Source organism: Streptosporangium sp. NPDC000563 (assembly GCF_040299985.1).
Classification (GTDB): Bacteria; Actinomycetota; Actinomycetes; order Streptosporangiales; family Streptosporangiaceae; genus Streptosporangium.
Genome location: NZ_JBEPDA010000008.1, coordinates 1 through 115,343 on the forward strand (window position 1 = coordinate 1; position 115,343 = coordinate 115,343).

96 protein-coding genes and 2 pseudogenes (1 of these 98 running past the window's edge) are annotated in these 115,343 nt (G+C 70.1%); 66 read left to right on the forward strand and 32 right to left on the reverse strand.

What is annotated here, in order from left to right; genetic code table 11:
- Positions 1–178 precede the first annotated feature (178 nt).
- Positions 179–502 (forward strand): MerR family transcriptional regulator, encoded by a 324-nt coding sequence (locus ABT352_RS20110; RefSeq protein ID WP_350946384.1) that lies wholly within the window; start codon positions 179–181, stop codon positions 500–502.
- A 78-nt stretch (positions 503–580) separates the two neighbouring features.
- Here ABT352_RS20110 and ABT352_RS20115 read toward each other — a convergent pair whose 3' ends face one another.
- From ABT352_RS20115 to ABT352_RS20125, 3 genes are read right to left on the reverse strand one after another with little or no spacing between them, the layout of a single operon-like run.
- Positions 581–1,480, reverse strand: a complete 900-nt coding sequence (locus ABT352_RS20115; protein WP_350946385.1) for a carbohydrate ABC transporter permease — start codon at positions 1,478–1,480, stop codon at positions 581–583.
- Positions 1,477–2,511, reverse strand: coding sequence for an ABC transporter permease (locus tag ABT352_RS20120; protein ID WP_502992877.1), 1,035 nt, complete (start codon positions 2,509–2,511; stop codon positions 1,477–1,479). The genes ABT352_RS20115 and ABT352_RS20120 overlap by 4 nt, the downstream gene beginning before the upstream one ends.
- A complete protein-coding gene (locus tag ABT352_RS20125; protein ID WP_350946386.1) occupies positions 2,504–4,198 on the reverse strand; it encodes an extracellular solute-binding protein in 1,695 nt (564 codons plus the stop codon). Before ABT352_RS20125 ends, ABT352_RS20120 begins: the two co-directional genes overlap by 8 nt.
- Positions 4,199–4,412: 214 nt before the next feature.
- Here ABT352_RS20125 and ABT352_RS20130 point away from each other — a divergent pair, with 214 nt between their 5' ends.
- The 3 genes from ABT352_RS20130 (at position 4,413) to ABT352_RS20140 (ending at position 9,870) form a co-directional block, all read left to right on the forward strand.
- A complete protein-coding gene (locus ABT352_RS20130; RefSeq protein WP_350946387.1) occupies positions 4,413–5,618 on the forward strand; it encodes an ROK family protein in 1,206 nt (401 codons plus the stop codon).
- A gap of 446 nt (positions 5,619–6,064) precedes the next feature.
- Positions 6,065–8,869, forward strand: a complete 2,805-nt coding sequence (locus tag ABT352_RS20135; protein ID WP_350946388.1) for a glycoside hydrolase family 3 C-terminal domain-containing protein — start codon at positions 6,065–6,067, stop codon at positions 8,867–8,869.
- 11 nt (positions 8,870–8,880) lie between these two features.
- Positions 8,881–9,870 (forward strand): LacI family DNA-binding transcriptional regulator, encoded by a 990-nt coding sequence (locus ABT352_RS20140; RefSeq protein ID WP_350946389.1) that lies wholly within the window; start codon positions 8,881–8,883, stop codon positions 9,868–9,870.
- Between the two features lie 350 nt (positions 9,871–10,220).
- On the opposite strand, the gene ABT352_RS20145 is transcribed toward ABT352_RS20140, so the two are convergent.
- Together ABT352_RS20145 and ABT352_RS20150 are read right to left on the reverse strand one after the other, a co-directional pair.
- A complete protein-coding gene (locus tag ABT352_RS20145; protein WP_350946390.1) occupies positions 10,221–11,594 on the reverse strand; it encodes a hypothetical protein in 1,374 nt (457 codons plus the stop codon).
- Between the two features lie 360 nt (positions 11,595–11,954).
- Positions 11,955–13,712 (reverse strand): acetyl/propionyl/methylcrotonyl-CoA carboxylase subunit alpha, encoded by a 1,758-nt coding sequence (locus ABT352_RS20150; protein WP_350946391.1) that lies wholly within the window; start codon positions 13,710–13,712, stop codon positions 11,955–11,957.
- 463 nt (positions 13,713–14,175) lie between these two features.
- Here ABT352_RS20150 and ABT352_RS20155 point away from each other — a divergent pair, with 463 nt between their 5' ends.
- Complete coding sequence (locus ABT352_RS20155; protein ID WP_350946392.1) at positions 14,176–14,448, forward strand: WXG100 family type VII secretion target; 273 nt, start codon at positions 14,176–14,178, stop codon at positions 14,446–14,448.
- Positions 14,449–14,578: 130 nt separating this feature from the next.
- Here the strand turns inward: ABT352_RS20155 and ABT352_RS20160 are convergent, their stop codons facing one another.
- Positions 14,579–19,192, reverse strand: a complete 4,614-nt coding sequence (locus ABT352_RS20160; RefSeq protein WP_350946393.1) for a type VII secretion EssC family protein — start codon at positions 19,190–19,192, stop codon at positions 14,579–14,581.
- Between the two features lie 562 nt (positions 19,193–19,754).
- Between ABT352_RS20160 and ABT352_RS20165 the strand changes: the two genes are divergently transcribed.
- The 12 genes from ABT352_RS20165 to ABT352_RS20220 all read left to right on the forward strand — a co-directional run bounded on the left by ABT352_RS20165 (position 19,755) and on the right by ABT352_RS20220 (position 30,782).
- Positions 19,755–20,456, forward strand: a complete 702-nt coding sequence (locus ABT352_RS20165; protein WP_350946394.1) for a CpaB family protein — start codon at positions 19,755–19,757, stop codon at positions 20,454–20,456.
- A gap of 1 nt (position 20,457) precedes the next feature.
- Positions 20,458–21,297 carry a CpaE/TadZ family protein gene (locus ABT352_RS20170; protein ID WP_350946395.1) on the forward strand — a complete coding sequence of 280 codons (840 nt, stop codon included), beginning with the start codon at positions 20,458–20,460 and terminating at the stop codon, positions 21,295–21,297.
- Complete coding sequence (locus ABT352_RS20175; protein WP_350946396.1) at positions 21,294–22,595, forward strand: TadA family conjugal transfer-associated ATPase; 1,302 nt, start codon at positions 21,294–21,296, stop codon at positions 22,593–22,595. Before ABT352_RS20170 ends, ABT352_RS20175 begins: the two co-directional genes overlap by 4 nt.
- Positions 22,592–23,479: a type II secretion system F family protein gene (locus tag ABT352_RS20180; protein ID WP_350946397.1), complete on the forward strand. Its 888-nt coding sequence runs from the start codon at positions 22,592–22,594 to the stop codon at positions 23,477–23,479. Before ABT352_RS20175 ends, ABT352_RS20180 begins: the two co-directional genes overlap by 4 nt.
- Positions 23,472–24,407 (forward strand): type II secretion system F family protein, encoded by a 936-nt coding sequence (locus tag ABT352_RS20185; RefSeq protein WP_350946398.1) that lies wholly within the window; start codon positions 23,472–23,474, stop codon positions 24,405–24,407. The genes ABT352_RS20180 and ABT352_RS20185 overlap by 8 nt, the downstream gene beginning before the upstream one ends.
- A gap of 2 nt (positions 24,408–24,409) precedes the next feature.
- The gene (locus ABT352_RS20190) at positions 24,410–24,658 is read left to right on the forward strand and encodes a hypothetical protein (RefSeq protein ID WP_350946399.1); all 249 of its coding nucleotides are present in this window, start codon (positions 24,410–24,412) and stop codon (positions 24,656–24,658) included.
- Complete coding sequence (locus tag ABT352_RS20195; protein ID WP_350946400.1) at positions 24,645–25,160, forward strand: TadE/TadG family type IV pilus assembly protein; 516 nt, start codon at positions 24,645–24,647, stop codon at positions 25,158–25,160. Before ABT352_RS20190 ends, ABT352_RS20195 begins: the two co-directional genes overlap by 14 nt.
- Positions 25,157–25,570: a TadE/TadG family type IV pilus assembly protein gene (locus ABT352_RS20200; RefSeq protein WP_350946401.1), complete on the forward strand. Its 414-nt coding sequence runs from the start codon at positions 25,157–25,159 to the stop codon at positions 25,568–25,570. Before ABT352_RS20195 ends, ABT352_RS20200 begins: the two co-directional genes overlap by 4 nt.
- Positions 25,567–26,025 carry an Rv3654c family TadE-like protein gene (locus ABT352_RS20205; protein WP_350946402.1) on the forward strand — a complete coding sequence of 153 codons (459 nt, stop codon included), beginning with the start codon at positions 25,567–25,569 and terminating at the stop codon, positions 26,023–26,025. Before ABT352_RS20200 ends, ABT352_RS20205 begins: the two co-directional genes overlap by 4 nt.
- A 52-nt stretch (positions 26,026–26,077) precedes the next feature.
- On the forward strand, positions 26,078–29,044 hold the full coding sequence (locus ABT352_RS20210; protein WP_350946403.1) for a hypothetical protein: 2,967 nt from the start codon (positions 26,078–26,080) through the stop codon (positions 29,042–29,044).
- Positions 29,045–29,232: 188 nt separating this feature from the next.
- Entirely contained in the window at positions 29,233–29,862 is a 630-nt protein-coding gene (locus ABT352_RS20215; RefSeq protein ID WP_350946404.1) for a hypothetical protein, read from the forward strand.
- Complete coding sequence (locus tag ABT352_RS20220; RefSeq protein ID WP_350946405.1) at positions 29,859–30,782, forward strand: hypothetical protein; 924 nt, start codon at positions 29,859–29,861, stop codon at positions 30,780–30,782. Before ABT352_RS20215 ends, ABT352_RS20220 begins: the two co-directional genes overlap by 4 nt.
- 133 nt (positions 30,783–30,915) lie before the next feature.
- Here the strand turns inward: ABT352_RS20220 and ABT352_RS20225 are convergent, their stop codons facing one another.
- The 5 genes from ABT352_RS20225 to ABT352_RS20245 form a co-directional block, all read right to left on the reverse strand.
- Complete coding sequence (locus tag ABT352_RS20225; protein ID WP_350946406.1) at positions 30,916–31,452, reverse strand: methylated-DNA--[protein]-cysteine S-methyltransferase; 537 nt, start codon at positions 31,450–31,452, stop codon at positions 30,916–30,918.
- On the reverse strand, positions 31,449–32,858 hold the full coding sequence (locus tag ABT352_RS20230; protein ID WP_350946407.1) for an AlkA N-terminal domain-containing protein: 1,410 nt from the start codon (positions 32,856–32,858) through the stop codon (positions 31,449–31,451). The genes ABT352_RS20225 and ABT352_RS20230 overlap by 4 nt, the downstream gene beginning before the upstream one ends.
- Before the next feature lie 159 nt (positions 32,859–33,017).
- Entirely contained in the window at positions 33,018–33,959 is a 942-nt protein-coding gene (locus ABT352_RS20235; protein WP_350946408.1) for an NYN domain-containing protein, read from the reverse strand.
- 101 nt (positions 33,960–34,060) lie between these two features.
- The gene (locus tag ABT352_RS20240) at positions 34,061–34,267 is read right to left on the reverse strand and encodes an acyl-CoA carboxylase subunit epsilon (protein WP_350946409.1); all 207 of its coding nucleotides are present in this window, start codon (positions 34,265–34,267) and stop codon (positions 34,061–34,063) included.
- A complete protein-coding gene (locus tag ABT352_RS20245) occupies positions 34,264–35,868 on the reverse strand; it encodes an acyl-CoA carboxylase subunit beta (protein WP_350946410.1) in 1,605 nt (534 codons plus the stop codon). The genes ABT352_RS20240 and ABT352_RS20245 overlap by 4 nt, the downstream gene beginning before the upstream one ends.
- Before the next feature lie 114 nt (positions 35,869–35,982).
- Here ABT352_RS20245 and ABT352_RS20250 point away from each other — a divergent pair, with 114 nt between their 5' ends.
- From ABT352_RS20250 to ABT352_RS20260, 3 genes are all read left to right on the forward strand, one after another.
- On the forward strand, positions 35,983–36,768 hold the full coding sequence (locus tag ABT352_RS20250; protein ID WP_350946411.1) for an ABC transporter ATP-binding protein: 786 nt from the start codon (positions 35,983–35,985) through the stop codon (positions 36,766–36,768).
- Entirely contained in the window at positions 36,744–38,351 is a 1,608-nt protein-coding gene (locus ABT352_RS20255) for a hypothetical protein (RefSeq protein ID WP_350946412.1), read from the forward strand. Before ABT352_RS20250 ends, ABT352_RS20255 begins: the two co-directional genes overlap by 25 nt.
- Before the next feature lie 201 nt (positions 38,352–38,552).
- A complete protein-coding gene (locus ABT352_RS20260) occupies positions 38,553–41,189 on the forward strand; it encodes a phosphoenolpyruvate carboxylase (protein ID WP_350946413.1) in 2,637 nt (878 codons plus the stop codon).
- A gap of 15 nt (positions 41,190–41,204) precedes the next feature.
- Here the strand turns inward: ABT352_RS20260 and fdhD are convergent, their stop codons facing one another.
- Complete coding sequence (gene fdhD, locus ABT352_RS20265; RefSeq protein WP_350946414.1) at positions 41,205–42,221, reverse strand: formate dehydrogenase accessory sulfurtransferase FdhD; 1,017 nt, start codon at positions 42,219–42,221, stop codon at positions 41,205–41,207.
- 153 nt (positions 42,222–42,374) lie between these two features.
- On the opposite strand from fdhD, the gene ABT352_RS20270 reads away from it, so the two are divergent.
- From ABT352_RS20270 to ABT352_RS20310, 9 genes are all read left to right on the forward strand, one after another.
- On the forward strand, positions 42,375–43,199 hold the full coding sequence (locus tag ABT352_RS20270; RefSeq protein WP_350946415.1) for a biotin--[acetyl-CoA-carboxylase] ligase: 825 nt from the start codon (positions 42,375–42,377) through the stop codon (positions 43,197–43,199).
- Positions 43,200–43,232: 33 nt separating this feature from the next.
- Positions 43,233–43,748: a PH domain-containing protein gene (locus ABT352_RS20275; RefSeq protein ID WP_350946416.1), complete on the forward strand. Its 516-nt coding sequence runs from the start codon at positions 43,233–43,235 to the stop codon at positions 43,746–43,748.
- 141 nt (positions 43,749–43,889) lie between these two features.
- Positions 43,890–44,849, forward strand: coding sequence for an adenylate/guanylate cyclase domain-containing protein (locus ABT352_RS20280; RefSeq protein ID WP_502992882.1), 960 nt, complete (start codon positions 43,890–43,892; stop codon positions 44,847–44,849).
- A gap of 76 nt (positions 44,850–44,925) precedes the next feature.
- Positions 44,926–46,011 carry an S-(hydroxymethyl)mycothiol dehydrogenase gene (locus ABT352_RS20285; RefSeq protein WP_350946609.1) on the forward strand — a complete coding sequence of 362 codons (1,086 nt, stop codon included), beginning with the start codon at positions 44,926–44,928 and terminating at the stop codon, positions 46,009–46,011.
- A complete protein-coding gene (locus ABT352_RS20290; protein ID WP_350946418.1) occupies positions 46,008–46,625 on the forward strand; it encodes an MBL fold metallo-hydrolase in 618 nt (205 codons plus the stop codon). Before ABT352_RS20285 ends, ABT352_RS20290 begins: the two co-directional genes overlap by 4 nt.
- 322 nt (positions 46,626–46,947) lie before the next feature.
- Positions 46,948–47,127, forward strand: coding sequence for a (2Fe-2S)-binding protein (locus tag ABT352_RS20295; RefSeq protein WP_350946419.1), 180 nt, complete (start codon positions 46,948–46,950; stop codon positions 47,125–47,127).
- Between the two features lie 15 nt (positions 47,128–47,142).
- Complete coding sequence (gene bfr, locus ABT352_RS20300; RefSeq protein WP_350946420.1) at positions 47,143–47,625, forward strand: bacterioferritin; 483 nt, start codon at positions 47,143–47,145, stop codon at positions 47,623–47,625.
- 250 nt (positions 47,626–47,875) lie between these two features.
- Positions 47,876–48,544 carry a response regulator transcription factor gene (locus ABT352_RS20305; RefSeq protein ID WP_012888073.1) on the forward strand — a complete coding sequence of 223 codons (669 nt, stop codon included), beginning with the start codon at positions 47,876–47,878 and terminating at the stop codon, positions 48,542–48,544.
- A gap of 3 nt (positions 48,545–48,547) precedes the next feature.
- Positions 48,548–49,825 (forward strand): ATP-binding protein, encoded by a 1,278-nt coding sequence (locus ABT352_RS20310; protein ID WP_350946421.1) that lies wholly within the window; start codon positions 48,548–48,550, stop codon positions 49,823–49,825.
- A 114-nt stretch (positions 49,826–49,939) separates the two neighbouring features.
- On the opposite strand, the gene ABT352_RS20315 is transcribed toward ABT352_RS20310, so the two are convergent.
- Positions 49,940–50,518 carry a GtrA family protein gene (locus ABT352_RS20315; RefSeq protein WP_350946422.1) on the reverse strand — a complete coding sequence of 193 codons (579 nt, stop codon included), beginning with the start codon at positions 50,516–50,518 and terminating at the stop codon, positions 49,940–49,942.
- A 294-nt stretch (positions 50,519–50,812) separates the two neighbouring features.
- Here ABT352_RS20315 and ABT352_RS20320 point away from each other — a divergent pair, with 294 nt between their 5' ends.
- From ABT352_RS20320 to ABT352_RS20340, 5 genes are all read left to right on the forward strand, one after another.
- The gene (locus ABT352_RS20320; protein ID WP_350946423.1) at positions 50,813–51,760 is read left to right on the forward strand and encodes a hypothetical protein; all 948 of its coding nucleotides are present in this window, start codon (positions 50,813–50,815) and stop codon (positions 51,758–51,760) included.
- 178 nt (positions 51,761–51,938) lie between these two features.
- Complete coding sequence (locus ABT352_RS20325) at positions 51,939–53,024, forward strand: 5-(carboxyamino)imidazole ribonucleotide synthase (RefSeq protein ID WP_502992883.1); 1,086 nt, start codon at positions 51,939–51,941, stop codon at positions 53,022–53,024.
- 210 nt (positions 53,025–53,234) lie between these two features.
- Positions 53,235–53,738 (forward strand): 5-(carboxyamino)imidazole ribonucleotide mutase, encoded by a 504-nt coding sequence (gene purE / locus ABT352_RS20330; protein ID WP_350946425.1) that lies wholly within the window; start codon positions 53,235–53,237, stop codon positions 53,736–53,738.
- 95 nt (positions 53,739–53,833) lie between these two features.
- The gene (locus ABT352_RS20335) at positions 53,834–53,959 is read left to right on the forward strand and encodes a hypothetical protein (RefSeq protein WP_350946426.1); all 126 of its coding nucleotides are present in this window, start codon (positions 53,834–53,836) and stop codon (positions 53,957–53,959) included.
- A gap of 225 nt (positions 53,960–54,184) precedes the next feature.
- Positions 54,185–54,421, forward strand: a complete 237-nt coding sequence (locus tag ABT352_RS20340; protein ID WP_350946427.1) for a DUF397 domain-containing protein — start codon at positions 54,185–54,187, stop codon at positions 54,419–54,421.
- A gap of 798 nt (positions 54,422–55,219) precedes the next feature.
- Here ABT352_RS20340 and ABT352_RS20345 read toward each other — a convergent pair.
- Positions 55,220–56,521, reverse strand: coding sequence for a UDP-glucose dehydrogenase family protein (locus ABT352_RS20345; RefSeq protein WP_350946610.1), 1,302 nt, complete (start codon positions 56,519–56,521; stop codon positions 55,220–55,222).
- Positions 56,522–56,683: 162 nt separating this feature from the next.
- Here ABT352_RS20345 and ABT352_RS20350 point away from each other — a divergent pair, with 162 nt between their 5' ends.
- The 6 genes from ABT352_RS20350 to ABT352_RS20375 all read left to right on the forward strand — a co-directional run bounded on the left by ABT352_RS20350 (position 56,684) and on the right by ABT352_RS20375 (position 65,184).
- Positions 56,684–57,847: an acyl-CoA dehydrogenase family protein gene (locus ABT352_RS20350; protein WP_350946428.1), complete on the forward strand. Its 1,164-nt coding sequence runs from the start codon at positions 56,684–56,686 to the stop codon at positions 57,845–57,847.
- A 401-nt stretch (positions 57,848–58,248) separates the two neighbouring features.
- Positions 58,249–59,052, forward strand: a complete 804-nt coding sequence (locus ABT352_RS20355) for a HipA family kinase (RefSeq protein ID WP_350946429.1) — start codon at positions 58,249–58,251, stop codon at positions 59,050–59,052.
- A gap of 4 nt (positions 59,053–59,056) precedes the next feature.
- Complete coding sequence (locus ABT352_RS20360) at positions 59,057–59,929, forward strand: DUF3037 domain-containing protein (protein ID WP_350946430.1); 873 nt, start codon at positions 59,057–59,059, stop codon at positions 59,927–59,929.
- Between the two features lie 1,154 nt (positions 59,930–61,083).
- Positions 61,084–63,774, forward strand: coding sequence for a ricin-type beta-trefoil lectin domain protein (locus tag ABT352_RS20365; protein WP_350946431.1), 2,691 nt, complete (start codon positions 61,084–61,086; stop codon positions 63,772–63,774).
- A gap of 221 nt (positions 63,775–63,995) precedes the next feature.
- Positions 63,996–64,409: a YchJ family protein gene (locus ABT352_RS20370; protein WP_350946432.1), complete on the forward strand. Its 414-nt coding sequence runs from the start codon at positions 63,996–63,998 to the stop codon at positions 64,407–64,409.
- Positions 64,410–64,578: 169 nt separating this feature from the next.
- Positions 64,579–65,184: a DUF4240 domain-containing protein gene (locus tag ABT352_RS20375; protein WP_350946433.1), complete on the forward strand. Its 606-nt coding sequence runs from the start codon at positions 64,579–64,581 to the stop codon at positions 65,182–65,184.
- Between the two features lie 117 nt (positions 65,185–65,301).
- Here ABT352_RS20375 and ABT352_RS20380 read toward each other — a convergent pair whose 3' ends face one another.
- Both ABT352_RS20380 and ABT352_RS20385 read right to left on the reverse strand, forming a co-directional pair.
- Positions 65,302–65,934 carry an RloB family protein gene (locus ABT352_RS20380; protein ID WP_350946434.1) on the reverse strand — a complete coding sequence of 211 codons (633 nt, stop codon included), beginning with the start codon at positions 65,932–65,934 and terminating at the stop codon, positions 65,302–65,304.
- Positions 65,852–67,471 carry an AAA family ATPase gene (locus tag ABT352_RS20385; protein ID WP_350946435.1) on the reverse strand — a complete coding sequence of 540 codons (1,620 nt, stop codon included), beginning with the start codon at positions 67,469–67,471 and terminating at the stop codon, positions 65,852–65,854. The genes ABT352_RS20380 and ABT352_RS20385 overlap by 83 nt, the downstream gene beginning before the upstream one ends.
- 272 nt (positions 67,472–67,743) lie before the next feature.
- Here ABT352_RS20385 and ABT352_RS20390 point away from each other — a divergent pair, with 272 nt between their 5' ends.
- Complete coding sequence (locus tag ABT352_RS20390; RefSeq protein WP_350946436.1) at positions 67,744–68,217, forward strand: TIGR00725 family protein; 474 nt, start codon at positions 67,744–67,746, stop codon at positions 68,215–68,217.
- 155 nt (positions 68,218–68,372) lie between these two features.
- On the opposite strand, the gene ABT352_RS20395 is transcribed toward ABT352_RS20390, so the two are convergent.
- Both ABT352_RS20395 and ABT352_RS20400 read right to left on the reverse strand, forming a co-directional pair.
- Positions 68,373–68,717: a hypothetical protein gene (locus ABT352_RS20395; protein WP_350946437.1), complete on the reverse strand. Its 345-nt coding sequence runs from the start codon at positions 68,715–68,717 to the stop codon at positions 68,373–68,375.
- The gene (locus ABT352_RS20400) at positions 68,714–69,586 is read right to left on the reverse strand and encodes a DeoR/GlpR family DNA-binding transcription regulator (RefSeq protein ID WP_350946438.1); all 873 of its coding nucleotides are present in this window, start codon (positions 69,584–69,586) and stop codon (positions 68,714–68,716) included. Before ABT352_RS20400 ends, ABT352_RS20395 begins: the two co-directional genes overlap by 4 nt.
- Positions 69,587–69,880: 294 nt before the next feature.
- On the opposite strand from ABT352_RS20400, the gene ABT352_RS20405 reads away from it, so the two are divergent.
- The 6 genes from ABT352_RS20405 (at position 69,881) to ABT352_RS20430 (ending at position 76,276) form a co-directional block, all read left to right on the forward strand.
- Entirely contained in the window at positions 69,881–71,179 is a 1,299-nt protein-coding gene (locus tag ABT352_RS20405; protein WP_350946439.1) for an ABC transporter substrate-binding protein, read from the forward strand.
- Positions 71,180–71,234: 55 nt separating this feature from the next.
- Positions 71,235–72,188 (forward strand): carbohydrate ABC transporter permease, encoded by a 954-nt coding sequence (locus ABT352_RS20410; RefSeq protein ID WP_350946440.1) that lies wholly within the window; start codon positions 71,235–71,237, stop codon positions 72,186–72,188.
- A 1-nt stretch (position 72,189) separates the two neighbouring features.
- Entirely contained in the window at positions 72,190–73,056 is an 867-nt protein-coding gene (locus tag ABT352_RS20415) for a carbohydrate ABC transporter permease (protein WP_350946441.1), read from the forward strand.
- A gap of 67 nt (positions 73,057–73,123) precedes the next feature.
- Complete coding sequence (locus ABT352_RS20420) at positions 73,124–73,984, forward strand: ketose-bisphosphate aldolase (protein WP_350946442.1); 861 nt, start codon at positions 73,124–73,126, stop codon at positions 73,982–73,984.
- 1 nt (position 73,985) lies between these two features.
- Entirely contained in the window at positions 73,986–75,191 is a 1,206-nt protein-coding gene (locus ABT352_RS20425; RefSeq protein WP_350946443.1) for an ADP-dependent glucokinase/phosphofructokinase, read from the forward strand.
- A gap of 110 nt (positions 75,192–75,301) precedes the next feature.
- The gene (locus ABT352_RS20430) at positions 75,302–76,276 is read left to right on the forward strand and encodes a class I mannose-6-phosphate isomerase (protein ID WP_350946444.1); all 975 of its coding nucleotides are present in this window, start codon (positions 75,302–75,304) and stop codon (positions 76,274–76,276) included.
- A gap of 160 nt (positions 76,277–76,436) precedes the next feature.
- Here ABT352_RS20430 and ABT352_RS20435 read toward each other — a convergent pair whose 3' ends face one another.
- The 3 genes from ABT352_RS20435 to ABT352_RS20445 all read right to left on the reverse strand — a co-directional run bounded on the left by ABT352_RS20435 (position 76,437) and on the right by ABT352_RS20445 (position 79,083).
- Complete coding sequence (locus ABT352_RS20435) at positions 76,437–76,832, reverse strand: STAS domain-containing protein (protein ID WP_350946445.1); 396 nt, start codon at positions 76,830–76,832, stop codon at positions 76,437–76,439.
- A 331-nt stretch (positions 76,833–77,163) separates the two neighbouring features.
- Complete coding sequence (locus ABT352_RS20440; protein ID WP_350946446.1) at positions 77,164–77,532, reverse strand: STAS domain-containing protein; 369 nt, start codon at positions 77,530–77,532, stop codon at positions 77,164–77,166.
- Positions 77,533–77,589: 57 nt separating this feature from the next.
- The gene (locus tag ABT352_RS20445) at positions 77,590–79,083 is read right to left on the reverse strand and encodes an LCP family protein (RefSeq protein WP_350946447.1); all 1,494 of its coding nucleotides are present in this window, start codon (positions 79,081–79,083) and stop codon (positions 77,590–77,592) included.
- Positions 79,084–79,149: 66 nt separating this feature from the next.
- Between ABT352_RS20445 and ABT352_RS20450 the strand changes: the two genes are divergently transcribed.
- Positions 79,150–80,181: a glycosyltransferase family 2 protein gene (locus ABT352_RS20450; protein ID WP_350946611.1), complete on the forward strand. Its 1,032-nt coding sequence runs from the start codon at positions 79,150–79,152 to the stop codon at positions 80,179–80,181.
- Here ABT352_RS20450 and ABT352_RS20455 read toward each other — a convergent pair whose 3' ends face one another.
- Positions 80,182–81,561, reverse strand: a complete 1,380-nt coding sequence (locus ABT352_RS20455; RefSeq protein ID WP_350946448.1) for an SDR family oxidoreductase — start codon at positions 81,559–81,561, stop codon at positions 80,182–80,184. It abuts the gene before it with no gap.
- Positions 81,562–81,716: 155 nt separating this feature from the next.
- Here ABT352_RS20455 and ABT352_RS20460 point away from each other — a divergent pair, with 155 nt between their 5' ends.
- From ABT352_RS20460 to ABT352_RS20490, 7 genes are all read left to right on the forward strand, one after another.
- Positions 81,717–83,261 carry a CDP-alcohol phosphatidyltransferase family protein gene (locus ABT352_RS20460; protein WP_350946449.1) on the forward strand — a complete coding sequence of 515 codons (1,545 nt, stop codon included), beginning with the start codon at positions 81,717–81,719 and terminating at the stop codon, positions 83,259–83,261.
- Between the two features lie 171 nt (positions 83,262–83,432).
- On the forward strand, positions 83,433–84,056 hold the full coding sequence (locus tag ABT352_RS20465) for a DUF5941 domain-containing protein (protein ID WP_350946450.1): 624 nt from the start codon (positions 83,433–83,435) through the stop codon (positions 84,054–84,056).
- 106 nt (positions 84,057–84,162) lie between these two features.
- Positions 84,163–84,897, forward strand: a complete 735-nt coding sequence (locus ABT352_RS20470) for a phosphocholine cytidylyltransferase family protein (protein WP_350946451.1) — start codon at positions 84,163–84,165, stop codon at positions 84,895–84,897.
- A gap of 5 nt (positions 84,898–84,902) precedes the next feature.
- Entirely contained in the window at positions 84,903–85,943 is a 1,041-nt protein-coding gene (locus ABT352_RS20475) for an iron-containing alcohol dehydrogenase family protein (protein WP_350946452.1), read from the forward strand.
- On the forward strand, positions 85,921–86,688 hold the full coding sequence (locus ABT352_RS20480) for a CDP-alcohol phosphatidyltransferase family protein (protein ID WP_350946453.1): 768 nt from the start codon (positions 85,921–85,923) through the stop codon (positions 86,686–86,688). Before ABT352_RS20475 ends, ABT352_RS20480 begins: the two co-directional genes overlap by 23 nt.
- 195 nt (positions 86,689–86,883) lie before the next feature.
- Complete coding sequence (locus ABT352_RS20485) at positions 86,884–87,765, forward strand: glycosyltransferase family 2 protein (protein WP_350946612.1); 882 nt, start codon at positions 86,884–86,886, stop codon at positions 87,763–87,765.
- A 13-nt stretch (positions 87,766–87,778) separates the two neighbouring features.
- Entirely contained in the window at positions 87,779–88,654 is an 876-nt protein-coding gene (locus ABT352_RS20490; RefSeq protein ID WP_350946454.1) for a sugar kinase, read from the forward strand.
- A 244-nt stretch (positions 88,655–88,898) separates the two neighbouring features.
- On the opposite strand, the gene ABT352_RS20495 is transcribed toward ABT352_RS20490, so the two are convergent.
- The 5 genes from ABT352_RS20495 to ABT352_RS20515 form a co-directional block, all read right to left on the reverse strand.
- The gene (locus ABT352_RS20495; protein WP_350946455.1) at positions 88,899–89,636 is read right to left on the reverse strand and encodes an acetoacetate decarboxylase family protein; all 738 of its coding nucleotides are present in this window, start codon (positions 89,634–89,636) and stop codon (positions 88,899–88,901) included.
- Positions 89,621–90,718, reverse strand: a complete 1,098-nt coding sequence (locus ABT352_RS20500) for a glycosyltransferase (RefSeq protein ID WP_350946456.1) — start codon at positions 90,716–90,718, stop codon at positions 89,621–89,623. The genes ABT352_RS20495 and ABT352_RS20500 overlap by 16 nt, the downstream gene beginning before the upstream one ends.
- Positions 90,719–90,818: 100 nt before the next feature.
- The gene (locus ABT352_RS20505; protein ID WP_350946457.1) at positions 90,819–92,975 is read right to left on the reverse strand and encodes an acyltransferase family protein; all 2,157 of its coding nucleotides are present in this window, start codon (positions 92,973–92,975) and stop codon (positions 90,819–90,821) included.
- Between the two features lie 247 nt (positions 92,976–93,222).
- Complete coding sequence (locus ABT352_RS20510; RefSeq protein ID WP_350946458.1) at positions 93,223–94,839, reverse strand: LCP family protein; 1,617 nt, start codon at positions 94,837–94,839, stop codon at positions 93,223–93,225.
- A 156-nt stretch (positions 94,840–94,995) separates the two neighbouring features.
- The gene (locus ABT352_RS20515) at positions 94,996–96,453 is read right to left on the reverse strand and encodes a hypothetical protein (RefSeq protein WP_350946459.1); all 1,458 of its coding nucleotides are present in this window, start codon (positions 96,451–96,453) and stop codon (positions 94,996–94,998) included.
- 203 nt (positions 96,454–96,656) lie between these two features.
- On the opposite strand from ABT352_RS20515, the gene ABT352_RS20520 reads away from it, so the two are divergent.
- Positions 96,657–98,960 (forward strand): hypothetical protein, encoded by a 2,304-nt coding sequence (locus tag ABT352_RS20520; RefSeq protein ID WP_350946460.1) that lies wholly within the window; start codon positions 96,657–96,659, stop codon positions 98,958–98,960.
- Positions 98,961–99,043: 83 nt separating this feature from the next.
- On the opposite strand, the gene ABT352_RS20525 is transcribed toward ABT352_RS20520, so the two are convergent.
- Both ABT352_RS20525 and ABT352_RS20530 read right to left on the reverse strand, forming a co-directional pair.
- Positions 99,044–99,472, reverse strand: coding sequence for a hypothetical protein (locus ABT352_RS20525; RefSeq protein WP_350946461.1), 429 nt, complete (start codon positions 99,470–99,472; stop codon positions 99,044–99,046).
- Complete coding sequence (locus tag ABT352_RS20530; RefSeq protein WP_350946462.1) at positions 99,465–99,869, reverse strand: hypothetical protein; 405 nt, start codon at positions 99,867–99,869, stop codon at positions 99,465–99,467. The genes ABT352_RS20525 and ABT352_RS20530 overlap by 8 nt, the downstream gene beginning before the upstream one ends.
- 410 nt (positions 99,870–100,279) lie before the next feature.
- Here ABT352_RS20530 and ABT352_RS20535 point away from each other — a divergent pair, with 410 nt between their 5' ends.
- Both ABT352_RS20535 and ABT352_RS20540 read left to right on the forward strand, forming a co-directional pair.
- On the forward strand, positions 100,280–101,173 hold the full coding sequence (locus ABT352_RS20535) for a glycosyltransferase family 2 protein (protein WP_350946463.1): 894 nt from the start codon (positions 100,280–100,282) through the stop codon (positions 101,171–101,173).
- Positions 101,174–102,265 (forward strand): annotated as a pseudogene (locus ABT352_RS20540) (glycosyltransferase family 4 protein); the annotation flags it as partial.
- Here ABT352_RS20540 and ABT352_RS20545 read toward each other — a convergent pair.
- Complete coding sequence (locus tag ABT352_RS20545; protein WP_350946464.1) at positions 102,244–103,368, reverse strand: lysylphosphatidylglycerol synthase transmembrane domain-containing protein; 1,125 nt, start codon at positions 103,366–103,368, stop codon at positions 102,244–102,246. The pseudogene ABT352_RS20540 and the gene ABT352_RS20545 sit on opposite strands and share 22 nt — an antisense overlap.
- 123 nt (positions 103,369–103,491) lie before the next feature.
- Between ABT352_RS20545 and ABT352_RS20550 the strand changes: the two genes are divergently transcribed.
- From ABT352_RS20550 to ABT352_RS20580, 7 genes and pseudogenes are all read left to right on the forward strand, one after another.
- The gene (locus ABT352_RS20550; RefSeq protein WP_350946465.1) at positions 103,492–104,331 is read left to right on the forward strand and encodes a class I SAM-dependent methyltransferase; all 840 of its coding nucleotides are present in this window, start codon (positions 103,492–103,494) and stop codon (positions 104,329–104,331) included.
- A 109-nt stretch (positions 104,332–104,440) separates the two neighbouring features.
- Positions 104,441–105,358, forward strand: a complete 918-nt coding sequence (locus ABT352_RS20555; RefSeq protein WP_350946466.1) for a lysylphosphatidylglycerol synthase transmembrane domain-containing protein — start codon at positions 104,441–104,443, stop codon at positions 105,356–105,358.
- 103 nt (positions 105,359–105,461) lie between these two features.
- Positions 105,462–105,965, forward strand: a pseudogene (locus tag ABT352_RS20560) (glycosyltransferase); the annotation flags it as partial.
- 39 nt (positions 105,966–106,004) lie between these two features.
- Positions 106,005–106,571 carry a glycosyltransferase family 4 protein gene (locus ABT352_RS20565; RefSeq protein ID WP_502992884.1) on the forward strand — a complete coding sequence of 189 codons (567 nt, stop codon included), beginning with the start codon at positions 106,005–106,007 and terminating at the stop codon, positions 106,569–106,571.
- Between the two features lie 20 nt (positions 106,572–106,591).
- The gene (gene manB, locus ABT352_RS20570; protein WP_502992885.1) at positions 106,592–107,683 is read left to right on the forward strand and encodes a mannose-1-phosphate guanylyltransferase; all 1,092 of its coding nucleotides are present in this window, start codon (positions 106,592–106,594) and stop codon (positions 107,681–107,683) included.
- Between the two features lie 23 nt (positions 107,684–107,706).
- Positions 107,707–108,603, forward strand: coding sequence for a DNA-3-methyladenine glycosylase family protein (locus ABT352_RS20575; protein ID WP_350946468.1), 897 nt, complete (start codon positions 107,707–107,709; stop codon positions 108,601–108,603).
- Between the two features lie 504 nt (positions 108,604–109,107).
- Positions 109,108–111,717 carry a bifunctional FO biosynthesis protein CofGH gene (locus ABT352_RS20580; protein ID WP_350946469.1) on the forward strand — a complete coding sequence of 870 codons (2,610 nt, stop codon included), beginning with the start codon at positions 109,108–109,110 and terminating at the stop codon, positions 111,715–111,717.
- A 226-nt stretch (positions 111,718–111,943) separates the two neighbouring features.
- Here ABT352_RS20580 and ABT352_RS20585 read toward each other — a convergent pair whose 3' ends face one another.
- Positions 111,944–113,263: a coenzyme F420-0:L-glutamate ligase gene (locus tag ABT352_RS20585; RefSeq protein ID WP_350946470.1), complete on the reverse strand. Its 1,320-nt coding sequence runs from the start codon at positions 113,261–113,263 to the stop codon at positions 111,944–111,946.
- Positions 113,263–114,285 carry a 2-phospho-L-lactate transferase gene (gene cofD, locus ABT352_RS20590; RefSeq protein ID WP_350946471.1) on the reverse strand — a complete coding sequence of 341 codons (1,023 nt, stop codon included), beginning with the start codon at positions 114,283–114,285 and terminating at the stop codon, positions 113,263–113,265. Before cofD ends, ABT352_RS20585 begins: the two co-directional genes overlap by 1 nt.
- A gap of 251 nt (positions 114,286–114,536) precedes the next feature.
- On the opposite strand from cofD, the gene ABT352_RS20595 reads away from it, so the two are divergent.
- Positions 114,537–115,343, forward strand: the 5' portion of a protein-coding gene (locus ABT352_RS20595; protein WP_350946472.1) for a hypothetical protein. The gene runs 1,680 nt beyond the window's last position; only the first 807 of its 2,487 coding nucleotides appear in the window; the start codon lies at positions 114,537–114,539; its stop codon lies off the right edge, out of view.

A 115,343-nucleotide genomic window follows, 5' to 3' on the forward strand; every position in this document is an offset into this window, starting at 1 on the left:
TACATTTTGTCTATATTGGGGTGTGGTCTTGGGTTTGACCCCATAACGGCGGGGGGGTGGGTGCCGGTTCCGGCACCCACCCCGCGCGTTTCCCGCCCCGTCCCCTCCTGGGGAACCATCCACGAACCCCACGACCCCGCAAGGGAACCCCATGACCCCGCAAGGGAAAGGAGCGGTGATGGCCCGGTTACCCTTCGACGACGAGCACGCCCCGCTGTACTCCGTCGGCCAGGTCGCCGACATGCTCGAGGTCGAGCAGGCGTTCCTGCGCAGGCTCGACGAGCACGACGTGGTCAGCCCGGCCCGCTCCACCGGCGGCCAGCGACGCTACACCCGCCACGAGATCGGTGACCTGCAGGACGCCATCCGGCTCGTCGGCGAGGGGATGAGCCTCGCCGCCGTACGCCGGATCTTCACCCTGCAGCAGCAGGTCCGCGACCTGCAGGAGGAACTGGCCAGGGAGCGTGCCGCCCGGCAGGAGGAGCGCTCCGCCGAGCGGTAGGACGGGAGGAGCCTGCCAGGGGGCGTGCCGCCCGAGGAGAGGAGCGCTCCACTGAGCGGCAGGGGCGGCAGGATCCGCTCAGCCCTTGATGGCGCCGATGATGACCCCCTTGGTGAAGTGCCGCTGGACGAACGGGTAGACGAACAGCACCGGCAGCAGCGCGAGGACGACGATGGCCATCTGGATGGCCAGGCTCGGCGGTGGTGACTGCCCGGCGATGGTGCCGACGCCGGTCTGGCCGGCGATGAGTGACTGGCCCTGGAGCACGTACTGCCGCAGCACCACCTGCAGCGGCCACTTGGCGCTGTCGTTGAGATAGAGGACGGCGTTGAAGAACGAGTTCCAGTAGCCGACCGCGTAGAACATGCCGATGACGGCGGTGACGCCCTTCGACATGGGCAGCACGATCGTCCGCAGGATGCGGAACTCGCTCGCGCCGTCGATGCGGGCGCTGTCGGTCACCTCGTCGGGGATGTTCATGAAGAACGCCCGCATCACCACCAGGTTGAACGCGGTGACCGCGCCGGGCAGGATGAGCGACCAGTAGGTGTCGATCAGTCCCAGCGAGCTGACCAGCAGATAGTTGGGGATCAGCCCCGGTCCGAACAGGAAGGTGAGCAGGACCAGGAACAGCATCGGCCGGTGCAGCAGCGAGCCGGGCCGCGACAGGCCGTAGGCGGCGAGCACGGTGACGGTGAGGCTGATCGCCGTGCCGACGAGGGTGACGCCGAGGCTCACCATCACCGACCTGGTCACCACGCCGCCCGCGAACAACTCCTGGTAGGCGGCGAAGGACAGCCCGTTCGGCACGGTGACCAGGCCGCCGGCCTCCGTCACCGCCTCCTGGGTGGACAGGCTGGTCAGTACGACCATGTAGATCGGGAAGAGCACGCACGCGACGATGAGCGTGAGGACGAGTCCCTTGAGGAGAGCGCCGACGCGGCTGGGCCGCTCGGCCCAGGGGGGAAGAGTCGTCATGATCGTTTGTAGATTCCCTGCTCGCCGAATCGGTGGGCGACCTTGTTGGCCACCAGGATGAGCACCAGTCCCACCAGGCCCTTCACCAGACCGGCCGCCGCGCCGTAGCTCCACTCGCCGGTGAGCAGCGTGCGCCAGTACACGAACGTGTCCAGCACCTCGGCGGCCTCCCTGCCGACCGCGTCGCGTTGCAGGAAGAACTGCTCGAAGCCGACGTTCAGCGCCTCGCCGAGGCGCAGGATGAGCAGCAGCACGATGACCGGGCGCAGGCCGGGCAGGGTGATGTGCCACAGCCGTCGCCAGCGGCTCGCGCCGTCGACGGCGGCGGCCTCGTAGAGGTTCTGGTTGATGGCGGCGAGCGCGGCGAGGAAGATGATCGTTCCCCAGCCGGCGTCCTTCCAGACCGTCTCCGCCGTGACCAGCACGATGAACGTATCCGGATTTGTCATGATGTCGATGCCGTCGTACCCGTGGTCCCGCAGCGTCTGCGCGAGCAGGCCCGCGCCGCCGAACATCTGCTGGAACAGCGTGACCACCAGCACCCACGAGAAGAAGTGCGGCATGTAGACGATGCTCTGGATGAACAGCCGCAGCCGGGGCCGCACCACGCTGTCCAGGAGCACGGCGAGCAGGATCGGCAGGGGGAAGTAGAAGATCAGCTGAAACGTGGTGATCGTGAGGGTGTTGATCGTCGCGTCCCAGAAGCTCGCGTCGAACATCAGCCAGTGGAAGTTGGCGAACCCCACCCACGGACTGTCCCCGATGCCCACGTACGGCGAGTAGTCCTGGAACGCGATCACGTTGCCGAGCAGCGGGACATAGTGGAACAGGATGAGCAGCCCGATGGCGGGCAGGGTCATCAGCAGCAGCTGCCAGTCACGTTTCAGTCGCGATCCGAAGGGTTGCGGGCGCGCCCGGCTTGTCCTCGGACCCCTTTTGCGGACATCCTTGGAGGTGCCGGCGCCGGCGGGTGAGGTCAGGTCACCCGCCGGCCCGGTCCCTTCGCTGTCTTCGGGGGCGGTCCTAAGCACGGCCGTTGTCCCGGAGGACCTTCATGTAGAACTCGCGGGCCTCGTCCCCGCCGTCCCGCCGCCACTCCGTGACGATCTGCTTGGCGTCGCTCACCGGCCGCCGGCCCCGCATGATGTCGGTGAACTTGTCCTCGGTGGGAACCTGCAGCCCGGAGTACTTCGACGGCTTCTGGATCCTGATCCCGTCGAAAGGACCCTTCTCCAGATACTGGAAGCTCGCGTTCTGCCACTCCATGTTGAGCTTGACGGCGTCGGGGAAGGCCCAGTCCACGTAGATCGGGCGCCCGCCGAGGAAGCCGTAGGTGTAGGCGACCTCCTTGCGGCCGAGGTCGGTCCCTTCAGGGATGCCGTTCGCGTCCCGCTTGAAGTGCTTGCCCTCCACACCGAAGTTGGCGAGCTCGTACTCCTTGGTCCCGTACGGCGCCGCGCACCAGTTGAGGATGGAGATGATCTCCTCCACCCGCTCCTTCGGCAGGCCCTTCTTGACGAAGGTGAAGAGGCCCGCCGCGTTGCCGTGGTACATCAGCGGCGTGCCGCCGTCGTGGGCGAAGACCGGAAAGGCGCCCAGGCCGAACTCGGGGTTCCTGCCGCGGTGCTGCTGCAGGAGCTCCTTCCAGCCGCCCAGTCCGTCGCGGTAGATCAGGATCTGCCCGCTCCCCATCAGCTCCTTCTCGTTGGCGCCCTTGCTGCCGACGACGCTCGGGTGGACCAGCCCTTCCTTGAAGACCTTCCGCATGAACTCCAGCATCGGCTCGAACTCGGGGGTCTCGTACTTGTGGACGAGCTTGCCGCCCTCGTACCGCCACTCCTGCGGGATGCGGAAGGTCGGCCACATCATCTCGTGGATGCTGCCGAACGCCCAGCGTTTGGCCTTGGCGTCGGTGATCTCCTTGCCGAGTTCGAACAGCTCGTCGGCGGTCTTGGGGTTGGTGTTCCAGCCGTTCTTGTCGAACAGGTCCTTGCGGTAGAGCAGCGCGAAGGGATACGGCTCGGTCGGGAACGGCACCGCCATGAGCTTGTCGTTCCAGACCGACCACTGCCACGCGGCGGTCGGCAGGTTGGCCAGCAGCTGGTAGGGCTTGACCTTGTCGCCCTGCAGGTAGGGGGTGAGGTCCTCGAAGGCCTTGTCGACGGCGGTGTTGAAGTCCGCCATCTTGTCGATCTCCCAGCTGGGGATGCACATGATCTCCGGGATGTCCCCGGCGGCGAGCCTGGCGATGACCTTGTCCACGTAGACGTTGCCGTCGGCGATCTGGAACTCCACGGTGGAGCCGATGTCGGCGTTGACGGCCTGGAAGTAGGAGTTGCTCGACAGACCGGGCGGCGGCGGGCCCCACAGCGGGGTCATCGCCTTGTAGGTGCCGCCCCTGCCCGCCTTCTGGGTGAGCGCCGGGAGGGGGGTGGCCGGGTAGGAGGTGAAGCCGCCGCTGACGTCGGGTACCCCGGGATGGGTGGAGATCGTGCCGGGGATGTCGGGCTTGAGCCCGGGGAAGGCGGTGTAGGTGGGGGTGAGGGACGTGAGCTTGTCCGCCGCGGCGGCCGTGGCGCCTCCGCTGCCGGGCCGGGGGCCGCTCGGCGCGGAGCACGCGCCGAGCAGGCCGCCGCCCGCGGTCATCGCGGCGGTGAGCCCCACCAGCCCGAGGAATCCGCGGCGGCTGGTCAACGCGCCCTGGGGAAGGTCGTTCACGGGGCGCTCCCTTCGTTGGTTCGTGGTGGATCGGGGGGGTGTCGTGGAGGATGGCTCCGGGGTAGAATTAGTTCGTCTTTCGACCAAACAAATTAGTCGAGGGTGGCCGCCGCCACAAGGGACCGCCGATCGCGGGGCACGGGGGAGCGGTCACGGATTGGTGAACGATGGGGCATGATGGGGCCAGCCTGGCCGAGCGGGAGCGGGACTCACCTTGATCACATCTACGACTGACCCGCGGCCGGCGGACTTCGCCGACGTGCGGGCCACCAACCTCGCCGTCGTGCTGAGGTTCGTACGCGGGCACGCGCCGTGCTCGCGGGCCGACATCGCGGCGTCCACCGGTCTCAACAAGGCGACCGTGTCGAGCCTGGTCGCCGATCTGATCGACCGCCGGCTGGTCAGGGAGACCGGCCTGACGGAGAACCGCGTCGGCCGCCCCGCCACGATGCTCGTGCTCGACGGCTCGCCGTACGCGGCGATCGGCATCGAGGTGAACGTCGACTACGTCACCGCGGTCGCGGTGGACCTGTCGGGGGAGAAGCTGCTGTCCTGGCGCCGGTCCTTTCCCGGCGCGGCCGGTACGGCGGGCCAGGCGATGGCCACCGTCGCCGGAATCGTCCGCCGGGTGGTGAGCCGGATGGCGAAGGAGGAGCGCCAGGTCCTAGGGCTCACCGTGGGCGTGCCCGGACTGATCGGCACCGACGGCGCCGTGCGCGTCGCCCCCAACCTCGGCTGGCGTGACGCCGACCTCTGCGGCGACCTCACCAAGGCCCTGCGCGACCCGGGCTTCCCCGTGCAGGTCGACAACGACGCCAACCTCGCGGCCCTGGCCGAGCACCGCTTCGGCCCGCACGCGGGGACGGCGAACCTGGTCTACCTCACCGGCGAGATCGGGGTCGGGGCCGGGATCATCCTCGACGGACGGCTGCGCCGCGGGGGCCAGGGATACGGCGGGGAGATCGGTCACATCCAGATCGACCCGCTCGGCGCCGAGTGCCGCTGCGGACGCCTGGGCTGCCTGGAGGCCGTCGCCGGGATCGGCGCCGTGCTGGAACACGCCGCGATCTCGCCCGCCGAGGTCGAGACCGAGCTCGAAGAGGTGGCGCGACTTGCCCGCGTGGGCGACGAGCGCACGCTCGCCGTGCTGAGCACCGTGGGCCACAACCTCGGCAAGGGCGTGGCCCTGCTGGCCAACCTGCTCAACCCCGAGGTGGTCATCCTGGGCGGCTACTACGTGCCGCTCGCGCCGTGGTTGCTGCCCGCGGTGGAGGCGGAGATCGCGGGACGCACGATCGCGCCGGACGCCGGGGGCTGCCGGGTGGTGGCCTCCACACTCGGGTACGGGGCGGCCGCGCTGGGGGGCGCCGCCCGGGTGCTCGACTCCGTGGACGCCGGCCACCTGCCGCGAGTCTCGTGATCCGCGTGCGGCCGGGGGAGTGCCCCGTGGGTCCGAAGGGCCTGCCGCGGGTCTCGCGATCTGGGTGAGGCCGAGGCGGGGTATCGCCCCGGGCGGATCGAAGAACCCGCGGTCCTCGTGATCGGCGTCAGGGCGGACGCCCCGTTGGATTCATGCTGTTTTCAAAGGATCCCCTGACCCGGATCCGAGGTTTTCCGGTCGCCGTCAGGCGTTCTTTCGATCCGGATCCGGGTGGATTCAGGCCGTTTGCCGGGTAACTCTTGACCTCGGCCGCACAGGAGTGCACCCTTCAGGGAAGCTCCGTTCGAAACACGCGCGTAACGAACACCGGGGCGCGCGGGTGACGACGGAGTTTTCCCGGACCGATTATCGAAGCGCTTCGACTGAAGCGCCCTTCCACGCCGGAAAGTCGAAGCGCTTCGACGCTCTCAAAGGGATGGTCCCCGATGAACGAACCGTTCCGTGACCCGGAACTCCCTCTCGCGCGGCGGATCGCGGACCTGCGCGGCAGGCTCACCCTGGAGGAGAAGGTCGGGCTGCTGCACCAGTACCAGCAGCCGGTGACCCGCCTGGGGGTCGGCCCGTTCCGCACCGGCACCGAGGCGCTGCACGGCCTCGCCTGGCTCGGTCCGGCGACGGTGTTCCCGCAGGCGATCGGGCTGGCCAGCACCTGGGACCCCGACCTGGTCCGGCGGGTCGGCGAGGCCACGAGCGACGAGGTCCTCGCCTTCCACCACAAGGATCCGACGGGGGCGGGGCTCAACGTCTGGGCTCCGGTCGTCAACCCGCTGCGCGACCCCCGCTGGGGCCGCAACGAGGAGGGCTACTCCGAGGACCCGTGGCTGACCGGCCTCATGGCGACGGCGTACGCGTCCGGCCTTCGGGGGAGCGATCCCGCGGTGCTGAAGACCGCGCCCACCCTCAAGCACTTCCTCGGCTACAACAACGAGACCGACCGCTGCGTCACCTCCAGCGAGCTGCCGCCCCGGGTGCTGCGCGAGTACGAACTCCCGGCCTACCGGCCCGCGCTGGAGAGCGGCGCCGCGGTCGCCGTGATGCCCTCCTACAACCTGGTCAACGGCCGCCCCGCCCACCTCAGCCCGCTGATCGAGGAGGTGCTGCGGGCATGGGCGCCCGACGACATCCTCGTCGTCAGCGACGCGTACGCGCCGGGCAACCTCACCGGCGCGCAGGGATACCACGACGACCTGCCCGAGGCGTACGCCCACGCGATCAGGGCCGGGCTCGACAGCTTCACCCAGGACGACGACCGTTCCGAGGCCACCCTCGGCCACATCCGCGCCGCGCTGGAGCGCGGCCTGCTCACCGAGGAGGACGTCGACGCCGCCGTGGGGCACGCGCTGTCCGTCCGCTTCCGGCTGGGCGAGTTCGACCCCACCACCCCGTACGACGACATCGACGAGGCGGTCGTCAACTGCCCCGAGCACCAGAGCCTCGCCCGCGAGGCCGCCAGGCGCTCGATCGTGCTGCTGCGCAACGACGGCCTCCTGCCGCTCGACGCCTCGGTGCGCAGGATCGCGGTCATCGGCCAGCTCGGCGACACGCTCATGGAGGACTGGTACTCGGGGACCCTCCCGTACGCCGTCACCGCCCGCGCAGGGCTCGCCGAGCGGTGCGAGACCGTCTTCTGCGAGGCCGTGGACCGGATCACCATCTCGGTGGACGGTGGCGCGGAAGGAACGAACGGCCGTTTCGTCGTCGCCGACCCCGACGGCGGGCCGCTCGGGCTCGGCGGCGAGCCCGACCTGTTCGACCTGTTCGACTGGGGCGGCGGCTGCTACGCCCTGCGGGCCGTGACGACCGGCCGCCACCTGTCCGTCGACGAGAAGGGAGTGCTGGTCAACGACCAGCCGGGTCCCAACGGCTGGGAGGTGCGCCAGACCTTCCGCACCGAGGACCGCCCCCGAGGCGCGCTCGCGCTCCGGCACATCTCCACCGGCCGCTACCTCGCCTTCGACGGTGAGGTCTTCCGTCTCGCCGACGACGCCGACGCCGCGGCCTGGCTCACCGTGGAGCGGGTGGTGAGCGGCGCCGAGGCCGCCGCCGCGCTCGCCGCGACCGCGGACGTGGCCGTGGTGGTCGTCGGCGACCACCCCCTGGTCAACGGCAGGGAGACCGAGGACCGCCTCGACCTCGCGCTGCCCGCCGCGCAGCAGGCCGTGGTGCGGGCGGTGCGCGAGGCGAACCCGAGAACCGTGATGGTGATCAGCAGCGGCTACCCGGTGAGCTGGGACGGCGACGACCCGCCCGCGGTGCTGTGGTCCTCGCACGGGGGCCAGGAGTACGGCCACGCGCTGGCCGAGGTGCTGTTCGGCGACGCCGACCCCGAGGGGAGACTCACCCAGACCTGGTACCGCTCGGCGAGCGAGCTGCCCGACCTGCTCGACTACGACATCATCGCCACCGACGCGACCTACCAGTACTTCAGGGGGACCCCGCTCTACCCCTTCGGGCACGGTCTCGGCTACACCACCTTCGAGTACGCCGACCTGGCCGTCTCGGTGGAGGGCGGCAGGCTCACCGCCTCGGTCACCGTCACCAACACCGGCTCCCGCGAAGGGGTGGAGGTCGTCCAGATCTACACCCGCCAGCGGCGCTCCCGGGTCAAGCAGGCGCTGCGCCACCTGCGCGGCTTCGTCAAGGTGCGTCTCGCCCCCGGCGAGAGCACCCGGGTCGACTGGGGGCTCGACATCGCGGAACTGGCCTTCTGGGACGTCACCAGGGGCCGGTTCGTCGTCGAGGACGCACCCCACAAGGTCATGGTCGGTGGCTCCGCGCGGGACATCCGGCTGTGCGCCCCCTTCCACGTGGACGGCGAGCGGATCCCGCCGCGCGACGCCTTCGCGGGCCCGATCGCCGCCGTGGACCACGACGAGTACGACTCGGTGGCGTTCGTGGACGCGGCCAGGGTCTCGGGCGACGCCGTACGGTCCGCCGCCGAGGGCGCGTGGATCGTGTTCCGCTCGGTCGACCTGGGGGAGGGGGCGCACAGCCGGATGTCCTGCTCGGCCACCGCGACCAGCGCCGAGGGCGGCGTGCTCACCCTGCGCCTGGACGACCCCCTCTACGGGCCCGTCGTCGGCGACCTCCCCGTTCCCCGCGCGGGCCGTTACGACCTCGCCGAGATACGCGCCGGGCTTGCGGAGGCCGGGGGAGTCCACGATCTTTATGTGGTGTTCGAGAACGCGGGGATCACCCTCGCCTCCCTGAGCTTCGGCGCGGTCACGTGAGCGGGCGGGCGGTGACGATCAGCGAGGTCGCCAGGCACGCCGGAGTGGCCGTGAGCACGGTGTCGTACGTGCTCAGCGGGAAGCGCGCGATCTCGGCCGACACCCGGCGCCGGGTGCTCGACAGCGTGCGGGTCCTCGGATACCACCCCAACGCCGGTGCGAGGGCCCTGGCCAGCAAGCGGGCCAACGTCATCGCGCTGGTACTGCCCCTTCGGGCGGGCGTGCACGTCCCGGTGCTGATGCAGTTCGCCACCTCGGTGGTCACCGCCGCGCGCAGGTACGACCACGACGTGCTGCTGCTCACCGCCGACGAGGGCTCCGACGGGCTGCGCAGGGCGGCGGCGAGCGCCCTGGTCGACGGGCTGGTCGTGATGGACGTGGAACTCCACGACAGCCGGGTACCGCTGCTCAGGGATCTCGCCGAACCCAGCGTGCTGATCGGCTTCCCCGCCGACTCGGCCGGCCTCACCTGCGTCGACCTCGACTTCGCGCGGGCGGGCGCGCTCTGTGTGGAGCACCTGGCCGAGCGCGGGCACCGGGAGGTCGCGCTGCTCGGCGCCCCCTCGGTCGTCTACGACCGGGGCACCGGCTTCGCCCGCCGCACCAGGGAGGGCTTCGTCGCGGCCGTGGGCGAGACCGGCCTGACCGGCGTGGCCCTGCCGTGCGAGGAGAACTTCGACCAGGTCTCCGCCACGATCGCCGAGCTCCTCGACAGCAGGCCGGGCCTGTCCGGGCTGGTCGTGCACAACGAGGCCGCGGTCGGTCACGTGCTGGGGGCGCTGCGCCAGTACGGCAGGCGGGTGCCCGGCGACGTCGCCGTGGTGGCGATCTGCCCCGACGACATCGCGGAACGCTCCAGTCCGCCGCTCACCTCGGTGCTGATCCCGGCCGAGGAGGTGGGCCGTCAGGCGGTCCGGCTGCTCATGGAGAAACTCGAAGGCCGCGCCGTCCCCGACGGCACCCTGCTCCAGCCGAGGCTCACCGTCCGCGACAGCACCTGAGGTGCCTTTCGCCGAGGTCCTCGTCGTTCCCGACGGCTCCTGAGGTGCCTTTCGCCGAGGTCCTCGCCATCCACGACGGCATCTGAGGCGCTGCCTTCCGACGGTTTCCCCGCACTCCGAGGTCCCACCGCCCGCGACGGCATCCGAGGCGCCCTGCGCCGAGGTTCTCACCGTCCTCGACGGCTCTTGAGGCGCCCGACCCGGCGGCTTCCCGCCAAGGTCTTCCCGGCGAACCCCCTGTTTCCCCTCAACGGCGACGGGCGCGCTCCCCCAAGGGAAACGCGCCCGCCGGTCTTGCGTGCGTACTGTCCTACCTGTTCGGCTTCTGCCGGGTGTTCCGCGCGGAACGACTACCAGTCGCCGCCGCCGAAGTCACCGCCACCGAAGTCGCCTCCGCCGCCGAAGTCACCCCAGCCCCCACCGCCGAAGTCGCCTCCGCCGCCGAAGTCGGTGGCGCCGCTGCTGTCGCCGCCACCGCCGTAGCCGCCGTAGCCGTAGCCGCCGAAGCCGCCGCTCATCATGCTGCCGATCATCGTGCCGACCAGCATGCCGGTCATGACGTCGCCGAAGCCGCCGTAGTAGCCCTGGGCGTAGGGCTGGTAGGCCGGGCCCGCGTCGTAGTACGGGCGGCGCTGACCGTTGACCATGACCTCGCGCGCCTGCGGCTCGAAGCCGCGCTCGACGGCCTCCGCGTCGGCCGCGCAGGCGGGCACGTCGCGCAGCGCACCGCCGGGCGGGGCCCAGCGCACGTCGCGGACGGAGGGGCCGTGCTGCGGGTTGAAGAAGCACGGGGAGCGTCGCTCGGGCAGCGGCTGGTTGTTGACGCGCGCCTTCACGCAGGCGAGGGCGTAGCGGCCCTCCTCCAGCGCGGTGGTCACGCCACGGAGCTCGTCGGGGCGGTTGACCGCCGCGAGCTCCAGCTTGGCCCGCTCGTAGGAGTCGAGGGCGCGCTGCCAGTCCTGCTGGTGGTCGGCGCCGTTGTTGAGCAGCTTGACGTCGGTGTCGAGGTCGGTGATCTCCTCACCGAACTTGGTGACGTCCTCGTCCACGGTCTGCTTGACCGCGGCCAGCTCGGCGGCCTCGCGCTCCTCGCGCTGCTTCTTCTTCTTGCGGGAGTAGAAGAAGATGCCCGCGCCACCGGCGAGGGCGAGCACCAGGATGCCGACCAGCACGCCCGTGCCGGAGCCGCCGGAAGAGCTGGAGGAAGCGGAGGAGGAGTCGGAGGAGCCGGCCGGGGCACCGCCACCGACGGCCGCCGCGTCGGCCAGCTTGATGAAGTTGATCACGTTGTCGGTCGGGCTGGAGGCGGTCTTCGCCCGCCCGAGCAGCTCGTCGACGTCGACGCCCTTGATGTTGGTGACGCCGAACGGCGTGGTGCCGCTCATCACCAGGACGACGGACTTGGAACCGACGCCCTTGAGGATCGAGCTCAGCAGAGTCCTCGCCTGGGACTGGCTGCCGATCGAGCCCTTGGGCAGCAGTGCCACGTAGACGGAGGAAGTCTCGTCGGCAGCCTTGCGCATGGCGTCGACGGCATCGGTGGGCAGACCCGCAGCGGGATCGGCGTAGAAGTTGTCCCCGTCCGTCAGCTCAGAGACGATCGCACTGGGGTCTGGCGCCGCGGCGTGGGCCGCCGGGGCGATCATGGACATGGCGAGCAGCCCGACGAACAATGCCATGATCATGGCACCGAAACGACCTGGCGCGGCTTTTGTGATGGTCACGGCAGAAAGCCTCCTTCGTCCTGAAGACGAATGAGTGGACGACAGAGTTCCCTACTCATCGACCGTATCCCCTTCAGGGCCGGGTCAGGCGTCCCCCGCCCACCTCGGTAGGGGATCGTCACACTGCCCCTCTCGGCTCGGCACCCGGCCTCGCCCGGTTCGACCCGGTACGCGCCCGCGTCCCCGGCTCGGCGTGCATCCGCGCGGCCCCTCCGGCTCGTGGTCCTTCCGTGAGGGCAAGGCGCTCGCTCGGCGCGCATCCGCGCGGACCCTCTCCGCGCTTACCCGCCCTCGCCTTTCCAGCTCCGCCGGACCGTGCTCCGCAGACCCGGGCCGCCGAACCGTGGACCGCGGGCGCGCTCAGGTGTCCTTGATCTCGCAGATCGTGGCGCCGGAGGAGATGGTCTGGCCGACCGACGCCGCCAGTCCCGTGACGGTGCCCGCCTTGTGGGCGGCGAGCGGCTGCTCCATCTTCATCGCCTCGAGCACGACGATCGTGTCACCGGCCGCGACGGTGTCGCCGTCGGCGACGACGATCTTGACGATCGTGCCCTGCATCGGGCTGATCAGGGAGTCGCCGCTCGCGGCCTTCCCCGCCACCCCGCCGCCGCTCCGGCGCGGGGCCTTCGAGGCCGCGCGGCCCGCCCCCGCGGCGTTGCCGACGGCGAATCCCGAGGGCAGCACCACCTCAAGCCGCTTGCCGCCCACCTCGACGGTGATCCGCTCCCGCTCGGCCGGCTCCCCGGCCGTGCCCGGCTCTCCCTCGTACGGCGGGATCACGGTGTCGAACTCGGTCTCGATCCACCGGGTGTGCACCGAGAACGGCTCGCCCGTGAACGCGGGGTCGTCCACCACGGCCCGGTGGAAGGGCAGCACGGTCGGCATGCCGCCGATCTCGAACTCCGCCAGGGCCCTGCGCGAGCGCTCCAGTGCCTGCCGCCGGGTCGCACCGGTCACGATCAGCTTGGCGACCAGCGAGTCGAAGGACTGCGGGACGGTCATGCCCGCCTCGTAGCCGGCGTCCAGGCGCACCCCGGGACCCGAGGGGGCGCTCATGCTCGTGATCGTGCCGGGGGCGGGCAGGAAGCCGCGCCCGGCGTCCTCGGCGTTGACGCGGAACTCGATCGAGTGGCCGCGCGCCACGGGGTCGCCGTAGCCGAGCTCCTCACCGTCGGCGATGCGGAACATCTCCCGTACGAGATCGATGCCCGCGACCTCCTCGGTCACCGGGTGCTCGACCTGCAGACGGGTGTTGACCTCCAGGAAGGAGATCGTGCCGTCCTGGCCCACCAGGAACTCGCACGTGCCGGCGCCGACGTAACCCGCCTCGCGCAGGATCGCCTTGGAGCTGGTGTAGAGCAGGTCGAGCTGCTCGGGTGACAGGAACGGGGCCGGTGCCTCCTCGACCAGCTTCTGGTGGCGGCGCTGCAGCGAGCAGTCGCGGGTGGACACCACGACCACGGTGCCGTGGGCGTCGGCGAGGCACTGGGTCTCCACGTGCCGGGGCCGGTCCAGGTAGCGCTCGACGAAGCACTCGCCCCTGCCGAAGGCGGTGACGGCCTCGCGGACCGCGCTGTCGTACAGGTCGGGGATCTCCTCCAGGGTGCGCGCGACCTTCAGCCCGCGCCCGCCGCCGCCGTAGGCGGCCTTGATCGCGATCGGCAGGCCGTGTTCGGCGGCGAAGGCGATGACCTCCTCGCTCCCCGAGACCGGATCGGTGGTGCCCGCCACGAGCGGCGCGCCGACCTTCTGGGCGATGTGCCGGGCCTGCACCTTGTCGCCGAGCGCGGTGATCGCGGCCGGCGGCGGGCCGATCCAGGTCAGCCCCGCGTCGATCACGGCCTGGGCGAAGGCGGCGTTCTCGGCGAGGAAGCCGTAGCCGGGGTGCACGGCGTCGGCTCCGGCCTCGGCGGCGACGCCCAGCAGCTTGCCGACGTCGAGGTAGGTCTCCGCGGGAGTCTCGCCGCCGAGCGCGCGGGCCTCGTCCGCGACCCGGACATGGAGCGCGTCCAGATCCTGGTCGGAGTAGACGGCGACGCTGGCCAGCCCGGCGTCCTTGCAGGCACGGGCGATTCGTACGGCGATCTCACCACGGTTGGCGATCAGGACCTTGTGCACCGACGTCGTTCCCTTCAGTACGTGCCAGTACGTGCGGAGGAGAGGACTGGCGGGCCTTCAACGGAGTGTAGGCGTCGCCTGACGGCAAGGGGTGGGTGGGTCCCGCAGTCCTGGTCATGCCCCCGGGTCCCGTTTCCGATATCGCCCCTGCCCCTGCTCTCAGCCCCGGCCCCGGTTTCGACCTCGGTCGTGGTCCTCGTCCCGGTCTCGGCCCCGGCCGGGGCGCGGAGGAGCCCCGCCCGGCCGCTCCCGAGGTCCCGCCCTTCACCGCGATCTCGCATAACAGTCCTATAACCCCTCTGAATTACGAAAAATCACAGCAATGGAGAACGTTTAGCCTCTCGGCCACCGAGGGAACGTCCATAGCCGCTTGGCATAACCCGGGCACCTCTGTGATCCTTGCGCCTATCGTGTTTTCGTTTGGCGACCGACTCTCCCCGACACCGATCCTAAGGAGACTGGCATGAGCCAGAACTTGCTCGGCGGCAATCCCGCGGAAATGCAGCAGATGGCCACCCAGTTCACCCAGCAGGCCGACCAGGTGAGGGCCACCGTGGCCGCCCTCGACCGGGAGGCCGCGAAGGTCGGCACCGCCTGGACGGGGCCCGGTGCCCAGCGTTTCAGCGAGGCCTGGCAGAACTACCGCGCCGCTTTCCAGCGCATGTCCGAGGAACTGTCCGAGGCTTCTCGGGTCATCAACACCTACCGCGGCAATATCGAGTCCGCCACGCGCTAGAAAACGGTCCGCCGAAATGCCCCGTCCCACAAGGGACGGGGCATTTCCGCACTGGACGCATCGGCAGCGGAGAGTGCGCCGGCACGAGGGCCTCTCGTGCGATGACGAACCGTCGTACGACGGCGGCCTCTCATGTGACGGCGGCCTGGATGGGGGTGACCGAGCCCAGGGTCACGAGCAGGCCGCGGCCGGGAGGGCCGCCGACCGCGCCGCGGGGGAGGCGGACGGTGAACAGGTCACCGTCGGCGGGACTCTGGACCGCGAGCAGCAGGCCCGTCCTGCCCTTGCGGGCCTCGGCCGCGAACCCCCGGTAGGCGGTGGTCAGATCGCCGGTGGTGCCGCCGACGAGCAGGCCGTGCTCGCCGTCCCTGCCGCTGCGCAGCACCTGTTCCAGCGCGGTACCCAGGGGGGAGTCGGGGGAGATCAGCTCGGCGTCGTCGACGATCACGACGTAGCGGTCCTGCCCCGCGACGGCCTCGTGCAGGTCGCCGTTCGAGTCCAGCACGGCCAGCACGCCGGGGGTGTCCACCAGCGTGCACAGGGGGCTGCGCCGAGGGGTGACGAGGACCGCGGGGGTGCCGTGGGAGAGCAGCGAGTGGGTGGCGGTCAGCAGGGCCGTCGACCTGCCCGACCTGGGCGGACCGGCGACGACCGCCGCCGGGCCGTGCGCGAGCAGGTCGACGCCGAGCGGTGCCAGCGAGTCGCCTCCCGCGCCGAGCAGCGCCCACAGCGGTGAGGGAGGCCGGAAGGAGGGCACGAGGTCCAGGACCTGCGCGGCGGTGACGCGCATCGGCAGCGCGTCCACCCGCATCGGCGGCTCCGCGGTGATCTTCGGCGCCGAGCGGGCCAGTGCCTGGAGCGTGGCGACCTGCGCCGGTCCCGAGGGGTCGTCGCACAGCAGCGCGATCTGGCTCTCGATCGTGCCGTGCTCGCCGGTGGACAGCGCGCGGCCCGGCGCGAGGGTGGCCGGCAGGTCCTTGATGGACAGCCCGGCCAGGCCGTAGTCGGTGGGGTCGGCCAGCCGCAGGATCAGCCGGTCGTCGAAGACCGTGGAGATCTGCCCGATCAGCGCCGACCTGTCGCCGGTCACCACGGCCCGCAGTCCCACCGCGGGGCCTTCGCGCAGCAGCTGCATCAGCGACTCGATCAGCCGCCCGTAGTCGTACGCCTCGAACGCGGCGACGAACCCCTCCCACCGGTCGAGCATCAGGACCAGCCACGGCAGCCGCGGCCCGTCCTCGGCGGCGCGCAGCTCGGCGAGCGAGGCGTACCCGGCCTCGGCGAGGAGCTGCTGGCGCCGTCCCACCTCCGCGCGGAGCCTGGCCAGCAGCCGTTCCACCCGGTCGAGCTGGTCGCGGGTCACCACCGCCCCGCAGTGCGGCATCGCCACCAGGGGCAGCAGCGATCCCGAGCCGCAGTCGATCGCGTGCAGGTGGACGTCGTCGGGGGAGGCTCCGGCGGCGATCGCCCCGGCCAGCGTGCGCAGCGCGGTGGAGCGACCGCTGCGCGAGGCGCCCGCGACGAGCAGGTGCCCCCCGTGGGCGAGGTCGAGCGCGAGCGCGCGCCGGTCCTGTGCCCAGGGCAGGTCGGTGATCCCGAAGGCGAGCGGCGGCACCTCCTCGACCCCCGCGCGGTACGGCAGGGCGCGGGGCGCGTCATCGGGAAGCACGGGCGTCGCGGGAAGGACGGGGACGGTCACGAGGTCGGGGAGCGGTTCGAGCCAGGGACTCGGCTGCTCGGCGACCCCGTCCAGGCGGGCCGCCTCGACCAGGGCGTCGACGAGCAGGGAGAGGTCGGTGACGTGGCCGCTCTCGGCCCCGGCGTGGACCGGCCTGGGCCGTCCCAGGGCCTGCCAGCCGACCTCCGTCACCCGTACCCTCACCTCGCCTCCTGAGGCGCCGGGACTCCGGCCGCCGATCCGCGCGGTCTGCACGGACGTCGCCGCTCCCGCGCCCGACTTCACGTAGCAGCGGCCGGGCGCGGACTTGGGGATGTACGAGGCGTCGGGGCGGTCGATGACGTCGGCCGACTCCGACGCCTCGGTGACCCGCAGGGCGATCCGCAGGGAGGTGTTGGCCTGGATGTCGGCGGTCACCACACCGCCGGGCCGCTGGGTGGCGAGGATGAGGTGGATGCCCAGCGAGCGTCCCCGCCTGGCGATGTCGACCAGCCCGGTCATGAAGTCGGGCAGCTCGCTCACCATGGCCGCGAACTCGTCGATGACCAGCACCAGCCGGGGCAGCGGCGGCGGGGGCTCCAAGGACGCAGAGGTCGCCGAGGCCGCCGAGGCCGCTGTGCGCCCGCGCAGCGGCCTGACCTGGGGGCCGCCTCCGGCGACGAGCAGGTCGCGGGAGGCGCGGGCGGTGCGGGTGTCGCGCAGCTCGTGGTAGTCCTCGATGTCCTTCGCCCCCGCGGCGAGCAGCAGCCGCTCGCGGCGGCGGATCTCCGCGGCGAGCGAGGCGAGGGCCCGCTGGGTGAGGTGGCCGTCGAGGTCGCTCACCATGCCGACGGTGTGCGGCAGCCGCACGCACTCCTTGAACGCGGCGCCGCCCTTGTAGTCGATGAGCACGAACGTCATCTCGTCCGGCCGGTTCGCCACCGCGAGCGAGGAGATCAGGGTCTGCAGCAGTTCCGACTTGCCCGCGCCCGTGGTTCCCGCGATGAGCGCGTGCGGCCCGTCCCTGCGCAGGTCGACGGAGAACGGCCCCTCGGGGCCCACGCCCACCACGGCCTCGGTGGCCCGTCCCCAGCGCCCGGTCAGGGCCGCGCCGGAGAGCGAGGGCAGCTCCAGCAGGTCCAGCAGCCGCGCGGAGTCCGGCAGGGCGAGTCCGGCGTCGTCGCGGCTGACGTCGCGGATCGGTGCCATCGAGCGGGCCAGCCTGTCGCACCAGGCGGACGTCACCTGGTCGGCGAGGATCTCGCCGAGGTCGTCCAGGCCGCCGCCGCGCAGCCGCACCGTGCCGTCGGCCTCCACGGCGGCGACGGTGGCGCACTCCTCGGGCAGCAGTCGCTGGTCGCCGTCGACGGCCAGGGTGTGGACGCCCGCCCTGGGCCCCTGGCGCAGCACCTGGGGCATGCCGGGCAGGGCGCGCAGCGCCTGCGCGCCGTCGAGCACGACCAGCACGTCGTAGGGACGCTCGTCGTAGACGGGGGCGGCGTACAACTGGTCGGCGCCGGTGCCCGCGCCGCCGCCCAGGTCGCCCCAGCCGGCCGGGATGCGGCCCAGCTTGGCCGCGGGACCCGCGGCGGCGTCGTCGCCGAGGCGCTCGTCGATCAGCGCGGCGAGCTCGCTCACCCGGCGGGCCGCGCTCTCCGGATCGGCGCCGACCAGGGCCACGCAGTCCTCGCCGCCGCGCGGGGCGCAGTGCGGCAGCCAGCGGACCCAGTTCCAGCGTTCCTCGCCGTCGCCGTGCGCGGACAGGACGACGATCGCCAGGTCGCGCGGACTGTGCAGGGCGGCGGCCTGGCCGACCAGCCAGCGCGCCACCCCCGCCGTCGTGTTCCTCGGCCCGGTGAGGCCGGCGACGCCCAGGCGGCGCATGGCCAGCGCCACCGGTACCGCCTGGCAGGTGGGCGGGGCGGGCAGCGGGGCGTCGGCCGGTGCGGAGCGCTCGGGGGTGAACTCAAGGTCGGCGGGGAGGTCGGCGAGGCCGACCCGCAGCCGCAGCGCGTCGGGGTCGTGGTCGCGCCGCTCCCAGAGCCGCCGCCGGGGGCCGGTCACGGTGAGCAGCACCTCGGCGGGGTCGGGCGCGGCGGCGCGGCGGGCGGTCTCGTCGTCGGCGCGCGCCCGGTCCACGGCCGCCTCGAAGACCTCCAGCCGCTGTTTGTACTCCTTGAGCTGCCGGCGGTACTGCTTGCGGCCGTGCCGCCTGTCGCTCCACCACTGGCCGATCATGATCAGTGGTGTCATGAACGCGAACAGCAGGAAGTACGGCGATTTGAGGGCGATGGCGAGGCCCACGCCCAGCGCGGCGGGCAGGAACGCGGTGAGCAGCTGCAGCCGCATCGTCTCCGCCCGCCTGGGCTCGGCCGGGACCTCGAAGCGCCGCGCGCCGCCCGGCGGCCGGAACCTGGGCGGCCGGTTGTAGGCGAGCCCGCCGTCGGGTTGCGCGTCCAGGTGGGCGTCGGGCGGCTCCACCGCCTTGAGGGTGAGCACGGTGCCGCCGCAGCTCAGCAGGGCGTGTTCCGGCCAGGGCAGCGGGCCTTCCAGGGGGTCGCGGCCCAGCAGGGGCGCCGTGCCCTCCCCGGGTTCCACGGTGATGGCGTCCGGGGTGAGCCGTACCACCGCGGCCCGCGCGGGCAGCCGGGGGTCGGCCACGGAGACCGAGCAGGCGGGGTCGGAGCCTATGGTGTGCACGCCCAGGCTGAGGCGGTGCACGGAGCCCGCGGCGGGTCCGCCGACCACCCGGATCTCCACGATCCCGCCGGGTTCCTCGGCGAGGGTGGCCGTCGCGAGGGAGCGGTCGAGGGTGACGAGGTCGCCGTCGCGGAGCAGGCCGAGCGCGGGGGCGGCGGGGTCGAGGGGGCGGCCGTCCATCCACAGCGTCGGGGGCTCGGCCCCGGCGGAGTCGCGATCCAGCCCGTACGGGGCCTTGCTGCGCGTCAGCCGCACCACGTTGCTCGGTCGCTCGCCGCCCTGGCCCGCCAGGGACTCCGCGAGTCGTGCCACCGTGGTCGTCTCGTCGCCCTCGACCACGACATCGCGGTCGGCGTGCTCGCTGAGCACGGTGAGCATGATTCGCATCGCCGCTCTCCTCGGGTCGGGCCGCGGGTCCACCGTACAGAGGGAAAACCATCCCGGTGGGAGTGTTCGCGGCAATGTGGTGACTCACCGCCGGTATGTGGAAAACGGTAAAGCCTGTGGATAACCGCCTGGGGATGATGGCCGGTTATACCGTCTCAAGTGGGCATTTGTCGCTGCGGAGGCTTCGGGGCGGTGACCTGCTCGTGATGCGGGGCTGTGGAAAACCTGTTCGGAGAACCGGGGGGAAGTCGCGCGCTCCGCTCCGGATCCGGAAACCGGCGGCATCCCCTTGCGCGGCGGGCATGCCGGACACGGGAATGAGGGGTGAAAAAGCTGGGGTGATTGGTGCGAGAGTTAATTACCGTCCATATCACCCGGATAAGCCTCCCGTCAGCTAGCCAAACGGACATCTTCTTCTGAAGTGGCGTTGACAGCGGTGTTCCTATCAAACGAGCATGGGTCCTGGCTTTTGTCCTACAGCCCGTCCGCATGGTGCGCATAATGGCGTAAATTCGACCAGTAGTTCCCCATATTTTGATCACTCTGGGAGTCCCCCTAACCCATGAGGACCAGTGAGAAGCCAACGGGCCGCGTCCCGGTGAACGCCGAGCGTCAGACCTCGGCGGGCGCCCTGTCGGGTCCGGCGTCGCGCAAGCTCCCCGTGCCCCCACGCGAGCGCAAACCCGCCCTCGCCGCCCTCGCCGTCCTCCTCATCCTGGGCGGCGCCCTCGCCACCACGCTGCTCGTCCTGCGCAGCGGCGACCGCGTCTCGGCGATCGCCGTCTCCCAGCAGATCGGCGCCGGACAGCCCTTCACCGAGGCGATGCTCAAGGAGGTCCAGATCGCCGACACCGGCATCGGCTACGTGGCCTGGTCCCAGCGCGCCCGCGTCACCGAGAACTTCGCCCGCGTCACCCTCCTGCCCGGCACGCTCCTCACCCGCGACATGGTGGTCTCCTCCAGCAGGGAGCTCGGCCCGGGCAAGGCCCAGGTCGGCCTCGCGCTCAAACCCGGCCAGACACCGGGCACCCTGGAGCGCGGCGACCGGGTCCAGGTCGTCCACGTGCCGAGCAAGGGCAGTGGCGCCGACCGGGAGAGCCGGGTGCTGGCGCAGAGCGCCCTCGTCCACCAGATCGGCACGCCGGGCAGGACGGGGGCGAACGGCCTGGTCACCATCATCGTGGACAGCTCCGTCTCACCGCAGATCGTCGCGTACGCCTCCGCGGGTGAGATCGCCCTCGCCGAGCTGCCGGGAGCGCGCTGACGTGGCGCTCATCGTGCTGGCCGCCGACAAGGGCGCGCCCGGCGTGACCACGGCGGCCACCGCGCTCGGCGCGATCTGGCCGCGTCCGGTGCTGCTCGCCGAGTGCGACCCGGCGGGCGGCGACCTCGCCTACCGCCTGCCCGCCGCCGACGGCGGCGTGCTCAACCCCGCGCGCGGACTGCTCACCCTGGGGGCCACGGCCCGCAGGGGCCTGCACCCCGACCAGATCCACGAGCACACCCAGAAGATCGTCGGTGGTCTGGACGTGCTGGCCGGGCTCACCCACGGCGAGCAGGCGTCCGGGCTGACCTGGCTCTGGGGTCCGCTCGGCCGGGCGCTGGCCACACTGCCCGACGCCGACGTGCTCGCCGACTGCGGGCGTCTCGGCGGACACCCGCAGCTCGCCGAGCTGACCGCTGAGGCCGCGCTGGTGGTGCTGTTCACCAGGGCGAGCCTCGACCACGTCGCCCACCTGCGCGAACGCCTGCAGATCATGCCGCGCGAGCCCCAGGTGGGCGTGGTGGTGATCGCCGACCCCCGCCAGTACCGCACGACCATCGACGAGGTGCGCCGGATCGTCGCGGGCACCGGCAGGCACATCGCCTTCGTGAGCGGGCTCGCGCACGACCCCAAGGGCGCCGAGCTGCTGCGCGGCCAGTGGGGCGGACGTCTGGACCGCTCCCTGCTGATCCGCACCGCCAGGGAGCTGGGCGGCCGTCTCGACGCCCAGCTCCGCGCCCAGGAGTCGGCGGAGTCGGCCTTCCGCGCACGGGAGCAGGCCGCACGCTCGCCGGTCAAGCCCGCCGAGCCCGTCGAGCCTTCGAGCGGAGCGAGGCCGTGACCATCGACCACACGCTGGTGAAGCGTTTCCGGCAGGACGTCGGCGACAGGCTCGCCCACCAGCGCCGCCTCGACCAGGCGAGCGGCCTGCCACCGATGAGCGGCGAGGACGAGCGTCAGTTCGCCCGCGCGCTGATCGCCCAGATCCTGGAGGAGTTCGCCCGCGGCGAGATCGGCGTCGGCAGGACGCCGCCCACCGCCGAGGAGGAGGAGGCGCTGGCCGCGGGGATCCACGCGGCCCTGTTCGGCGTCGGCCGCCTCCAGCCGCTGCTCGACGACCCCGAGGTCGAGAACATCGACATCAACGGCTGCGACCGGGTGTTCGTCGGCTACGCCGACGGCCAGGAGCTCATGCGCGAGCCGGTGGCCGAGTCCGACGAGGAGCTGGTCGAGCTGATCCAGATCCTCGCCGCCTACAGCGGTCTGTCCAGCAGGCCGTTCGACACCGCCAACCCCCAGCTCGACCTGCGCCTGCCCGACGGCTCCCGGCTCTCGGCCGTGATGGACGTGACGGTGCGCCCGTCCATCTCCATCCGCCGTTCCCGGCTGGGCAAGGTGTTCCTCAGCGACCTCGTGGGAAACGGCACCCTCACCCCCGAGCTGGGACGGTTCCTCGCGGCCGCGGTGGCGGCGAGGAAGAACATCATGATCTCCGGTTCGACGAACGCGGGGAAGACGACCCTGCTGCGCGCGCTCGCCAACGAGATCCCGCCGTCCGAACGCCTCATCACCGTCGAACGCGCGCTGGAACTCGGCCTCGACCAGTTCTCCGAGCTGCACCCCAACGTGGTCGCCTTCGAGCAAAGGCTCCCCAACTCCGAGGGCCAGGGCGAGATCAGCATGGCGGAGCTGGTCCGCCGCTCCCTGCGGATGAACCCGTCCAGGGTGATCGTCGGTGAGGTCCTCGGCGACGAGATCGTCACCATGCTCAACGCGATGACCCAGGGCAACGACGGCTCGCTGTCGACCATCCACGCCAACTCCTCGATGGAGGTCTTCAACCGCATCGCCACCTACGCCCTCCAGGCCTCGGAGCGCCTGCCGATCGAGGCCACCCACATGCTCATCGCCGGCGCGATCGACTTCGTGGTGTTCATCGAGAAGCGCAACGACTACGCGGTGGGCGGCAGGCTGCGCCGCTTCGTGTCGAGCGTGCGCGAGGTGGCCGGGGTGGACGGGCGGGTGCTCTCCTCCGAGGTGTTCGCGACGGCGCCCGACGGCCGGGTGACACCGCACGCTCCGCTGTCGTGCCTGGAGGAGCTCGCCCACTTCGGCTACGACCCGGGAGGCTGGACATGACCTCCCTGCCTCCGGGCCTGTTCGACCCGCTGGTGCTGCTCTCCGGCCTCGCGCTCGGCGCCGGGCTCTTCCTGCTCTTCCTCTCCCTGTACGGGGTGCCCGTCCGGCCGGCCACCCCCGGCAGGTCGGCGGGCAGGCGCGAGTTCCTGCGCGCGCTGTCCACCCGGTCGGCGGTGGGGGTCATCGCCGGGGTGCTCGTGCTCGTGGTGACCGGGTGGCCGGTCATGGCGGTGGGGGCCGTGCTCCTCGCGCTGGCCTGGCGCGGCCTGTCCGGCGGCGCCGCGGAGGAACGGACCGCGATGCGGCGGCTGGAGGCCCTGGCCGCCTGGACCGAGTCGCTCCGCGACACCATCGCCGGGGCGTCCGGGCTGGAACAGGCGATCCCGTCCTCGATCCGGGCGGCCGCCCCCACCCTGCGCCCGCACCTGCGGTCCATGGTCGACCGCCTGCACACCAGGATGGCGCTGCCCGACGCGCTCAGGCTCTTCGCCGACGAGCTCGACGACCCCTCGGCCGACCTGGTCGTGGCCGCCCTCATCCTCAACTCCAAGCTGCGCGGCCCCGGCCTGCGCGACGTGCTCGGCGCGCTGGCCGTGTCGGCCCGCGAGGAGCTCGACATGCGCCGCCGGGTCGAGGCCGAGCGCCGCTCCACCCGTCGCAGCGTGCAGATCGTGGTCGGTACGGCCCTCGCCTTCGCCGTCATGCTCGTCGTGTTCAACCCCTCCTACGTCGAGGAGTACGACAACACGCTCGGCCAGGCGGTGCTCGTGGTGGTCGCCGGATTCTTCGGCGCCGGATTCGCCTGGATGCGCCGCCTGGCCCGCTTCGACAAGCCCGCCCGCCTGCTCGGCCTGCCCTCCGGAGGCGAGGTGCGCGATGACTGAGGCGCTGCTCGCGGGATCGGTGCTCGGGATGGGCCTGTTCCTGCTGCTGCGGGCGCTGTTTCCGGCCCGTCCCGGGCTGGTGACGCGCCTGATGGCGCTCGACGCCGCCAGGGAGGGCACCGACGCGCCCCGCGCGCGGCTCATCCTGCCCGACGAGGAGGTGAGCGCGTTCCGGCGCGGCCTGGGGGAGCGGATGGCCCGCTTCTACGCCGCACGGGGCTGGGAGGCCCGCTCGGCGAGAGCCGACCTCGCGCTGCTCGGCAGGTCGTTCGAGGGCTTCCTCGCCACCAAGGTGCTGCTCGCGGTCTCCGGGCTGCTGGCGTTCCCGCTGCTGGTCGGCTGGCTGGTGCTGATGGGGTGGGGCCTGTCCCTCACCGTCCCGCTGTGGGCGGCGCTCGTGGTCGCCGGAGTCTTCTTCGTCCTGCCCGACCTGCAGGTCAAGCGGGACGCCGCGCGGATGCGCCGCGACTTCCGGCACGTCGTCGGCTCCTTCCTCGACCTCGTCGCGATGAACCTGGCGGGCGGGCGAGGGGTGCCCGAGGCGTTGATGATGGCGGTCTCGGTGGGCAGCCCCGGTCCCGACGAGGACGGGGCCAACTGGGCGATGTCCCGCATCCGCGAGGCGCTCGGCAACGCCAGGATCGTCGGCATCACCCCCTGGCAGGCCCTCGGCCAGCTCGGTGACGAGATCAACGTCGACGAGCTGCGCGACCTGTCCGCCGCCCTGGGGCTGGTCGCCGACGACGGTGCCAAGGTCCGCGCCTCCCTCACCGCCCGCGCCGCGACCATGCGGCGCCGGGAGCTCGCCGAGATCGAAGGGCAGGCGGGTGAGCGTTCCCAGTCGATGCTCGTCGCCCAGCTCCTGCTCTGCGCGGGTTTTGTGATCTTTCTGAGTTTTCCGGCCGCTATGAAGATGTTGGGGTCCTGACCATGCTGAGCCATCCGTGGATCGTCTACGCGGTCGCCGTTCTGAGCGTCCGGATCGAGAAGGCGCGCAGCGCCCCCACCCGGGGCGCCTCCGCCGTCGAATGGGTCATCATCACGGCCATCATCGCCGGGGTGGCGCTCGGGCTCGCCACCCTCATCAAGGGCCTCGTCGAGGGCAAGCAGGCCGAGATCTCCAACCAGTTCGGCGGCGGGGGCGGCGGGGGCGGGGGCGGCGAACTTGGAGACCCGTGAGCGCGCGCGACGCCGCACCCGAGGAGCCCGGGAGGACCGGGAGGACAGGGACGGCGAGCGCGACCGGGAGGGCGGCGCGCGCCCCGGCACCGGGGACCGTACCGGCGAGCGCGGCGCCACGGTCGTCGAACTGGCGATCATCATGCCGGTGGTGCTGGTCGTCGTCCTGCTCATCGTGCAGTCCGCGCTGTGGTTCCACGGACGCCAGATCGCCGACGCCGCGGCGAGGGAGGGGGCGCGGCTCGCCAGGGTCGACTCCGAGTCCTGGCAGCAGGACGCCGAGTCCCGCGCCCAGGAGCTGATCCGCACCATCGGCCCGAAACTTCTCGAAGGCGCCACGGTCACCGCCTGGGAGGAGGGCGACCAGCGGGGTGTCGAGGTGAGTGCCTCGGCGGTCCAGGTCGTCCCGCTGCTGCCGTCCACCACGTTCACCGTCACCGCGCGCTTCGGCGGTCCCATCGAGTGCTTCCGTCCCGACGACGGGAGCGAAGGATGCGAGTGATCCCCTTGACGTCCGGCGGGGACAGGAACGAGCGCGGGTCGCTCAGCACCGAGACGGTGCTGCTCGCCCCGGTCTTCCTGCTGTTCCTGCTCTTCCTGGTGGGCGCGGGAAGGGTGGTCGAGGCCCAGGGCGAGGTCAACGGCGCCGCCAGGGACGCCGCCAGGGCCGCCTCCGTCGAGCGCACCCTGGCCGACGCCGAGGCCGCCGCGGACGAGGCGGCCCGCGGAGCACTGTCGGGCGAGTGCGAGCCGCAGGTCAGCCTGTCCGGCACGACCTGGGAGGAGGGCGGCCAGGTCCACGCCGAGGTGACCTGCTCCCTGGACCTGGACTTCCTGGGCTTCGGGGCGGCCAAGGACATCAAGGGCGACTCGGTGGTCCCGCTGGAGCAGTTCAGGAGGGTCGAGGAGTGAACCCCGCGCACCCGTCTCCTCCCGCCGCGCCCGGCGAGCGGGGGTCGATGTCGATCTTCACGGTGATCTTCTCGGTGGTGGTGTTCCTGCTGGCCGGGCTGCTCGTCGACGGCGGGGCCGCCATCAACGCCCGGCTGCGGGCGGCCGACGTCGCCGAACAGGCCGCCAGGGCCGCCGCCGACCAGATCGACGTCGAGCACCTGCGTTCCACCGGCCAGGCCCGGCTGCTGGGGGAGGGGGAGTCCTGCGGGCAGGCCGAGGAGATCGTCTCCGCTCACGGCGGCGGCGACGTACAGCTCACGGAATGCACCCTCGGCGGCGGTCAGGGCGAGGTCACCGTGAGCGTCTCCGTCACCTGGAAGGCGTTCTTCCTGGCCGCCTTCGGCTTCCCCGGTTCGGAGATGGAGGCCGAGGCCACGGCCGGGCCGGACGTCGGGGAAGAGCAATTGCCGTGAATCGCCGGCCCACCGGTTGACCGAGGACGAATCCGAACGGGGAGGGAGACGAATGCCAACGCGACAGCCCGTGCGCATCAAGGCCAGGCGCACACCGGGAGACCTGCTGGCCGGCCTCGGCGCGCTCGTCGTCCTGGTCGCGCTCATCGCGGGGGTCCCCTACGCCCTGTTCCGGCTGGCCGGGCCGCCCCTCCCGCCCGAGCTGCTCAACCTCGACCTGCTGACCAGCCAGGTGGGTACGAGCACGATCGTCGCGATCCTCGTGCTGCTGGTCTGGCTCGCCTGGCTGCAGCTGGTGGTCTGCGTGCTGGTCGAGATCTACGCGGGGCTGCGCCGGGTCGGCATGCCGGCCAGGGTGCCGCTGTCGGGCGGCACGCAGATGTTCGCCAACCGGCTGGTCTCGGCTGCCATGCTGCTGTTCACCGTCTCGGCGGTGGCCCTGCCGATCGCGAAGATGACCAGCCTGCCGCCCACCGCTCCCGGCATCGTCTCCACCGGCCTGTCGTCGCCGTCCGCTCCGGCCGCCGACGAGCGGGCCGAGCTGGCGCCCGCACGCAAGGCGAAGAAGGTCTACGTGGTGCAGCCGCCGCACGGGCGCCACCACGAGAGCCTGTGGGAGATCGCGGAGAAGTGCCTCGGCGACGGGCGCAGGTATCCGGAGATCTACCGGCTCAACCAGCACAAGGAACAGCCCGACGGCAGCCGCCTGCACATGGCCGACCTGATCAGGCCCGGATGGGTCCTGGACATGCCGGACGACGCGCGCAACATCCACATCGTCCCGGCCTCCCAGCCGCGTGACGACACCCTCAAGGACCATCCGGACAAGCCGACGGAGCTGGACGGCCGTACCCAGACCATCACCCCCGGCCGCGCCGACCTTCCCGCGGAGCCCGCGCCCGAGGTCTCCGGCCCCCGAGAAAGGGCCGGGGACAGGATCGGGGCCGAAGGGAGGCGGGAGGTCGGCCCGGCGCAGGAACGCGGGGACGGCGCTCGTGACAGTGCCCGTGACAGCGCCCGTGACAGTGCTCGTGACAGCGTTCGTGACAGCGTTCGTGACGGTGCCCGCACCGTGCCCGATACGGCGGCCGACAGCGGGCGGCAGGACCCCGGGCAGGTGGAGCGGCGAGACCCGGCGGCGGTGGCCGAACCCCCTGACATCGGGCAGAACGCCGGGCAGGAGACCGCCCTGGGGATGCTCGACTACCTGGCGGGGGCCTCGCTGGCGGCGGCGGGACTGCTCGCCGCGCTCGGACGCAGGCGCAGGCAGCAGCTCTGGCACCGCGCTTTCGGGCGCCGGATCACCCGGCCCAGGGACGACGCCGCCCAGGCCGAACTCGCGCTGAGGCTCGGTGCCGACGCCCCCGGCAGCCGGATGCTCGACGTAGGACTCCGGCTCCTCGGCAGGTCCCTCGCCGCCCAGAACCGCGTCCCGCCCACGATCTACGCCGCCCACCTGTCGCCGCAGACTCTCGACCTGTGGATCCACCCGCCGGACTCCGACGCGCCCGCGCCCTGGACCTCCCACGACGGCGGCCAGGTCTGGCGGCTTCCCGCGCACGAGGGCCGGATGATCGACGAGCGGACGCTCGCCGACGCGCCCGCCCCCTACCCGGGACTGGTCTCGATCGGTTCCAACGGTGAGGGCGGTGAGGGCAGGGTGCTCGTCGACCTGGAGGCCGCCCACGGGCCGATCGGCATCAACGGCCCGCGGACCACCGAGGCCCTGGCCGCGCTCGCCGTGGAGCTGGCGACCAACCGCTGGTCGGACCGGATGCGCCTCACGCTGGTCGGCTTCGGCGAGGAGCTGACCGTGATCGCCTCCGATCGGATCAGATACGTGGGCGCCCTGGCGGAGGTCCTGCCCGAGCTGGAGGCGGGGGCCGGTAAGCGCGATCACGCCGGTGAGGTGCTCACCGGCCGGATCCACGGGCGCGCCGGCGACCCGGTCGCCACGCCGCACTACCTGCTGTCCGCGATCGCCCCGACCCCCGAGGAGGGCCGCCGCCTCGCCCTGCTCGCGAGGAAGGGCGTACGGACCGCGGCCGGGTACGTGATCGCGGGTGACGTGCCGCACGCCACCTGGAACTGGACGATCACCGAGGGGGGCCGCGCCGAGATCGACGCGCTCGGCTTCGACGTGGCCGCGCAGCTGCTGCCCCGGCGCCAGTACCGGGCGCTGATCGACCTGTTCCTCGCGACCGAGCGGCTGGAGGGCGAGCCGCTTTCCGACGAGCCGGAGCCCGTACCGCACACTCCCTCGGTCGAGGTGCGCATCCTCGGTCCAGCCGAGGTCGTCGGCCCCCCGCCGATGGAGGAGGGACGGGCCGTGATCGCCGTCGAGCTCGCCGTCTACCTGGCGACGCACCCCGGTGGCGTCCACCCCGTCGTGCTCGGCGGCATCCTCTGGCCGAGGGGCGTGCAGTCGGTGGTGCGGGACGCCACGATCGCGAGGGTCGTCGCCTGGCTGGGCACCGACAGTCAGGGGCGGCCCAACCTCTACGCCGACGAGTCAGGGCGGCTCAAGCTCGGTCCCGAGGTGCGCACCGACTGGATGCTCTTCCGCGACCTCGTCCGCCGGTCGCACGCCGGCCCCGCCGGGCGTCCCGAGCTCCTTGACCGGGCACTCGGCCTGGTACGGGGCCCGCTGCTGAACGGCCGTCCCCGTGGTCGCTACGCCTGGCTCGCCGCCGACGACCTGGAGTACAACGTGACCGCGGGCGTCGCGGACGCCGCGCACCGGCTCTGCGAGGCGCGCCTGGCCCGAGGCGAGACCGACGAGGCCGTCGCGGCGGTGCGTGCCGGGCTGCTGCTGGCCGCGGACGACGAGGGGCTCTGGCGCGACCTGCTGCGGGCCACCCACCTCACCGCCGACCCCGTCCGCCTGCGCGCCGTGGTCGACGCCCTGCGCCGCAGGGCCGAGTCCCATCCCTACGGCGGCGGGATGGCTCCCGAGACCGAGGCCCTCATCGACGAGCTGCTGCCCTCGTGGCGGATGCGCTCGGCCCCGACCGCATGACGGGCCGGGCGGACCCGGCCCGTGCGCCGGACGTCACGCGGTGGCGGGCGGGTGCCGCGCCCGGCGACCGTCGGGCGGGAGGTGTGACGGGTCGTCGTGAGGAGGGCCGCGAGGAGGACGAGGAGAGAGTCATGCCGAATCGCGCATATCGGTGGTTTCGGTGGTCGGGCGCTCCTAGCGTGATCGGTGTGCGTGTCGCGATCGCGCTGGTCGTACTCCTGTCGACGGCCTGCGCCCCGTCGGAGGCCGAGCGGTTCACTCCCGTCGACCTTCCCGCCGAGACCTCCGCGCCGGGCTCCGCCGCGACGGCGCCGACGGCGCCGAGGGTGGAGACGGTCCAGGTCTCCGCAGACGTCCAGGTGGTGGTGGAGTGGCCGGTCACGACCGACGAGGACACCATCGCGATGATCAACACTTTCCGCGACTACCGTGCCGGGTCCTTCCGTTCGGTCGTCACCGGAGGTGAGGACACCGCGTACTACGAGACGGTCCAGGAGGGGGCGAGCATGGACGCGTACGCGTGGGTGAAGGCGTTCCTGGACCAGCGCCGTTCGGTGCGCGGGGTTTCCCGGCTGTACGCGCTGAACGTCGTCTCGGTCACCGGCAGGGGAGCCGAGTTGAACGCGTGCGTGGACGAGACCGGGATGCGACTGCTGGACGCGGAGACCGGGAAGGCGGTCCGCAAGCAGCCCGACTGGGCCAGGCGCCCCTTCCTCCAGGTCGCCGGTCTCCGGCGGGGTGACGACGGGGTCTGGCGGATCAAGCTGCTCCAGCACGCCAAACCTTTCAGTGACGCCTCGAAGGGATGTCATCGATGATCATGAATGTGGTGGTCGCGGGGCTGCTGCTGCTCGGTCCGAATCCCGGTGGCGGCGGTGGTGGCTCCGATGTTCAGGTCCGAGGCAACCAGGACGGGAACACGGCGGGGGTCAGTCTCAAGAACTCCCAGATCATCATCAGCGGGAACGGCCGCGGGGGAAAAAGCGACGGCTACCGGCTCAAGCGGCCCTGCTGGTACGAACCCGCCCAGAACGCCTCAGAGATGCTGGACTTCCAGCAGCGGACCACCCGGGTGGACCCGGGCGCGCCGCAGACCCGGCAGGAGGCACTCAAGCCTTTCGTGGAGAAGCTCGGCGAGGAGGGGCGCTGGTGGACGGTCGCCCACGACTCGTCCGATCCCAACGGGGTGAGCTGCCAGATGGGGCTGGACACCTACGTGTTCGTACCGCCCAACACGACCCCGCCCGCGGGGATCACCATGGCCGAACTGGTCGACATCGCCCGCGCCGCGCTCACCGTCCCCGAGCCGAAGATCGAGCTCAACCCGGACGCCAAGAGCTACGTCAACCTGCCGACCTGGGTCTGGCTGAGCGGTGTCGGCGAGACCACCAGGTCCGTGACCGCGACGCTGCCCGGGATCATGAGCGCCACCGTGACCGCCACCCTGCAGGACATCCAGATCGACGCGGGTACCACCGCGGACCGGGCGGAGGTCAAGGAGGAGTGCGGTCCGGGCGGCAAGCCGTACCAGCAGGGCGCCGAGTTCACCTGCGGCGTCCGCTATCTGCGCTCCTCGATCGACCAGCCGCGTGACGTCTACGTGCTGGAGGTCACCTCGGTCTGGCCCATCGAGGTCGAGGACGACGTGGTGCCCTTCGTCTACGACCCGATCGAGGTGGGGGTGACCCGCGACGTCCCGGTGGGCGAGGTGCAGAGCACGGTGAGAAAGGCCGGTTGACCGTCCGGGGCGATCACCGGGTCCCGGGAGGACCGTCGGCCGTCCCGGGACCCGGCGCGGGGTGCGTCGAGGAGGACCGGTCACGGGCCGGTGGGCGGCCGGTGAGACGCGGAACACGGCGGGGATAGCCGGGTCAGCGGCCCTTCTCGTGGGTTCTGAGCCGTTCGGCGGCCGCTGCCCCCTCGTGGGTGAGCAGCCACTGCTTCACCGGGGTGCCGTAGTAGTAGCCGCCGTACCCGCCGGTGGACGGCAGGATGCGGTGGCAGGGGACGAACGGCGCGATCAGGTTCCGCGCGCACGCGGACCCCGCGGCCCTGGCCGCGGTCCTGGGCAGCCCCGCCCGCTCGGCGAGCTCGGCGTAACTGATCGTGACGCCCGCGGGCACCTGGCGCAGGGCGGCGAGCAGCCGCTGCCGGGTGGGCGTGCCCGGCTGTTCCACCGGAACCGCGTCGAGGGCGGCGAGGTCGCCGTCCAGATAGTCGCGTACCGCCCGCGCCGGCCCGCCCAGGTCGTCGCTGAGAACGAGCCCTTCTGCGCGTACCTCGGGGGAGAGCCGCGCGAACATCTCCTCGGGTCCCGCCGCGGTGAAGCCCGCCGCCAGCAGCACACCCTCGCGGGCGAGCATGGCGAGCGGACCTGCCGGGGTGTCGAGAACCTGTGCCTCTATCATTCCGAGCTCCAAAGGTGCAGCGCGGCGTACGCCCGCCAGGGACGCCACCGCTCGATGTGATCTTCAGGGATGCCGAGGCAGGCCATGGCCCGCCGCAGGCCGAGGTCTCCGCCAGGCCAGGCGTCCGGGTCGCGCAGCGCCCGCAGCGCGATGTAACCGCAGGTCCACGGCCCGATGCCGGGAACCTCCAGCAGGGCGGCCACCGCTCGCGCGGGCTCCTGCGCGCCGTCCAGGTCGATCTCGCCGCTCGCCACCCGCGCGGCGAGCGCCTTCAGCGTCGCCACCCGCCGCCCGGTCAGGCCCAGCCCGGCGAGATCGGCCTCGGCGAGCTCCTCCGCGGTCGGGAACAGATGGGGCAGGCCCTGGTCGCCGCCTGCGCGCCCGGCCCTGGCCGCGACGCGGCCCAGGATGGTACGGGCACCGGCGACGGAGATCTGCTGGCCGACCACGGCGCGGACGGCCATCTCGAAACCGTCCCAGGCGCCGGGCACGCGCAGCCCGGGGCGGGCGGCGACGAGCGGAGCCAGCGAGGTCTCGCCGAGGGCGGAGGAGATCGCCTCGGGGTCCGCGTCGAGGTCGAGGAGGCGGCGGCAGCGGGCGACGATCCTGGCCAGGTGGCGGGTGTCGTCGACGCTCACCTCCAGCCGTACGTGGCCCGGCACGGGGGTGAGGGTGATCGTTCCGCCGGGGACGGCCCGGCGGTAGGAGGTGCCGTCCCCGTGCTCCAGCCCCGGGATCGCCCTCGCCGCCAGGAACCGCATCAGAGTCTCGGCGTCGTAGGGCTCCCTGCGGTGCAACCGCAGGGTGAGCGCGTCGCCGCGTATCTCCGGCCTCGCCCCCGTCGTCGCCCGCAGCTCGCCGGGGGTGAAGCCGTAGGTGTCCTTCATGGTCGCGTTGAACTGCCGTACGCTGCCGAAACCCGAGGCGAACGCCACGTCGACGATCGGCAGCCCGGTCTCGGTGAGCAGCTGCTTGGCCAGCAGCAGGCGCTTGGTCCTGGCCACGGCGAGCGGGCCCACGCCGATCTCCGCGGTGAACAGCCGGTGCAGGTGCCGTCCGGTGATGTGCAGCCGCCCGGCCAGCCGGGTCATCCCGCCGTCGTCCGCCACCCCCTCGTCGATCAGCCGGAGCGCCCGGCCGACCAGGTCGCCCCGGTGGTCCCAGCCGGGATCGCCGGGGCTCAGCTCGGGCCGGCACCGCTTGCACGGCCGGAACCCGGCCGCCTCGGCCGAGGCCGCGTGGCGGTAGAACCGCACGTTGCGGGTGGAGGGGGTGCGTGCCGGGCAGATCGGCCGGCAGTAGATGTTGGTGGAGGTGACCGCCGTGTAGAACCGCCCGTCGAACCGGGCGTCCCTCGCGGCCACCGCGCGGTAACAGGAGTCGAAGTCGAGCTCTCTCACGGACACGGTGACGACGCTACCCGCGGCTCAGGGGGGACGGCTGGCGGGAATCGGACCTGGCCGTGGCGGCCCGTCGCGCCGGGGCCGGGACGGTCCACCGGGGGCCGGGAACCGGCCGCGGCAGTCGTCGCGACACAGGCCGGGGACCGGACGGTCCGGCGGAGGTCACTTGGAGGAGACGCCGACGCCGATCTCGAACTCCCGGTAGACGCGGGCCCAGAATCCGTCGCGGAGCCAGACGCGCGCCTCGGGGTACGGGCGCAGCGAGTGGCCCAGCTCCTTCTCCGCCTCGATGAGCAGCTCGGTGTCGATCACCGTGGGCAGGATCGGCCCCGGCAGCAGGTCGCGGATGTTGTCGCGGCCGCGGGTGAGGATCCACTTCTGGGCGACGTGCTCGCCGACCTCCTCGACGCGCGGGCGGCTCGGCCCCAGCTTGGTGACCTGGCCCACGGGGGCCTTGGGCTTGGCGGCGGTGCGCCCGGCGAAGACCTGGGCGGGGGAGGGGGCGATCGGGGGCACCGGCACGGGGACCGGTGCGGGGGCGCGGCTGAAGTAGGAGCGCAGGAAGTCGGCGCTGATGATCTCGACGGTGTCGGACTCCCAGACCAGGCGTTCCGCCTGGTTGGTGCCGTAGGGGGGCTCCACGCCCCACAGGTGGATCCGCACCCCGTAGGCCTGGGCGGCCTCGACGGCGGGGACCATGTCCTCGTCCCCGGCGAGCAGTATCGTGTCGCTCACCGCGTGGTGCCTGGCCAGCGCCTCCAGGTCGCTCCTGATCTGCGCGTCCACGCCCTTCTGCTGGCCTCGCGCGTTCAGGTTGCCCAGGCGCACCTTGACCCAGGGGAGCTGGGCGATGACCCGCTGGTCGACGGTCGGCACCCGGTCGCGGGCGGCGTCGTACCAGTAGATCCGGAGCAGCTCGCCGTGGATGCGCTCCTCGGCGTGCTTCTGCAACGCCTGGATCAGCTCGTCCGCCGCCACCCGGTATTCCTTGCGCTCCTTGGCGCCCAGGAGCACCTCCCCGGCCGCCGCGTACAGATAGCCGACGTCGACCAGGACGGCGTACTTCGCGGCGATGGGATGTGATGTGAGGTCCAGGATGCTCATGTCGTCCTCCAGGCCTCGGAACTAGCTGATCGGCTGACTATATGCGCCCATTTCTTAGATGGTCCCAACTCTCGCGCAACTTGACACCCCGTTCCTTGGATCTATCTCGGCAGCGCGCTGGATCGCCACGCGCCTTGTCCGACAGGAAGTGCTTTTCGCATGCGATCTGAGGGATTGCTCCAGGATTTCGAGGTCTGCGGGGTTTTTCGCACCGGATTCGCCGGTGTGGCAAGCGCCGAGAGGGCGATCACCACCGCGGCGATCTCCTCGGGGGTCGCGTCCCCCTTAATGATCTTCAGGTGTCTCATAGCGGGATGTTCCCGTGCTTCTTCGGGGGCAGGGTCGCGCGCTTGCCACGCAGGGCCCGTAGCGCCTTGACGATCTGGACGCGGGTGTCTGAAGGGCGGATCACGGCGTCCACATACCCACGTTCGGCCGCGAGATACGGGTTGGCGAGAGTGTCTTCGTACTCGGTCACGAACCTGGCCCGCGCGGCGTCCGGCTCCTCGGCCGCGGCCAGCTCGCGCCGGTAGAGGATGTTGACCGCGCCCTGCGCGCCCATCACCGCGATCTGCGCGGTCGGCCAGGCCAGGTTGATGTCGGCGCCCAGGTGCTTGGACCCCATGACGTCGTACGCCCCGCCGTACGCCTTCCTGGTGATGACCGTGACCAGGGGCACGGTCGCCTCCGCGTAGGCGTAGAGCAGCTTGGCGCCGCGCCGGATGATCCCGTTCCATTCCTGGTCGGTGCCCGGCAGGAATCCGGGAACGTCGACGAATGTCAGTACGGGAATGTTAAAGGCATCGCAAGTACGAACGAATCTCGCGGCTTTCTCGGAGGCCGCGATGTCCAGCGTTCCGGCGAAACTCATCGGCTGGTTGGCGACGATCCCCACGGAGCGTCCCTCGACCCTGCCGAAACCCACGAGGATGTTCGGCGCGAATTGCGCGTGCACCTCCAGGAATTCGCCGTCGTCGAGGACGTGTTCGAGAACCGTCCGCATTTCGTAGGGCTGGTTCGCCGAGTCGGGGATGAGCGTGTCGAGCTCGCGGTCGGAGTCGGTGGTCTCCAGCGGCGGATCGGCGTCGAACGCCGGCGCCTCGTCCATGTTGTTGGAGGGCAGGTACGACAGCAGCGCCCTGGCGAAATCCAGGCAGTCGGCCTCGTCGGACGCCTCGTAGTGGGCCACACCCGAGCGGGAGTTGTGCGTGTGCGCACCGCCGAGCTCCTCGAACGTCACCTCCTCGCCGGTGACCGTCCTGATCACGTCGGGGCCGGTGATGAACATGTGCGACTTCTCCGACACCATCAGCACGAAGTCGGTGAGCGCGGGCGAGTAGACGGCGCCGCCCGCGCAGGGGCCCATGACGAGCGAGATCTGCGGGATCACCCCGGAGGCGTGGACGTTGCGCCGGAAGATCTCGGCGTACAGGCCCAGCGAGACGACGCCCTCCTGGATGCGCGCCCCTCCGGAGTCGTTGATGCCGATCACCGGGCAACCGGTCTTCAGCGCGTGGTCCATCACCTTGACGATCTTCTCTCCGAAGACCTCGCCCAGGGACCCGCCGAAGACCGTGAAGTCCTGGGCGAACACCGCCACCGGGCGGTCGTCGACCGTGCCGTACCCGGTCACGACCCCGTCACCGTACGGCCGCTGGCGCTCCAGGCCGAAACTGGTGGACCGGTGCCTGGCCAGCTCGTCGAACTCCACGAAGCTGCCCTCGTCGAGGAGGGCGAGCACCCGCTCCCTCGCGGTCATCTTCCCGGCGGCGTGCTGCTTCTCGACGGCTCGTGCCGAACCCGCGTGGGCCGCCTCACCCAGGCGGCGCTCAAGATCGGCCAGCTTGCCGGCCGTCGTGTGGATGTCGGGTCCGGAATCCAGCGGTTCGGCGCTCAGGGGCTCGCTCATTCCAGCAGGGTAACCGTCCGCTCACATCGCGAACCATCGGGGGCGATCGTTCGTTTCCTCCCTGCGAGTGAACCGAAGTGGACTGATCGGTCAAGCTGGGGGAAGGGCGGCGCCATGGCAGATATCACGGAGGCGGTAAGAACACGGGGGCTGGTCAAGAGATTCGGGCAGCAGGTCGCCGTGGGAGGTGTCGACCTGGTCGTGCCACAGGGCGGTTTCGCCGGGCTTGTCGGACCCAACGGGGCGGGGAAGACCACCACCCTCAGCATGGTCACCGGCCTGCTCCGCCCCGACGACGGCTCGGTCCACATCGGTGGCGCCGACGTCTGGCGTGACCAGGGCGCGGTCAAGGCCCGCATCGGGGTGCTCCCCGAGGGATTACGCCTGTTCGAGCGCCTGTCGGGCAGGGAGCTGCTCTCCTACAACGGCCAGCTCCGCGGCATCCCCAAGGCCGAGGTGGACCGGCGGGCGGAGGAGTTGCTGAACGTCATGGCCCTCACCGGCTCGGCGGACAAGCTCGTCGTCGACTACTCCACCGGCATGCGCAAGAAGATCGGCCTGGCCGCGGCGCTGCTGCACAACCCCGACGTGCTCTTCCTCGACGAGCCGTTCGAGGGCGTCGACCCGGTCAGCGCCAACACCCTCGTCGAGGTGCTCAGGCGCTACACCGCCTCCGGCTCGACGGTGGTCTTCTCCAGCCACGTGATGGAGCTCGTCGAGCGCCTGTGCGACTGGGTCTCGGTGATGGACCGCGGGCGGATCGTCGCCCAGGGGCCGCTGGACGAGGTGAGGGCGGGCCGCAGTCTCAACGAGGCGTTCCTCGCCCTGGTCGGGGCGAGGGGCGACGGCGATCCGGCGGGACGGGAGGGCCTGTCGTGGCTGGGCGCGACCCCCTCGTGAACGCCGGGACCGTACGGGTGGGGCCCATGGTGTTCGTGCGGCTCAAGCTGCGGCTCGTCGCGGGAAACCTGCGGGGCAGCACCCAGCGCCTGCTGGGGTTCGTCTTCACGACGATCGCCGCGCTCCTCTTCGGCACCGTCGGCTTCCTGATGATGTCCTCGCTGCGCCTCGCGTCCGCCGACGTCGCCGTGGAGACCGTGACGGTGCTGTTCACCGTCTTCCTGGTGGGCTGGGCGATCGTGCCGCTGCTGGCGTTCGGGGTGGACGACACGCTCGACCCGTCGCGCCTCGCCCTGTTCCCGCTGCGGACCGGCCAGCTCGTCACCGGCATGTTCGCCGCCTCGATCACCGGCGTGTGGCCGCTCGCCTCGCTCGCCGTGACGGCGGGGGCGGTGGCCGGTCTGGCCACCGGGATCGGCGGGGTGCTCCTGGGCGCGGTCGTGGTGCTGCTCCACTTCGCGCTCTGCGTCATGCTCTCCCGGCTGGTCACCACGTCGCTGTCGGGGATCCTGCGCACCCGCAGGGGCCGCGACGTGCTCGCCGTCTCGGTGGTCTTCATCGTCCTGGCGGCCCAGCTGCCCAACCTGCTGATCAACGGCGGCGTGTCGGCCGATCCCAGGGCCGTGCTGCACGCCCTGGCCTCGGCGCTGAGCTGGACCCCCTCCGGTGTCGCGGCCCGCTCCATCGCCGACGGCGGCCTGACGGCGCTCGCCGGGGCGGCCCTGCTCGCGCTCCTGATCGCCGGGGCGGGGTGGCTGTGGATCGCGGCGCTGCGCCGTGCCCTGGTCACCCCCGACGCCTCCACCCAGGGCGCGTCGGTGCGCAACTCCCGTGGCCTGCCGGCGAAGGTCCTGCCCGACGGCCCGCTCGCCGCGGTCGTGGGCAAGGAGTTCAGGTACGCCAGGCGCGACCCGCGAGGCAGGGTCGGCTGGTTCGCCGCCATCGCGGTCACCGGCGTGATGGCCTTCTCCATGTACGGGGACGGCGAGGGCGCGGCCGGGGGCGTCCTCGCGATCGCGCCCGCCTGCATCGGCGCGGTGATGATCAGCATCCAGTGGTGCAACGCCTTCGGTATCGACGGCCGTTCCCTGTGGATGAACGCCGTCGCCTACGGCAGCGACCGCGACTGGCGTACCGACATCGCCGGGAGGCACCTCGCCGTGGCGACGATCGCGGTCCCGCTGCTGCTCCTGCTCGCCGCGGTCGCGGCGCTGCTCTCCGGGGACGTCGGGTGGGTGGTCCCCGCCGCGCTCACCGCCTGGGGCGTGCTGGGGGCCGGGCTCGGCGTGGGCGCGCTGACCAGCGTGCTGGTGCCCTACACCGTGCCCGAGCGCCTGAACGCCTTCACCGGCGCGGCCCCCGGCCAGGGCGGCATCGCCTTCGTGGCGTCGTTCGGCGCGCTGATCTGCACCGGCCTGCTCGCGCTGCCGATCGTCCTGCCGGTCCTGCTCGGTCTCACCTGGGTCAGCGCGCTCGCGGTGCCGTACGGGCTGCTGCTCTCCTGGGGCGGACGCAGGATCGCGGGAAAGATCGCCTTCGCCAGGTATCCGGCGCTCCTGCAGGCGACCTCCGTCGCCACCTGACGCCCCCGCGCCTCCCCTCCTGGCCGTACGCGGGCCCGGAGGGGAGCGGCGGCCCGACGGCTGCCGGAACGGTGAAGAACGGTCCTCGGCGACTGTCACGCACGGCCCCGGGAACGGCAGGGGAGCAGCCTCCTCAGTGGTCTAGTCCAATGGGTGAGACCGGTCTCCGTTCGACAAAACGGACTGGGTACGCTGGCGAGCATGCCCGCCACCGTGTCCCATCAGGCAGAGCGTTCCTCCGCTGTCACCGAGATGCCCGACGAGCTGCGCGCGGACGTGCGACTGCTCGGCGAGCTCCTGGGGCAGGTCATCGCCGAGCATGGCGGCGATGACCTGCTCGCCGATGTCGAACGGCTACGCAAGGCCGTCATCGGGGCCCGCAGAAAGCAGGTGTCGGTCGACGAGATCACCGCGATGGTGGCCGAGTGGCCGATCGACCGCGCGGTGCAGATCGCCCGCGCGTTCACCTGTTACTTCCACCTGGCGAACCTCGCCGAGGAGCACTTCAGGATCCGCACGCTCAGGGTTCGCGACACCGGCGAGGAGCCGCTGCCCGAGTCCCTGGCACAGGCCGTGCAGGAGCTCGGCGACGGCAAGGTCGCCGAGCTCGTCGAGGGACTGCGCCTGCACCCCGTGCTGACCGCGCACCCCACCGAGGCCCGCAGGCGCGCCGTGGTCACCGCGATCCAGCGCATCAGCGGCCAGCTCACCGCCTACAACAGCTCGGACAGGGGCGCGGCCGAGCGGGCGGAGACCCGGCGGCGGCTGCTGGAGGAGATCGACCTGCTGTGGCGTACCGCCCAGCTCAGGTCCACCAAGCTCGACCCGCTGGACGAGGTGCGCACCGCGATGGCGGCCTTCGACGAGACCCTCTTCCGGGTGGTCCCGCAGGTCTACCGCGCCCTGGACGCCGCGCTCGGCGGCGGAGGCGGCACCGCCAAGCCCCGGGCCCGCGCCTTCATCAGGTACGGCAGCTGGATCGGCGGCGACCGCGACGGCAACCCGAACGTCACCTCCAAGGTGACCAGGGACGCGGTGCTCATCCAGGCCGAGCACGTGCTGATCGCCCTGGAGAACGCCACGCTCAGGATCGGCCGCTCCCTCACCCTCACCGCCGACTACACCCCCGCCTCGGCGGGGCTGAGGGCCGCGCTGTCGAGCGCGGTGAACGACCACCCCGACGTGGTCTCGGAGATGGCGACCCGCTCCCCGAGGGAGCCGCACCGGCAGTGGCTGATGTTCGTCGCCGCCCGCATCGCGGCCACCCGCCAGCGCGGCCTCGACCTGGCCTACCGCTCGCCCGAGCAGCTGCTCGCCGACCTGCGCACGGCCCAGGACTCGCTGGTCGAGGCCGGGGCGAACCGGCAGGCGTACGGAGAGCTGCAGCACCTCATCTGGCAGGTGGAGACGTTCGGCTTCCACCTGGCCGAGCTGGAGGTCCGCCAGCACTCGCAGGTCCACGCCGCCGCACTGGAGGACATCGCCGCCGGGCGCACCTCCGAGCGGACCGAGGAGGTCCTGGCCACGATCCGCACGATCGCCTGGATCCAGGAGCGGTTCGGGGTGACCGCCTGCCGCCGCTACGTCGTCTCCTTCACCCGCTCGGCCGACGACATCGCCGCCGTCCACGCGCTGGCCGCGCACGCGATGGGCGACCGGGCCCCCAGGCTCGACGTCGTCCCGCTGTTCGAGTCGGGCGCCGACCTGGCCGCCGCCCCGGCCGTCCTGTCGGGGATGCTCCAGATCCCGGCCGTACAGGCCAGGCTCGCCGAGGAGCGGCGCCTGGAGGTCATGCTCGGCTACTCCGACTCCGCCAAGGAACTCGGCCCGGCCGCCGCGACCCTGAAGCTCTACGAGGCCCAGGAGGCGCTCGCCACCTGGTCGGCCGAGCACGACGTGCCGCTCACGCTGTTCCACGGCAGGGGCGGCGCCCTGGGCCGAGGCGGCGGCCCGGCCAACAGGGCCGTGCTCGCGCAGGCCCCAGGGTCGGTCGGCGGCAGGTTCAAGGTCACCGAGCAGGGCGAGGTCATCTTCGCCCGCTACGGCCACGACGCCATCGCCCGCCGCCACATGGAGCAGGTCACCTCGGCGGTCCTGCTCGCCTCCACCCCGTCCATCGAGGCCCGGACGGCCGAGGCGGCGGGACGCTTCCGCGGTGTGGCCGAACGGGTCGCCTCCGCCTCGGAGAAGGCGTACCGGCTGCTGACCGAGGCGCCCGGCTTTCCCGAGTGGTTCTCCCTGGTCAGCCCGCTGGAGGAGATCGGCTCGCTGCGCCTGGGGTCCCGCCCGGCCCGGCGCGGTCTCGGCGCGCCCAGGTCCCTGGACGACCTGCGGGCCATCCCGTGGGTGTTCGCCTGGGCACAGACCCGGGTCAACCTGCCGGGCTGGTACGGCCTGGGCAGCGGCCTGGAGGCGGTGATCTCCGAGGCGGGCCTGGACGAGCTGCGCGCCGCCTACCGCGAGTGGCCGCTGTTCGCCTCGCTGCTGGACAACGTGGAGATGTCGCTCGCCAAGACCGACCGCGACATCGCCGCCCGCTACCTCGCGCTCGGCGCGAGGGACGACTTCGTCGAGCAGGTCCTGACCGAGTACGACCTGACGCGCCGCCTGGTCCTGGAGATCACCGGCCACACCCGCCTGCTGGAGGACCGCAAGGTGCTGTCCCGCGCGGTGCAGCTCCGCGACCCGTACGTGGACGCGCTCTCCCACCTGCAGTTGCGCGCCCTGTCCACGCTCCGCGCGGACGAGGGGCTGTCGGAGGGCGAGCGCGAGCGCCTGTCCACGCTGCTGCTCCTGTCGGTCAACGGCGTCGCCGCCGGCCTGCAGAACACCGGCTGAGCGCGGGCGGACGGTTCAGCGGCCGATGCGGTGGGCTCCCGCGTAGACGTTGAAGCGTTCCTCGCGCAGGAAGCCGACCAGCGTCATCCCGAACTCCCTCGCCAGGTCGACGGCGAGGGAGGACGGCGCGGAGACCGCGCAGACGACCGGCAGGCCCGCGGTGAGGGCCTTCTGCATGATCTCGTAGCTGGTCCGCCCGCTCACCATGAGCACGTGCCCGCCCAGCGGCAGTCTTCCGCCCATCATGGCCCAGCCGACCAGCTTGTCCAGCGCGTTGTGCCGCCCCACGTCCTCGCGGACCGCGAGCGGCTCACCGTCGGGGGTGAACAGGCCGGCCGCGTGCAGCCCTCCGGTCTTGCCGAAGACCCCCTGGGCGCTCCTCAGCCGGTCGGGGAGGTCGTACAGGACCTCGGGGGAGACGAGCAGGTCCTCCTGGTCGGGCAGCGGCGAGCAGCGGCCGCGCAGGGCGTCGAGGCCGGCGGTGCCGCAGACGCCGCACGCGCTCGACGTCACGAAGTGCCGGTCGAGCGAGGGCAGGTCGGGCAGCACGCGACCGCGCAGCCGTACGGTCACCGTGTTGTAGCGCGCCTCGGGCGGCACGTCCTCGTCGGTGCAGTAGGCGATGGACGCGACGTCCGCCGGTGCCGCGACCCCCTCGCCGTACAGGAATCCGGCCGCCAGCTCGAAGTCGTGCCCGGGGGTGCGCATGGTGATCGCGACCGTGCGACGCTCCTCGCCCGCCTGGATGCGGATCTCCATCGGCTCCTCGGTGGCGAGGTCGTCCCGGCGCTCGTGAAGGGTCCCCGCCCGCATCTGCCCGACCCGCGCCCTGGTGGTGGGCCCCGGTCTCCGCACGGCCTCCACGATCTCCAAGCCCGAGTCCGTTCTTGAGCCCGGAGTCGCCTTCCTGGCGAAGGCAGGTTCCGAGGTGTCCCCTCCCGCCTCTCGGGCCGCCGCCGGGCCCGTACCCATCTCGGAGCCGGGATCGCCCCCCGTGCCGGTCGTGTTCCGCGCGCTGAGATGTCTGCTCATACGTTCATCGTCTCTTTTCGCGACCTTCCGCACGCTTTCCCGACCCGGTCAAAGGCCTGACCTTGCCCGCCGACCCAGACTTCGGTAACAGTATTCCCTGGTCATTGGATTAATTCGGTAACAGGGGGTCGTTAGTGGAGGCAAGATGGCTAAGTGCTCGACTCGCCCTTCACCGATCTTGACCGCCCGCCGCTCTCCCAGGCGGCGCTCACCCGCGCCCTGGTCCGTCCCGGGGGCCTCTGGTCCGGCATCACCGTGGTCGACAGGACCGGATCGACCAACGCCGACCTCGCGCACGCCGTCCGCGACGGCGCACGGCAGGGAGCCGTCGTCGTCGCCGAGTCCCAGTTCGCCGGGCGCGGCAGGCTCGGCCGTGTCTGGAGCGCTCCGCCGCGTTCCGGCCTGACGTTCTCGGTGCTCCTGCGTCCCGACCCGCCCATGTCCACCCAGGGGTGGCTGCCCCTGCTCGTCGGCCTGGCGGTCGCGTCGGCCGTCCGGAAGGTCGCCGAGATCGACGTACGGCTCAAGTGGCCCAACGACCTGCTGATCGGCGAACGCAAGCTCGCCGGGGTGCTCGCCGAGCGGATCGACAGCGCGGTGATCGTGGGGGTCGGCCTCAACGTGAGCGTGCGCCCGGAGGAGCTGCCGGTGGAGACCGCGACCTCCCTCGCCGTCGAGAAGGCCGCCTGCACCGACCGCGACCCGATCCTGCGCGCGGTGCTGCGGGAGATCGAGACCCACTACCGCGAGTGGTCGGAGGCGGACGGCGACGTCGAGGCGTGCGGCCTGCGGGCCGCCTATCTCGCGGTCAGCGCCACGGTCGGCCGGGAGGTGAGGGTGGAGCTGCCGGGCGAGCGGGTGCTGACCGGCACCGCCACCGGCGTCGACCGCGCCGGGCACCTGCTCGTCAGCTCCAAGGGGGAGGAGCACACGCTCAGCGCGGGTGACGTCGTGCATGTTCGGCCTCACACCTCGTGACGCAGGGCATGCGCACGTGTCACGATTTGCCCCATGGGTCTACCCGATCACCACATGACGGAGGGGGAGCGACGGATCACGTCGTTCCACCCTCACTGGAAGCGACTCACCGGCCCGTTCCTCATGCTGATCCTGATCAGCGCAGGATCCGGTGCCGCCCTTTACTTCATGCCCGACTTCGAATATCGGCTCTACGCGAGCGTCGCGGTGGCGGTGATCGCCGTCGGCCTGCTGACGGTGTGGTCGTTCATTCCGTACCTGCGCTGGAAGAACGCCGTCTACATCCTCACCTCGCACCGGTTCACCATCAGCACCGGGGTGCTGAACAAGTCCATCGACGACATCCCGATGGTCAAGGTGAACTCGGTCAGCGCCGACCAGACCTTCATGGAGAGGCTCCTGGGCTGCGGCACGCTGGTCGTCGAGTCGGCGAGCGAGCAGGGCCGGATCACGCTGCGGGACATCCCCCACATCCAGGAGGTCCGGGCCGAGCTGTTCCGCGCGCTCGACGACGCGCTCGACGGGGAGCCGTCGGAACCCGGACGGTGACCCGTGGGGCGTGACCTCCCGGATCCGGGGGAGGCCGGGGGAGAGGCGGAGGTCCCCGTCGGACGTCCGGCGGCCGAGCGTGCCCACGCCGGACCTCCGGCGGCCGAGCAGGCTCACGCCGGACGCCCGACGGCCGAGCAGATCGAACGCCTCTTCGTCGGGGCGTCTCCTCGCCACACCCGGATCCAGGTGGCGAGTCTTGCCCGGGTGCCGCAGGAGCTCACCGAGCGGATCTGGCGCGCGCTGGGGTTCGCCACGCTCCCGGACGACGCCGTGGCCTTCACCGACGCGGACGTGGCCGTGCTGGAGCGGGTCCGGGCGATGATGGAGGGCGACCTGCTGGACGACCAGACCGTCATCCGGATGGCGAGGGCGCTCGGCCAGACGACGGCGAGGCTCGCGCAGTGGCAGGCCGAGATCATGATCGGCGCGATGCTCGACCCGGGCCGCCGCCCCACCGACGAGGACCTGGCGGCGGTCATGGAGACCTCGCGCCGGCTGCTCCCCGACTTCGAGCAGATACTGGTCCACATCTGGCGCGCCCAGCTCGCCGCCGCGGGGACCCGCCTGCTCACGCTCGCCGACATCACCGACGAGATCGTGCCGGACAGGCTCACCCTCGCGGTGGGCTTCGCCGACCTGGTCTCCTTCACCCGGGTCTCGCGCGAGCTGGACGAGCGGGGCCTGGCCGAGCTGGTCGAGGGTTTCGAGTCGCGGGCCTCGGACGTGGTCGCCGAGCACGGGGGACGGATGGTCAAGACGCTCGGGGACGAGGTGTTCTTCACGGCGGCCGACCCGAGGAAGGCCGCGGTGATCGCCCTGGATCTGGTCGGCGCGATCCGCAGGTACGGGCCCGAGGTGCGGATCGGGCTCGCGTACGGTCCGGTGCTGCCGATCATGGGCGACGTCTTCGGTACGACGGTCAACCTGGCGGCCAGGCTCACCGCCATCGCCCGCCCCGGCACGGTCGTCGTCGACGACAGGCTGGCCGAGGCGCTGAAGGGCGCGCCCGGTGTCGAGATCGGCCGCATCCGCCAGCGGCCGGCCCGTGGCCTGGGGGTGGTGCAGCCCTACGTGTTGCGCCGGGCTGGTAATCATTGACTGCCGGGTGCCCAAGTCCGTTCAATCGGTAAGCGGCCCCGTGAAGATCGAAACCATGACAGATGAGGTGCAGGACATGCCGTACACCGTGCAAGGCGTGGTCGCGCGTGGCAAGGGCGAGCCCGTCTCGCTGGAGACCGTTATCGTGCCGGATCCCGGCCCTGGCGAGGCCGTGGTGACGGTCCAGGCCTGTGGTGTCTGCCACACGGACCTGCACTACCGCGAGGGCGGCATCAACGACGAGTTCCCGTTCCTGCTCGGCCACGAGGCCGCGGGAGTGGTCGAGGCCGTCGGCGAGGGCGTCACCGAGGTGGCCCCCGGTGACTTCGTGATCCTGAACTGGCGGGCCGTCTGCGGCGAGTGCCGGGCGTGTCTGCGAGGCCGTCCCTGGTACTGCTTCAACACCCACAACGCCACCCAGAAGATGACCCTGGAGGACGGCACGCCGCTCAGCCCGGCCCTGGGCATCGGCGCCTTCATCGAGAAGACCCTGGTCGCGGCCGGGCAGTGCACCAAGGTCGACCCTGCGGCACCGGCGCAGGTGGCCGGGCTGCTGGGCTGCGGCGTGATGGCGGGCATCGGCGCGGCGATCAACACCGGCGGCGTGACCCGCGGTGACAGCGTGGCGGTCATCGGATGCGGCGGCGTCGGCGACGCGGCCGTTCTCGGCGCCGCCCTGGCGGGCGCCTCGAAGATCATCGCGGTGGACGTGGACGACCGCAAACTCGCCTGGGCCAAGGAGTTCGGCGCCACCCACACGGTCAACTCCCGCACCTCCGACGTGGTCGAGACGGTCAAGGAGCTCACCGGCGGCAACGGCGCGGACGTGGTCATCGAGGCGGTCGGCCGCCCGGAGACGTACCGGCAGGCCTTCTACGCCCGCGACCTGGCCGGGACCGTCGTCCTGGTCGGGGTGCCCACCCCGGACATGACGCTGGAGCTGCCGCTGCTCGACGTCTTCGGCCGAGGTGGCGCGCTGAAGTCCTCCTGGTACGGCGACTGCCTGCCCAGCCGCGACTTCCCCATGCTCATCGACCTCTATCTCCAGGGGCGGCTCGACCTCGACCGCTTCGTCTCCGAGACGATCGGTCTCGGCGACATCGAGGACGCCTTCGCGAAGATGCACCGCGGCGAGGTCCTGCGTTCGGTGGTGATCCTGTGATCGACAAGGTCGTCACCTCGGGAACGTTCTCGCTGGACGGCGGGACGTGGGACGTCGACAACAACGTCTGGATCGTCGGCTCGGCGAGCGAGGTGCTGATCGTCGACGCCGCCCACGACGCCGCCGCGATCGCCGAGAGGGTCGGCGACCGCGAGGTCAAGGCCATCGTCTGCACCCACGCGCACAACGACCACATCGACGCGGCGGCCGACCTCGCCGAGCGGACGGGCGCGCCGATCCTGCTCCACCCGGCCGACCAGGTGCTGTGGGAGATGGTCTACACCGACCTGCCGTACACCCCGCTCAAGGACGGGCAGGTGCTCTCGGCCGGCGGAGTCGAGCTGACCGTGCTGCACACGCCCGGCCACGCTCCGGGCGCGGTCTGCCTGTACGGGGCGGAGATCGGCGCGGTCTTCACCGGCGACACCCTGTTCAACGGGGGTCCCGGCGCGACGGGAAGGTCCTTCTCCTCCTTCGACACGATCATCGAGTCGATCACGGCGAAGCTGCTCACCCTGCCGCCGGGGACGGCCGTGCACACCGGTCACGGCGAGTCCACCTCCATCGGCGCGGAGGCGGGGCACCTGGAGGAATGGCTCGCCAGGGGCCACTGACCCGCGTCTTTCCGCACTCGATCCGCTCACGCGTCCCGGCCTTCGCCGGGGCGCGTTCGCGTTTCCCGCTCCCCTGCCTCGGTGGTGTGTCCACGGGTCCCCTTCCCGGGTTTCCGGCGGACCTTTTCCGGTGATCGCCCGCCAGTCGGCCCTGAGGTCGTGAGGTTTTCCGCACGTCGACCGGTTGCCGCCCGGGTGGGAACTTCGGACCGATGACAGAGAGATTAAGGTCGTGTGCCCTAGTTCACATAGGCAAGGCTTACCAAATGAGCTAGTTTAGGTGTGCCTAACCTATGGTAGCCTCCAGAAAGGTCGCACTCCCGTGTACGTATGCCTCTGCCGCGCGGTGACCGAGAACGAGGTGCACGACTGCATCTCGGCAGGGGCCAGAAGCGCGCGCCAGATCCGCGATGCCACGGGCGCCGGCGGCGACTGTGCTTCTTGCGTGCGAAAAATCTGTGCGATCCTGAAGCGGTCTGAAGATTTGATGCCGACCGCATAGCACGAGGAGCCCGCCATGCAGGGCGACAAGAAAATCATCGAACTGCTCAACGAGCAGCTGACCGCGGAGCTGACCGCGATCAACCAGTACTTCCTGCACGCCAAGATGCAGGAGAACTGGGGGTATACCCGGTTGGCCAAATACACCCGCGAAGAGTCCATCGACGAGATGCGCCACGCGGAGAAGCTCACCGACCGCATCCTCTTCCTTGAAGGACTGCCCAACTACCAGAAGCTGGGCACCCTCCACATCGGCCAGACCGTCGCCGAGCAGCTCCGCGCCGACCTGGACGTCGAGCTTGAGGTCGTCAACCGGCTGAAGCCCGCCATCATCCTGATGCGTGAGAAGGGCGACACCACCTCGGCCCGGCTCTTCGAGGAGATCCTGGAGGACGAGGAGCACCACATCGACTACCTGGAGACCGAGCTGGGTCTCATCGGGAGCCTCGGGGAGCAGCTCTACCTCGCCCGCTACGCAGAGCCGCCCTCGGCGTCTTGAGGTAATAAAGCATGAACACGCCCACCAGATCCCCTCTGGTGGGCGTGTTCTGTTTTGTCGCCTCCCCCTTTTGGGGCGCTGTGCTTTCCAGGCACTTCCAATGCGGGAGACCTACTCCGTGGCCCTCGGCCGTTGCGGGATGACTATCCGGGATTTATCAGTGTTTGCCCAGGTCAATGGATAGGTCAACGACGAGTCAAACCGCGCGCTGTACCCGGGAAACGATCCCCTAAGGTCCTACGATCGCAACATGACCTGTGTACTACTCGCCGAGGATGACACCTCGATTTCCGAGCCACTGGCGCGAGCTCTGCGCCGCGAGGGTTATCAAGTAGAGGTGAGCCCTGATGGCCCGCAGGCTCTGGAGCGGGCTCTGTCGGGTGGCATAGACCTGATCGTTCTCGATCTGGGCCTGCCCGAGATGGACGGCCTGGAGGTGGCCCGGCGCATTCGCGCCGAGGGCCACGGGACTCCCGTGCTGATCCTCACCGCCCGTGTCGACGAGGTCGACACGGTGGTGGGCCTCGACGCCGGGGCCGACGACTATGTCACCAAGCCTTTCCGCCTCGCCGAGCTGCTGGCGCGCGTCCGCGCGCTCCTGCGGCGCGGCACGTCCGAGACGCCCGTGGTCCAGGGCGTGCGCATCGACGCCGACTCACGTCGCGCGTGGATGGGAGACAAGGAGTTGCATCTGACCACCAAGGAGTTCGATCTGCTGAGGGTCCTGGTCCGGGACGCGGGAAAGGTGGTCACCCGCGAGCAGATCATGCGCGAGGTGTGGGACACCAACTGGTGGGGGTCGACCAAGACCCTGGACATGCACATCTCGTGGCTCCGCCGGAAACTCGGTGACGACGCCGCCAAGCCCCGATACATCACGACCGTTCGAGGAGTCGGCTTCAGGTTCGAGCGCGAGTAGGGGATGCGTCGCCGCCTGCTCTCCTCAACCCTCCTCGTCGCGGTCATCGGGGTGTTGCTGCTCGGCATCCCCCTCGGTGTGGCGGTCAACCGGCTCATCGAGGAGGAGGCGACCCAGGAGCTCTCCTCGCACGCCAGAAGCCTGCTGGGGGAGGTCGAGTACGCCCGGATCCAGGATCAGCCCGTCGACGAGCACCAGCTGCAGCGCAAGTATTCCGATCTCTACATTCAGATTTACGCGAAAGGGACGCCGCCCCAGGTGATAACGGTGGGCACCGAGCCCCCCGAGAACCAGAAGATGACCGAGGACGCGCAGTCGGAGAACGGCGTGTACGTCGCGGTCAGCCGGGACAAGACGGGAGTGGAGCGCGAGGTCCGCGCGTGGTTGTTCCTCATCCTGGGACTCGCCGCGGCTGCCCTCGCGGTCGCGGTGGGGCTCGCCATAGTGCAGTCGCGCCGCCTGAGCTTACCGCTCAGCGACCTTGCGATGATCGCTGAGCGGCTCGGTTCCGGCGACGCCAGACCGAGCAAGCACCGCTACGGCATCCAGGAGCTCGATCGGGTGGCCGAGGTGCTCGACCGCAGCGCGACCCGCATCTCCGACCTCCTGTCCAGGGAGCGGGAGTTCGCCACCGACGCCTCCCACCAGCTGCGCACCCCGCTCACCGGCCTGACCATGAGACTTGAGGAGATCGTCGCCGCCGCCGACGAGCCGGGCATCGTCAAGGAGGAGGGCGAGGCCGCGATCGTGCAGGCCGAACGGCTCACCGCCGTGATCGACGAGCTGCTGGCCACCGCCAGAAGGCAGCGTCAGGCACAGTCCGAGGTCGTCGAGCTCGACACGCTGCTCGACCAGCAGTTCATCGAGTGGGGCCCCGCGTTTCGCAGGGCCGGGCGGCGGCTCAGCCTGGCCGGTACGCGCGGGCTCCAGGCGCTGGGCACCGGTGGCGGCATCGGCCAGGTGATCTCCACCCTGCTGGAGAACTCGCTGAAGCACGGAGACGGCACGGTGACCGTGACCACCTGCACCAAGGAGAGGTCCGTCGTGATCGAGGTGGCCGACGAGGGCAGGGGCATCACCGACGACCTGGTTCCGCGGGTCTTCGAGCGGAACGTGAGCGGGGGCGGTGGCACCGGGCTCGGCCTGCCCCTCGCCAGGGCGCAGGCCGCGGCGGACGGCGGACGTCTGGAGCTCGTGAAGGCGCGTCCCGCGACGTTCGCGCTCTTTCTGCGTCAGGTGGGCGAGACCGTCAGGAACCGCGTCGTCCGCGGGCCCGCCTGACCGCGGCCGGCCGGCGCGCTTCGATCGAAGCAGGACTCGTTTCCGCGGGTGCCATCTCGTGGCCGTCCGATCCGGTGCGGCGGACGATCACCCCGGGTCGAGGGAACGCGCGGATCAGCCGGACTGGCGCGGGCCGGTGGGGGGCGTGTTCTCTTCCGCCGGCTTGCCCAGGAGATACATGTGGCCGTTGACCTGGCTGTTCGGCACCGCCGACCGGTTGGGCGGCGTACCGGGCACGGGCTCCGCCTGCCCCACGGGCGGCGAGATCGGCAGGAAGACCCACTTCTTGTACGACCAGAACCTGAACAGGGTCCCGAGGGCGGTACCGGTGAGCAGGGCGATGTTGTAACTCAGCACGTCCTGCAGGCCCAGGGTGTAGGTCACGAAGCCGATCACCAGCAGCGAGATCAGCAGGCCGATGCCGTTGAGGACGAAGAACAGGAAATACTCGCGGGCGAGGCCGCTCTGCTCGCGGTGCCTGAACGTCCAGTAGCGGTTTCCCAGGTAGGCCAGGGTCGCCGCGACGATCGTGGCGATCACCTTGGAGGTGAGCGGTCCCCAGCCGAGACCGAACCTGAGCAGGTTGGTGCCGCCGGTGTCGACCACGAAGGCGATCGCGCCGATCGTCCCGAACTTCGCCAGCTCGCGCGCCAGGTCGGCGAGCCGCCGGTAGGCGTGTCGGAGAAACTCCACGTTTCCTGCACGGTCCTTTCGGGGGTCGGCCGCCGATCCGCCGCTTCGGAGGATCTCGAACACTCTTCGGGTCAGGTTACCGGTGAGGAGGCGTGATCCGCGCGAGGTTGACTCGTCGGTGTAGATATCCGTCAGCAAGTGCCTTTTCAACAAATGTCTCATAACACGGGATAAATGGGGGCGGTGACGTTACGCTGACCCGGTAGATCACGGGAAGCCCTCGGCAGCTCCGCCTCCCGTGGTCGGTCCAGACGGACTGCCGTACGCGACGGCCACTACCCCGGGGATCCACCCTTGCGCCGCCGACTCCTCGCCTTGATCCTGGGCCTGTCGATGACGACCGCCTGCGGTGCGGGGAGCGAGACGCGGGTCACCACCCCCGAGGCCGGCGGCCCGTCGCGCGAGGCGTCCACCGAGGTGGAGCTCGGCGAGGCGACCGACGCCCTCGCGCTGCTGAGCAGGCTCGACGACGCCTGGCGCGACAAGGACTGCGCGACGGTCGAGAGGCTCACCACCTGGGCGGAGAGAGCGCTGGGCGGTCGTGCCTGTGAGGCGACCCGGAACGGCCGCCCAGCCCCCGCCAGGAAGTCCTACAGCGTGGCGGAGTTGTACCTGCCGGGCACCGTCGGCGAGGACCGCTGGTTCGTCGCCCTGGCCCGAGAGCCCGACCCGGCCTACTTCCTCTTCGTCCAGGAGGGCGGCGAGTGGCGGCTCGGCGCCGGGCCCATCCCGATCAGGGGCGAGATCCGCGAGCCGACCGAGGGCGCGGTGCCCGCCGACGACCCGTCGGTGGGGGTGAAGGCCCGCCTTGTGCCGCAGCGCTACCTGGCCTACCTGACCGACCCGGCGGGGGTGAGCGGGGTGACCTTCCCCAAGGGCGACCCGGCCCGTGATCTCTTCGGTGATCTGGTCAGGCGCCCGCAGAGCGTGCGGCCCGACCGTCTCACCACCGAGGTCCGCCTGCTCGTCGGCCCCCAGCGCGCGCTGCTGCTGCCCGGCGGCGGTGCCCTGGTCATCCACGCCCTGGAGATCGAACACCGGCAGAGGGCCCGTGAGGGGCGCTCCGCCCTGGCCCGCCCCCTCTACGGCAAGGCCGACCTGCGCGGTTTCACCGGCAGGACCAGAACCGCCAGGCTGACCGGGACCGAGGTCGTGCTCGTCGCCACCGAGATCATGGGCAAGGGTGCCGAACTCGCCACCACCGGCCTGCGCCGCGGCCTCGCCACCCTCACGGCGGACTGACCTCACCCCGTCACGACCCTGTCACAGCGTCCGCCGGCCACCCGCCGGCCACCCGCCGTCCGCCCGACGCCTGGCCGCGCATCGTGCGACGGTAAACTTAACCGCTGTGAGCAGCCCTTCTTTGGCCAGTCCCATCGGACCCGTCGTCGGCGTGATCGGAGCGGGCCAGCTGGCCCGGATGACGCAGCAGGCGGCGATCGCCCTCGGCATCGAGCTGCGGGTCCTGGCCAACTCGCCCGACGAGAGCGCCGCCCGTGTGATCGCCGACGTGCGCCTGGGCGACTACCGGTCGCTGGCGGACCTGCGCGATCTCGCCAAGGGATGTGACGCGGTCACGTTCGACCACGAGCACGTGCCCACCGAGCACGTCCGCGCCCTGGCCGAGGACGGCTTCGCCGTGCGTCCCGGCGCGGAGGCGCTCGTCCATGCCCAGGACAAGGCCGTGATGCGCGAGCGGCTGACCGCGATCGGCGTCCCCTGCCCACCCTGGCGGCGGGTCGAGACGGTCGCCGACGTCGAGGAGTTCGCCGCGGAGAACGGCTGGCCGGTCGTGCTCAAGGCGGTGAGGGGCGGCTACGACGGGCGCGGCGTCTGGGTCTGCCACTCCGCGGCCGAGACGACCGAGGTCCTCGCCTCCGGCGTACCGCTGATGGCCGAGGGGTTCGTGCCGTTCGAGCGGGAGCTCGCCGTGCTGGTCGCCAGGTCGCCGCACGGGCAGGGGGTCAGCTACCCGGTGGTGGAGACCGTCCAGCGCGACGGCATCTGCGTCGAGGTGCTCGCCCCGGCTCCCGGCCTCGACCCCGAGTGGGCCGCGGTGGCCCAGCGGATCGCCCTGACCATCGCCAAGGAGCTGGGTGTGACCGGGCTGCTCGCCGTGGAGATGTTCGCCACCCCCTCGGGGCTGGTGGTGAACGAGCTGGCGATGCGCCCGCACAACAGCGGCCACTGGACGATCGACGGGGCCCGCACCTCCCAGTACGAGCAGCACCTGCGTGCGGTCCTCGACCTTCCGCTCGGGTCGCCCGCGCCGACCGCCCCCGTGGTGGTGATGGCGAACCTCCTGGGCGGCGACGACCCCGACATCTTCTCCCGGTACGAGCACGTGATGGCTTACGACCCGGGGATCAAGGTCCACTTCTACGGCAAGGAGGTGCGGCCGGGACGCAAGATCGGCCACGTCACCGCCATGGGAACCGACCTTGACGAGGTCCGGGCGCGTGCCAGGCACGCCGCGGTCTATCTCGCCGAGGGAAGATACACCTGAGATCGCTTCGGGACACCTTGTCGTCGGCGGCAGTCGGGGGCCGTCGGGGCCGTGCCGGTGGAACACCCCGGTACCACCGAGGTCCCGAGCGCCGGAAGACCCGGGAGGGTGAAAGCTCCGGCGGCACAGCAGACCGCTGCCCCCTCCGCGGGGCAGGACACCAACGCGAACGCGCGGCCGGTCGGTCGCGACGAGGCACAGGGAGAAAGCATGACCACCGTCGGCATCGTCATGGGCAGCGACTCCGACTGGCCGGTGATGAGACTCGCCGCCGAGGCGCTCGCCGAGTTCGGGGTGGCGTTCGAGGCCGACGTGGTCTCCGCGCACCGCATGCCCGAGGAGATGATCGCGTACGGCGCGGAGGCGGCCGGGCGCGGTCTGAAGGTGATCATCGCGGGCGCCGGGGGAGCCGCCCACCTGCCGGGCATGCTCGCCTCGGTGACCCCCCTGCCGGTGATCGGCGTCCCCGTCCCGCTGAAGTATCTCGACGGTATGGACTCCCTGCTCTCGATCGTCCAGATGCCCGCCGGGGTCCCGGTCGCGACGGTCGCCGTCGGGGGTGCCCGCAACGCGGGCCTGCTGGCCGTACGGATCCTCGCCGCCGCCGACGAGGGGCTGCGGGCGAAGATGGAGGCGTTCCAGGTCGCCCTCAAGGACCAAGCCCATGCCAAGGGCGCGAAGCTTCGCGCCGAAGCCGCCCAGCTCGGCGCCTGATATGGCCGCTTTTGGCCAATAGCTTGACAACAATACGGATATATGAGGACTCGGAGGGAAGGAGCAGATCTCCACGGATTTTGGAGGTGGGGATCATGAGGAACGCTATCCGCGCCGTCCTCGGGCTCACGGTGGCGGTGCTGGCGGTGTTCGGAAGCCTGGGCATGGGTGAGGGTCAGAAGACCACCGACTCCGCCGTGAGTTCCGTCTCGACGCGCTGACTTCCTGGTGCTCCGGCTTGGTCTCTTCGTCGTTGCGGCTGTCTCGGACGGCCCGGATACTGTGTGCGTGGAGCCCGCCACCCGTTCGCGGAGCCGTCACAGGAGGGCACGTCACTGAGATCATCCTCGGGACGTGACGGAGGCTTGTCGGCGTTGCGGGGGCGATCCGCGCGAATGACCGCGCCCGTTGTGGGCGACCGCCGACATAGCGAGGGTGATGACGACGTGGAAGCAGACCTCAGCAACGCCGTCTGGCGCAAGGCGGCCCCGGAGGGGGACGACAGCGGTCCTTGCGTCGAGGTGGCCGTTGTCGACGCTCCCGAGGAGGGCCACAAGGCCGGGTCGGGTTCTCTTTACGTATTGCGCGACTCCAAGAATCCCGACGGACCGAAGCTGTTCTTCACCCGTTCGGAGTGGGACGCCTTCGTCGGGGGCGTGAAACTCGGCGAGTTCGACAACTGACCCGACGGGATCGGGGCGGGTAAAAGGCCCTCGTCGGTGACGGGGGCCTTCTTGCTGCGCGCTTCCAGGGTTTCTCCCTCGTCGCCGCGATCGGATCGCCCGCCGGGTCGACCCGGTGAAAGGGGCGCCATCCTCGGGGTTCACGCTTCGGCCACCGCTCACCCGTGAGGGTAAAAACCCTTTTGTCGAAAGAAAAGGAAGAGCTGGTTCTGTGAGGCGGCTCGCCCTGCTGCAGTGCGAGCGACTTCGCCGTAATCGCCGCCAAAAGCGTTATACGGATAACTTGGGGGCGATTTGGTGTTTTTTGCCATGAAATTTCGAATATCGTAGTAATTGTCATGTCCAAGGGATTACTACGAGAGAGGTGTCCCGATGGGTATCACGATGTTCCCGGGGGGTGCTTGGCCGGCTCACGACCCGCACTGGCACTACCACCATCACCGTCACTACCATCGCCGCAGGCGCTGGCATCGTAGATATCACTGGGGCGGCTGGAACTGGTGACCTGAGAGACAGTGGTGACCGACGCGATATCCGAGAAGTCGACGACCATCCGGCCCGTTTCCGGCACAAACCGGGGACCCGCCGTCGTGTCCGCTCCGCCTGCCAGGTGAGCGGACCCCGCGACGTCCACGCCGTTCTGGCGAGACCGGCGGGTTCGCTTCAGGGCGACATGCCTCGACCCGGGAGAGATGCGGCAAAGGGAGGTACGCCCGGCCGTGTCGTCAGGGTCGCCTCGGAACGACCCTGACGAGGGGAGGGCGGAAAGGGACGGCCGCGCGGGATGACGCGCTGTGCTCAGGGACGGCCCAGAGCGCGGTAGTGCCAGCCGGAGGCCCGCCAGGTCTCGGCGTCGAGGGCGTTACGACCATCAACGATCTTGCGGGAGATCACCACGGAACCCAGCTCCTCGGGATCCATCGCGACGAACTCCTGCCACTCGGTCAGCAGCAGCACGACGTGGGCGTTTTTGGCCGCGTCCAGGGCCGAGGTGCCGTAGGCGAGTCCTGGGTGGGCCTTGCGGGCGTTCTCCTGGGCGACGGGATCGTAGACGGTGACCCGGCCACCCTGCTCGCTGATCTTGACGGCGACGTCCAGGGCGGGCGAGTCGCGGATGTCGTCGGAGTTGGGCTTGAACGCGGCGCCGAGCACCGCGACCGTACAGCCGCGGAAGGAGCCGCCGGCCAGCTCGCGGGCGAGGTCGACCATGCGGGCGCGGCGGCGCATGTTGATCGCGTCGACCTCCCGCAGGAAGGTCAGTGCCTGGTCGGCGCCGAGCTCACCGGCCCGGGCCATGAAGGCGCGGATGTCCTTGGGCAGGCAGCCGCCGCCGAAGCCGAGACCGGGGTTGAGGAACTTGCCGCCGATGCGGTCGTCGAAGGACAGCGCGAGGGAGAGCTGCTTGACGTCGGCGTGGGCGGCCTCGCAGACCTCGGCCATCGCGTTGATGAAGGAGATCTTCGTGGCGAGGAAGGCGTTGGCGGCCACCTTGACCAGCTCCGCCGTGGGGTAGTCGGTGATCACCATCGGGGTGCCCATCTCCAACATGGAGGCGTACACCTCCCGCATGACCTTCTCGGCCCGGTCGGAGGCGACACCGAGCACGATCCTGTCGGGGTGGAGGGTGTCCTTCACCGCGAAGCCCTCACGAAGGAACTCGGGGTTCCACGCGAGCTCGGCGCCCGCGCCGATGGGGGCGAGCCGGGCCAGCTTGTCGGCGAGGCGCTGCGCGGTGCCGACCGGGACGGTCGACTTGCCGACGATCAGGCACTCTCGGTCCAGATGGGGGGCGAGCGACTCGATCGCGGCGTCCAGGTAGGACACGTCCGCGGCGTACTCTCCCGGCTTCTGCGGCGTGCCCAGGCACAGGAAGTGCACGTCGCCGAAGGCCGCGGCCTCCTCGTACGAGGTGGTGAAGCGCAGTCGGCCGTTGGCCAGGTTGCGTCGCAGGATCTCCTGCAGGCCCGGTTCGTAGATGGGCAGATCGCCGGCCCGCAGGCGGTCGATCTTCTCCGCGTCAACGTCGAGGCTGAGGACTTCGAAGCCCAACTCGGCCATGCACGCGGAAGTCGTCGCACCGAGATATCCGGTTCCCACCATCGTGAGGCGGTAGGCCACTGGTGCTCCCTTCGTTCTGCCCAATTCTTTGCCGACAGGGTATCGGCACCTTGTGGTCCCACTTTGCCACCTGCGCAAACGCCGCAGGACATACCACATGGGGTGGAGCGCTCCATGTTTTGTTGGACGTCCTAGTATTTTCCCATGAGCTACCCTCTCTACGCACTGCCCGAGGAGCACGAGATGCTCCGCGAGACGGTCCGCGCTCTCGCCGACGAGAAGATCGCCCCTCGCGCCGCCGAGGCCGACGAGACCGGGGAGTTTCCCTGGGACGTCTACAAGGCGCTCGTCGCGGCGGACCTGCACGCCGTGCATGTCCCCGAGGAGTACGGGGGCGCCGGCGCCGACGCCCTCGCGGCGGTGATCGTCATCGAGGAGGTGGCGCGGGCCTGCGCCTCGTCCTCGCTGATTCCCGCCGTCAACAAGCTCGGCACCGTTCCGCTGATGCTCGCGGCCTCCGAGGAGCTCAAGCGGGACTATCTCCCGCCGGTCGCGCGGGGGGACGCGATGTTCTCGTACGCCCTCTCGGAGGCCGAGGCGGGCAGCGACGCCGCCGCCATGAAGACCCGCGCTGTCCTCGACGGCGACCACTACGTGCTCAACGGCGCCAAGATGTGGATCACCAACGCCGGGGTGTCGGAGTACTACACGGTGATGGCCGTCACCGAGCCGGGCGTCGGGGCGAAGGGCATCTCCGCGTTCGTCGTGGAGAAGGGCGACGAGGGCGTCAGCTTCGGGGCGAAGGAGCGCAAGCTCGGCATCAAGGGCTCCCCGACCCGCCAGGTCATCCTGGAGAACGTGCGGATCCCCGCGTCCCGGATGATCGGCGAGCCGGGCACCGGTTTCAAGACCGCCCTCGCCACCCTGGACCACACCCGCGTCACCATCGCCGCCCAGGCGCTCGGCATCGCCCAGGGCGCGCTGGACTACGCGATCGGCTACGTCAAGGAGCGCAGGCAGTTCGGCAAGGCCGTCGCCGACTTCCAGGGCGTGCAGTTCATGGTCGCCGACATGGCGATGAAGCTGGAGGCCGCACGCCAGCTCACCTACGCCGCCGCCGCCAAGTCGGAACTCGCCATGCACGGCGAACCGCAGAAGGACCTCACCTTCCTCTCCAGCGCCGCCAAGTGCGCCGCCTCCGACGCCGCGATGGAGATCACCACCGACGCGGTCCAGCTCCTGGGCGGGTACGGCTACACCAGCGACTACCCGGTCGAGCGCATGATGCGCGACGCGAAGATCACCCAGATCTACGAGGGCACCAACCAGATCCAGCGCATGGTGATGGCTCGGCAGCTGTTGAAGTAGTTGTCGACGCCGGAAACCCCGCCCACCGGAGTTCGGTGACGAGGTTTCCGGCGTCCGATTTCGCACCCTGAACAATCACCGTTCTGTTCCTGTTTCATGAGAGAGGAACCGCGGCCAGGACAACGGGTCGTCGATGGCCTGGCGGGCGCGGTCGTGTGAGGCCGGCATCATGTGTGCGCAGACACGGAGAGCGAACCCTGGATCGGCGGAGCCGAGGTGCTCGGCCAGTGCCTTGATTGAGACGGCCGACCTGCCATTTGATAGCCCCGGTTTGTGATCGGAGGCCGCGGTGACGTGCGGAGAGCCACTTTTTCCATTGCAGGTTCGCCAATCCACAAGCAAACGTCCGTCCCGCCTGTACTCTCACTCACGGTTTTGGGTTGCGTGCGGAAGGTGACCGAGTGGTCGGCGAGAGTGATTGGGCGGGACGAGTCGGCGGGCGTAACGACGACTTCGACGAACTTCAGGTTGTCGCCATCCTGGAGCCCGGCCGGGCCTCGTGGGGCTCACCCTTTCAGGTAAGGGCCGGCGACGGGCACGACTACTTCGTCAAGGTCCTTGAGGGCTGCACTCGGAACTGGGCACGTGGCGCTCTCGTGGCCGAGTATGTCGTCAGCCGCGTGGGAGCCCTCATCGGCGCACCCGTGTGCCAGAGCAGTCTCATCCGGATCCCGGAGGAGCTCCGTGGGCATGGGATTGCCAGAGGTGTCGAACTCACTCCGGGGATAGGACATGCGAGCCGAACCATCCGGCACGCCGACGAAGTGCGGGACAGACTCGGCCACAGGCGGCGTGACGACAACCGCAGCCGGCACGTCGGTCTCTACGCGCTCTATGACTGGTGCTACGGGGATGATCCGCAATGGCTGCACGACTTGGAAGACGACTACACCGTCTACTCTCATGATCACGGTCTTTATCTTCCGCCGAACACGGGAGAGATCTCGCCTCAGGTCCTGCGTGAAGCGAAGGACGAGCCAAACGAGTTGCCAGACGTCCGGAATGGGCTGAACGCGGAGGCGGTTGCCCTGGTAGCGGATGCCCTTGAGAAAATTGACCGCGAAGTTCTCGTCAACATCATGTGCGGCGTGCCAGCATCATGGCCAGCAACCGATGAAGAACTGGCCACACTGGGCTGGTTCCTCGAATACCGCGCTCCAGTCGTAGCGGGCCGGGTGCGCAACCTGATCCGGAGGGAGGGGTAGATCGATGAGCCGCTACCTGTACTCGATCATCCGCTGTCTCCCCGATCCGCAGACAGGTGAATTTGTGAACGTCGGGGTCATCGCCGGGGATCCGGTCACCGGGGACTGGGCCGTTCGCCGCCTGTCCAACATCGAGCGGATCCGCAGGTTTGCTCCGCAGCCGGTTTTAGAGGTATCTGAACGCTTCATGGCCCGCGTGACAGGCGAGATCGCCGACGCCAGGGCTGCGGTGGAGGTGGACAGAGGAGAGCCACTCGGGGAAGCGTGGCTTGATCGACTCTGTCGAGACCATCGCAATACCGTTCAACTCAGCGCGCCCGCTCCCGTCATCGCGAGACGGGCCGAAGAGGCGCTGGCGATGATCTTCGACAGTATGATGATCGATCCCGCCTTGCCTCCGCGCCAGCAGTCGATAAGCAGGATCAGGGCAGTCCAGGACCTGAAAGACGCCTACAACCGGGCGGAGATCCCGGGATCGCTGCTGAAGCCGAAATGTCGGATCTACATCGGGGATCGGCTGAACTCTCTCATCGACATCGCCGTCGCCAACGGCTCCGCAATTCAGCTCACGCAAGCATGGTCCTTCCAAATCAGCTCGATCGATGACCTCTCCACCCGCGTCAAGGCATGGGGTTACGCAATAGAGCGACTCCGGCGAGGCGACGAGGCCCGCCTGATCGACGCGCAGGACTCGGTCAGCGAGGTAGCCTCCGACGTGGATCTCCAGATTGTCGTAGTGCCCCCAGAGACGGCACAGCAAGAGTTCGCGTATGAAGAGGCAGAGCAAGTCTTCATTGGTCTTGGCGCGGCGGTGCACACGCTTGACGACGTCGATGCGGTCCCTGCCCGCGCCGCAGCCTTGCTGGCGGCGAAGTGATAGCGCAGAACCGATTGGCTGAAGTCCGGCGCGGGCCGTCCTCCATAGGAGTGCCCCACGCCCTGGTTGTCTGAGTGTGCAGCGGGGAACACCCAGATCTACGAGGGCACCAACCAGATCCAGCGCATGGTGATGGCCCGCCAGCTCTTCAAGTAGACCGTCGACCAGCGGAAACCCGGTCCGAACCATGCCCGTGGACCGGGTTTCGCGTGTGCCTCCGGGTTTCGGTCTGGTCGGTGTGGGGTGGCCTTCGGCACCTACCGCAAGATTGAGCGAACCGGCGGACGTGATCGCCGTCGCCGATGAAAGTTACATCGGCGACGGCGATTCACCACTGCCGAAGTAGGTGATTTCCTTCCTCGATCTGCCCGGAGCGCGGGCTGATCCGGCAGGGATCCGGTGCGTCGCGAGCGCCGTGCGGAGGACTGCGCCTAGTCGTCGGCGACCGGCGCGACGACGGAGACGTCGGCTCCTGACCTGCAAGATCGGACTCACTGTCCGCCGGGTCGCATCGTGCGCATGAGCGACGGGCCCCTGCCGCGCCCCGCGAGAGGTCCACCGTGTCGTGGAAGATCATCTGATGTCGTGGCGCCGGGATGGACAAAGGTGCGCCTCACCCGCTCCGTGGACTATTGCGAGACATCCCTGTTAATGGGACATTACACCCAGACATCAGTCGGCATACGTCATACGTTACGAAACAGTAACGCTACGTCTGCCACGGATTCTTGGGGCGCGCTATGAGGAGACCTCTCGCGCCCCGGCGGCGATGACCCTCGTCAGCGCGGCGCCGGGGCGGGCGACCAGGGTTCCTTCGGCGCCGACGAGATCGTCCTTCGCGTGCCGGAGAGCCCGTGAGCCGCCTGGGGCGAATGCTCGGTGCCACGAGACGGCGGGCACCGCTCATCCCGCGACAAGGACATTCGGCCTCACCGACGACGAGCCTGCCGAGTCCCACGCTCTGCCGGCGATCGCCGCGCATGGCGTGCGGGTGGGCCGACCCCTCGGGCCGGAAAGGTGCACAGCCCTCCGATCGATGCCCTCAACCGCAAGACAGGCGTCACATCCGCGCGACGGCACACCCCGATGAGTTCCACGGCGACGGGTGATCACGCGGCGACCACTCTGCTCGGAATCAGCGAAAGGAACAGAGCGTGAAGTCAGCCTCGTCCACCACTGGGAAGGTGTTAGCAGCGCTCGCGGTGTTCGCCGCCGCGGTGCTGCCGACCTTCGTGGGTAATACCTCGGCCTCGGCGGCGGCCCAGGCGACCTACTACGTCGCCCCCGACGGCAACGACGCCAACCCCGGAACGATCACGTCGCCGTTCAGAACCCTGCAGCGCGCGCGGGACGTCGTCCGTACGGTGAACGCCAACATGACGGACGACATCTACGTGTATCTCCGCGGGGGCAACTACTCGATCGGCAGCACCGTCGACTTCACGTCGGCCGACTCCGGCACGAATGGTTACCGGGTCATATACGCCGCGTACCAGAACGAGACGCCGATCCTCAGCGGAGGCGTTCAGGTGACCGGATGGACGCAGCACAGCGGCAACATCTGGAAAGCCCCGCTGAATCGCAGCAACAAGCTTCGCGCGCTCTACGTCAACGACAAGCGAGCGTTCATGGCTTCGAAGACGATGAACTCCGCGGGATGCTACGGCACCTACAGCATCACGGCAGGGCAGGCGTCCTGGGCGTGGGAATCGGGTTCGCAGTGCGCGGGGGTGAAGTACAACCTGAATGATTTTCCCGCCATCGCCGCCAATCAGGACGACATCGAAATCGAGACGGGGACGACCTGGACCACGGCCATCGTGGGAGCCCGGCAGGTCACCTCTGACGGGGCGAACCGGATCGTCCAGTTCCAGCAACCGGGAGCGGCCATCGCCCAGGGGGCCTTCAACGGCAACGCCCAGATCAACGGCAGCCACAAGGTCATGAACGCCTACGAGTTCCTGGACGCGCCGGGCGAGTTCTTCTTCGACAAGACGAGCCGGACGCTGTACTACTACAAGGCGAGCTCCGAGAACATGACCACCGCGACGGTTTTCGCGCCGAACAACGTGTCCACCCTCCTCAGGGTCGCCGGCACCTCCACGAGCAGTCGCGCCCGGAACATCACCTTCTCCGGCCTCACGGTCCAGCACTCCGACTGGAACCTGTTCAACGTGGCCGGCTCGGTGCTCAAGCAGGCCCAGCAGGGCAACCTCGGTGCGCAGGCGTACGCCAGGCAGAACTTCCACGTCTACTACTACCGCAACGTCGACATGGCGCCCGGCATCATCCAGATCGAGAACGCCGACGGGCTCGTCCTGCAGAACAACCGGGTGCAGCACACCGGCGTCGACGGAATCAACATGGTCAACGACGTGGTGAACACGAAGCTGATCGGAAACTACACGAACGACATCGCCGGATCCGCCATCGCCGTGGGCCATCCCCAGCACGTCTACATCGGGGACCACACCTCGACGAACCGCGAGAAGTATCCCGCCCAGGTCGAAGGCGCGCCCAAGAACATCGAGATCAAGAACAACTACATCTACGACAGCGCCGTGTTGTTCAACGGGCACAGCCCCATCTCGGCGTACTTCGCCGACGGCCTGTCCATCCAGCGCAACCGCATCGAGAAGACCCCTTGGTCCGGTGTGACGCTCGGCTGGGGATGGTGGAACTTCGACGGATCGTCAGGCTCGATCGCGCCCAACCGGCCGACCACCACGGCGAGGAACAACACCATCAGCTACAACCACTTCATCGACACGGTGCAGCGCCTGAGCGACACGGCTCCCGTCTACACGCTGGGCAACCAGCCGGGAACCACGATCACCAACAACTACATGCAGGGCGTCCCGTCCGGCCACAAGTACGGACTCCACCCGGACGAGGGCTCGGGAAACATGGTTTTCCGCGACAACCTCCTGAGCGTGGACAAGAACATCACGTGGCTCATCAACTCCGACGACTTCGGGCGCAAGCACGATCTGAGCATCACGCAGACGTACGGCCCCATCAACAAGGTCTCCAACAAGAACCTGCCGAACAGCACGGTCCACGACATCCTCGTGTCCTCCGACTACGTCTGGCCGTCGCAGGCGTACAGCATCGCGGTGAATTCCGGACTTGAGGACGCGTACCGAAACATCATTCCGCAGAGCAATCTTTCCCTGCCGGATTACGTCCTGCCCGCCAGCACTGTCGTCAGCGCCGGTGCGACGTCGATTCCCATCCGCAGCGCTGGCGACGCGAGCAAGTCGGTCTGGCTCGCCCCCCTGGGTACGACGTCCTTCGCCGCCGGCAACACGATGACCAGGGCGAGCGGAACCGCGACCTCCATCGCCGTTCCGACGTCGAACGGTGAATATCGACTCTACGTCGTGGACGCCCAGGGGAACCGGTCGGCCGAGTCGAAATCGCTCGTCAGGCAGGGAAGCGGCGGAAGCAACCAGCAGAACGGCACGATCGTGGGCGGCCAGTCGGGTCGATGCGTGGACATCAACGGCGGCACGGCGACCAACGGCGCTCAGGCGCAGCTGTGGGACTGCAACGGCGGCACCGGCCAGCGGTGGACGTACACCTCGGGCAAGCAGCTGCAGGTGTTCGGCAACAAGTGCCTGGACGCCTACGGCCAGGGCACCTCGAACGGCACTCAGGTCGTGATCTGGGACTGCAACGGACAGACCAACCAGCAGTGGAACGTCAACTCCAACGGCACCATCACCGGTGTGCAGTCCGGGTTGTGCCTGGACGCCAACGGTGCCGGCACCGCCAACGGTACGAGGATGATTCTGTGGGCGTGCAACGGCGGCACGAACCAGCAGTGGAGCCTGCGCAACTGACGTGAGCTCCCACCGGGTCGCGGGCGGTCGTACGCGCCGCCCGCGGCCACCCCGGCGAGGGCCGAAATCCCCTCGGAGGCCGATGCGGCACCGGTGAGGTGACCCGCCGGACGGGGCCTTGCAAACGGAACGACATGCCCGCGGAACGGATCCGGCCGGTTTCCGGGGCCGAGGTGGGTGCAGGGAACGGGCCCGGTGGAGGGCGCGGGCATACTGGGGGCGTGCCACGACGTGATCCACGGTCCCGAGTCCGTTTCGCGCCCACCGCCTCGTGTCCGTGCGGCCTGCCCGCGCCGTACGGGGACTGCTGCGGGCGACTGCACCGCGGGGAGGCGTCCGCGACGACGGCCGAGGCGCTGATGCGGTCGAGGTTCAGCGCCTTCAGCGTCGGCGACGCCGGCTATCTCCTGCGCACCTGGCACCCGTCGACGCGCCCGCCCGCCGTCGACCTCGGTGGCGGGCTGCGGTGGACGCGACTGGAGGTGACGGAGACGACCGGCGGCAGCGCCTTCCACGCCGAGGGCACCGTCCGCTTCCGTGCCCACTACGTCGAGCGCGGCGAGGAGGGCCACCTGGAGGAGCACAGCCGCTTCGTCAGGCACGGGGGAGACTGGGTGTACGTCGGGGCGCTCTGAAAGCCTCGTTCCGCGGCGGAGGCGGTGCCGTCAACACGATCGTGAACCCTTTCTGGGTACCGCCATGGTGCATCCAAACGTTTGCTCTGTCCGTGGGGACTCCGCGTGCCGTGAAGGAAGACGGTCGTGATCTATTCGGGGATGTTCGTGAATGCCAGAATCATGTCCCATGGATGAGGACGCCTTCTGGGAGCTGGTCGATCGGTCCGACCGGGAGACCGATACCAGAAAGAAGCGACTTGCCTGGCTGGATGGCGAGCTTTCCCGGCGCTCGGCCGAGGAGATCGCCGACTTCTCGATGTGGTGGGACTCCGCGACGAGCAGGCTCTGCACCTGGGACATGTACGCGGTGTACTGCTACGTCTTTTCGCGGCAGTCGTTCAACGCCTTCGAGTACTTCGTGAACTGGCTCGTCAGCCTTGGCCGTGTGGCGTTCGAACAGGTGGCGGCCGATCCGGACAGTTTGGTCGAGCTGCCCGAATTCCTGCGTCTGATGAAAGTGCTTCGCGCGAGGATCGCCGCCGGTAAGTACCCTGTATGGTCGGTGAACGAGGAACCGGAGTTCGAACTCCTTGCCTACGTGACGTTCGAGCCTTATCGAAAGGCCACTGGCCTGGATACGAGTCATCTGGGCGACGTTGTCCACGCTCGGGGGGTCCATGCGAAGTTCCCTCTCCTTGGCGAGAATTTCGACGGTGAGGAATGGGACTTCGAGGACGAGGCGGAGATAGGCCGTAGGCTTCCCCGGGTGGCTAGTTATCTGGGCATTTTCTGAGGTCGATTTGAGGTTGCGACATCGGTCGCCGGCTGTGACAACTGGCTAAAAGTGCGATCGGAACACCGGCTGTGAGCAGTGTCAAGCCTGATCGCGCAAAATGATCTATCCCGTTCTTTACATTTGAGCGCGCAAACTGTCGACAAGCTCCCAAACGGAAGTGAATGGATTTCGTTTCGCCGGCCTGGGCTCAATCTTGTGAGCTTCTTCGAGTGTCTGAGCACGTTTGCGTGCGAGTTCATAGCTCCGCATGATGGCGGTAGGCTCGAAGCTCTTTCCGTTGCGGGTGTAGGCGCATCCCCCTTGTGCTTCCAGTGAAGCACAAGCTTCGTCTGTTGTTAGGTAGGTGCGCTGATCTTTCACGTGCAGTATGAGCCAGAGCTCAAAGCAGGGATTAGAGATGGCGCACTTTATGTTATTTTGTCTGGCCAGAACCAATGCTTGCTCTAGTGAGCCATGAGGGGTTGGCGCTTCAACATCTATTACGCACCAAACCTGGTCATATGGAGTCTTTTTATCACTAAGGGAGTTAGGCGCTCTCCGCTTATGGTCAAGAGCAGCTCGCACAAGCCCTAGTGGCTCCCCGTGGGTCGAACCAAAGCGAACGCCGGGGATTCGAAGGTCCCGCACCAGCGCTCCTAGGTAAACGCGCTCTGTGACTTCACCTTCACAGTAGACGAGGAAGCGCTTCCTGCCCGGCAGGTTTCCCGGAGTCCGTTTCAGGGGCTTGTTCCGACTGCGGAGCGACATGTGAACCAGTGTGCCCTCTCAGGGCGCGCTCCAAGAAGTGATCGTCGAAAATCGGCACTCCTCTGTACCGGCCGAGCATGTAGCCCCGGAACACGTTGTCGAGGCCCTCCCTTACCCGGTATCGCGTCAGGGGGTGCAGTTCTGTCGCTCCGTCGGAGGCGCGATCCGCCAGCCAGATCTGATCGCGTCTCAACCGGGCATCGGCGAGTGGAGACATAAGGGTCACGTCGTGCGTATTGAAAAGTATTTGAGCGCCTAGCTTATTGTAAGTCGGGCTCTGAAACAGTTTCAAAAGCTCGGAAGCCAGCAAGGGGTGCAGGAAAGCATTCAGCTCGTCGACCACCAGCAACTTGCCTAGCGAGAGCGCATTGACAACGGGGCCCAGAAGGGCGAACCAGCCACGCGTTCCACTGGATTCGTGGTCCGCCGACAGGGTGTATTCTCGCTCGTTTACGCGATGAACAAAATCGATTTTTGGCGGCCCCTGCACCTCGACGCTCTCATCGGCGGCATTTTCGGGGTCCATCACTTTGATGAGCGCTAGAAACCTCTCCCGTATCTCTGCGTTAAACGGTTGCTGCTCATGGCGAACATCGGTGATGCCGAAATCTGCGTAGTTGAGTAGGCTCAGAACGCTTTTTCGGCCATGTTCTGACAGCTCGTGCAGGGTGGCGATAGGATTTTGATGTGGATGGCCTGCGGCCACATACGAAATATCGCTCTCAAACCAACGATAGATCCGGGTAAGCTGCTCATGGTTGTTTGCGGCAGCCGTTGAGAGGTACAGGCTGTTCGGTCTTACCAGGTCGGCGATTGCCCGCTTTCGCCCTTTGAGGCTCTCGCCGAAGCGGATAGAACTTCCCTGTGGCCCTGCTCGCTCGAATATGAGGCGTCGGACCAGTCGTTGCTGTCTGGTGAAGCTGTAGAGCCACTCGCTCTTTATCTCGTGGTCATCCAGAGAGAACCCATACTCATAGCGAACCCCGTCGAGCGCGATATCGACGGAGAACTCCGTGGGATTGATGTGGCTTTTTTCGTCAAAACGGAAATTGTTGCGCCGGATATGCGCTCCGGGCTTCCACAGTTGATGGGATTCTTCGACGGCATTTGCCATGAAGCGTAACGCCTGAAGCAGGTTGGACTTTCCTGACGCGTTGCCACCATAGATGGCAACGGCCGGTAGCACCGACAGGTCCTCTCGCGTCGGACTCCGCACCGCTAGATCGCCATGCTCGTCCAGCGCAACCAGACTGAGTTCCTGCTCGTCGCGCAACGACGCGTAGTTGGCGACACGGAAGCGGAGCAGCACCTTGCCTCCCGTCAGGCAACTCTCGGACATGGGTGTGTGACTAGGGGCCCCGAGCGTCACTACTTGACGATTATGCGCCTTAAAGCTACCGGGAGGTAGGTCCTTGAGCGTGTAGATGGTAAAAATCGGCCCTCCTGGCTCTGCGAGTGCACCATCACCTGCGGCATCAAAGATCACGACTGATGCAGGAACCTCCGTCTGAGCGGGGCGGATATCGGCCGCGATCATGGGCCCCGGCTCCGGATTTCGGTGCATCGAGAGGAGGTCCCCGGCGCCTCCTCCTTCAGAGGGCACGCCTCGTAGCGCACGACCAGCGGAGACCCGGCTGCCGATCATGCCCGTGGACCCGATTCCGTGTGTCGTGTGGATCGGGAGGGAGGTTATGTCCGAGGGCGGTTTCGCGGGTCGTGGGCGGGGTGCAGGTGTTCGTTCGACGCGCGCCTCGCGGTCACCTTGGAGATCTCTGGTCGGTGGTCGTCGCTCGCGGGCAGGATCCCCACGTGACGATTCAGGTGGCGGTGTGCGGTCCGCGCGAGTGTACGGCGCAGGAGGAGTCCAACGCCCGCGAGGTCGGCCGATTACTGGCGGAGCGCGGTGCGGTGGTGATCTGCGGTGGTCACACCGGGGTGATGGCCGCCGTGGCGGCCGGTGCCCGGTCGGCGGGTGGAACGGTGGTCGGCGTTCTGCCCCGGTCGGACAGGGCGGACGCCAATCCCGATCTCTCCATCGTGATCCCGACCGGTTTGGGGGAGGCGCGGAACACCGTCATCGTCAACTCGGGGGACGCCGTGATCGTCATCGGCGGATCATGGGGCACGCTGTCCGAGTTGGCGTTCGCGATGCGGTACGGCCGTGTCCCCGTGGTCCAGCTCGGCGGCTGGCGGATCCTCGACGGGGAGGGGCGTCCGGTCGCCGGTATCACGCACGTCTCGTCTCCTGAGGAGGCGGTGGCGGCCACGGGGCTATGGCGGTGACCCCCGGAGGGGGGCCTGAGAGACCGGCCGCGACACGCTCCGGAGACGCCCTGTTCCGTTCGTGGCGCCATCCCCGCGAGTTCTCACTCCCACGGTTGTGCGCTTCTTCGCGTGAGAGCCGCTCGGGATTCCCGCGGAGACGGTCAGGTCCAGGGTCAGCCCGGGGAGGGACTCGTCCTTGGTGCCGGAGGGGTTTTCGAGTGCTTGGCGCATGTGGTGTCCCACTCGGGGATGCGGAGCAGCGCGGGATTGGCGACGCCGCTCTCGCCGCGTGCCCCGCTCGACGTGCTGGCGAAGGCGAGGCCCTCGACGCAGATCCGGGCGACGTTGGGGAAGTTGTCCGCGTTGCGGAAGACCTCGACGTAGTCGACGTCGCCGACCTTGTCCGGCGCCGCGTTCTCCTTGCCGCCGCGATCGCCCAGCTGGTCGGAGGAGCAACCGGTCAGCAGGAGAGCGGCGAGAACCGCTCCGGTCCAACCGGCGGACACCGGACGTGTCATTCGTTACTCCTTCGCGTGGGGGAAACGGGCTGGCTCCTGGCCTCTCGTGGCCTCGGTGGAGCCGCGGGGGTGATCAGCTCCACCTCGTTCGCGGCGAGGGCGTCTCTCAGGTCGGGCGGCGGCATGGTGTCGGTGATGAGGTAGTCGGCGGCGCCGAGCTCCGACACCTGGGCGAACAGCCGGCGTCCGAACTTGGAGGAGTCGGCGAGGATCGCCACGCGGGCCGCGCGGGCGAGCATCTCCTGCATCATCGCTGCCTCGGCGAGGTTGCTCGTCGTGTAGCCGGCGTCCGCGGAGACGGCGCCGACGCCGATGAGCGCCAGGTCGCAGCTGACGTCCAGCTCGGTGCCGGTGTTGGTGCGGAAGCTGACCGGGCCGATCGTGGCGAGCGTGAGCGAGCGCACCGCGCCGCCGAAGATGTAGATGTCGCGGATCGCCGTCGGCGGCAGCGCGCCGGGCACCAGCAGGTTGTTCGTCGCCACCGTGAGGTCGCGGTGCTGGCGCAGGCCGCGGGCGAACGCGAGGGTGGTCGTCCCGCCGTTGATCATGATGGTCGAGCCGTCCTGGACGAGTGCCGCGGCCAGTGCCGCGATCTTCTCCTTCTCCTTCTCCTGCTCGTTGAGTCGCTGGTCGACGGCGCGGTCGGTGCGGGAGATCGTGGACAGGCTGACGGCGCCGCCGTACGTGCGCACGAGGATGCCGTCGGCGCTCAGCTGGTCGAGGTCGCGTCGCACGGTGTCGATGGAGACGCCGAAGCGCTCCGCCAGCTCGCTCACCGTGACCTGCCCGGTGTCGGAGACGTACGCGGCCAGTTGGGCCTTGCGTCCGGCAGGTAGGTGGCGCTGCCGATCGTCCCTGTCGCCGCTCACTGATCTCCCTTCGGTAGTGCGGCAGTATGCCACAAACGCACCCCGCTCACGTGCATCGCAGCATAGAACAGCGAAAACCTGCAAGGGTGGGCGGGGTCCTCGAAGCCATGCATCTCCCTGTTCATCTCCAGGTCGAAGAAGGTGGCCGAGACGCCTGCCCTGCCGTGCGGCGCGAGACTTTGCCATAGTGCGCAGCTTTCTGCCGTTCTTCTCTTGTTTACGTTCGTAATGCGCTGCTAACGTGACCGCCACACAGCAGAAAACAGAAAGATCTAGATGTGGAAGGAGCTGGCCATGACGATTCGCGCAGCCCGGCTGAGGCGACTGACAGGGGCGGTGACAGCGGCCGCGATGGTCGCGTTCGTTGCGGCGTGCGGCTCGGGCAGCACAAGCGACTCGGCTGACGCCGGTGCGGACAACACCGTGACGCTGGAGTTCGCGCAGTGGTGGGGGGCCGAGCTCCCGGCCGAGGATTTCGACAAGATCATCAACGACTTCACGGCCCAGAACCCGAACATCAAGATCAAGCTGCTGAGTGCGCCGTACGCCTCGACCAAGCAGCAGCTGCTCACCGGTGCGGCGTCCAAGACCCTGCCCGACGTGGTCGGTCTCGACGGCGCCTGGGTGAACGACTTCGCCAAGCAGGGCGCGATCACCGACATGTCCAAGCTGATGGCCGAGGCGGGCTACGACGACAGCCAGCTCGCCAGCCAGGTGCAGCTCGACGGCAAGACGTACATGATCCCGGTGGTCAACTTCGTCTACCCGCTCTTCGTCAACAAGGACCTGCTCACCAAGGCGGGCATCGAGAAGGTGCCCGGCACGCGCTCCGAGTTCCTGGACGCGGCCAAGAAGATCAGTGCGACCGGCGGCAACGCCAAGGGCTGGGCGCTCCCGCTCGACACCGCGGTGCCCAACGGCATCCAGAACGACGTCATGTCCTGGCTGTGGGCCTCGGGCGGCAGCATGCTGCAGGACGGCAAGCCGAACCTGACCAGTCCCGAGGTCAAGGGCGTGGTCGACTTCGTGAAGAGCCTGAACGACGCCGACGCCATCGCGCCGGGCTCGCTCACCATGAAAGAGCAGGACAAGGTCGAGAAGTTCACCAACGGCCAGGTCGGCATGATGATCGACTCGCTCGCGCACATCAACCTGATCAAGAAGAACAAGCCGGACCTGAAGTTCGAGATCGCGGCCCTGCCCGCCGAGGACGGCTACACCGGCAAGCGCGGCATCCCCTACGCGTCATGGGGCATCGGCATCTCAGACTCCACCGAGCACAAGGCCGAGGCGTTCAAGTTCGTGTCCTACCTGATGAGCCAGGAGGCGAACGCGAAGCTCAGCACGATCGCGAACGGCTTCCCCGGCAACAAGAACGCGGAGCCCGACTTCAGCGGCGGTGACCCGATGTTCAAGACCGCTTTCGAGATCTACCAGCAGGGCTACCCGGCCAACGAGTTCGTCGGCCTGCCCAAGGCCGAGGACCTGATGCGCAGCTTCGACGAGCAGCTCCAGCTCGTGCTGACCGGCAAGACGAGCGTCGACGAGGCCCTCCAGAAGTCCCAGGAGTCCTGGTCCTCGGTGATCGAGTAGTCCGCCCGGGCGCCGCGCCGCTCCGCCGGCGCGGCGCCTGACCAAGGAGACAGCGATGACATCGGCGCAAGTCGAACCCATGACCGCGCCGGAGAGCGCGCCGCCGCCAGGGCGGGCCGCCCCCGGCCGCGACCGCTCCACCCCGGCCCGGCGCCTGGTCCCGTACGGCTATCTGTCCCCCACGATCCTGCTGATCGTGCTCCTGATGGTGGTCCCCATCGTCATGGTGGTCGGCTACTCGTTCCGGGACAACGTGATCATCCAGGAGAACTCGGTGTTCGCCGGGTTCGCCAACTACGCCAAGGTGCTCACCGACCCGGACTTCCTGGCTGCGCTGAAGAACACCGCGATCTTCATCTCGGTCAGCACCGTGGCCCACCTCGTCCTCGGCCTCGCCTTCGCGATGATGCTCAACACGCGGCTGCTGGGCGGGGTCGCGAAGGCCGTCTTCCGGATCGTCTACATCCTGCCCTGGCTGTTCACGATCGCGGTGATCGCGGTCATCTGGCGGCTGCTGCTCGACCCGGCCGGCGTGGTCAACTACGTGCTGCAGACGCTGGGCCTCATCCAGGAGGGTGTGAACTGGCTCGGTGACCCGAGCACGGCGCTTTGGGCGGTCACCTTCGTCAACATCTGGTCCGGCTATCCGTTCTTCATGATCAGCCTGCTCGCCGGGTTGCAGGGCATTCCCGCCGACCTGTACGAGGCGGCCGCGGTGGACGGGGCGAATCCGCTCCGGCGCTTCCTGAACGTGACGCTCCCGCAGCTGCGGCCGGTGATCATCGGCATGGCGGTGCTCGACCTGATCTGGACGTCCCAGCAGTTCGCGCTGATTTGGATGATGACCGGCGGCGGGCCGCTGAACACCACCGAGATGCTCAGCACCTACACCTACAAGCAGGCCTTCAGCGAGTACGAGTTCGCGACCGCGTCCGCGGCCGCCGTGGTCGTACTGCTGCTCACGATGGTCCTGGCCTTCTTCTACGTACGCCAGCAAAGGGAGCGGTGAGATGGCCAGCGTCAAGAGCAGCGTCAGGATGACCGTCAAGACGCGGCACACCCTCGCGAAGGCCGGGGTCGTCACGGGACTCGTCCTCGGCGCGCTGTTCGCCGTCCTGCCGGTCCTGTGGATGCTCTCCACCTCGTTCAAGGGGAACGGAGAGGTCTTCCAGAGCCCGCCGCAGCTGATCACCGAGGGTTTCTCGCTGGACGCCTACCGCGAGATCCTGGGCAGCGGCGAGCAGCTGAGGTTCTTCCTCAACAGCTACATCGTCGCCCTCGCGGTGACGGCCCTCACGCTCCTGGTGGCGATCCTGGCCGGGTACGCGTTCAGCCGCTTCACGTTCCCGTTCCAGCGGACCATCAACGCCGTGATCGTCAGCGTCCAGGCGGTGCCGCCGATCACGCTCGTCATCCCGTACTTCGGGCTCGTCGTCGGGCTCGGCCTGTACAACACCTATCCCGGCCTCATCCTCACGCACATGGTGTTCACCCTCCCGTACGCGATCATCATGATCACCGCGTACCTGAACACGCTGCCGCGCGAGCTGGACGAGTCGGTCAAGGTCGACGGCGGTACCGGCTGGACCGCGCTGTGGCGGATCCTGGTGCCGGTCTCGGTGCCCGGTCTGATCGCGGTCGGGATCTACACGTTCATGATCTCGTGGAACGAGTATCTGTTCGCGCTCACGCTGACCCGTACCAACGACATGCGCACGGTGCCGATCGGCATCCAGCTGCTCATGGGCCAGCACTCCTACGAGTGGAACCAGATGATGGCGATGAGCATCCTCGGCTCCATCCCCGTTCTCATCCTCTTCCTTCTCTTCCAGCGGCGGTTCATCGGCGGGCTCACCGCCGGCGCCGTCAAGGCCTGATCCCTCCGGGCCGCTGAACACCCCCCAGTAACCAGACACACCCCCATTTATAAGGAGAAAAACCGAAATGCTGACGACCGGCAAGGCGATTCTGGACGTCGCCAACGAGCACAGTTTCGCCGTGCCCGCGTTCAACATCAGCGACTGGGCGATGTTCAAGGGCATCGTGGAGATCAGCGAGGAGAAGAACGCGCCGCTGATCGTCGGGATCCACCCCGACGAGGCGCGGCACATCGGCCGCGAGATGATCACCGGCATCATCGAGCGCTCGCACAACGCTAGCGTCCCGGTCGCGATCCACTGGGACCACGGCGCCACCTACGAGCAGATCCTGCAGGCGATCCAGTACGGCTTCACCTCCGTGATGATCGACGCCTCGCTGAAGCCGTTCGACGAGAACATCGCCATCTCCAAGCGGGTCGCCGACTCCGCGCACGCCCTCGGCATCTCCGTGGAGGCCGAACTCGGCACGATCGGCGCGACCGACGGCGAGGCCGAGGAGGGCGCCGACACGATCATCTACACCGATCCGGACGACGCGGTCACCTTCGTCGAGGTCACCGGTGCGGACAGTCTCGCCATCGCGATCGGCACCTACCACGGCATCTACCCGGCGCACCTGAAGCCCGAGCTGAAGCTCGACCTGCTCAAGGAGATCAAGAGCCGGCTGCCGATCCCGCTCGTGCTGCACGGCGGCTCCGGCAACCCGGACGACGAGATCGCCGAGGCCGCGCGGATCGGCATCAACAAGATCAACATCTCCAGTGACATCAAGGTCGCGTACCACGACAAGATGCGCGAGATGCTCGCCGACGGAAAGCTGCGCGAGCCGAACAGCATCCAGCCCGCGTGCGTCGAGGCGATGAAGGCGGTCGCCGCCCACAAGATCGACCTGTTCGGCGCCGCCGGCAAGGGCTCGCTCTACTGACATGGCCGACGCGTCCCGTGTGGTTCTCGGCCTCGGCGGTTGCGTCGACTACGAGTTGACGCTCACCGCCGGCGTCCTGGAGCGGCTGGTCGCCGACTACGGCATCCTCGCCGCCGAACTGGAGTCGCCGCCGGTTACCGTGACCGGCGAGCGGGACCTCGTGGTGTCCATTCTCGGATACGTGGCCCGGGGCCGTGGCGGCGAGCACTTCGTCGCCTCCGCCCCGGCGCTCGAGGCCTTCGCCGACCGTTTCCCCTACCGGGCGACCCTGGGCGGCACCTCGGTGCGGGCCGGGATCCTGATGAGCCGGTTGGGCGTGCCGTCGACGCTCCACCTGGTCAGCGTGAACGACACGATCCGGCGGCTGCTGCCGCCGGACGGTGACTACGTCTCCAGCGGCGTCGAGGACACCTTCTACCCCCACCTGATCGTCCAGTACGACCAGGGCCTGCGAATCCGGAGCGGTGACCTCGACATCACCGCGCCGTTCCCGAACCGGCTGATCTACGTCAACGACCCGGCCAACGGCGACATGCTGCTCACCGACGACCTGGGCGACCGGCTCGCCAAGGCGGAGGTTTTTCTCATCTCGGGCCTCAACGCGATGCAGGACGAGGCGGAGCTCGACCGGCGCCTCGCCGAGCTGCGCTCGCACATGCGGCGGCTGCCGCCGGGGGCGGTGACCTACTTCGAGGACGCGGCGTACCACGAGCCCGCCTTCAGCCACCGGGTCAGGGACGCGCTGCTCGACGAGATCGACGTGTACGGGCTGAACGAGGACGAGATGCAGTCGTACCTCGGACGCCAGGTCGACCTGCTCTCGGCGGAGGACGTCGCCGCCGCGCTCACGGCGGTCCGCGCGCTCATCCCGGTGCCGACGCTGGTGCTGCACACGAAGTACTGGGCGGCGGCGTTCGGGGAAGGCGCGGGCGAGTACGCCGACGCCCTCGACACCGGCACCGTGATGGCCGCGACCCGCTACTGCCACGGTGACGACTTCACCGGCGAGGACGTCGACCGGCTGCGCCGACGACCGCGAAGGATCGAGTCCGTCGCCTTCGCGAGGGCGTTGCACGAGCGGATGGGCGACACCGTCCACTGCGTCCCGGGATTCTCGCTCGACGTCCAGAACCCCACGACCGTCGGGCTGGGGGACACGTTCGTCGGGGGCTTTCTCGCCGCGCTGGCCCGCGAGGAGCGCCGATGACCATCGCTCGCCGCGTCGGCGCGCACGGAGAACCGACGGTCTCCCGCCGCGCCGGCGCGTATGGAAAACCGATGCCCGTCTCCCGTCGCGTCGGCTCGTAAGGAGGCCCGATGACCATCGAGATACTGTCCGCCAACCAGCCGGAGACGTTCTACCGCGGCGCAGGCCGGATCGCGGAGTTCCGCGGCGCACCGGCGCTGCCCGATCGCCCCGAGGACTGGGTGGGCTCGGTGACCAGCAGGTTCGGGCTCGCCCCTTCCGGGCTGTCCACCCTGCGGGACGGCCGGGTGCTGGCCGAGGCGATCGCCGCCGACCCCGCCTGGTGGCTCGGTCCCGGGCGCACCGACACCGGCGTGCTGGTGAAGCTGCTCGACGCCGGGCAGCGGCTGCCGTTGCACGTGCACCCCGACCGCCGTTTCGCGAACGCGCACCTGGCCTCGCCCTACGGGAAGACCGAGGCATGGGTGATCGTCTCCGCGCGGCCCGACGCGTACGTCCACCTGGGTTTCGCCCGGGACGTGGAGGCCGGCGAGCTGGCCGGTTGGGTGGCGGGCCAGGAGACCGAGCGGATGCTCGCCGCCACCAACAAGGTCCCGGTCGCGGCCGGTGACGCGATCCTCTGCCCGGCAGGACTGCCGCACGCGATCGGCGACGGCATCCTGCTGGTCGAGATCCAGGAGCCGACCGACTTCTCCGTACTGCTGGAGTACGAGGGCTTCGGCCTGTCGGACGGCCACCTCGGCCTCGACTACGACCTCGCCCTGGGCTGCGTCGACCGCGGCGCGTGGACGCCGTCGCGCCTGGACGGGCTTCGGGGCACTCCGGCGCGACTGCTGCCCGAGGCCGCCGACGAGTTCTTCTCCGCACGCCGCGTGCGCGGCGGCGACCGCCTGGACCAGGGGTTCGGCGTCCTGGTCGCGGTGTCGGGCGTGGGAAGGCTGACCGGCGGGAAGGACGACCTGTCGCTCAGGAGGGGGGACACGCTGCTGGTTCCGTACGCGGCCGGCCCGCTTCTCCTGGACGGCGAGATCGAGGTGATCCACATGTCGGCGCCCACCGCTCCCCACCGTCCGCCGTCGGGCTGAGGACATGACCGCGGGCCGACCCACATCGAGTGCCCTGACCATCCGCGGACCTCGCGGATCTTCGACCCGGCCCTGGTGAACGGAGAGTCGCCCGACCCGGGAGGAGTAGTCGATCCCGGGCGGAAAACCTCTCCGGTTGGGCGGCGGTGTGGGCCGGCTTCTACCGGTCGGCGAGAGGGGAGGCCGTCTTGGGATGTGAGGCGGCCTCGGGACAGCCCGGCGGAGGGCTCATCGCTCCCGAGCGGGAGACCACGGTGAAGGACGCGTCGAGGTTCGTGAGCTTCAGGAGCTTGAGAACCACGGGCGGGGCTCCGGCCAGGAGCAGAGGTGTGTCCCGTTCGCGCGCGTGCCGCCTGATGGCGATCAGCGCGCTCAGGCCGCAGGCGTCGATGAAGGTGACGCCTGACAGGTCGATGATGACCGTACCGGGGCGGGCGTCGATGACGTCCTGGGTGAAGACCGACAGTTTCGGCCTGGTGGCGAGGTCGAGCTCACCGGCCACCGTGATGACCACGAAGCCATCGGCGTGCTCGCTCGTGAGTTGCAGTGCGTTCATCGCCCACTTCCCTGCAGGCTGACGTGAATGTACGTATCCGGCCAGGGGGTGTCGCTCGGACGCCTGGCCTCAGCTCGCCGCCTCCCTGGCCGCGTCGTGCGGGCGCGGAGGGGATGGACGATCTGAAGCCACGATACTCCCTAACGGTGCGAACCATCGCTTTCCGTGATCGTGTAGCTTCGAAGCGAAGTGTAGATGCCAACCTGGATATGTGCCAGCTATTCAAGGAAACAGCTTTGTAGCCGTGTCCCCGAAGGGTCGTCAGGGTGGTTCCCGAGTGGCGGGAGAGGGTCCTGCGCCGGGTGGGAAAGCGGGCCTGAGCTGGGCGGAGTCAGCCCGCGGAATGGCTCGGGGCCATGGCGTCGAGCGCGTCGCGCAGGGTGGCTCGCGTCTCGAAGTGCCTGTCGAGATTCGTGATCGTCAACAGGTGTGTGATCATGCCGGGGCTCACCACCAGCATGAGGTGACCGTGGGCCTCCTTGATCCGGGTGAGCGTGCCCACGATGACCCCCAGCCCCACCGAGTCGCAGAACGGCACGCCCGTCAGGTCCAGCACCAGGTTCGGGGTTCCGGCGTCCTCCAGGGCGTGGTCGATCTCCGCGCGCAACCGCGGAGCCACGGCCATGTCGAGCTCGCCCGCCGCCTGTACGACCACACAGGTGCCACTGCGCCACGTCTGAACGTCGAATGTCGAGATCACGATCATCACCTCCGTGCCTTTTCAGCTTCCCTGGCAGAAGGTTGTTATGCACGTAGCTCACTTTTTGCAGATATTGTCGGTCGCTGTTCTTGCTGTCGGAGTCGCGGTAGGGGTGGCGACCGCTGTAGGCGCGGCGGTCTCCTGCACGGTGACCTTCTTCGCCCGCTCGTGTTTCCGGCCGACGACCACCTCGATCTTGTCGCCGAGGCTCTCCACCGGGCGCAGGTCCGCTCCGGGCAGCGCGGCGGCGACGGTGTGTGCCGAGTCCTCGCGGCCGGGGCCGTACCGGATGACGGTCTTGTCGAAGTCCTTCTGCGGGGTGTTGCCGGGGATCTCGGGCACCAGGAAGCCGACCCTCTGCAGGTCCGCCCTGGTCTGCGCGCCCAGCCCCGTGATCGTGGTGCCGTTGAGCACGGTGAGGGCGATCCGCGAGGGCGCGACGGTCAGCGCGGGAGCCGAGGGGGAGGCCGTCGGGGTGGGCGTGGCCTTAGGGGGCTTGGAGGGCTTGACGAGCGTCTCGTCGGCGGCGATCCTGCGGAACAACTCCTTGGCCGCCGCTTTGTCCCAGAGGACGGCGGACTCACCGGTCGGCGTCTTGTAGTCGACGTCCGCGAGCGGGACCGTGGCGAAGGTCACGTCGTCGGTGGAGACGTCCTTGAGCTGGTCGGCCAGGCCGAGCAGGTCCCCGCGGAGCGCGTCGTCCACCCGGATCGTGTCGAGGGCCGTGTCGACGAACGAGGCGAGCCTGACCGGGTTGGTCAGCGTCTCACCGCTGAGCGCCTGGTTCAGCAACGCGGAGATCACCTGCTGCTGGCGGTCGATGCGGTCGAGGTCGGAGCGGGCGGTGGCGCGGGTGCGGGCGTAGGCGAGCGCCTTGACGCCGTCGAAGGAGTATGTGCCCGGTTGCAGGTTGAGCGCGGTCTTCGGGTCGTTGATCGGGACCGGGGTGCAGACCGAGATGCCGCCGAGGGCGTCGACCACCTCGATGAACCCCAGCACGTTGACCTCGACGTAGTGATGGATGGTCAGGCCGGTGACGGCCTGCACCGTGCGCGTCGTGAGCTTCGGGCCGCCGAACTGGTAGGCGGCGTTGATCTTGTGCTCGCCGTTGCCGGGAATCGCCGTCCAGGTGTCGCGGGGGAGGCTGACCACGGTGACCTTGCGGTGGTCCTCCGACACGTGGATCACCATCATGGTGTCGGTGCGCTCGCCGGTCTCGCGGCCCAGCTTGAGCTGGTTCTGCTGTTTGCGGGTGAGGTTGTCACGCTTGTCGACCCCGACCACCAGGATGTTCATCGCGCCGGTGCTCGACCGCGATCCCTGGACCCCGGCGTCGACCGCCTCGATCTTCTTCGTGGCGTAGTTGGTCAACGCCCAGGTCACTCCAGAACTGCCCAGGACCAGGCAGGACAGCGCGCCGGCGATCACCAGGCCGCGCCGCCTGGTGCGGGCGCCCCTCGCCGACCTGCGAACACGCCTCGGGTCCACCCGGACGCTTCCGTAGGCGTCACCGCCCACGTGCACACCCGAATCCTCCTCCGGGTCGCGCATGCATGGCCCCCTAGGCTCCAGCTGGGTCGATGAGGTACCCGTTCGTACAGTAGCGTGAGCGACGCCATGAAGCAGTTCCCCGACTCGCCCTCGCCGGCGTCGTCTTCCGAGACACGTGTCTGGCCCCCCATCTCCATCGTCATCCCGGTGCTGAACGAGGAGCGCCATCTGAGGGAGGCGGTGCGTCAGGTGCTGTCGCAGCGATACGCGGGACCGATCGAGGTCGTGCTCGCGATCGGCCCCTCCCACGACCGTACCCAGGAAGTCGCCGACGAAATCGCCGCCGCCGACCCTCGGGTGATCGTCGTTCCCAACCCGACCGGCCGCACTCCCAACGCGCTCAACGCGGCGATCGCCGCGTCCGGTAACTCGATCATCGCGAGGGTGGACGGCCACGCGATGCTCCCCGAGGACTACCTCCAGGTCGCGGTGGAGACCCTTGAGGAGACCGGCGCCGACAACGTGGGCGGCGTGATGGCGGCCGAGGGCGTCACTCCCTTCGAGCAGGCCGTGGCCCGCGCGATGACGTCCAAGATCGGTGTCGGCGGCGCCCGGTTCCACACCGGCGGCACCGCCGGCCCGGCCGACACGGTCTACCTCGGTGTGTTCCGCCGCGCCGCGCTGGAGCGGGTCGGCGGCTACGACGAACACTTCCAGCGCGCCCAGGACTGGGAGATGAACCACCGCATCCGCGAGTCGGGCGGCCTGGTCTGGTTCCAGCCCCGGATGCGCGTCTCCTACCGCCCGAGGCCCAACCTCAAGGCCCTCGCCAAGCAGTACTTCCACTACGGCCGCTGGCGCAGGGTGGTCGCCCGCACCCACGAGGGCACGATCAACCTGCGTTACCTGGCGCCTCCGCTCGCCGTGCTCGCCATCCTGGCGGGCCTGGTGGTCTCCCCGTTCTTCTGGCCGGGGCTGTTGATCCCCGGCGGCTACCTGGCGGCGATCCTCGCCGGTTCCGCGATCACCGGCAGCGGCCTGCCCACCCCGGCGCTCGTCCGGCTGCCGCTGGTCTACGTCACCATGCACATGTCGTGGGGCTGGGGTTTTCTCACCAGCCCGAGAAGGCTGGGAAAGGCCGACCACGCGGGCGGCTGATCAAGGACGGGAGTCGATCACCTGACCGGTGACGCCGGAGGCGAGCACGTCCAGCGAGGTGCGGGCGACGGTGTGCGAGGAGGACGGGCTCGTCGGCGTCGCGGCTCCGGCCCGTCCGGGTTGCACGCAGTTGACCCGAATCCCGTACTCCGTCCACTCCCTGGCGAGAGCGAGGGTCAGCCCGGCCACGGCGGCTCCCGCGAAGGAGCGCAGGCCCTCGCCCGCCCCGTCCCCACCGGGAGAGGGGGAGTGGAACAGCAACTGTCCCCGCGTCTCGCGGAGACGGGGGAGCGCCGCCCTGGCGACGGTGACGGGACCGAGGTGGTCCGCGTTCACGGTCCCGGCGATCGTGGCGTCGTCCACCGCGTCGAGCCTGCCCTGTGGTGGCGTGCCCGCCGCGCTGATCACGTAGTCGACACCGCCCGTCTCCTTGACGACCCGGACGAGCGCGTCGGCCACCGCCCGGGGGTCGTCCACGCGCACTTCGCCGGGGGCCGGTGATCCGGGGAAGGGGAACACCCGGGCGCCGTAATCTCCGGCGAGTCGCGCCACCTCGGCGCCCGCGCCGTCGTCCGCGCGGAAGACCACCACGGTCCTGCCCTCCAGCGCCTCGCGCAGGGCGGTGTCCGAGCGGGAGGGAACCTCGCTCGCGGCGAGCCTGAGGAGCCTGTCGGCGACGAAGAGGTCCACCGGGTGCGTGACCTTCATGTTCCGCTCGCTGCCCGGCACCACGTGGATCGGCACGTCGGGCAGGTAGCGCAGCACCACGCCGCAGTCGTCGGTGGCCGGCCGGTCGCCGAAGCCGGGATCGGCGAAGGCACGCTCGTACGCCTCGCGGATCACCGAGAGCCGAAAGCACTGCGGGGTCTGGACGCGGCGCAGGCGGGCACGGTCGGGGACGTCACTGACGATCTCCCCGTGCGGCCCCGGCGAGGTCACCACGATCGTGTCGGAACTCGGGATCGCCACCTCGACCGCCGAGAAGGTCCTCAGCGCCTCGACGCAGTCGGCGATGATCCTTCTGTCCGCCAGCGGCCGTACGGCGTCGTGCAGCAGCACGTGGCACTCCTGCGCACCCAGGGCCTGCAGCGCTCGCCAGGTGGTCTCCGGGCGGCTCGCGCCGCCCTCCAGGATCCTGCCGACCTTCGTGAAGCCGTTGCGCTCGACGATCCGCTCCACCTCGCCGGTGAAGCCGGGCGCCATCAGGACGATGATCTCGTCGATCTCCGGTGCCTCCTGGAACAGGGCGAGGGTGTGTTCGAGGATCGTCCTGCCCGCTATCTCCAGCAGTTGTTTGGGGGTGTCGTGGCCGACGCGTCGGCCGACGCCGCCCGCCAGGACCACACCGACGGTTCGGGGACGCGGTTCACGTTCGGCCACGATCGGATTCCTTTGACAGTTCGGGTATGGCGAGCGTAATGGGTGTGTCCCTGATCGTCCGGCGTGCTCCCGTGCTATCCCGTCAAGATCTAGCTACGCTGAGTGCGCACTCCCCGATTCGTACGGTGATCCCGTCGGATACGAAGGAGCCCGGATTGCCTGACTCTCGCGCCACCGTCTCGTCCGACGCCTCGCAGGCGGTCGCGGTCGTGCTCGCCACCACCGAGGCGTCCGACCTGCGATGTTCCGCAGGGACGCTCCTCGACAGGCTGACCGGCCAGCTCGCCACGCTTCCCGTACGGGATGTGCACGTGATGGCCCGTTCCAGTGACATCATCCACGTGCCGGGCGGCACCCACATGATCGGGACGGAGGGGCCGAAAGGGCTCGCCGACGACCTGCGCAGGGTCGCGAAGGCGGCCCGCTCGTCCGTCGGGCCGGTGCTGGTGGTCGCCGGTGACCTGGTGGCGCACACCGAGGCGCTGGCCATGCTCGTGGAGCACCCGGCCCGCGACACCTGCGCGCTGGTGGGCGGAAAGGACGAGCCGCCGGGGCCGACGCGACCGCCGGTCAGGATCGAGGGCAGGTCGGTGGTGGCCGCCGGCACCTCCTTCCACGAGGTGGGCGAGACCAACGGCACCTTCAGGGGCGCGCTCCAGGTCGGCGTGCCCGATCTCGCGGGCTTCGCCGAGACCACCGAGACGCTCGCCGAGCTCGCCGAGGCGGGCGGCTTCGGCCCGATGGACGGCGGCGAGGTCCCCGGCCTGCTCCTGGTCGGCCTCGTTCGCTCCGGCGTCCAGGTGCGCGCGGCGAGACTCGGCCGCCTCCACGCCGACCGGATGACCGTGCAGGCGGACGCCGACGTGGCCGTGTCCCGGCTGGCCGAGGTCGACGAGAACGAGGCCAGGCTGGACGCCGCGGTCAAGAGCGACGACGGCTTCTTCGCCACGTACGCGGTGAGCTCCTGGTCCAGGCACCTGCTGAGGCCGATCGCCGGGCTCGGCCTGACGCCGAACGCGGTCACCGGCATATCCGTCGGTCTCGCCGCGCTCGCGGCGGTCTGGTTCTCCGAGGGCACCAGACCGGGGCTGATCGCGGGGGCGGTCCTGCTCTACCTGTCGTTCGTGCTCGATTGCGTCGACGGGCAGCTCGCCCGCTACACCCGCACCTTCTCGCCGCTCGGGGCGTGGCTGGACGCCACCTTCGACCGTGTCAAGGAGTACGCCGTCTACCTGGGCCTCGCCGTCGGATACGCGGCGGGGGCGGACGTCGCGGGTGGCGGCCCTGACGGCATCTGGGCGCTCGCGGTGGCCGCGATGATCCTGCAGATGCTCCGCCACGTGATCGACTTCTCGTACGCGGGCGCGCGGGCCGACGCGAGCCGGGTGGGCGCGGCCTGGACCAGGTCGGCGGGCTCGCTGGGGAGGACGGACTCGCTGAGCAGGGCGGCCGCCGCGGACGGCGCCTGGACAGGAGGCGGCAACCCGATCCTGCGGCTCTCGCGGACCATGGAGAAGGCGTCGCCCACCCGCTGGTTCAAGAAGATCATCGTGTTGCCCATCGGAGAACGGATGGCCCTGATCGCGGTGACCGCGGCCTTCTTCAACGCCCGGGTGACCTTCGTCGCGCTGCTGGTCTGGGGTGGGATCGCGGCCCTCTACGTCCTCTCCGGCCGGACCGGCAGATCGCTCAGCCGATGACCGGAGGCCGCGGGCGCGATGACCGGCGGGGACGGATGTCCCGCCGGACGAGGGACGAATCCGTCCTCGGGTCTCTCCTCACCCGGGACGAATCTCGCCTCGGGTCTCTCCTCACCCGGACGGATCTCCCGTCAGGCGACCCTCAGGTAAGTGGAAGAAGCAGGTGCGATCATGATTTCTGTGCATATGGCGCCGGTGCCGCGGAGCGCCGTGGTCGCCTACCGGGACGACGGGGTGCTGTCGAGGGGCATGGGCGCCATGGTGGCCGGGCAACTCCCGCCGCTGCCGCCCGCGATCGTCGGGATGTTCGTCACCGGGGTGCTGCTCCTCGTCGGCGTGGCCGGCACCGAAGGACCCGCGGTGTTCGCCCCGGCGGTGGCGCTGCTGCTGGCCGGTCCCGGCAGCTCCCATCCGCACGACGGCCGGCTCGACTGGCTGGTGCCGCCGATCCTGCGCCTCACCGAGTACGGCTTCGTGGCCTCGGTGGGCTTCGCGCACGACGTGCCGCCGTGGCTGATCTTCATGTTGCTCGGCGCGATGGCCTTCCACCACTACGACGTCGTCTATCGGCTGAGGCAGCGGGTCTACCCGCCCGCCTGGCTGGCCACATCCGGCCTCGGCTGGGACGGCCGGATGCTGCTCATCGCCCTCGGCGGGCTCGCCGGGCAGGTCACGCTGATGTTCGCCCTGCTCTCGCTCTACCTGTGGTGCCTCTTCTCCTGGGAAAGTGTCACCTGCTGGCTGGCCGCCCCGAGGTTCGGGGTGGACGCGGCCGACCTCGGCACCCACGATTGAGAACGCCCGGCAAATGCCCGATTACACGATCAGGGCGTGAAGGCAACTAATCTTTGGGGCCTAGGAGTGCCCGCCGGGAGGCTCTCACCCGAATGAGGAGTGCACGTTGCTGGGAATGGTGCTGGCCGCCGGGGCCGGACGACGCCTGCGGCCGTACACGGACACGCTGCCCAAGGCGCTCGTGCCGGTCGACGGCGACACCACGATCATGGACATCTCGCTGCGCAACCTCGCGGCGGCCGATCTTCGTGACGTCGTGGTCATCGTCGGCTACCAGGCGCAGGCGGTACACGAGCGCAAGGCCGAGCTGGAGCGGCGGCACGGTGTGAAGCTCACCCTCGTGCACAACGACAAGGCCGAGGAGTGGAACAACGCCTACTCCCTGTGGTGCGCGCGCGACTACTTCGACCAGGGCGTGCTCCTGGTCAACGGTGACACGGTGCACCCTGTCTCGGTGGAGGAGACGCTGCTCTCCGCGCCGGCGACCAGCGACATCCTGCTCGCGGTCGACGACGTCAAGAAGCTCGCCGACGAGGAGATGAAGGTGACCCTCGACGACGACCGTCACCTGCGGCTGATCACCAAGTTGATGGACCCGGCCGCCGCCGCCGGTGAGTACATCGGCGCCACGCTCATCCGTTCCGGCATCGGCGACCGCCTCGCCGACGCCCTCCAGGCCACCTTCGAGCGCGACCCGCAGCTCTACTACGAGGACGGCTACCAGGAGCTCGTCGCCCGCGGTGAGAAGATCGCCGTCGCTCCGATCGGCGACGTCCCGTGGGTCGAGGTAGACAACCACGACGACCTCGCCAAGGCGCGGGAGATCGCGTGCCGATACTAGCCAGGATGCTCCCGGCGCCCCTGTCCATGGAGGTGCGCCGGGGCGCCGTCGCCCAGCTCGGCACGTTGCTGGCCGACAGCAGGGTGGCGACCTCCGGTCGGGTGGCGGTGGCCGTGGGCGCGGGCCAGGGAGACAGGATCGCCTCGGTGATCACTCCCTCGCTCGGCCAGGCCCAGGTCTTCCGGGTGCCCGACGGCTCGGTCGACGCGGCGATCTCGCTCGGCGCCGACCTGCGCAAGGGGGCGTACGAGGCGGTCGTGGGCATCGGCGGCGGCAAGACCATCGACGTGACCAAGTACGCCGCGTCGCTGGCCGGGATCCCGATGGTGGCGGTGGCCACCAACCTGTCGCACGACGGGATCTGCTCGCCGGTGGCCTCGCTCACGCACGACGGGGGCAAGGGCTCCTTCGGCGTCCCCATGCCGCTCGCCATCATGGTCGATCTCGATTTCGTGCACGACGCGCCCGCCTCGCTGGTCAGGTCCGGGGTCGGTGACGTGGTCAGCAACCTCTCGGCGATCGAGGACTGGCAGCTCGGCGCGGGCGAGCGCGGGGAGCCGATCGACGGCCTGGCCTGCGCGATGGCCCGCACCGCGGCGGAGGCGGTGATCGGCAGATCCGACTCGATCGAGTCCGACGCGTTCCTGACCGTGCTGGCCGAGGCGCTTATCCTGTCGGGCATGTCGATGGTGGTCGCCGGATCCTCACGTCCTTCGAGTGGCGGAGATCATGAGATCCTGCATGCCGTGGATCAGCTTTTTCCCGGCACCTCCAACCACGGCGAGCTCGCCGGGATAGGTGCCGCGTTCTGTTTCTTCCTCCGCGAGGACTCACGGAGGCTCAATCAGGTCGTCGACTGCCTGCGCGGGCACGAGCTGCCGGTCACCCCCGCCGATGTGGGGCTGTCCCCGGCCGAGTTCACCGAGGCGGTCGCGCTGGCCCCGGCCACGCGTCCCGGCCGCTACACGATTCTTGAGCACCTGCGCCTGTCGGAGCCGGAGATTCGCGATCGGGTGGAGGATTATGTCCGGGCCGTCGGTCGCTGAGCTCCGTGCGGTGGCCCAGCCGCACACGACCATGGACCGCAACAGCGGCGAGCACTGGGCCGGCGCTCTCTACATGCGCAAGCTGTCGATCTACGTCACCTGGTTTCTCGCCAAGACGCCGATCACGCCCAACCAGACCACCTGGCTGATGATCTTCACCGGCCTGCTGGCCGGAGCCGTGCTCGCGCTGCCCGGACTCTGGGCGGCCGTCCTCGCGGCCCTGCTGGTCCAGCTCTACCTGCTGCTCGACTGCTCCGACGGTGAGCTGGCCCGCTGGACCGGGCGCACCTCCATCACGGGCGTCTACCTCGACCGGGTCGGTCACTACTTCGCCGAGGCCGCGATCCTCATCGGGCTGGGCTTCCGGGCGTCGGAGGTCCTGCCCGACTGGTACACCGTGACGGGGTTCGCCGCCGCGCTCGGCGCGATCCTGATCAAGGCGGAGACCGACCTGGTCGACGTGGCCCGCGCCCGCTCCGGGCTGGTCGCGGCGACCGAGGCCTCGGCCGAGCACTTCCGGTCGCGCGGGCTGGGCATGGCGCGCAAGGCGGCCGCGGCGCTGAAGTTCCACCGGATCGTGCAGGCGGTCGAGTTGTCACTCCTCATCGTGGTCGCCGCGATCTGGGACGCGATCGACGGGGGGCTGGCGGCGACGAGGATCCTCGTGGTGGCCTGCGTGGTCGTCGCCGTGCTGCAGATGATCCTGCATCTGATCAGCATTCTGGCGTCCAGGCGGCTTTCATGAGGAACCGGATGGCGTCCGGGCGCGTCGTAGGTGCGAACACACCGCTGTTTGGCGGGTGTTCGTCGGCGGTTCCGATACGCTTGTGCCCCGGTATACCAGGAAACTCCAGCCCTGCCAGAATTCCCGACCCAGCAGACTCGGTGATCATGAAAGTATGCTCCGTACGTGCTCTCGACGCGTCAGGACGATGACCCGTTGAAGATCTCGTGCGTCATCCTCACCATGGGCAACCGTGTCCCCGAGCTGGACCGCGCGGTCGAGTCCGCGCTGAACCAGGTCGACGGTGACGTCGAGGTGGTCATCGTCGGCAACGGCGCGGACGTCCCCGAACTCTCGGTCACCGTGCCCGCGGGGTCCTCGGCCTCGATCAGGAGCGTGCGGCTGAACCACAACGCGGGCATTCCCGCGGGCCGTAACCGAGGCGTCGAGGAGTGTTCCGGCGACGTCGTCCTCTTCCTCGACGACGACGGCTGGTACGCCGACACCGGGCTCGTCTCCCACCTGCGGGAGCGCTTCTCCACCGAGCACGACCTCGCGGTCGTCTCCTTCCGGGTGAAGGATCCCGAGGGCGGCATCGGCCAGCGCCGTCACGTTCCCCGCCTGCGCGCGGGCGACCCCGAGCGGTCCTCTCCGGTCACCACCTTCCTGGGCGGCGCGTGCGCCATCCGCCGTTCGGCCTTCCTCCAGGTCGGCGGGCTCCCCGAGCGTTTCTTCTACGCCCACGAGGAGACCGACCTGGCGTGGAGGCTCCTCGGCGAGGGATACCGCATCGAGTACGACGCCGAGACGGTCATGTACCACCCGCAGGTCCCCCCGACCCGGCACACCGACTTCTACCGCCTCAACGCCCGCAACCGGGTCTGGCTCGCCCGTCGCAACCTTCCCTGGCCGCTGGCCGCGCTCTACCTCCTCAACTGGATGGTGCTCACCCTCGTCCGCGAGCGCTCCAGGCCCGCCCTGCGCGCCTGGTTCAAGGGCTTCGCGGAAGGGCTCCGCGAGCCCGCGGGAGAACGTCGCCCCATGGGCTGGAAGACCGCCTGGCGGATGCTCCGCCTCGGCCGTCCGCCGATCGTCTGACCTTCGATCAGCAGTGGACGTATACACCCTCGGCGAGGCGTTCGGCGTCGTCACCAGCGGCCGGATCCGCCACGAGCACGAGGCCAGGCTGGACGTCGCCGGAGCCGAGTTCACCGTCGCGGTCGGTCTGTCCAGGCTCGGCCACCGGGTGGGCTGGCTGGGCAAGGTCGGCGGCGACGAGCTGGGAGCGAGGATCCTCACCGTGCTGCGCGGCGAGGGCGTGGACGTCTCCGACGCCAGGGTGGACGAGGGGTCCCCGACCGGGATCCTGCTGAAGGAGTCGAGGCTCGGCCAGGCGGCGAGGGTCACCTACTACCGCACCGGCGTCAGGCTGGCCCAGGGGAACGTTCCCGTGGACCGGATCGCGGCCTCGCGCATCCTGCACGTGAGCGGGATCACCGCCGCGCTGAGCGCGCGCGACGCCATGCACGCGGCCGTACGCGCCGCGCGGACCGCCGGGGTCGCGGTCTCGGTGGCGATCGACTACCACGACCAGCTCTGGCCCGACCTGCGCGAGGCGGAGGAGATCCTCAGCGTGCTGGCCTGCTCCGCCGACGTGCTGTTCGTCCGGCAGAGCGAGCTCGACCTGGTCAAGCCCGCGCTCGCCGGGGATCGCGAGGTCATCGTGACGCGCGGTGCACGAGGGGCGAGCGTGCGGGTCGACGGAGTACGCCACGACGCCGCGAGCCTCTCCGCGCCCGTGGTCGACCCCAACGGCGCGGGGGACGCCTTCGTCGCGGGCTATCTCAGCGCGCTGCTCGAAGGTCTTCACCCGGCCGACCGGCTGCGCAGGGGCGGCCTGCTCGCGGCCTTCGCCTCGTCGGGGCCGAGTGACTGGCAGGGCCTGCCGACGAGGGCCGAACTGCCCCTCCTGGAGCTCGACACCTGACGGTGAGGATGTGGGTGAGCGCCTCCGGGCGGGGTCTGACCCAACCTCCGACCGACCGCAGGGTCCTTGACAGGATCTGACCCGCCGATCCGCGCGGCTTCTCGCCGTGCGCGGGCGGGTCAGGGCCTTTTCGAGGCCCGATGCCTGGTCCGGTGCCCGATTTCTCGCCGAGGGAGGGTCTCCGAGCGCTCCGCCGGGCCGGGACGTGCCTTGCCTTGTCCGGCCGGGCCTCTCACGAGGAGCCTCAGGGCTCCTTGGCCTCACCGAGGGTCATGGCCAGGTGGGAGATCGTGCTCGTCATCAGGGCGCGTTTGGGCAGACCGAGCTCGCTCAGCTCCTTGGCGATCGGATGGTTGCCCAGGCGGATGAGAGCGCCCCCGGGACGCGTGCGGACCCCGCGGGGAGAGAGCGACCACGGGATGCGGCGGGTGACGCCGTCCAGGTGGCTGTAGGCGTCGAGGGCGGTCATCATCCCGGTGCCCGGCACCGGGACGCCGGGTTTGATCAGCAGGTCCAGCACCAGGCGGCCGTCCTTGCGCAGGACGCACCGCTTGTAGGGGGAGGAGATCCGCAGGTCGATGTCGGCCAGTTCCTTGGGGAAGCCCCAGATGGCGCGGCCCGCCTCCAAGGTGAAGTCCTGGTCGACCGGGAGCCAGTGGACGAACGCCCCGGCGCCGGTGCGGCGCAGCTCGGACAGGTTCGCGCGCAGCCCTCCGCCGGGAACGTGGCCCGCGCCGGGCGGCCTCGCCAGGAAGGCGACGCCGAACTCGTGGTAGCGGCCCAGATCACCGTCGCGGTAGTCGGCGAACACCAGCGTGCACAGGGCCTTGCGGGGTAACACCTCGGCGACGTCCAAGTGCGAGTAGGCGATCACGGCCCGCGCGGCGTCCGCCCGGACCAGGTAGGACGCGCTGCAGACCATGACGTCGCGGACGCGGACCGGCATGGTGACCTCGCGCCCCTGGATCAGATGGCGTGCCATGCCTCCAGTACACCAATCTCCCGGCCGGACGTCACTGGTTTGCCGGCCCATTCCTCAAGCCGCCCGACGAAGGCGCCCGCGTGATCCGGCCAGTTGTGGCGGGCGAGGGCCTCGGCGTGGCCGCGCGCTCCCATCTCGGCCGCCCCTTCCCGGTCGTCCCGCAGCGCCAGCACCGCGCGTACCGTCGCCTCGGCGTCCCCGAAGGGTACGACGACGCCGCACCCGACCTTCTCGACCATGGACGCGGCGGCGGACAGGGGGGTGGTGACGACGGGGACCCCCTTGGACATGTAGTCGATGATCTTGGCGGGTACGGGCCGGGTGCCGGGTGCGTCGTGCGGGAGCGACAGGCCGGCGATCGCCCCCTCGGCCATCCGCAGCGCGTGCCGGTTGGGCACGTAGCCGTACCAGTCGAGCAGGCCCTCCCGCTGCGCGTCCCGCAGCAGCGGCCTGACGCGGACGTCGGCGGAGCCGATCAGGTCGAGCCTGATCCCGTGCGGGAGCAGCCGCCTCGCCGCTTCGATCAGCTCGCCCACGCCTCCGGCCCTGGAGAGGTGGCCCACGTGGACCACCCGGTTCCCGCCGGGCGGCGCGGGCGGGCACGGGGAGACGTAGGCGGTGTCGGGAACGACCTGGTGGGGGCCGGAGAGCCGTTCCCGGTGGGACTCCTCGGCCAGGATCAGGTGCAGGCGGTGCTCCGGGGAGGCCCCGATCCGGCGCGCGAGCGCGGGCAGGGCGCGGCTCAGGTGGCCGGGGAGGGTGAGGCCGAGCGCGGCGGTCACGCCCCAGCCGCCCCAGCCGTCCCCGATGTCCTCGCGCACGTCCCAGACGGTGACGGGACGGTGCCTGGGCAGGCGGAACAGCAGCTCCCTGTCGTGCACGACCAGCAGGTCCGCGCCCTCCACCCCGCGCTTGAGAGCCCCCCGTGCGGCCTTCAGCGCGCGTCTGCGGCGGTTGGGGATCGCCCGGGGTACGTCGATCGCGCGGATACCGGGATCCGGGGTGACGTTGCAGTCGGTGAAGGGGGCGACATAGGTGATCTCATGCCCGGCGTCGAGGAGCGCCCGGATCTGCCGATGCATGATCCTGGCGTCCTCTGGGTGATGAGCGATCGTCGCGACGCATACCCGCATGTCCCGATGTTGAGTGTTCGTTCCGTCATCACCGGATGTGTTGCGTTAATCAGCGGGGAACTGAGGCTGAACTCTCCTTGGCGGCGGGTGCGCCCTCGGCCGGTGCGGTGGTAGCGGCGGGGGGAGGGGAGGGGCGGCGGTAGAGCCATACGAGCCGGGGTTCGAGCATCCACTTGAAGAGCTTGCGGGTCTCGGGCAGGCACAGCACGATGGCGAGGGCGAGCGAGCTCGACGCGATCGCCGCCACGCCCAGCGGGCCGTACAGCCAGGGGAAGCTCAGCCAGCCCTGGTCCTTGGCGATGACCACCACGACGCCGTGGAGCAGGTAGGCGTACAGGGTGCGGGTGCCGAGGTCGGAGAACCAGGTCTCGCCCCGGGGGATCAGCGCGAGCAGCGCCACCGTCATGGCGAGTGCCGCGATCAGCAGGGCGCCTCGCACGCCGAGGCCCAGCCACCAGGACATGTCCATCGCCTTGAAGCTGTAGCGGAAGTAGATCGGCGCGCGCGGGACGTGGGGCGCGATGAGGATCGCCACCCCGGCGGCGCCGATGAGGACGACCGCTGAGGTGATCTTGACCCAGAGGGGCTTGAGCAGGTCGAAGTGCTCCGGCTTGAGCAGCAGGCCGAGCACGTAGAACGGCAGCAGGCCGAAGAAGCGGTCGATGCTGAAGTCGCCGGAGATCTCCGAGAAGCCCGCGACCAGGTAGATGACGACCGCGACCAGCAGGGGCTGTCGCATCCGCGTCCAGATGGGCGTGGAGATCCGCCAGAGGACAAGGGCGACCAAGTACCAGTTGAGCCAGGCCGGATCAATGATCGTCAGCGTCCACTTCTGGCCGAGCCCGTAGCGGAGCAGCGCGTAACCGATCTCCACGACGATGTACGGGATCAACAGGGTGTCGACCAGCTTGTTGATCTTCGCGTTGGAGTTCCAGAAGTTGCGTCCCAGATAACCGCTGATCAGCACGAACGCCGGCATGTGGAACGTGTAGATGAACAGGTACGCGGCCTCCGACGAGTGCGCCTTCAGGGTGGGGACGAGCGAGTGGCCCATCACCACCAGGGCGATCAGGACGAACTTCACGTTGTCGAGGTACGGCTCGCGCTTCTTCTTGACCGGAGGGGCCGGGGGCTCCTCCTCGGCGACCGTCTCGCGCTCACGCTCCGCCCGCAGCTCCTGCTCGGCCCGCGGTCCCTGGTTCCAGAACGAGGGACCGCCGTCCCTCGTGGTGTTCTCCCAGTACGAGGGGCCGCCGTCCCTGGCGGTGTTCTCCCAGTACGAGAAGGGGCGTTCACCGGACGCTCGCGGCTCCTGCCGGGGTCTCGGGGCCTCCGCGTCCGGGAACCGCACGGGAGCCTGGGGCTCCCCGGGGAGCCTGGGACGTCCGGGAAGCCCGGAGAGCTCAGCTTCCTCGGGGAACCGGGGCCGCCCCGGATCGGGCGTCCAGCCGGGATCCTGAGGGTGCGCGGCTCCTGGCGGTGGGGAGGCCGGCGCGGGGACGCGCGGTGTCATGGGCGGCGGGGCCCAGTGGGGCCGGGGGGACGGCGCACGGGGGGCGCCCTGCGGAGGGGTGGGCCCCTCAGCCCACGACGGCGTCTCCTGTGCCCACGGTGACTCCCGCGTCCACGACGGGCCGTCCTGTGCCCAGCCGGGCTCCTCGCGGTCCCACGAGGGGTCCTGGACGACCGGCTCGGGCGCGAGGGGCTTCGACAGGTCGAGCGGGTCGTGGGAGCCGTGGGCCCCGCCGAACGAGGGGCCGCCGGGACGCTCGCCGAAGTAGGACTCGCCGAACGGGGATCCGCCGGGCCGGGGTTCACCGAAGGGGGACCCGCCGGGACGAGGCTCGCCGGGGTGGGTCTCGCCGAAGTGGGGTCCGCCGGGGTGGGATTCGCCGGTGGAGGTTCCGCCGGCACGGGTCCCGCCGGGGTGGGGCTCGCGATACGCCGGGTAGCCCCCCCACTCGGTGACCTCGCCGGGGCTCTCCTCGCGGCCGTCCCCGGTGTCGCGCCGGGACGCCCCGCCGGAGGTGACCGGTCCCGGTGGCTCCGGCCACGAGGGCTGGGATCCACCGGACGCCTGCGCCTGGCCGGGCGTGGGCCACGGAGCGGACCTCCTGCCCTGCCCGCCGTTGGCCCCACCGGAGCCGGGGTCGGAACCGCCGTCGTCCTGGGGGGCAGGCACCTGGAAGGGTCGGATGTCGCTCACGAGGGGGAGGCTCAGCTATCTGTCGGAGACCGGGGGAAGTGTCGGGCAGATCGGCGGGGCGCCCAGGGGAAGGGTCGGGGACGCGGGCAGGTGTTCGCCTCGCCGCCTTGACCAACCCTAAACCGACTGTGCGCCCTCTGTCGCACGCATGCACTTTGATTCGGACGGTTCTCGGGTAATCGTGACTGTCCACGGGGTCACGGGCCCGGCCGCGCCCTCGGGGCGGCCGGGGGTGAGGGGAGGCGTCTCAGCTGCAGGGGTTGGTCTTGCTGTCGACGACCTTGTCCGTGAGGGCGTCGGGGATCTTCGGGAGGGCGCGGACGCCCGGCCAGTCGGCGCCGATGACGAGCTGGATGACCGGCCCGGTCGGAGCCTTGCCCTCCGGGGTGGGCGGGGGCGCCACGGCCGGGACGTACTTCTCGGTGGTGACCGGCTTGACCTTGCCCGCGACCGGGGTCCGCTTGTCGCCGGAGAGCCTGGCGGCCACCGCGTCGCCGTACGAGGCGCCGTCGGCGGCGTCCTTCTTGGCGTAGCGCACCGTGGTGGTGGGCACGTTGGCGGTCGCCGGGCGGGCGTTGCCGACATGGGTGACCACGAACCCCTGGTCGGCCAGCTCTGCGGCGACCTCCCTCGCCCTGTTCGGCGTGTCCGTGCCGTTGAAGACCTGGAGCCTGACCTGCTCGCGCTTGACGGCCGGCTTGGCCTTGGGGTCGGGGGGCGGGGTGACCTCGGTGTCGTTCTTGATCGCGGCGAACAGCTGGTTCGCGTACGGCTGCACCCAGGCGACCCGGTTCGGGTCGTCGGGGTGGGGGCCCCACGGGACGGTGATCAGCTTGACGCCGCTCGCGGTCAGCTTCTGGGCGCTCTGCCCGATCTGGAGCAGGGTGTTGGTGTCCCTGGCCAGTTCCTCGTCCATCCGGACGGACTTGGCGGCGGTGGTGATGAAGTTCAGCATCTTGGCGGGGTCGCTCAGCAGCTCGCTGCTGGTCGCCTTCTTCACCACCTGGCTGAGGAAGACCTGCTGACGCTTGATGCGGCCGATGTCGCTGCCGTCGCCGTAGTTGCGCAGCCGGACGTAGCCCAGCGCCTTCTCGCCCGCGAGGAGGTGCCAGCCCGCGGGGAGGGTGAGCTTGGACTTCTTGTCGTCGACCGGCTTGGTCAGGCAGATCCTGACGCCGCCGAGAGCGTTCACGATGTTCTTGAAGCCGGTGAAGTCGACCTCGACGAAGTGGTCGATGCGGATGTCGGTGAGCGACTCGATCGTGGTGATCGTGCAGGTGATGCCGCCCTCGTTGTAGGCGGCGTTGATCATTTCGGTGCGGGCCGCGACCGGCGCGCCGGTCTCCGACTTGCAGGGGGGCATCTCGACGACCGAGTCACGGGGGAAGCTGATGAAGGTCGCCTTGTCCCGGTCGGGGGCGATGTGCATGAGGATGATCGTGTCGGTGCGCTTGCCCGCGTCGGCCATCTTCTGGCCGTACTTCAGGTTGTCGCCCTCGCGGGTGTCGGAGCCCACGATCAGCACGTTGAGGGCGCCCTTCACGGCAGCCGGCCGGTTCTGGCCGAGTTTGCCGCTGAGGTCGACGGTCTGGAACTCGCCGAGGGTGTCGCGGTAGACCTTGTAGCCGCCGAGGGTGCTGAGCACCAGTACTCCGGTCGCCGCGATGCCGGCCCAGGCGCCGATGCTGAGCCGCCGCTGCTTGCGGCCCCGGCCCCTCGGTGCTTTCTCCTGCGGAGGCGGCGGGAGGTCTCCCGGCGGACCCTGGGGCGGGGCGTCCCCTCTTGAGCGCCGCGGTCCGCGGTGGCCGGGGGAGGTCGGTTCGCTCCGGCGGTCTCTGACGGCCGCCTGCCGGTGGTCGCTCATGCGATCCTTCCGCTCGGCGGCGTCGTCCGGTGCTCATGCTCGGTCATCGAGCCCAAAGGGTAGATCACGAGATACGCGCCAGGAGACATGATGATGCGAACTTGGCCAAGACCGCCCCCTGACAACCGCCATGTTTGGATCCGGCGGCCAGCATACTCAAATACGGACATTAGTAGGAATGTTACTGAAATTAGGTTTACGTACGGCAAGTGCCGCTGCCAGGCAGGCGGCGGGCACGGCCGGCAGGACGTACCGGTAGTCGAACTCCGCCACCGCCGGCGGCAGCACCAGCAGCACCACCGCCACCGACCAGGGCAGCGCCCACGCCGTGGACTCCGGGCGGAAGCGCCGGACACACGCCGCCGCGGGCGGCAGCAGGAGAATCACCAGGACAGCCGCGCCAGGCAGTCCTGCGACTCCCTGATAGGTACGGATCCAGCCCGCGTACGGTTCGACGATCCGGGTGGAGATCGGTCCCCGCTCGTAGCGCTTCGCGGCCTCGGCGCCCACCGTCGCCGGATAGCGCCCCGGCGGCGCGGGCGGTGTCGCGGGGAACCGGTAGTAGTCGTAGATCTCCTGATCCGGGTAGACCGGGCGGCCCACGGTGAACGAGCGGGCCAGTTCCGAGGCGACCGAACCGAGATAGTCCAGCGGCTGGCTCATGATCGCCAGTGACGCGAACCGCCCGGCCAGCGTGTCGTTCGTCCGGGTGAAGGTGATGCCGGGCAGTTTGACCAGCGGGGAGTCCTGCGCCCAGACGTACTCCTGTGCGGGAGGCCGCAGGTGCGGCGGGCGGGGATCGCAGAGCACCGCCAGGTCGGGCGGCGGGCGCATCACGTCGCAGTCGGCGAAGGTCATCGTCTTGCCGTACAGGAAGACGCCGTTCGCGCCCACGATGCCGAACCGCTGGTACGTCGCGTAGAACCAGGCCCCGTACCCCACGATCGGCACCGTCGCGGCGGCGATCATCACGCCGGCCGCGAGCACCCGCCCCCGCTCCCTGAAGATCAGCCAGGCGGCGAAGAGCGCCACCAGCGGCAGCCCGACGGTCCTCGTCAGCGTCGCCGCCGCGAGCAGCAGTCCGATCCCGCACGCCGTACGCCATCCGACGGAGTCGCGCACGGCGAGGCAGGCCGCCGACACGACCAGGACCGCGAACAGGGTGTCGGAGACCAGCAGGTGCTCCAGCTGGATCTGGTAGGCGTCCAGGAGGGAGGGGACCGCCGCGAGCGTCGCGGCCCAGCCCGGCGCCCGCAGCCGCCGCGCGGTGAGATAGACCAGCACGCCGACGAGCAGCCCCAGCAGGTGCTGGGCCGCCACGACGACGGCGAACTCGTGGAACGGTTCGAGCAGTCGCATGAACATCGGGTATCCGGCGGGACGGACCAGGTCGGGCCGGGGTTTCAGCGCGGTGACGACGTACGTGTAGGAGTCGGGGAACCAGAGCGCGGGCCGGTAGCCGAGCATGGTGATCACCCGCAGCGCGATCCCCGCGCCGAGCACGGCCAGGAACCAGCGATGGTCGGTGAGCCGGCGGCGACCGGGGAGCCCGCGGCGCTCAGGAAACCCGCGACCGCCCGCGCCCCCGCGACCACCCCGCACCCACCCGATCACTCGTCCCCCTCCTCGCACGCTGCGCGTACGCTACCGGCTCTCCCCCGGCTCCGTGCTCGCACCGGCCCTCGTGTCCGCGCATCCGGTGCCCGCCCGGCCCCGGTCGGGCCTCGCCGGAAACCCGGTGCCCGCCCGGACGCGTGTCCGGCCGGGCCCGGCGTGCCCGGTGCGGGCGGGAAGTGGCACTACGCTCGGTTCGAATCATGACCATCGGCTGGCTGGACCGTACGCGCAGGCCCTCGGCGGGCAGGGTGCTCGCCGTGGTCTCCGTCGTGCCCGTGCTCGTCCTGGCGGGCTGGCTGCTGGCAGGGCTGCCGCTGCTGCTGCTCGGCTGGTTCCGGCCGCTCGTCGCGGTCCCGCTGGGGCTGGTGGCCATCGCGCTGCTGTGCCGGTACGGCCTGCGCCGCCTGCCGGAGATCGTCGAGGCGACCGCCTGGCAGGTGACCGGGGTGGTCGCCGTCGCCCTCGCCTCCGGGATCTTCAACGGCCTGCTCCACGGCGAGCAGCTGATCGTCCGTCGCGACCCCGCCACCTACGCGCAGTACGGCATCTGGCTGGCCAGGCACGGCTCGCTGCCGATCCCCTTCCAGGACTGGGCCTTCGGCGGCACCGACCCGGCGCTCCACTTCGACAGCGTGGGCTTCTACGTCTCCGGCGGCGCGGTCGTACCGCAGTTCATGCCGGGCGCGCCGATGCTGCACGTGGTGGGCGCCTGGCTGGGGGACATCGCGGGGTTGCTGCTGGTACCGCCGGTGCTGGGAGCGGCGGCCGTGCTCGTCCTCGCGGGGGTCGTCGCCCGGCTCGCCGGGGCTCGCTGGGCACCTCTCGCCGCGCTGGTCTTCGCCGTCTGCCTGCCGATCCTCTACACCTCGCGGACGACCTTCAGCGAGATCCCGTCCCTCGTCCTGCTCTTCGGCGGTCTCGCGCTGCTGTACGACGCCGAGGCGAGGCTCCGCTCCCACACCGTCGGCGCCGGCGCCCCGCCGCACATGCCCCCCACCCCCGCCCTCAGCCCCACCCCCACCCCCGTCTCCGCCTCCGCCTCCGACCCCGTCTCCGCCTCCGACCCCGCCCCCGTCTCCGACCCCGCCTCCGACCCCGCCTCCGACCCCGTCTCCGCCCTCGACCTCGGCCTCGGCCTCGCCTCCGGCCTCAACCCCGGCCCCGGCCCCGACCCCGGCGAGGGCATGGCGCGAACGGGCGCCGCCCTGGCGGGGCTGGTGTTCGGGCTGGCCATCCTGATCAGGATCGACGGGCTGCGCGACGTGCTCCCGGTGCTCGTCTACGCCGGGCTGCTCATCGCCCTGAGCCGGGCGGGGAACCGCGACGGGGGACGGCTGGGCATGCCGCTGCTCGGCGGGCTCGCGGTGGGGACCGGGCTGGGTCTGGCCGCCGCCTACCTGCTGTCCAGGCCGTACCTGAAATACCTGTCGGACTCGCTGATCCCGTTGCTCGCCGTCTGCGGCGCGGTCGTGGTCCTCACCGTGGTGGCGGCGGTGCTCGCCCCGTGGCTCGCGGCGCCGTTGCGGCGGATGGCCGGGATCGGGAGGCTGCCCGAGATCGCCGCCGGACTGGTGGTGCTGGTCGCGGCGGCCTTCGCCGCCCGGCCGTGGCTGGAGACCGTGATCCGGCCCCCCGTCACCTCGGGCGACCGGATGACCGCGCAGTTCATCGAGGGGGTCCAGCGGGTCGAGCGCCTGCCGCTCGACGGTTCCCGGCTCTACTACGAGAACTCGGCGCACTGGGTGATCTGGTACGTCGGACTCCCCGTGGCGATCATGGCCACCCTCGCCGCGGCGGTGCTCGCGCGCAGGCTCGTCAGGGGGACGGCGCCCGGCTGGCTGCTGCCGCTCGCCGTGATCGGCTGGACCACGGTCACCACGCTCTACCGGCCGGGCATCACCCCCGACCACCCGTGGGCCGCCCGGCGGCTCGTCCCCGTCGTCATCCCCGGCCTGATCCTGCTCGCCGTCTGGGGCCTGGGCTGGACGCGTGACAGGGTGCGGAGGTCGGGGTACGGCCAGGGCGTGCGCAGGGGCCTCGTCGCGGTCGGCGCGGTCCTCTTCCTCGTCCCGCCGGTGATCACCTCGGGGGGGACGGCGTTCAGCCCGGTCGACCGCGACGAGCTCGCCGCGGTCGAGGCCATGTGTGCGGCCCTCCCGCCCCGAGCCTCGGTGCTCGTCGTCGAGCGCGTCACCGCCGCCCGCTTCACCCAGGTCGTCCGGGGCGTCTGCGGCCTTCCCGCAGCCAGGCTCACCATCTATCGCTCCGACCTTCCCAAGGCCGCCGACGTCGCCCGCCTGGCCGCCCGGGTCCGCTCCGTCGGCCGTACCCCGGTCCTGCTCGCCGCCGAGTCCCGCCAGCTCTCCCAATACGGCGCCCCCGTCCACATCATGAACCTCCGCACCCGCCAGGACGACCGTTCCCTCGTCACCCCGCCCAACGGCACCTGGTCCCTCGCCGCCGACGTCTGGATGGCCGTCCCGTGGGTGGACCCGAGAACCTGATCCGTCATCGAGACGATCAAGCGCGAGCAGTGCGCCGCTGCCGGAGCGGGGGAGACGACAGGACGGCTGTCACCCCACTCCGATCAGCAGGTGGCGAGCACGTCGATGGCGCGCACGGAGTCGGCCTTGAGGCTGATGGCCGTCGTCGCCGCTTTCACCGGGGCGCGGTCGCGCTGGTGCTCCACCAATGCGGCCATCTCCAGCCCGTGGTCGATGGCCACCGCCGCGGTGAACGATCGTGACCTGAGGATCCTGGTGAACAGTTTCTGGAGCTCGGCGGCTCCTCGTGTCCTCAGTATCTCCCGGCGCTCACTTCGGCTGATCTCGGCATAGGCCCAGAGGTTCGAGTCGCTTCCATGCCCGTCCAGGCACTCGAAGAGGTAGTACTTCCGGTGCTGCTGGATGATTCCGGCGAGTGGAACGTCGTAGTGGTTCACGACTTTGTCGAGCTTCGCCGTGTCTGCCGGCAGCCATGGTTCAGCGCCGATTCGCAGATGGATCTGCTCACTCATCGCCGCTCTCCTTCCATATCGGCTCGCCGAAACATTCGTTGAAGCGGGCACTGTCATCATCAGTCCATTCCCGCTTCGCGTCCAGATTTTCGACAGAGACGTGAACCTGATTCCACTGGTTTGGAGTGTATTCGACGCGAAATTTGGCCTCACGGAGGCGTCCCGCTGTGGTGTGTCGAACCCCCTCACCTTTGCGGGCGACAGCTCGGCGGTTGGGGAAGTTGGCGACGGCCTCGTCCACCGGAAGCCGGCCCCGCATGAGTGAGACCGCGTTCTTGATGTGCGGTTTGACAGGGCGGTCCTTGAACGGCTTGCCTTTGACCGGCCTTTCCCGATCTCCGTATTCGGTGAGGACTTCGTCATCGGCGATCTTCTTGCGTCGCCCGAACCATCGCATGGTCGTGGATGGTAGAGCTTGATCGCATTAAACGTAATCGGGTCGATACTTTAAGTGATTAACGGTTGAGTTGTGGTGGAATCATCCTGTTGCTGCACGGTCGAAGCCATGGCCTGGAGTCGTCATCACTCTTACCGGTCGATGCTCTCCGGTTGACCAAGGGTCCCGCGCTCCCGCCCGCGTAGTCCGTACCGCGCTGCCGGCCGGGCCCACCGGCGGCGACCGTGCACGGGCGGGGGCGGTATGCGACCTCCGGGGCATCGGTTCCTCCTGCGGGGAGCCTCTCCGGCGATCCCGGCAGGGCTGTCCCGAGGGGGTGTCCCGGAAAGGCGATGTGCGCTCGGGGCCTGTCCGGGCAGAGTATCCTCGCCCGTCGAGAGCATGCCCGAGAGCCCGAGAGTGGATCAGCCGTGGACGCAACGCCGTACGTGACCATCGTCCTGCCGTGTTACAACGAGCAGGACCACGTCATCGCCGAGGTCGAGCGCATCTGCGAGGCGATGGACCACAGCGGATACACCTACGAACTCGTCGCCGTCGACGACTTCTCCACCGACGAGACCCTGGCGAGGCTGAAGGAGGCCGCGCCCAGGTTCCCGAACATGCGGATCAGGGCCTTCCACCGCAACGGCGGCTCCGGCACGGTGCGCAGGATCGGCACGCAGGAGGCGCGCGGCGAGATCGTCGTGTGGACCGACGCCGACATGACGTACCCGAACGAGCGGATCCCCGAGCTCGTCCAGATCCTGGAGAAGGACCCGACGATCGACCAGGTCGTGGGCGCGCGGACCAGCGAGGAGGGCTCGCACAAGTTTCTGCGGGTCCCGGCCAAGTGGTTCATCCGCAAGGTGGCCGAGCGGCTGGCCGGGCAGAAGATCCCCGACCTCAACAGCGGGCTGCGGGCGTTCCGCAAGTCGGTCGCCAAGCCCTATCTGCGGCTGCTGCCCCCCGGCTTCTCCTGCGTCACGACGATCACGCTGTCGTTCCTGTCGAACCAGCACGACGTCTACTACCTGCCGATCGGCTACAGCAAGCGGGCCGGCAAGTCCAAGTTCAGCTTCGTCTCCGACGCCTACCGCTACATCCTGCAGGTGCTGCGGATGGTGATGTACTTCAACCCGCTCAAGGTCCTCATGCCGCCCGCACTCTGGCTGGTCGGCATCGGCCTGGTCAAGGGCGTCGTCGACATCGTCCGCTACGGGTTCTACCTGACCAGCAACACCATCGTGATCTTCCTGTCCGGCCTGCTCATCGGCTCGCTGGCGCTGCTGGCCGACCTCATCGTGCGCTCCAGGAGCGAGTAGATGCGGATCGCCGTCATCGGGCCGACGTACCCCTACAAGGGCGGCGGGGCCGCGCACACCACCGAGCTGGCACACCGGCTGCGGGCCGCGGGGCACGACGTGGTGATCGAGTCGTGGCGGGCGCAGTACCCCTCCTTCCTGTATCCGGGGCGGCAGACCGTCGAGGTGCCCGACGGCGAGCCGTTCCCGAACGTCCTGCGCGACCTCGACTGGCGCCGTCCGGACGGCTGGGTCCGCGCCGGGCGGCGGCTCAGGAGCGCCGACCTCGTCGTCCTCGTCGTCCTCAGCCCGGTGCAGGTCCCGCCCTACCTGGGCATCCTGTACGGCCTGGACCGCAGGACCCGGGTCGTGGCGCTCTGCCACAACGTCCTGCCGCACGAACGCAAGCCGTACGACACGCCGCTGATGAAGGCGCTGCTGCGCCGGGTGGACACGGTGCTCGTCCACTCGGAGGGGCAGGCGGGCAAGGCCCGCGAGCTGGCGGCCACGCCGGTGCGGGTGGCCGAGATGGCGCCGCACCTCCCGTCGGGGGCCGACAGGCACGGCGGGCACAGCGGACACAGCGGACACAGGCCGGCCGAGGGCGTGCACGACAGGCTGCTGTTCTTCGGGCTCGTCAGGCCGTACAAGGGGCTTGACCTGCTGATCCGCGCGCTGCCCGACGGGGTGTCGCTGCGGGTCGCCGGGGAGTTCTGGGGCGGCCTTGAGGAGACGACCCGGGCGCTCGCCGCCGAGCTGGGGCTGGACGGGCGGGTGGAGCTGCGGCCGGGATACGTGGCCTCGGCCGACCTGCCGGGGCTGTTCGCGGACGTGGACGCGCTCGTCCTGCCCTACCGGAGCGGGACGGCGAGCCAGCAGGTGTGGCTCGGCCACGAGCACGGGGTGCCGGTCATCGCCAGCAGGGTGGGCACGCTCGGCGACCACGTCACCGACGGGGTGGACGGGCTGCTGGTCGAACCGGGCTCGGTGGAGGGCCTGCGTGCCGCGCTGACCGCGTTCTACCGGCCTGGTGAGCCCGAGCGGCTCCGCGCGGGGGTCAAGGCCGTCGACCCCGAGCCTTACTGGGCCTCCTACGTCGAGGCGCTGGTCTCGGACGCCGTTCCGGACGCGGTCTCGGAGGCGGCCCCGACTCCCGGCACGGAGGCCGGTCCTGACCCGAGCCCGGACGCGGTCCCGGTCCCCGAGCCGGATCCGGCTCCCGGCCCTGACCCGGTCTCGGCCCCGGCTGACGGCCCGAATCCGGAGCCCGGTCCGGTCTCGGAGGCGGGCCCGGGTTCCTCGCGCTGACCCCCGGGACGGGAGAGACGTCCCCACAGGAAGCCGATCCCGGCCCAGCTCAGGTCGGCGAGGGTGAACATCACCCTCGACACCACCGCGGCCACCAGCGCCCTGGGGGAGTCGAGCACCGGTGCCAGGGCGAGCACCAGCGCCCCCTCGCGGACGCCGATCCCGGCGGGGACGATCACCGTGACGATGCCCGTCGCCCAGGCGAGCGCGTAGGCGCCGACCGCCACCGGATAGAGGGAGTCGCCCCGGGCGCCCAGGTCGGCCATGGGGAGCAGCAGGTGGGCGCCGTACACCACCCAGCCGGTGACCGTGAGGGCGACCGCGAGGAGCACCGCCCCGCCGCTGAGCAGCCGGCCCTGGCCGAGGGGCTCCTGGCGGGCGATCCGCAGGGCCAGGTTGAGCCCGAACGTGAGCACGGCCGGGTGCAGGCAGACGGCGATCACCGGGATCAGCGCCAGCAGGTACCACGCCTGGGTCATGGTCTCGCGCAGGGTGACCGCCGCGACGAGGAGCGCGCAGCCCAGGGAGATCAGCAGGGCGAGGGAGACGGAGCCGAACATGCGCCGGGGCGGGACGTCGTGGTCGCGGCCGAGCTCCATCATCGCGGCGTACGCCCAGACGCTGCCCGGCACGTACTTGCCGAGCTGGCCGACGAAGAACACCCTCGCGGTGCTTCCGAGGGGGAGCGGCGAGCCCATCCCGGCCAGCACCGTCCGCCAGGCCAGCACCATGAAGCCGATCCCGGCCATCACCGAGAGGTAGGAGCCGCCGAGGGACCACCACGACAGCTGGGAGATCGCGGCCGTCGTCTCCTCGCGGTTCCTGACCAGGCCGTACCCGAGGAAGCCCACCGCGACCAGCGCGAGCAGCACCCGGAGGAGGCGGCTTGACCGCAGTCGGCTGAGCATCCGCCAAGGGTACGACGGCCTGCTTACCCGACGGTAGGGTCGCGGGTCACCGGTACTCTTGGGCGGCGTCGTGCGAAGTCGCGGAGTCGCGTGGAGGGGAAGAAGAGGAGCGGTGAGCGAGTGATGAGCGCCGAGCGGGTCGCCCAGCTTGAGTACTCCGAGTTCCAGGCGGCGATGCTGGACGAGGAGAAGCGCCGCAGGAAGGCCGCGAAGATCGTCGCTGTGCTCGGGCACTTCCTCGGCAGGGACACCGACGTCCTCGCCGGTCTGACGGTCGCCGACATCGGCTGTTCGGCGGGCTTCATCGCCGACGAGCTGGCCTCGGCGGGCGCGAGCCACACGTTCGGCGTCGACATCGACGTGCCGGGCCTGCGCAGGGCGTCCCAGAGGTTCGGCGAGCGGGTCGAGTTCGTGTGCGCGGACGGCACCGCGCTGCCCTTCCCCGACGGCTCGATCGACGTGCTGGTCTTCAACCACATCTACGAGCACGTGGTCGACCCTGACGCGATCATGGCCGAGATGCGCCGGGTGCTCTCCGAGGACGGCGTCCTCTACCTGGGGCTGGGCAACCGGCTCGGGGTGATGGAGCCGCACTACAAGCTGCCGTTCCTGTCCTATCTGCCGCCCGCGCTCGCCGACCGCTACGTGCGGCTCTTCGGCCGGGCCGACAGCTACTACGAGCGCTACCGCACCAGAAGGGGCCTGCGGAAGATGGTGCGCGGCCTGCGGGTGTGGGACTACACCTTCCCCGTGCTCGTCACCCCGGCCGCGTTCGCCGGGAACGAGCTCTTCCCCGGCGTGGTGGGACGGGTCGCGGGCGGGGTGCTGTCGCGGCTGCCCCGCCCGGTGCTGCGGGCGCTGCTGCCGGTGGTGCCCACCTACCTGTGGGTGGCGACCAGGGGCGGCCGCCGCCCGGCCGGGGCCTCCCTGCGCCGGCCGCCCGAGCCGGTACGCCCCCTGTGAGCTCCTCGCGGGCCCGCCACATCTCCTTCCCGGGGCGTGCCGCCGCGGTGACCTCGGCGGGGCTCTGGTGACCGCGGGTGCCGGATCCGGCAGGTCCACCCTGAGGCGGGTGGCCCGCGTCGCGTTCCTGCTCGTCGCGCTCGGGTTCGGCGCGTGGGTGGTGGTGGACCAGTGGGAGGAGATCCGCGCGGGGTTCGCCCGGCTGTCGTGGACGTCCCTCGCGCTGTCGCTCGTCGCGGTGCTCGCCGCGCTGTGCGGCGGGATGATGACGTGGCGGGCGCTGCTGGCCGACCTGGGCTCGCCGCTGCCGCTGCGCGCGGGGGCGAAGGTCTTCTTCGTGGGCCAGCTGGGCAAGTACATTCCCGGATCGCTGTGGCCGGTGATCGCCCAGATGGAGATGGGCAAGGAGCTGGGAGTGCCCAGGTCGCGGAGCGCGGCGGCGTTCTTCCTGACGCTGCCGGTGCAGCTCGGCAGCGGGCTCGTGGTCTCGGGGGTGACCCTGCTGGCGGCGATGCCGGGGGCCGCGGCGCCGTACGCGTGGGCGTTCCTGCTCATCCCGGTGCTCGCGGTGGCCTTCGAGCCGAGGGTGGTGAACGCGGTCCTCGGGTTCGGGTTGCGGAAGCTGGGGCGCGAGCCGCTGGAGCGCCCGCTCACCCGCGGGGGCATGCTCACCGCGCTGGGCTGGGCGCTGCTCGGCTGGATCGCGTACGGGCTGCACCTGGCGGCGATCGTCCACGACCTCGGGTCCTCCGGCCTTTCCGCGGTCCTGTTCTCGATCGGCGCGTTCGCGCTCTCGTGGTGTCTGGGGATCATGACGTTCGTCGTCCCGGCGGGGGCGGGGGTGCGCGAGGTGGCTATGGTGGCCGTGCTGGCGCCGGTCCTGGACCGGGGATCGGCGATCACGGTGGCGCTCTGCTCCCGGATCGTGATCATCCTCGGAGACCTTCTCTGCGCGGGTCTCGCCGGCCTGACCGCGCGCCGCGCCGAGGGATCCCGAAAGGACCGCGCTTCGGGAAAAGCAGTGTGATTTCCCCCACGGTTTCAGCGACTCTGGCAATAGAGTAAACAAGAGGAAGGGGACGGTCGTCCCGCTGTGGATCATGAGGGGGCGATCCTTCTTGACGCCGAGAGTGCTCGTCGACGCGGCCGCGGTTCCGGCCGATCGCGGTGCGCTGATCAGGTATGTCGATGGGCTCGTCGCCGCACTGGACAGAGCGGGCGCTGATCTCGCGGTCGTCTGCCAGCGCGCCGACGCCGCCCGATACGCCGGGTTGGCACCCTCCGCGCGGATTGTGCCCGGGCCTCACGGGATCACCAACCGGGCCGCCCGCCTGACATGGGAGCAGACGGGTCTGCCGTTTCTGGCCCGGCAGGTCGGCGCCCAGGTCATCCACGCCCCTTACTACTCGATCCCGCTGAGTCCCGGCCTGCCCACCGTGGCGACCGTGCACGACCTCACCTGCTTCACCGAGCCCCTGTAGCACGACGCGGTCAAGGCGGCGTTCTTCCGGGCCGCGACCCGCACGGCGGTCCGGCACGCCGCCCGGGTGATCGTGCCCTCCAAGGCGACCAGGGACGAGCTGATCAGGATCCTCTCCGCCGACCCGACCCGCATCGACGTCGCCTACCATGGCGTCGATCCCGCGCTGTTCCACCCGCCGTCCGAGCGGGAGATCACCCACGCCTCCGACCGGCTCGGCCTGCACGGCACCCCGTACGTCGCCTTCCTCGGCCCGCTGGAGCCGCGCAAGAACGTGCCGAACCTGATCCGCGGCTTCGTGCGGGCCGTCGAGAACATCCCCGACCCGCCCGCCCTGGTGCTCGCGGGGGGCATCCGCGACGCCGAGGTGGACGCCGCGGTGGAGAAGGTCCCCTCGACCGTGCGGGTGCTGCGTCCGGGCTTCCTGTCGTTCTCCGACCTGTGCGGCTTTCTCGGCGGCGCGGTGGTCGCGGCCTTCCCCTCGCGGGGCGAGGGTTTCGGGCTGCCGGTGCTCGAGGCGATGGCCTGCGGCGCGCCGGTGCTCACCACCCACCGCACCTCGTTGCCCGAGGTGGGGGGCGACGCGGTCGCCTACACCGAGCCGGACGCCGAGAGCATCGCCGAGGCGCTGCGCACGCTGCTCTCCTCGCCCGAGCGCAGGGAGGCGCTGTCCGTCGCCGGGATCGCCCGCGCCAAGGAGTTCACCTGGGAGGCCTCGGCGGAGGCGCACCTGCTCTCCTATCAGCGCGCGATCGAGTAGTGGGTTAACCTCTCGGCATGATGGAGACCCCCTTGCCCGATCTAGAGGCGATTCTCCTTGTCGGTGGACGAGGGACACGCCTGCGTCCGATGACGCTCGGCACACCGAAACCCCTGTTGCCCACGGCAGGGGTGCCCTTCCTCGCCCACCAGCTCGCCAGGGCGAGGGCTTTCGGGGTGCGGCGCATCGTGTTCGCGACCTCCTACCGGGCGGAGATGTTCTCCGAGGCGTTCGGAGACGGCGAGGCGTTCGGCCTCGCGCTCGAATACATGACGGAGGAGGTCCCGCTCGGCACCGGCGGAGCCATCCGCAACGCCGCCGAGGCGCTCACCTGCGGTCCCGACGACCCGGTGCTCGTGCTCAACGGTGACATCCTGTCCGGTCACGACATCGGCGACCAGATCGCGACGCACGTGGCGAGGAGGGCCGCCGTCACCCTGCACCTGACCGAGGTGGAGGATCCCTCACGCTTCGGGTGCGTGCCCACCGACGAGGAAGGGCGGGTGACCGCCTTCCTGGAGAAGACCCCCAACCCGGTGACGAACCGGATCAACGCCGGATGTTACGTCTTCACCCGCTCGGTGATCGACACGATCCCCGAGGGCGAGGTCGTCTCGGTCGAGCGTGAGACCTTCCCCGGCCTGATCGAGGACGGCGCCCTGGTGCTCGGCTACGCCGACGCCTCCTACTGGCTCGACGTGGGCACGCCCGCGGCCTTCGTGAAGGGCTCCCGCGACCTGGTGCTCGGCCGTCTCGCCTCGCCCGCCCTGCCGGGACCCACCGGTGACTTCCTCGCCCTGCCCGGCGCCATGATCTCGCCGGAGGCGAAGGTCTCCGGCGGTTCCGTGATCGGCGCCCGCGCGATCGTGGAGTCGGGAGCGCAGATCGGCGGCAGTGTGCTCGGGGACGACTGCGTCGTTCACTCGGGCGCGGTCGTGGTCGACTCGGTGGTCGGCATCGGCGCGCGCGTCAACTCTGGAGCGGTCCTGAGGGACGTCGTCCTCGGCGACGGCGCCGTGGTCGGCTCGGGGAACGAACTGCTCGCGGGCAGCCGGGTCTGGCCCGGCGTCGTGCTTCCCGAGTTCGCGATCCGTTTCTCCAGCGACATCTGAGCGTCCGGGGCGCGTGGACCTTCGTGAGGGAACGCGAGTGGTGCCCGCCCTGGCCGGTCGACCTGGCGCTCTCACTCGACCCGCACCGGCGCGGGAGCGGCGACCCCACCCTGAGGTCGGTGCCCGGTGGGGCCTTCTGGCGGACCTCGCGCACGCCCGACGGGCCGGGGACGCTACGGGTGGCCCTCACGGGCGGCCGGGTGGCGGCCTCGGCGTGGGGGCCCGGGGCGGAGTGGATGCTGGAGACGCTCCCCGCGCTGCTGGGCGACGGTGACGACGTCTCGGGGTTCGTTCCCGGGCACGAGGTGCTGCGTGACGCGGCGAGACGCCATCCGGGGCTGAGGATCGGCAGGACCTCACGGGTGCTTGAGGCGCTGGTCCCGGCCGTGCTGGAGCAGAAGGTGGTGTCCACCGAGGCGCGGCGGGCGTGGCGGTGGCTGCTGGGCCGCTACGGCGAGCCCGCGCCGGGTCCCGCGCCCGAGGGGATGAGGGTCTTCCCGCCACCCGAGGTGTGGTGGTCGATCCCTTCGTGGGACTGGCACCGCGCGGGGGCGGAGGCGGTGCGGGCCCGGACGATCGCGAACGCCGCCCGGTACGCGGGGCGGCTGGAGGCGGTCGGGGGCAGCGCCGACGCGGATCGGCTGCTGAGGGCGCTGCCCGGGATCGGGGTGTGGACGTCCGCCGAGGTGCGCCAGCGCTCGCACGGTGACGCGGACGCGATCTCGGTGGGCGACTTCCACCTGCCCGCGCTGGTCGGCTGGTCGCTCAGCGGTGAGCGGGTGGACGACGCGCGGATGTTGCGGCTGCTCGCTCCCTACCGGGGGCACCGGCACCGGGTCAGCCGGCTGCTGGGGTTGGGCGGTGTGCGGCCACCCGCTCGCGGGCCGAGGATGCCCGTGCGCGACTACCGGTCGTTCTGAGCGCTCCCTCGGATGCCGGTGCGCGATCACCGGTCGTTCTGCGGGTTCCCTCGTCGGGGAAGGGTTCGCCGCGTTGCCAGTCGAGGCTGTCGCGCGTGTCGGCTCCGATCAGCGGGGCGAGGACGGCGACGGCGGCGAGGGCGAGGAGAAACCAGAGCATTGTCGGCTCCTGTCGGGTGAGGTCCGAGGGGGTCCCACGGAGGATCGGGGCGGGTTTCCCGCGGGGGCGGGGTTCTGGTTGATGCCTCTAATTTATGCACCTGCAAGTATTTACGTCTATCGAGACTTGCTTGACGACATGCTTTAGAAACACTGAAGTGTCCGGCCTTCGCCGTCGTCCGGTGCGGGCGGTGTTCCGGCGCCCGGACAGGGCCTTCGCCGAGGTCCGGCGTCCGGGCATTCGAGTGGGGCGGGCATCGGGCCCGGGGCCTGTGCCGGGAGTCCGTGGGCCGTGAGCGGGTACCCGCCGCCCCGCGTTCTCGTCTCGCGCCGTACTGTGCCGTCATGAGCGCTCACCCCACCGACAACGCGATGCGCCGGGCTCTGGCCAGGGCCCGCGACGGCAAAGCTCTCGACGTCACCGAAGCCACCGTCCTGCTGCACGCGCGGGACGAACATCTGGAGACCCTCCTCGACCACGCGGGGAGGGTGCGGGACGCCGGCCTTGAGGCGGTCGGCCGGCAAGGGATCATCACCTACAGCCGCAAGGTCTTCATCCCCCTGACACGCCTGTGCCGCGACCGCTGCGGTTACTGCACGTTCGCCACCGCCCCGCACAAGCTGGAAAGCATGTTCCTGAGCCCCGACGAGGTGCTGGAGATCGCGAGGCAGGGCGCGGCGATGGGGTGCAAGGAGGCGCTGTTCACCCTGGGCGACCGGCCGGAGGACCGCTGGCACCAGGCCCGTGAGTGGCTGGACGCGCACGGCTACGACGACACGCTGTCCTACGTCCGCGCGATGGCCGTGCGGGTGCTCGAGGAGACCGGGCTGCTGCCGCACCTGAACCCGGGCGTCATGACCTGGCGGGACCTGCAGCGGCTCAAGCCGGTCGCGCCCTCCATGGGCATGATGCTGGAGACGACCTCACGGCGGCTCTTCGAGGAGAAGGGGCAGGCGCACCACGGCTCGCCCGACAAGGATCCCGCCGTGCGGCTGCGCGTGCTGGAGGACGCCGGGCGGACGAACGTGCCGTTCACCAGCGGCATCCTCATCGGCATCGGGGAGACGGTCGCCGACCGCGCCGAGTCGCTGTTCGCGCTGCGCAGGGTGGCGCGTGAGTACGGCGGCATCCAGGAGATCATCGTCCAGAACTTCCGCGCCAAGCCGGACACCGCGATGCGCGGCATGCCGGACGCCGACCTGCAGGAGCTGGCCGCGACGATCGCGGTGACCCGGCTCGTGCTCGGACCGAAGATGAGGGTGCAGGCCCCGCCGAACCTCGTCGACTCCGAGTACGAGCTGATGATCAGGGCGGGCATCGACGACTGGGGCGGCGTCTCGCCGCTCACGCCCGACCACGTCAACCCCGAGCGGCCCTGGCCGCAGATCGAGGACCTCGCCGCCCGTACGGCCGCGGCCGGGTTCGCGCTGCGCGAGCGGCTCACCATCTACCCCGAGTTCGTGCTGGCCGGGGAGCCCTGGCTCGACCCGAGGCTCAACGCGCACGTCGCAGCCCTGGCGGACCCCGAGACCGGGCTCGCCCGCGAGGACGCGGTCCTGACCGGCCGCCCCTGGCAGGAGCCCGACGGCGGTTTCGTCTCCCTGGGCCGCGTCGACCTGCACACGGCGGTCGACACCGAGGGGCGCGGCGCCGACCGCCGCGACGACTTCGACAGCGTGTACGGCGACTGGGAGGCGCTCAGGGAGCGTCTGCCCGCGGCCACCTCGGCCGTGCGGGGCGACGTGCGGGAGGCCCTGAACCGGGCCGAGAGCGACCCGGCGGGCCTGAGCGACGCCCAGGCGCTCGTCCTGCTGGACCTGGCGGGAGACCAGAACGGGGTGGGCGCCGACGACGCCGCGCTGGACGAGCTCTGCCGGATCGCCGACGGTCTGCGCAGGGAGGCCGTCGGCGACGAGGTCACCTACGTGGTGAACCGGAACATCAACTTCACCAACGTCTGCTACACCGGCTGCCGCTTCTGCGCCTTCGCGCAGCGCCGTACCGACGTCGACGCCTACACCCTCTCCCTGGAGCAGGTCGCCGACCGCGCCTGGGAGGGCTGGCAGGCCGGAGCGACCGAGGTGTGCATGCAGGGCGGCATCCACCCCGACATGCCCGGCACCGCGTACTTCGACATCGCGAGGGCGGTCAAGGCCAGGGTGCCGGAGATGCACGTCCACGCGTTCTCGCCGATGGAGGTGATCAACGGTGCCAGCCGTACCAACCTGTCCGTCGAGGACTGGCTGGTCGCCGCGAAGGAGGCGGGCGTCGACTCGCTCCCGGGCACCGCGGCGGAGATCCTCGACGACGACGTCCGCTGGGTGCTGACCAAGGGCAAGCTTCCCACCAGGGAGTGGGTCGAGGTCATCTCCACCGCGCACCGGGTCGGCATCCCGACGACCTCCACGATGATGTACGGCCACGTCGACAACCACGGGCACTGGGTGCGGCACATCCGGCTGATCCGCCGTATCCAGGAGGAGACCGGCGGGTTCACCGAGTTCGTGCCGTTGCCGTTCGTCCACCACAGTGCGCCCATCTACCTGGCGGGGATCGCCCGTCCGGGGCCGACGGCGCGGGAGAACCGGGCCGTGCACGCGCTGGCGCGCGTCCTGCTGCACGGCGCGATCGCCAATGTCCAGTGCTCGTGGGTGAAGCTCCAGGACGAGCTCTGCCGCGAGGTGCTGCTCGGCGGGGTCAACGATCTCGGCGGCACGCTGATGGAGGAGACGATCAGCAGGATGGCCGGGTCGGAGAACGGCTCCTTCAAGACCATCGGTGAGATCGAGGCGATGGTCGCCCCGACCGGGAGGCCGCTCCGGCAGCGGACCACCTCCTACGGCGTGCCGGACGCCGAGCGGGTGGCCGCGGCGAGGGCGAGTGACGGCGTCTGCCGCAGCGTCCGCCCCAACGCGCTTCCGCTGCTCTCCCTGGAGCCCTCGGCGAAGTCATAACAAGTTCTACGTCTGGCCGTCTTCGCGGAAGGTTCGTCGGCGCAATCGGCACTCCCTCTGTAGCCATATGTAGGGAGAGGTCCCGGTTTGTCGTCATCCGGCGGACACCGCGCGGCAGCCGACGTCGAGCGCCGCCGACGTGCCGCCGACGTCAGGCACGCGTACGTCTGTCGCCGGCGGCGGCCGCGTCGACGGGTCCGCCCGAACGGCCGACCCGGTGCTCCCGTCAGCGGACGACGACGAAGTCGGACGCGAGCCTGGGGGCGCGGTCCCTCGGCGGGGCGGCGGGATGGCCGATGGCGACGGCGCCCATCGGGTCCCAGCCCAGGGGCAGGTCGAGGACCTGCCTGACCACGTCGCGGCAGAACATGGTGGACGACACCCAGGCGGATCCCAGGCCCTCCACCGCGAGCTGGACCAGGAAGTTCTGCACCCCCGCGCCGGTCGCGACCACGAACATCTCCCGCTCGGCCGCATCGCGCCGGGCGTCGCCGTAGGTGTGCGAGCCGTCCATCACCAGGCAGGGCACCGCCAGACAGGGGGCCGCGCGCAACACGTCGCCCCGCCTCACCCGCTTGGCGATCGACTCCTCGGAGAATCCGTCACCGCGCAGGTCGGTGATCCAGGCCTCCCGCATCGCGTCGAGCAGCTTCTCGCGGGTCTCCGCCGACTCCAGCAGGACGAACCGCCACGGGGTCGTGTGGTGCGGGGCGGGTGCGGCGATCGCGGCCTCGACCGCCCTGCGGACCTTGGCGCCGTCCACGGGGTCGGCGGAGAACTCGCGGACGGTCCTGCGGGCGAAGACCACGTCGCGCGAACCGTACCGGAACATGTCCTCGGCGGACGGGCGGAGCAGCTCGCCGACTCCCGGACCGTCCTCCTCCGTGGTGTACTCCGCCAGACCTCTGATCACCGCCACCGGGGTCTGCGAGACCTTCCCCTTGACCAGGTCCCCGGCCGCCGCGAACTCGTCGGCGACGGCGGTCAGGGTGACCTCGAGCGGGTTGCCGTGGTCGTCGGACATGCCCCGGTAGTCGAGCGCGGGCGTCACCCCCGCGAGGCCGACGGCGAGGTCGGTCTGGCCGTTGCGCCACGGGCGGCCGAAGGTGTCGGAGATGACCACGCCGACCGACACACCGAGCAGCTCCCTGACGCGCGCCCTGACGGCCGAGGCGGAGGCGTCCGGGTCGGTGGGCAGCAGGACGACCGTGCCGGGACGGGTGTTGGAGGCGTCGACCCCGGCGGCGGCCATCACGAACCCGTGCGCCGTCTCGGCGATCACGGTCTCACCCCTGCGGGCGACCACCCGCCGCGTCTCCGCCTCGACGGCCTCGGCACGGGTCGCGTCGTGCAGCACCCGGCCCTCGGCCTTGCTGGAGATCTTCGAGGTGACCACGAGGATGTCGCCGTCGCGCAGGTCGGGCAGGGCCGTGGCGATCAGCTCGCCGACGTCGTCGCCCTCGCGCACCTCGGGCATGCCGGGAACCGCGAAGACCTCCACCTTGACGTCCGAGGACTCCTCCTGCCCGCGCCTGAACCGGCTCATCACACACCTTCCTCGGGGGTCGCGGACGCGCCGGATCCGTTCGCGGCGGGAGAACCCTCGTACGGCGCCGGAGGGGCGGCGCGCCGGCCCGCGAGCCGTACGGCCATGTCCAGGGCGGCACGGGCGATGGCCGCGGCGGACTCGACGTCGTGCATGATCAGCGGGCGGGCCTCGACGTCGACGCCGTCGAGGGCGACCCCGGCGTCCTCCTCCGCGACCAGCCAGCCGTCCACCAGCGGTGATCCGTACAGTTCGAGGACGGCCTGCGCGGTGGTCTCCACGCCGATCGCGGTCAGGCAGGCGTCGGCCATGCCCCGGACGGGGGCGCCGCCGACGATGGGCGAGACGCCGACGACGGTCTTGCCCTCAAGGGCCTCGCGGACGCCCTTGATCTGCAGGATCGTGCCGATGCTGACGACCGGGTTGGACGGCGGGAGGATGACCGCGTCCGCGGCGGCGATGGACTCCAGCACTCCGGGGGCGGGGGAGGCGTCGTCCGCGCCGACCAGGATGATCTGCTCGGCGGGGACCGAGGCGCGCAGCCGCACCCACCACTCCTGGAAGTGGATGGCGCGACGGCCCCGCTCGTCGGAGACGACGACGTGGGTCTCGGTCCTGTCGTCGCTCATCGGGATCAGGCGTACGCCCGGCTGCCAGCGCGCGCACAGCGCCTCGGTGACCGCGGACAGGGGGTATCCGGCGTCGAGCATCTGGGTGCGCACGATGTGGGTGGCGAAGTCACGGTCGCCGAGGCCGAACCACTGCGGCTCGACGCCGTAGGCGGCGAGTTCCTCCTTGACGACGTGCGACTCGGACCGCCGTCCCCACCCCTGCTCCTCGTCGATGCCGCCGCCCAGTGTGTACATCACGGTGTCGAGGTCGGGGCAGACCCGCAGGCCGTAGAGGCTGATGTCGTCACCGGTGTTGCCGATGACGGTGATCTCGGAATCGGGGGCCGCGGTGAGCAGGCCGCGCAGGAAACGGGCGCCGCCGATTCCGCCGGCGAGGGAGACGATGCGCATGCCGTCCAGTGTTCCACTAGGTCACCTGACCCGTTGTCGGGGTACCGGCGGGCGATTCACACTACTCTTTTCATGATCGTTATGCGGGGCGCCCGCCCTGCCGGATCGCCTGGTAGGACGCCCGAAATGTGGGCTTATAGGGTGTCAAAAAAGTATTTGTGGGGTTGGTGGGCTTCCCGGGACCACCGGCAGCAAAGTCAGCCATGTGCAAAACTGACCCGGGTTTACCTAAAGACCCTCTGGGGGTAGTTGTGATCAATGTCGAGGCGGGCCGGCTCCGGGAACCGGCCGCGTGGCTCATGGTCGCCTTCGGGTCCGCGAGCGTTCTCGTCGGCATCGAACGCCTGCTTTTCGGGGGTGGGCCGTCGTCCTCCTTCGCCGAGCGCTCGTCGGACTTCACGGGGCAGTTCACCTCGCCGGTCGCGTCCGCGTTGCTCGTGGGCGCCGTGCTGCTGGCGACCAACTTCGGCCCGGTGATCGAGCGGCTGAAGGTGATGGCCCTCGTCGTGGCCGGTACGCTCGGCCTCTCCGCGCTGTTCGGCCTGATCGGCCTGTTCGGCGGGCTGTTCGGGGGCGCGGAGGGCTTCCTGGGGAAGGTTGAGTTCTTCCTCGTCAACCTGCCCGCCCTCGCGTTGACCGTGGTCGCGCTGCTGTACGTGCTGCCGAAGGCGATCCCGCCGGGCCCGCGCGAGGACCCCTTCCGCGCCGGTGGCGGCTTCGGCCACTCCCCGGACCCGCAGGAGCAGCGGTACGCCTACGGCCGGCCGCCCGTCCCCGGGCAGCAGGCTCCCTTCCAGGGCCCCCAGGGCCCCCAGGGCGTTCCGGGACAGGGCGTTCCGCAGGGCGCGTACCCCCAGGCCCAGGGCGGCCCCCCTCCCCACGGCCCCCAGGGGCAGATGCCCCCGCAGGGCGGCCAGGGGTATCCGCAGGGCCAGGGGCCGCAGGGCGGCCAGGGGTATCCGCAGGGCCAGGGGCCGCAGGGCGGCCAGGGGTATCCGCAGGCCCAGGAGCCGCAGGGCGGCCAGGGACACCCGCAGGAGGTCCCGCCCGTCCCGGCT

Excerpts from the sequence above, each read along its gene's own strand:
- ABT352_RS20110 (WP_350946384.1), top strand. The coding sequence starts at position 179 with ATGGCCCGGTTACCCTTCGACGACGAGCACGCCCCGCTGTACTCCGTC.
- ABT352_RS20115 (WP_350946385.1), bottom strand. The coding sequence starts at position 1,480 with ATGACGACTCTTCCCCCCTGGGCCGAGCGGCCCAGCCGCGTCGGCGCT.
- ABT352_RS20135 (WP_350946388.1), top strand. The coding sequence starts at position 6,065 with ATGAACGAACCGTTCCGTGACCCGGAACTCCCTCTCGCGCGGCGGATC.
- ABT352_RS20155 (WP_350946392.1), top strand. The coding sequence starts at position 14,176 with ATGAGCCAGAACTTGCTCGGCGGCAATCCCGCGGAAATGCAGCAGATG.
- ABT352_RS20160 (WP_350946393.1), bottom strand. The coding sequence starts at position 19,192 with ATGCGAATCATGCTCACCGTGCTCAGCGAGCACGCCGACCGCGATGTC.
- ABT352_RS20165 (WP_350946394.1), top strand. The coding sequence starts at position 19,755 with ATGAGGACCAGTGAGAAGCCAACGGGCCGCGTCCCGGTGAACGCCGAG.
- ABT352_RS20180 (WP_350946397.1), top strand. The coding sequence starts at position 22,592 with ATGACCTCCCTGCCTCCGGGCCTGTTCGACCCGCTGGTGCTGCTCTCC.
- ABT352_RS20185 (WP_350946398.1), top strand. The coding sequence starts at position 23,472 with ATGACTGAGGCGCTGCTCGCGGGATCGGTGCTCGGGATGGGCCTGTTC.
- ABT352_RS20190 (WP_350946399.1), top strand. The coding sequence starts at position 24,410 with ATGCTGAGCCATCCGTGGATCGTCTACGCGGTCGCCGTTCTGAGCGTC.
- ABT352_RS20210 (WP_350946403.1), top strand. The coding sequence starts at position 26,078 with ATGCCAACGCGACAGCCCGTGCGCATCAAGGCCAGGCGCACACCGGGA.
- ABT352_RS20220 (WP_350946405.1), top strand. The coding sequence starts at position 29,859 with ATGATCATGAATGTGGTGGTCGCGGGGCTGCTGCTGCTCGGTCCGAAT.
- ABT352_RS20225 (WP_350946406.1), bottom strand. The coding sequence starts at position 31,452 with ATGATAGAGGCACAGGTTCTCGACACCCCGGCAGGTCCGCTCGCCATG.
- ABT352_RS20235 (WP_350946408.1), bottom strand. The coding sequence starts at position 33,959 with ATGAGCATCCTGGACCTCACATCACATCCCATCGCCGCGAAGTACGCC.
- ABT352_RS20240 (WP_350946409.1), bottom strand. The coding sequence starts at position 34,267 with ATGAGACACCTGAAGATCATTAAGGGGGACGCGACCCCCGAGGAGATC.
- ABT352_RS20245 (WP_350946410.1), bottom strand. The coding sequence starts at position 35,868 with ATGAGCGAGCCCCTGAGCGCCGAACCGCTGGATTCCGGACCCGACATC.
- ABT352_RS20250 (WP_350946411.1), top strand. The coding sequence starts at position 35,983 with ATGGCAGATATCACGGAGGCGGTAAGAACACGGGGGCTGGTCAAGAGA.
- ABT352_RS20260 (WP_350946413.1), top strand. The coding sequence starts at position 38,553 with ATGCCCGCCACCGTGTCCCATCAGGCAGAGCGTTCCTCCGCTGTCACC.
- fdhD (WP_350946414.1), bottom strand. The coding sequence starts at position 42,221 with ATGAGCAGACATCTCAGCGCGCGGAACACGACCGGCACGGGGGGCGAT.
- ABT352_RS20275 (WP_350946416.1), top strand. The coding sequence starts at position 43,233 with ATGGGTCTACCCGATCACCACATGACGGAGGGGGAGCGACGGATCACG.
- ABT352_RS20285 (WP_350946609.1), top strand. The coding sequence starts at position 44,926 with ATGCCGTACACCGTGCAAGGCGTGGTCGCGCGTGGCAAGGGCGAGCCC.
- bfr (WP_350946420.1), top strand. The coding sequence starts at position 47,143 with ATGCAGGGCGACAAGAAAATCATCGAACTGCTCAACGAGCAGCTGACC.
- ABT352_RS20305 (WP_012888073.1), top strand. The coding sequence starts at position 47,876 with ATGACCTGTGTACTACTCGCCGAGGATGACACCTCGATTTCCGAGCCA.
- ABT352_RS20310 (WP_350946421.1), top strand. The coding sequence starts at position 48,548 with ATGCGTCGCCGCCTGCTCTCCTCAACCCTCCTCGTCGCGGTCATCGGG.
- ABT352_RS20325 (WP_502992883.1), top strand. The coding sequence starts at position 51,939 with ATGACGCAGCAGGCGGCGATCGCCCTCGGCATCGAGCTGCGGGTCCTG.
- purE (WP_350946425.1), top strand. The coding sequence starts at position 53,235 with ATGACCACCGTCGGCATCGTCATGGGCAGCGACTCCGACTGGCCGGTG.
- ABT352_RS20335 (WP_350946426.1), top strand. The coding sequence starts at position 53,834 with ATGAGGAACGCTATCCGCGCCGTCCTCGGGCTCACGGTGGCGGTGCTG.
- ABT352_RS20345 (WP_350946610.1), bottom strand. The coding sequence starts at position 56,521 with ATGGTGGGAACCGGATATCTCGGTGCGACGACTTCCGCGTGCATGGCC.
- ABT352_RS20350 (WP_350946428.1), top strand. The coding sequence starts at position 56,684 with ATGAGCTACCCTCTCTACGCACTGCCCGAGGAGCACGAGATGCTCCGC.
- ABT352_RS20360 (WP_350946430.1), top strand. The coding sequence starts at position 59,057 with ATGAGCCGCTACCTGTACTCGATCATCCGCTGTCTCCCCGATCCGCAG.
- ABT352_RS20375 (WP_350946433.1), top strand. The coding sequence starts at position 64,579 with ATGGATGAGGACGCCTTCTGGGAGCTGGTCGATCGGTCCGACCGGGAG.
- ABT352_RS20380 (WP_350946434.1), bottom strand. The coding sequence starts at position 65,934 with ATGTCGCTCCGCAGTCGGAACAAGCCCCTGAAACGGACTCCGGGAAAC.
- ABT352_RS20385 (WP_350946435.1), bottom strand. The coding sequence starts at position 67,471 with ATGATCGCGGCCGATATCCGCCCCGCTCAGACGGAGGTTCCTGCATCA.
- ABT352_RS20395 (WP_350946437.1), bottom strand. The coding sequence starts at position 68,717 with ATGACACGTCCGGTGTCCGCCGGTTGGACCGGAGCGGTTCTCGCCGCT.
- ABT352_RS20405 (WP_350946439.1), top strand. The coding sequence starts at position 69,881 with ATGACGATTCGCGCAGCCCGGCTGAGGCGACTGACAGGGGCGGTGACA.
- ABT352_RS20410 (WP_350946440.1), top strand. The coding sequence starts at position 71,235 with ATGACATCGGCGCAAGTCGAACCCATGACCGCGCCGGAGAGCGCGCCG.
- ABT352_RS20415 (WP_350946441.1), top strand. The coding sequence starts at position 72,190 with ATGGCCAGCGTCAAGAGCAGCGTCAGGATGACCGTCAAGACGCGGCAC.
- ABT352_RS20420 (WP_350946442.1), top strand. The coding sequence starts at position 73,124 with ATGCTGACGACCGGCAAGGCGATTCTGGACGTCGCCAACGAGCACAGT.
- ABT352_RS20425 (WP_350946443.1), top strand. The coding sequence starts at position 73,986 with ATGGCCGACGCGTCCCGTGTGGTTCTCGGCCTCGGCGGTTGCGTCGAC.
- ABT352_RS20430 (WP_350946444.1), top strand. The coding sequence starts at position 75,302 with ATGACCATCGAGATACTGTCCGCCAACCAGCCGGAGACGTTCTACCGC.
- ABT352_RS20435 (WP_350946445.1), bottom strand. The coding sequence starts at position 76,832 with ATGAACGCACTGCAACTCACGAGCGAGCACGCCGATGGCTTCGTGGTC.
- ABT352_RS20445 (WP_350946447.1), bottom strand. The coding sequence starts at position 79,083 with ATGCGCGACCCGGAGGAGGATTCGGGTGTGCACGTGGGCGGTGACGCC.
- ABT352_RS20450 (WP_350946611.1), top strand. The coding sequence starts at position 79,150 with ATGAAGCAGTTCCCCGACTCGCCCTCGCCGGCGTCGTCTTCCGAGACA.
- ABT352_RS20465 (WP_350946450.1), top strand. The coding sequence starts at position 83,433 with ATGATTTCTGTGCATATGGCGCCGGTGCCGCGGAGCGCCGTGGTCGCC.
- ABT352_RS20475 (WP_350946452.1), top strand. The coding sequence starts at position 84,903 with ATGCTCCCGGCGCCCCTGTCCATGGAGGTGCGCCGGGGCGCCGTCGCC.
- ABT352_RS20480 (WP_350946453.1), top strand. The coding sequence starts at position 85,921 with ATGTCCGGGCCGTCGGTCGCTGAGCTCCGTGCGGTGGCCCAGCCGCAC.
- ABT352_RS20495 (WP_350946455.1), bottom strand. The coding sequence starts at position 89,636 with ATGGCACGCCATCTGATCCAGGGGCGCGAGGTCACCATGCCGGTCCGC.
- ABT352_RS20500 (WP_350946456.1), bottom strand. The coding sequence starts at position 90,718 with ATGCATCGGCAGATCCGGGCGCTCCTCGACGCCGGGCATGAGATCACC.
- ABT352_RS20510 (WP_350946458.1), bottom strand. The coding sequence starts at position 94,839 with ATGAGCGACCACCGGCAGGCGGCCGTCAGAGACCGCCGGAGCGAACCG.
- ABT352_RS20520 (WP_350946460.1), top strand. The coding sequence starts at position 96,657 with ATGACCATCGGCTGGCTGGACCGTACGCGCAGGCCCTCGGCGGGCAGG.
- ABT352_RS20525 (WP_350946461.1), bottom strand. The coding sequence starts at position 99,472 with ATGAGTGAGCAGATCCATCTGCGAATCGGCGCTGAACCATGGCTGCCG.
- ABT352_RS20530 (WP_350946462.1), bottom strand. The coding sequence starts at position 99,869 with ATGCGATGGTTCGGGCGACGCAAGAAGATCGCCGATGACGAAGTCCTC.
- ABT352_RS20545 (WP_350946464.1), bottom strand. The coding sequence starts at position 103,368 with ATGCTCAGCCGACTGCGGTCAAGCCGCCTCCTCCGGGTGCTGCTCGCG.
- ABT352_RS20550 (WP_350946465.1), top strand. The coding sequence starts at position 103,492 with ATGAGCGCCGAGCGGGTCGCCCAGCTTGAGTACTCCGAGTTCCAGGCG.
- manB (WP_502992885.1), top strand. The coding sequence starts at position 106,592 with ATGGAGACCCCCTTGCCCGATCTAGAGGCGATTCTCCTTGTCGGTGGA.
- ABT352_RS20580 (WP_350946469.1), top strand. The coding sequence starts at position 109,108 with ATGAGCGCTCACCCCACCGACAACGCGATGCGCCGGGCTCTGGCCAGG.
- ABT352_RS20585 (WP_350946470.1), bottom strand. The coding sequence starts at position 113,263 with ATGAGCCGGTTCAGGCGCGGGCAGGAGGAGTCCTCGGACGTCAAGGTG.
- cofD (WP_350946471.1), bottom strand. The coding sequence starts at position 114,285 with ATGCGCATCGTCTCCCTCGCCGGCGGAATCGGCGGCGCCCGTTTCCTG.